Origin of the sequence: Jeotgalibacillus campisalis (genome assembly GCF_000829515.1) — a bacterium.
GTDB classification, from domain to species: domain Bacteria; phylum Bacillota; class Bacilli; order Bacillales; family Jeotgalibacillaceae; genus Jeotgalibacillus; species Jeotgalibacillus campisalis.
The window spans coordinates 288,357-403,699 of record NZ_JXRR01000014.1 but is presented as its reverse complement, the minus strand read 5'-3'; the positions used below and the strand labels follow the sequence as shown (position 1 = coordinate 403,699).

118 protein-coding genes and 1 other annotated feature (1 of these 119 only partly in view) are annotated in these 115,343 nt (G+C 40.7%); of the genes, 2 read left to right on the top strand and 116 right to left on the bottom strand.

Annotation, left to right across the window (positions count from 1 at the left end):
• The 70 genes from tsf to KR50_RS08765 form a co-directional block, all read right to left on the bottom strand.
• Nucleotides 1–171 carry the 5' end (the start) of a translation elongation factor Ts gene (tsf, locus tag KR50_RS09110; RefSeq protein WP_041057538.1) on the bottom strand. It extends 711 nt beyond the left edge of the window, so only the first 171 of its 882 coding nucleotides appear in the window; it begins with the start codon at nt 169–171; its stop codon lies off the left edge, out of view.
• A gap of 92 nt (nt 172–263) precedes the next feature.
• Nucleotides 264–980 (bottom strand): 30S ribosomal protein S2, encoded by a 717-nt coding sequence (gene rpsB / locus KR50_RS09105; RefSeq protein WP_041057537.1) that lies wholly within the window; start codon nt 978–980, stop codon nt 264–266.
• A gap of 152 nt (nt 981–1,132) precedes the next feature.
• Nucleotides 1,133–1,663: a hypothetical protein gene (locus KR50_RS09100; RefSeq protein ID WP_041057536.1), complete on the bottom strand. Its 531-nt coding sequence runs from the start codon at nt 1,661–1,663 to the stop codon at nt 1,133–1,135.
• A gap of 246 nt (nt 1,664–1,909) precedes the next feature.
• Nucleotides 1,910–2,683, bottom strand: a complete 774-nt coding sequence (locus tag KR50_RS09095; protein ID WP_041057535.1) for a FliA/WhiG family RNA polymerase sigma factor — start codon at nt 2,681–2,683, stop codon at nt 1,910–1,912.
• A 135-nt stretch (nt 2,684–2,818) separates the two neighbouring features.
• On the bottom strand, nt 2,819–3,310 hold the full coding sequence (locus tag KR50_RS09090) for a chemotaxis protein CheD (RefSeq protein ID WP_041057533.1): 492 nt from the start codon (nt 3,308–3,310) through the stop codon (nt 2,819–2,821).
• Nucleotides 3,307–3,942: a chemotaxis protein CheC gene (locus tag KR50_RS09085; RefSeq protein ID WP_041057531.1), complete on the bottom strand. Its 636-nt coding sequence runs from the start codon at nt 3,940–3,942 to the stop codon at nt 3,307–3,309. The genes KR50_RS09090 and KR50_RS09085 overlap by 4 nt, the downstream gene beginning before the upstream one ends.
• Nucleotides 3,942–4,382: a chemotaxis protein CheW gene (locus tag KR50_RS09080; protein WP_041058187.1), complete on the bottom strand. Its 441-nt coding sequence runs from the start codon at nt 4,380–4,382 to the stop codon at nt 3,942–3,944. The genes KR50_RS09085 and KR50_RS09080 overlap by 1 nt, the downstream gene beginning before the upstream one ends.
• Nucleotides 4,383–4,417: 35 nt before the next feature.
• A complete protein-coding gene (locus KR50_RS09075) occupies nt 4,418–6,454 on the bottom strand; it encodes a chemotaxis protein CheA (RefSeq protein ID WP_041057529.1) in 2,037 nt (678 codons plus the stop codon).
• Nucleotides 6,455–6,460: 6 nt separating this feature from the next.
• Nucleotides 6,461–7,591 (bottom strand): protein-glutamate methylesterase/protein-glutamine glutaminase, encoded by a 1,131-nt coding sequence (locus KR50_RS09070; protein WP_408606151.1) that lies wholly within the window; start codon nt 7,589–7,591, stop codon nt 6,461–6,463.
• Between the two features lies 1 nt (nt 7,592).
• Entirely contained in the window at nt 7,593–8,450 is an 858-nt protein-coding gene (locus KR50_RS09065; RefSeq protein ID WP_041057526.1) for a MinD/ParA family protein, read from the bottom strand.
• A complete protein-coding gene (flhF, locus tag KR50_RS09060) occupies nt 8,450–9,544 on the bottom strand; it encodes a flagellar biosynthesis protein FlhF (RefSeq protein ID WP_041057524.1) in 1,095 nt (364 codons plus the stop codon). Before flhF ends, KR50_RS09065 begins: the two co-directional genes overlap by 1 nt.
• Entirely contained in the window at nt 9,541–11,574 is a 2,034-nt protein-coding gene (flhA, locus tag KR50_RS09055; protein WP_041057522.1) for a flagellar biosynthesis protein FlhA, read from the bottom strand. Before flhA ends, flhF begins: the two co-directional genes overlap by 4 nt.
• A 22-nt stretch (nt 11,575–11,596) precedes the next feature.
• Entirely contained in the window at nt 11,597–12,679 is a 1,083-nt protein-coding gene (gene flhB, locus KR50_RS09050; protein WP_041057521.1) for a flagellar biosynthesis protein FlhB, read from the bottom strand.
• Complete coding sequence (fliR, locus tag KR50_RS09045; RefSeq protein WP_041057519.1) at nt 12,680–13,462, bottom strand: flagellar biosynthetic protein FliR; 783 nt, start codon at nt 13,460–13,462, stop codon at nt 12,680–12,682.
• Nucleotides 13,463–13,732 (bottom strand): flagellar biosynthesis protein FliQ, encoded by a 270-nt coding sequence (gene fliQ, locus KR50_RS09040; protein WP_041057516.1) that lies wholly within the window; start codon nt 13,730–13,732, stop codon nt 13,463–13,465.
• Nucleotides 13,733–13,746: 14 nt separating this feature from the next.
• The gene (fliP, locus tag KR50_RS09035; RefSeq protein ID WP_041057513.1) at nt 13,747–14,412 is read right to left on the bottom strand and encodes a flagellar type III secretion system pore protein FliP; all 666 of its coding nucleotides are present in this window, start codon (nt 14,410–14,412) and stop codon (nt 13,747–13,749) included.
• The gene (locus tag KR50_RS09030; protein ID WP_041057511.1) at nt 14,405–15,055 is read right to left on the bottom strand and encodes a flagellar biosynthetic protein FliO; all 651 of its coding nucleotides are present in this window, start codon (nt 15,053–15,055) and stop codon (nt 14,405–14,407) included. Before KR50_RS09030 ends, fliP begins: the two co-directional genes overlap by 8 nt.
• A gap of 5 nt (nt 15,056–15,060) precedes the next feature.
• The gene (locus KR50_RS09025; RefSeq protein ID WP_041057508.1) at nt 15,061–15,423 is read right to left on the bottom strand and encodes a response regulator; all 363 of its coding nucleotides are present in this window, start codon (nt 15,421–15,423) and stop codon (nt 15,061–15,063) included.
• An 18-nt stretch (nt 15,424–15,441) separates the two neighbouring features.
• The gene (fliY, locus tag KR50_RS09020; protein WP_041057505.1) at nt 15,442–16,644 is read right to left on the bottom strand and encodes a flagellar motor switch phosphatase FliY; all 1,203 of its coding nucleotides are present in this window, start codon (nt 16,642–16,644) and stop codon (nt 15,442–15,444) included.
• A complete protein-coding gene (gene fliM, locus KR50_RS09015; protein WP_041057502.1) occupies nt 16,634–17,632 on the bottom strand; it encodes a flagellar motor switch protein FliM in 999 nt (332 codons plus the stop codon). The genes fliY and fliM overlap by 11 nt, the downstream gene beginning before the upstream one ends.
• 31 nt (nt 17,633–17,663) lie before the next feature.
• Nucleotides 17,664–18,095 carry a flagellar basal body-associated protein FliL gene (gene fliL, locus KR50_RS09010; RefSeq protein WP_041057499.1) on the bottom strand — a complete coding sequence of 144 codons (432 nt, stop codon included), beginning with the start codon at nt 18,093–18,095 and terminating at the stop codon, nt 17,664–17,666.
• On the bottom strand, nt 18,085–18,312 hold the full coding sequence (locus tag KR50_RS09005) for a flagellar FlbD family protein (protein ID WP_041057496.1): 228 nt from the start codon (nt 18,310–18,312) through the stop codon (nt 18,085–18,087). Before KR50_RS09005 ends, fliL begins: the two co-directional genes overlap by 11 nt.
• 52 nt (nt 18,313–18,364) lie before the next feature.
• Complete coding sequence (locus tag KR50_RS09000; protein WP_041057494.1) at nt 18,365–19,576, bottom strand: flagellar hook protein FlgE; 1,212 nt, start codon at nt 19,574–19,576, stop codon at nt 18,365–18,367.
• Between the two features lie 70 nt (nt 19,577–19,646).
• Entirely contained in the window at nt 19,647–20,027 is a 381-nt protein-coding gene (locus KR50_RS08995; protein ID WP_041057492.1) for a TIGR02530 family flagellar biosynthesis protein, read from the bottom strand.
• A 14-nt stretch (nt 20,028–20,041) separates the two neighbouring features.
• Nucleotides 20,042–20,680, bottom strand: coding sequence for a flagellar hook assembly protein FlgD (gene flgD / locus KR50_RS08990; protein WP_041057490.1), 639 nt, complete (start codon nt 20,678–20,680; stop codon nt 20,042–20,044).
• A gap of 4 nt (nt 20,681–20,684) precedes the next feature.
• Complete coding sequence (locus tag KR50_RS08985) at nt 20,685–21,947, bottom strand: flagellar hook-length control protein FliK (protein WP_041057487.1); 1,263 nt, start codon at nt 21,945–21,947, stop codon at nt 20,685–20,687.
• Between the two features lie 35 nt (nt 21,948–21,982).
• Nucleotides 21,983–22,585: a MotE family protein gene (locus KR50_RS08980; protein ID WP_041057485.1), complete on the bottom strand. Its 603-nt coding sequence runs from the start codon at nt 22,583–22,585 to the stop codon at nt 21,983–21,985.
• A gap of 5 nt (nt 22,586–22,590) precedes the next feature.
• On the bottom strand, nt 22,591–23,037 hold the full coding sequence (gene fliJ, locus KR50_RS08975; protein ID WP_041057484.1) for a flagellar export protein FliJ: 447 nt from the start codon (nt 23,035–23,037) through the stop codon (nt 22,591–22,593).
• A 3-nt stretch (nt 23,038–23,040) separates the two neighbouring features.
• Nucleotides 23,041–24,369: a flagellar protein export ATPase FliI gene (gene fliI, locus KR50_RS08970; protein WP_041057483.1), complete on the bottom strand. Its 1,329-nt coding sequence runs from the start codon at nt 24,367–24,369 to the stop codon at nt 23,041–23,043.
• The gene (gene fliH / locus KR50_RS08965; protein WP_232304270.1) at nt 24,366–25,130 is read right to left on the bottom strand and encodes a flagellar assembly protein FliH; all 765 of its coding nucleotides are present in this window, start codon (nt 25,128–25,130) and stop codon (nt 24,366–24,368) included. The genes fliI and fliH overlap by 4 nt, the downstream gene beginning before the upstream one ends.
• Nucleotide 25,131: 1 nt before the next feature.
• On the bottom strand, nt 25,132–26,145 hold the full coding sequence (gene fliG / locus KR50_RS08960) for a flagellar motor switch protein FliG (RefSeq protein ID WP_041057482.1): 1,014 nt from the start codon (nt 26,143–26,145) through the stop codon (nt 25,132–25,134).
• Nucleotides 26,146–26,157: 12 nt separating this feature from the next.
• Nucleotides 26,158–27,753 carry a flagellar basal-body MS-ring/collar protein FliF gene (gene fliF, locus KR50_RS08955; protein ID WP_041057480.1) on the bottom strand — a complete coding sequence of 532 codons (1,596 nt, stop codon included), beginning with the start codon at nt 27,751–27,753 and terminating at the stop codon, nt 26,158–26,160.
• Nucleotides 27,754–27,806: 53 nt separating this feature from the next.
• The gene (gene fliE, locus KR50_RS08950) at nt 27,807–28,091 is read right to left on the bottom strand and encodes a flagellar hook-basal body complex protein FliE (RefSeq protein ID WP_041058181.1); all 285 of its coding nucleotides are present in this window, start codon (nt 28,089–28,091) and stop codon (nt 27,807–27,809) included.
• 45 nt (nt 28,092–28,136) lie between these two features.
• Entirely contained in the window at nt 28,137–28,586 is a 450-nt protein-coding gene (flgC, locus tag KR50_RS08945) for a flagellar basal body rod protein FlgC (protein WP_041057479.1), read from the bottom strand.
• Between the two features lie 3 nt (nt 28,587–28,589).
• Nucleotides 28,590–28,982, bottom strand: coding sequence for a flagellar basal body rod protein FlgB (flgB, locus tag KR50_RS08940; RefSeq protein WP_041057478.1), 393 nt, complete (start codon nt 28,980–28,982; stop codon nt 28,590–28,592).
• Nucleotides 28,983–29,484: 502 nt separating this feature from the next.
• On the bottom strand, nt 29,485–30,264 hold the full coding sequence (gene codY / locus KR50_RS08935; RefSeq protein ID WP_041057476.1) for a GTP-sensing pleiotropic transcriptional regulator CodY: 780 nt from the start codon (nt 30,262–30,264) through the stop codon (nt 29,485–29,487).
• Between the two features lie 75 nt (nt 30,265–30,339).
• On the bottom strand, nt 30,340–31,755 hold the full coding sequence (hslU, locus tag KR50_RS08930) for an HslU--HslV peptidase ATPase subunit (protein WP_041057475.1): 1,416 nt from the start codon (nt 31,753–31,755) through the stop codon (nt 30,340–30,342).
• A 12-nt stretch (nt 31,756–31,767) separates the two neighbouring features.
• Nucleotides 31,768–32,310 carry an ATP-dependent protease subunit HslV gene (gene hslV, locus KR50_RS08925; protein ID WP_041057473.1) on the bottom strand — a complete coding sequence of 181 codons (543 nt, stop codon included), beginning with the start codon at nt 32,308–32,310 and terminating at the stop codon, nt 31,768–31,770.
• 34 nt (nt 32,311–32,344) lie between these two features.
• Nucleotides 32,345–33,235 (bottom strand): tyrosine recombinase XerC, encoded by an 891-nt coding sequence (gene xerC, locus KR50_RS08920; RefSeq protein WP_041057472.1) that lies wholly within the window; start codon nt 33,233–33,235, stop codon nt 32,345–32,347.
• A 70-nt stretch (nt 33,236–33,305) separates the two neighbouring features.
• Complete coding sequence (gene trmFO / locus KR50_RS08915; protein ID WP_041057470.1) at nt 33,306–34,616, bottom strand: FADH(2)-oxidizing methylenetetrahydrofolate--tRNA-(uracil(54)-C(5))-methyltransferase TrmFO; 1,311 nt, start codon at nt 34,614–34,616, stop codon at nt 33,306–33,308.
• 94 nt (nt 34,617–34,710) lie between these two features.
• Nucleotides 34,711–36,792, bottom strand: coding sequence for a type I DNA topoisomerase (topA, locus tag KR50_RS08910; protein ID WP_041057468.1), 2,082 nt, complete (start codon nt 36,790–36,792; stop codon nt 34,711–34,713).
• Between the two features lie 257 nt (nt 36,793–37,049).
• A complete protein-coding gene (dprA, locus tag KR50_RS08905) occupies nt 37,050–37,922 on the bottom strand; it encodes a DNA-processing protein DprA (protein ID WP_041057466.1) in 873 nt (290 codons plus the stop codon).
• A gap of 140 nt (nt 37,923–38,062) precedes the next feature.
• On the bottom strand, nt 38,063–38,965 hold the full coding sequence (sucD, locus tag KR50_RS08900) for a succinate--CoA ligase subunit alpha (protein ID WP_041057464.1): 903 nt from the start codon (nt 38,963–38,965) through the stop codon (nt 38,063–38,065).
• 18 nt (nt 38,966–38,983) lie between these two features.
• Entirely contained in the window at nt 38,984–40,144 is a 1,161-nt protein-coding gene (sucC, locus tag KR50_RS08895; protein WP_041057463.1) for an ADP-forming succinate--CoA ligase subunit beta, read from the bottom strand.
• A 107-nt stretch (nt 40,145–40,251) separates the two neighbouring features.
• Nucleotides 40,252–40,554: an EscU/YscU/HrcU family type III secretion system export apparatus switch protein gene (locus KR50_RS08890; RefSeq protein ID WP_041057462.1), complete on the bottom strand. Its 303-nt coding sequence runs from the start codon at nt 40,552–40,554 to the stop codon at nt 40,252–40,254.
• Entirely contained in the window at nt 40,551–42,443 is a 1,893-nt protein-coding gene (locus KR50_RS08885) for a hypothetical protein (protein WP_041057461.1), read from the bottom strand. The genes KR50_RS08890 and KR50_RS08885 overlap by 4 nt, the downstream gene beginning before the upstream one ends.
• Before the next feature lie 12 nt (nt 42,444–42,455).
• Complete coding sequence (locus tag KR50_RS08880; RefSeq protein ID WP_041057459.1) at nt 42,456–43,223, bottom strand: ribonuclease HII; 768 nt, start codon at nt 43,221–43,223, stop codon at nt 42,456–42,458.
• Nucleotides 43,224–43,341: 118 nt separating this feature from the next.
• Nucleotides 43,342–44,217 (bottom strand): ribosome biogenesis GTPase YlqF, encoded by an 876-nt coding sequence (gene ylqF, locus KR50_RS08875; RefSeq protein WP_041057458.1) that lies wholly within the window; start codon nt 44,215–44,217, stop codon nt 43,342–43,344.
• Nucleotides 44,218–44,333: 116 nt separating this feature from the next.
• Nucleotides 44,334–44,903: a signal peptidase I gene (gene lepB, locus KR50_RS08870; RefSeq protein ID WP_041057456.1), complete on the bottom strand. Its 570-nt coding sequence runs from the start codon at nt 44,901–44,903 to the stop codon at nt 44,334–44,336.
• 135 nt (nt 44,904–45,038) lie between these two features.
• The gene (rplS, locus tag KR50_RS08865; RefSeq protein ID WP_041057453.1) at nt 45,039–45,383 is read right to left on the bottom strand and encodes a 50S ribosomal protein L19; all 345 of its coding nucleotides are present in this window, start codon (nt 45,381–45,383) and stop codon (nt 45,039–45,041) included.
• Between the two features lie 123 nt (nt 45,384–45,506).
• Nucleotides 45,507–46,253, bottom strand: a complete 747-nt coding sequence (gene trmD, locus KR50_RS08860) for a tRNA (guanosine(37)-N1)-methyltransferase TrmD (protein ID WP_041057452.1) — start codon at nt 46,251–46,253, stop codon at nt 45,507–45,509.
• Nucleotides 46,250–46,768, bottom strand: coding sequence for a ribosome maturation factor RimM (gene rimM, locus KR50_RS08855; protein WP_041057449.1), 519 nt, complete (start codon nt 46,766–46,768; stop codon nt 46,250–46,252). Before rimM ends, trmD begins: the two co-directional genes overlap by 4 nt.
• Nucleotide 46,769: 1 nt before the next feature.
• Complete coding sequence (locus KR50_RS08850; protein ID WP_041057446.1) at nt 46,770–47,162, bottom strand: YlqD family protein; 393 nt, start codon at nt 47,160–47,162, stop codon at nt 46,770–46,772.
• Between the two features lie 56 nt (nt 47,163–47,218).
• Complete coding sequence (locus KR50_RS08845; RefSeq protein ID WP_041057443.1) at nt 47,219–47,455, bottom strand: KH domain-containing protein; 237 nt, start codon at nt 47,453–47,455, stop codon at nt 47,219–47,221.
• A 9-nt stretch (nt 47,456–47,464) separates the two neighbouring features.
• Nucleotides 47,465–47,737, bottom strand: coding sequence for a 30S ribosomal protein S16 (gene rpsP, locus KR50_RS08840; protein ID WP_041057441.1), 273 nt, complete (start codon nt 47,735–47,737; stop codon nt 47,465–47,467).
• Nucleotides 47,738–47,846: 109 nt separating this feature from the next.
• Nucleotides 47,847–49,196: a signal recognition particle protein gene (gene ffh / locus KR50_RS08835; RefSeq protein ID WP_041057439.1), complete on the bottom strand. Its 1,350-nt coding sequence runs from the start codon at nt 49,194–49,196 to the stop codon at nt 47,847–47,849.
• Nucleotides 49,197–49,211: 15 nt separating this feature from the next.
• Nucleotides 49,212–49,544: a putative DNA-binding protein gene (locus tag KR50_RS08830; protein ID WP_041057437.1), complete on the bottom strand. Its 333-nt coding sequence runs from the start codon at nt 49,542–49,544 to the stop codon at nt 49,212–49,214.
• A 91-nt stretch (nt 49,545–49,635) separates the two neighbouring features.
• Nucleotides 49,636–50,640 carry a signal recognition particle-docking protein FtsY gene (ftsY, locus tag KR50_RS08825; protein WP_041057436.1) on the bottom strand — a complete coding sequence of 335 codons (1,005 nt, stop codon included), beginning with the start codon at nt 50,638–50,640 and terminating at the stop codon, nt 49,636–49,638.
• 15 nt (nt 50,641–50,655) lie between these two features.
• Nucleotides 50,656–54,225 carry a chromosome segregation protein SMC gene (gene smc, locus KR50_RS08820; RefSeq protein ID WP_041057434.1) on the bottom strand — a complete coding sequence of 1,190 codons (3,570 nt, stop codon included), beginning with the start codon at nt 54,223–54,225 and terminating at the stop codon, nt 50,656–50,658.
• A complete protein-coding gene (gene rnc / locus KR50_RS08815) occupies nt 54,225–54,980 on the bottom strand; it encodes a ribonuclease III (protein ID WP_041057432.1) in 756 nt (251 codons plus the stop codon). Before rnc ends, smc begins: the two co-directional genes overlap by 1 nt.
• Nucleotides 54,981–55,118: 138 nt before the next feature.
• A complete protein-coding gene (acpP, locus tag KR50_RS08810; RefSeq protein ID WP_041057430.1) occupies nt 55,119–55,352 on the bottom strand; it encodes an acyl carrier protein in 234 nt (77 codons plus the stop codon).
• A 67-nt stretch (nt 55,353–55,419) separates the two neighbouring features.
• Nucleotides 55,420–56,163: a 3-oxoacyl-[acyl-carrier-protein] reductase gene (fabG, locus tag KR50_RS08805; protein ID WP_041057428.1), complete on the bottom strand. Its 744-nt coding sequence runs from the start codon at nt 56,161–56,163 to the stop codon at nt 55,420–55,422.
• Complete coding sequence (gene fabD / locus KR50_RS08800) at nt 56,164–57,108, bottom strand: ACP S-malonyltransferase (protein ID WP_041057425.1); 945 nt, start codon at nt 57,106–57,108, stop codon at nt 56,164–56,166.
• Between the two features lie 15 nt (nt 57,109–57,123).
• Entirely contained in the window at nt 57,124–58,107 is a 984-nt protein-coding gene (gene plsX, locus KR50_RS08795; RefSeq protein WP_041057422.1) for a phosphate acyltransferase PlsX, read from the bottom strand.
• Between the two features lies 1 nt (nt 58,108).
• Complete coding sequence (fapR, locus tag KR50_RS08790; RefSeq protein ID WP_041057419.1) at nt 58,109–58,684, bottom strand: transcription factor FapR; 576 nt, start codon at nt 58,682–58,684, stop codon at nt 58,109–58,111.
• Nucleotides 58,685–58,762: 78 nt separating this feature from the next.
• Nucleotides 58,763–60,799, bottom strand: a complete 2,037-nt coding sequence (recG, locus tag KR50_RS08785; protein ID WP_041057416.1) for an ATP-dependent DNA helicase RecG — start codon at nt 60,797–60,799, stop codon at nt 58,763–58,765.
• A gap of 6 nt (nt 60,800–60,805) precedes the next feature.
• Nucleotides 60,806–61,693: an L-serine ammonia-lyase, iron-sulfur-dependent, subunit alpha gene (gene sdaAA / locus KR50_RS08780; RefSeq protein ID WP_041057413.1), complete on the bottom strand. Its 888-nt coding sequence runs from the start codon at nt 61,691–61,693 to the stop codon at nt 60,806–60,808.
• Between the two features lie 53 nt (nt 61,694–61,746).
• Nucleotides 61,747–62,409 (bottom strand): L-serine ammonia-lyase, iron-sulfur-dependent subunit beta, encoded by a 663-nt coding sequence (gene sdaAB / locus KR50_RS08775; RefSeq protein ID WP_041057410.1) that lies wholly within the window; start codon nt 62,407–62,409, stop codon nt 61,747–61,749.
• Between the two features lie 111 nt (nt 62,410–62,520).
• Complete coding sequence (locus tag KR50_RS08770) at nt 62,521–64,194, bottom strand: DAK2 domain-containing protein (RefSeq protein ID WP_041057408.1); 1,674 nt, start codon at nt 64,192–64,194, stop codon at nt 62,521–62,523.
• A 16-nt stretch (nt 64,195–64,210) separates the two neighbouring features.
• Nucleotides 64,211–64,573, bottom strand: coding sequence for an Asp23/Gls24 family envelope stress response protein (locus KR50_RS08765; protein WP_041057405.1), 363 nt, complete (start codon nt 64,571–64,573; stop codon nt 64,211–64,213).
• A 375-nt stretch (nt 64,574–64,948) separates the two neighbouring features.
• Between KR50_RS08765 and rpmB the strand changes: the two genes are divergently transcribed.
• Nucleotides 64,949–65,137, top strand: a complete 189-nt coding sequence (gene rpmB / locus KR50_RS08760) for a 50S ribosomal protein L28 (RefSeq protein WP_039808810.1) — start codon at nt 64,949–64,951, stop codon at nt 65,135–65,137.
• Between the two features lie 60 nt (nt 65,138–65,197).
• Here rpmB and spoVM read toward each other — a convergent pair whose 3' ends face one another.
• From spoVM to KR50_RS08685, 15 genes are all read right to left on the bottom strand, one after another.
• Nucleotides 65,198–65,296: a stage V sporulation protein SpoVM gene (spoVM, locus tag KR50_RS08755; RefSeq protein ID WP_084215535.1), complete on the bottom strand. Its 99-nt coding sequence runs from the start codon at nt 65,294–65,296 to the stop codon at nt 65,198–65,200.
• Nucleotides 65,297–65,308: 12 nt separating this feature from the next.
• Entirely contained in the window at nt 65,309–65,953 is a 645-nt protein-coding gene (locus KR50_RS08750; protein WP_041057397.1) for a thiamine diphosphokinase, read from the bottom strand.
• Between the two features lie 278 nt (nt 65,954–66,231).
• A complete protein-coding gene (gene rpe / locus KR50_RS08745; RefSeq protein ID WP_041057394.1) occupies nt 66,232–66,888 on the bottom strand; it encodes a ribulose-phosphate 3-epimerase in 657 nt (218 codons plus the stop codon).
• Between the two features lies 1 nt (nt 66,889).
• Nucleotides 66,890–67,771 carry a ribosome small subunit-dependent GTPase A gene (gene rsgA, locus KR50_RS08740; RefSeq protein ID WP_041057391.1) on the bottom strand — a complete coding sequence of 294 codons (882 nt, stop codon included), beginning with the start codon at nt 67,769–67,771 and terminating at the stop codon, nt 66,890–66,892.
• A 20-nt stretch (nt 67,772–67,791) separates the two neighbouring features.
• Nucleotides 67,792–69,840: a Stk1 family PASTA domain-containing Ser/Thr kinase gene (pknB, locus tag KR50_RS08735; RefSeq protein ID WP_041057389.1), complete on the bottom strand. Its 2,049-nt coding sequence runs from the start codon at nt 69,838–69,840 to the stop codon at nt 67,792–67,794.
• On the bottom strand, nt 69,837–70,598 hold the full coding sequence (locus KR50_RS08730; protein ID WP_041057386.1) for a Stp1/IreP family PP2C-type Ser/Thr phosphatase: 762 nt from the start codon (nt 70,596–70,598) through the stop codon (nt 69,837–69,839). The genes pknB and KR50_RS08730 overlap by 4 nt, the downstream gene beginning before the upstream one ends.
• A 97-nt stretch (nt 70,599–70,695) precedes the next feature.
• Complete coding sequence (rsmB, locus tag KR50_RS08725) at nt 70,696–72,030, bottom strand: 16S rRNA (cytosine(967)-C(5))-methyltransferase RsmB (protein ID WP_041057383.1); 1,335 nt, start codon at nt 72,028–72,030, stop codon at nt 70,696–70,698.
• Nucleotides 72,023–72,976 carry a methionyl-tRNA formyltransferase gene (gene fmt / locus KR50_RS08720; protein WP_041057381.1) on the bottom strand — a complete coding sequence of 318 codons (954 nt, stop codon included), beginning with the start codon at nt 72,974–72,976 and terminating at the stop codon, nt 72,023–72,025. Before fmt ends, rsmB begins: the two co-directional genes overlap by 8 nt.
• Nucleotides 72,973–73,458 (bottom strand): peptide deformylase, encoded by a 486-nt coding sequence (gene def, locus KR50_RS08715; protein ID WP_041057378.1) that lies wholly within the window; start codon nt 73,456–73,458, stop codon nt 72,973–72,975. Before def ends, fmt begins: the two co-directional genes overlap by 4 nt.
• A 26-nt stretch (nt 73,459–73,484) precedes the next feature.
• Nucleotides 73,485–75,890, bottom strand: a complete 2,406-nt coding sequence (gene priA / locus KR50_RS08710; protein ID WP_041057375.1) for a primosomal protein N' — start codon at nt 75,888–75,890, stop codon at nt 73,485–73,487.
• The gene (gene coaBC, locus KR50_RS08705; RefSeq protein WP_041057373.1) at nt 75,887–77,098 is read right to left on the bottom strand and encodes a bifunctional phosphopantothenoylcysteine decarboxylase/phosphopantothenate--cysteine ligase CoaBC; all 1,212 of its coding nucleotides are present in this window, start codon (nt 77,096–77,098) and stop codon (nt 75,887–75,889) included. Before coaBC ends, priA begins: the two co-directional genes overlap by 4 nt.
• Before the next feature lie 153 nt (nt 77,099–77,251).
• Nucleotides 77,252–77,479: a DNA-directed RNA polymerase subunit omega gene (rpoZ, locus tag KR50_RS08700; protein ID WP_041057370.1), complete on the bottom strand. Its 228-nt coding sequence runs from the start codon at nt 77,477–77,479 to the stop codon at nt 77,252–77,254.
• Nucleotide 77,480: 1 nt separating this feature from the next.
• A complete protein-coding gene (gene gmk / locus KR50_RS08695; protein WP_041057368.1) occupies nt 77,481–78,095 on the bottom strand; it encodes a guanylate kinase in 615 nt (204 codons plus the stop codon).
• Between the two features lie 5 nt (nt 78,096–78,100).
• Nucleotides 78,101–78,364, bottom strand: a complete 264-nt coding sequence (gene remA, locus KR50_RS08690; protein ID WP_041057365.1) for an extracellular matrix/biofilm regulator RemA — start codon at nt 78,362–78,364, stop codon at nt 78,101–78,103.
• 29 nt (nt 78,365–78,393) lie between these two features.
• Nucleotides 78,394–79,269, bottom strand: a complete 876-nt coding sequence (locus KR50_RS08685) for a YicC/YloC family endoribonuclease (RefSeq protein ID WP_041057361.1) — start codon at nt 79,267–79,269, stop codon at nt 78,394–78,396.
• A 133-nt stretch (nt 79,270–79,402) separates the two neighbouring features.
• Between KR50_RS08685 and KR50_RS08680 the strand changes: the two genes are divergently transcribed.
• A complete protein-coding gene (locus KR50_RS08680; RefSeq protein ID WP_041057359.1) occupies nt 79,403–81,115 on the top strand; it encodes an Rqc2 family fibronectin-binding protein in 1,713 nt (570 codons plus the stop codon).
• 223 nt (nt 81,116–81,338) lie between these two features.
• On the opposite strand, the gene pyrE is transcribed toward KR50_RS08680, so the two are convergent.
• The 31 genes from pyrE to KR50_RS08525 form a co-directional block, all read right to left on the bottom strand.
• On the bottom strand, nt 81,339–81,947 hold the full coding sequence (pyrE, locus tag KR50_RS08675) for an orotate phosphoribosyltransferase (protein ID WP_041057357.1): 609 nt from the start codon (nt 81,945–81,947) through the stop codon (nt 81,339–81,341).
• Nucleotides 81,928–82,653, bottom strand: coding sequence for an orotidine-5'-phosphate decarboxylase (gene pyrF, locus KR50_RS08670; protein ID WP_041057355.1), 726 nt, complete (start codon nt 82,651–82,653; stop codon nt 81,928–81,930). The genes pyrE and pyrF overlap by 20 nt, the downstream gene beginning before the upstream one ends.
• Nucleotides 82,625–83,566 (bottom strand): dihydroorotate dehydrogenase, encoded by a 942-nt coding sequence (locus KR50_RS08665; protein ID WP_041057353.1) that lies wholly within the window; start codon nt 83,564–83,566, stop codon nt 82,625–82,627. The genes pyrF and KR50_RS08665 overlap by 29 nt, the downstream gene beginning before the upstream one ends.
• Nucleotides 83,563–84,342 carry a dihydroorotate dehydrogenase electron transfer subunit gene (locus KR50_RS08660; protein WP_041057350.1) on the bottom strand — a complete coding sequence of 260 codons (780 nt, stop codon included), beginning with the start codon at nt 84,340–84,342 and terminating at the stop codon, nt 83,563–83,565. Before KR50_RS08660 ends, KR50_RS08665 begins: the two co-directional genes overlap by 4 nt.
• Nucleotides 84,339–87,542, bottom strand: coding sequence for a carbamoyl-phosphate synthase large subunit (carB, locus tag KR50_RS08655; protein ID WP_041057348.1), 3,204 nt, complete (start codon nt 87,540–87,542; stop codon nt 84,339–84,341). Before carB ends, KR50_RS08660 begins: the two co-directional genes overlap by 4 nt.
• Entirely contained in the window at nt 87,535–88,626 is a 1,092-nt protein-coding gene (locus KR50_RS08650; RefSeq protein WP_041057345.1) for a carbamoyl phosphate synthase small subunit, read from the bottom strand. Before KR50_RS08650 ends, carB begins: the two co-directional genes overlap by 8 nt.
• Nucleotides 88,623–89,897, bottom strand: coding sequence for a dihydroorotase (locus KR50_RS08645; RefSeq protein ID WP_041057343.1), 1,275 nt, complete (start codon nt 89,895–89,897; stop codon nt 88,623–88,625). Before KR50_RS08645 ends, KR50_RS08650 begins: the two co-directional genes overlap by 4 nt.
• Nucleotides 89,881–90,789, bottom strand: coding sequence for an aspartate carbamoyltransferase catalytic subunit (locus KR50_RS08640; RefSeq protein ID WP_408606147.1), 909 nt, complete (start codon nt 90,787–90,789; stop codon nt 89,881–89,883). The genes KR50_RS08645 and KR50_RS08640 overlap by 17 nt, the downstream gene beginning before the upstream one ends.
• 136 nt (nt 90,790–90,925) lie before the next feature.
• A complete protein-coding gene (locus KR50_RS08635; RefSeq protein WP_041057341.1) occupies nt 90,926–92,257 on the bottom strand; it encodes a solute carrier family 23 protein in 1,332 nt (443 codons plus the stop codon).
• A 128-nt stretch (nt 92,258–92,385) separates the two neighbouring features.
• Nucleotides 92,386–92,925 (bottom strand): bifunctional pyr operon transcriptional regulator/uracil phosphoribosyltransferase PyrR, encoded by a 540-nt coding sequence (gene pyrR / locus KR50_RS08630; RefSeq protein WP_041057338.1) that lies wholly within the window; start codon nt 92,923–92,925, stop codon nt 92,386–92,388.
• Between the two features lie 167 nt (nt 92,926–93,092).
• Complete coding sequence (locus tag KR50_RS08625) at nt 93,093–94,004, bottom strand: RluA family pseudouridine synthase (protein ID WP_041057336.1); 912 nt, start codon at nt 94,002–94,004, stop codon at nt 93,093–93,095.
• Nucleotides 93,970–94,506: a signal peptidase II gene (gene lspA / locus KR50_RS08620; protein ID WP_084215534.1), complete on the bottom strand. Its 537-nt coding sequence runs from the start codon at nt 94,504–94,506 to the stop codon at nt 93,970–93,972. Before lspA ends, KR50_RS08625 begins: the two co-directional genes overlap by 35 nt.
• 84 nt (nt 94,507–94,590) lie before the next feature.
• On the bottom strand, nt 94,591–97,368 hold the full coding sequence (gene ileS, locus KR50_RS08615) for an isoleucine--tRNA ligase (protein ID WP_041057332.1): 2,778 nt from the start codon (nt 97,366–97,368) through the stop codon (nt 94,591–94,593).
• A 108-nt stretch (nt 97,369–97,476) separates the two neighbouring features.
• Nucleotides 97,477–97,701: a binding site (T-box leader), on the bottom strand.
• A gap of 58 nt (nt 97,702–97,759) precedes the next feature.
• Entirely contained in the window at nt 97,760–98,278 is a 519-nt protein-coding gene (locus KR50_RS08610; RefSeq protein WP_041057331.1) for a DivIVA domain-containing protein, read from the bottom strand.
• 123 nt (nt 98,279–98,401) lie between these two features.
• Nucleotides 98,402–99,175 (bottom strand): YlmH family RNA-binding protein, encoded by a 774-nt coding sequence (locus KR50_RS08605; protein WP_041057330.1) that lies wholly within the window; start codon nt 99,173–99,175, stop codon nt 98,402–98,404.
• A gap of 66 nt (nt 99,176–99,241) precedes the next feature.
• Nucleotides 99,242–99,508, bottom strand: a complete 267-nt coding sequence (locus KR50_RS08600) for a YggT family protein (RefSeq protein WP_041057329.1) — start codon at nt 99,506–99,508, stop codon at nt 99,242–99,244.
• A gap of 35 nt (nt 99,509–99,543) precedes the next feature.
• Entirely contained in the window at nt 99,544–99,969 is a 426-nt protein-coding gene (locus tag KR50_RS08595; RefSeq protein WP_041057327.1) for a cell division protein SepF, read from the bottom strand.
• Between the two features lie 15 nt (nt 99,970–99,984).
• Entirely contained in the window at nt 99,985–100,656 is a 672-nt protein-coding gene (locus KR50_RS08590; RefSeq protein ID WP_041057325.1) for a YggS family pyridoxal phosphate-dependent enzyme, read from the bottom strand.
• A gap of 2 nt (nt 100,657–100,658) precedes the next feature.
• Nucleotides 100,659–101,468, bottom strand: coding sequence for a peptidoglycan editing factor PgeF (pgeF, locus tag KR50_RS08585; RefSeq protein ID WP_041058175.1), 810 nt, complete (start codon nt 101,466–101,468; stop codon nt 100,659–100,661).
• A 78-nt stretch (nt 101,469–101,546) separates the two neighbouring features.
• Nucleotides 101,547–101,804, bottom strand: coding sequence for a YlmC/YmxH family sporulation protein (locus KR50_RS08580; RefSeq protein WP_041057323.1), 258 nt, complete (start codon nt 101,802–101,804; stop codon nt 101,547–101,549).
• A 64-nt stretch (nt 101,805–101,868) separates the two neighbouring features.
• The gene (sigG, locus tag KR50_RS08575) at nt 101,869–102,645 is read right to left on the bottom strand and encodes an RNA polymerase sporulation sigma factor SigG (protein WP_041057322.1); all 777 of its coding nucleotides are present in this window, start codon (nt 102,643–102,645) and stop codon (nt 101,869–101,871) included.
• 98 nt (nt 102,646–102,743) lie between these two features.
• Nucleotides 102,744–103,469 (bottom strand): RNA polymerase sporulation sigma factor SigE, encoded by a 726-nt coding sequence (gene sigE / locus KR50_RS08570; protein ID WP_052476911.1) that lies wholly within the window; start codon nt 103,467–103,469, stop codon nt 102,744–102,746.
• A 12-nt stretch (nt 103,470–103,481) separates the two neighbouring features.
• Nucleotides 103,482–104,357 carry a sigma-E processing peptidase SpoIIGA gene (locus KR50_RS08565; RefSeq protein WP_041057321.1) on the bottom strand — a complete coding sequence of 292 codons (876 nt, stop codon included), beginning with the start codon at nt 104,355–104,357 and terminating at the stop codon, nt 103,482–103,484.
• A gap of 331 nt (nt 104,358–104,688) precedes the next feature.
• A complete protein-coding gene (gene ftsZ / locus KR50_RS08560) occupies nt 104,689–105,888 on the bottom strand; it encodes a cell division protein FtsZ (protein ID WP_041057320.1) in 1,200 nt (399 codons plus the stop codon).
• 42 nt (nt 105,889–105,930) lie between these two features.
• On the bottom strand, nt 105,931–107,220 hold the full coding sequence (ftsA, locus tag KR50_RS08555) for a cell division protein FtsA (RefSeq protein ID WP_041057319.1): 1,290 nt from the start codon (nt 107,218–107,220) through the stop codon (nt 105,931–105,933).
• Nucleotides 107,221–107,770: 550 nt separating this feature from the next.
• The gene (locus KR50_RS08550; protein ID WP_041057316.1) at nt 107,771–108,580 is read right to left on the bottom strand and encodes a cell division protein FtsQ/DivIB; all 810 of its coding nucleotides are present in this window, start codon (nt 108,578–108,580) and stop codon (nt 107,771–107,773) included.
• Nucleotides 108,581–108,656: 76 nt separating this feature from the next.
• Complete coding sequence (gene murB / locus KR50_RS08545) at nt 108,657–109,592, bottom strand: UDP-N-acetylmuramate dehydrogenase (RefSeq protein ID WP_041057314.1); 936 nt, start codon at nt 109,590–109,592, stop codon at nt 108,657–108,659.
• 520 nt (nt 109,593–110,112) lie between these two features.
• A complete protein-coding gene (gene spoVE / locus KR50_RS08540; protein ID WP_041057312.1) occupies nt 110,113–111,195 on the bottom strand; it encodes a stage V sporulation protein E in 1,083 nt (360 codons plus the stop codon).
• Between the two features lie 45 nt (nt 111,196–111,240).
• Nucleotides 111,241–112,590 (bottom strand): UDP-N-acetylmuramoyl-L-alanine--D-glutamate ligase, encoded by a 1,350-nt coding sequence (gene murD / locus KR50_RS08535; RefSeq protein WP_041057309.1) that lies wholly within the window; start codon nt 112,588–112,590, stop codon nt 111,241–111,243.
• Nucleotides 112,590–113,564, bottom strand: coding sequence for a phospho-N-acetylmuramoyl-pentapeptide-transferase (gene mraY / locus KR50_RS08530; protein ID WP_041057306.1), 975 nt, complete (start codon nt 113,562–113,564; stop codon nt 112,590–112,592). Before mraY ends, murD begins: the two co-directional genes overlap by 1 nt.
• Nucleotides 113,565–113,810: 246 nt before the next feature.
• The gene (locus KR50_RS08525) at nt 113,811–115,280 is read right to left on the bottom strand and encodes a UDP-N-acetylmuramoyl-L-alanyl-D-glutamate--2,6-diaminopimelate ligase (RefSeq protein ID WP_041057303.1); all 1,470 of its coding nucleotides are present in this window, start codon (nt 115,278–115,280) and stop codon (nt 113,811–113,813) included.
• Nucleotides 115,281–115,343: the final 63 nt, after the last annotated feature.

The following is a 115,343-nucleotide window of genomic DNA, read 5'->3' as shown; positions in this document are numbered from 1 at the left end:
AGCTGCAATACGGTCAGCTTTTTTCGCGGCTTTTGCAATTCCTTTTTCACGAAGAAAATCAATCGCCTGGTCCATATCACCATTCGTTTCCTGCAATGCTTTTTTGCAGTCCATCATGCCTGCTCCAGTTTTTTCGCGAAGTTCTTTTACCATTTGTGCTGTAATTGCCACAGAAATTCCTCCTTATTTACAATGCGGATTTTTTATTGCTTTAAAAAAGGTGATAAGGGACGATCCCGCTTATCACCTTTTTGATTTATGCATTACTCAGCAGCTACTGCTTCTTCCTCTTCTTCTTCTACCTGTTTTGATTCAAGAATCGCATCAGCCATTTTTGAAGTAAGAAGCTTAACAGCGCGGATTGCATCGTCATTTGCAGGAATTACATAATCGATTTCGTCCGGATCACAGTTTGTATCAACAATTCCGACAATCGGAATGTTCAATTTACGTGCTTCTGCAACTGCAATACGTTCTTTACGAGGATCAATGATGAATAATGCATCTGGAAGCTTTTGCATATCTCTGATCCCGCCTAAGAATTTTACAAGACGATCATATTCTTTTTTAAGCTGAACAACTTCTTTTTTAGGAAGAACTTCAAATGTACCGTCTTCTTCCATTTTTTCGATTTTCTTCAAACGATTAATACGAAGCTGAATCGTACCAAAGTTTGTCAGCGTTCCACCTAACCAGCGCTGGTTAATATAATGCATACCTGCACGGCCGGCTTCATCGCGCACAGATTCCTGCGCTTGTTTTTTAGTTCCTACGAAAAGAACCGTTCCGCCATCAGCAGAAACTTCTTTTACGAATCTGTAAGCTTCTTCTACCTTTTTAACCGTCTTTTGAAGGTCGATAATGTAGATTCCATTACGCTCCGTGAAAATATACTTCTTCATTTTTGGGTTCCAACGGCGAGTTTGATGACCGAAGTGAACACCTGCTTCAAGCAGTTGTTTCATTGAAATTACTGACATAGTGTTTTTCCTCCTTGTGGTTTGTTCTCCTCCGCCTCGATCATATTTAGTACGAAAACTATCATCTCTGACAGCACCAATCGCTAAATCACGAAGCGTGTGTATTAACACCGTTAATTACTATAACATATCGACGTACCCGCTTCAACGTTTTAATTCGATTTATTGCGGAACTTTAACATCAGCTCAACTTCTGTTTGACCTTTATGCAATCTTTTCGCTATTTGCGCAGCTGAAAAACCTTCCTTATTATACCTGAAAACTTTTTGTTCATATGACTCATCTTCAGTTATCTCGAATTGATTATGCGGGACAGGCTTTTTTTTATAACGGTTCGCAGCGAGAGCCCGTGCAGCTTTTTTTACAGCGTCACGCTGCCCCCCTATAACACCATTATCAACCACGGCGTTTGCTTGCTTTTTTTCTGTTGTTTTTTCCGTATCATATTCTATGTTTTCAATACGCGGAGACTGTTGAATCTGCTCAAACTTAGAAAGAAAATTCTCATTGTCTTCCTTAAGCTCCTCCAGATAGCTGGTGAATGTTTCTTCAAAATCATTTAAGGTCTTTTTATGTTTTTCTTCTTGATGAATTAGTTTATTTTGTCTCATGAATAATAGGTAAATTGATAAAAATGCGATCAAATTAAATAGTATTGATAAGATGAGTAGAAAAATGATCATTTAAACTCCTTTTTCTCCGCGAATCCACTTTTATAGTAGGTGTATGGTTTGCTAGTGCTTGACTAGAGATGTGGTGTTTAAGCTGTGATTGCTCATTAATAGTAACTTTGCACAGAGAAGTCGGACTTCATTTACTCTTTTCTCCGCTCAGTACATATCTATTTTTTAAATTTCAAAATTCAACACAGTTGCAGCTGCATACAATTGATGTCTAATATATGCTGCTTTTGGGGGTTATGTGGCCCATTAAACTTGAGTATATTCAGAAGATAGTAATTTTTTAAGTTTAAATAAGCACTTTGAATGAATCTGTGAAATTCTCGACGTGGAAAGGCTCATTACTTCTCCGATTTCAGTTAAAGTAAGTTCCTCTGTATAAAACAGGCTAAGAACCATTTGTTCTTTTGGATTCAGTTGAGTAATTAAGTTTGAGAGATCTTCTATTAACTCATTTTTAACAACTTGTTCTTCCGGCATGAGACCCTTTGTATCTTTAATGGTAAACTTGCGGGATTCTGTTTCCTCATAGTCGGATGATTGTTCATCCATAGAGAGAACATTAGCGAATAGATGCTCTTGTGTTATCTGATAAACCTCTGATACGTCCATTTCCAGTGCTTCTGCAATTTCTTCCGGTTCAGCATTCCGCAGGTTTTTTTGTTCAAGCTCCTCTATTTTTGCTTCTATTTTTTTGGCTTTTTCTCTTACGGACCTTGGCAGCCAGTCCTCTTTTCTTAATCCGTCTATAATAGCGCCTTTTATACGAAAAGAAGCGTATGTATCAAATTTTAATTCTCTTCCAGGATCGAATTTCTGAAGTGCATCAAGTAAACCCATTAAGCCTAAGCTCTTAAGATCATCTTTAGATACGTTTTTGGGCAGCCCGCTGCTTATTCTTTGAACATGGTACTGCACAAGCGGCATATACCGCTGAACGAGCATGTCCCCAGCATGAGCATCTCTGGAAGAAGCCCATAATTTCCAATAGTGCTTTTCTTGATTCACAGTTGAATGACTCATGGCACTCCTCTTTTAAATTGTATTTATATTCAAGATTAATTATATCAAAAAATAGTCTTTTTGTGGTGGTTATAGATGGAAAACAAGAAAAAAACATGAAAAAAGAACAATCAATATTTCCGTTCTTTTTTCATGTTATATAATACTTTCTCCAACCTTTATTGTGCGAATGTACAGCTTGCAAGAAGACGGATCGAATTCTATGGTTCTCCCGCTGCAACCGCCGACATCTTCACCGGTAATCGGAATTTGAAATAATTGAAGCTGGATTCGCACAGCATCAATATTTCTTGGCCCAATTCTCATTGTGTCTTCAAAGCTCTCGTACTGAAACATTTGAGCACCGCCAGCTATTTTTGCTCTTAGGCGGGATGGCGGAAAGCCTAATCGTTCAATCAGTTCCTTTATCCCTGTATCTGCGAATTTCCCGGGATTATAGCTTTGCGTCCTCGAAAGAGAAGAGTCAGGAAGCATTATATGGATAAGGCCCGCTGTTTTTAAAGATGGGTGATACAATATGACAGCTACACAAGAACCCAGACCCGCAGTGCTGATTCTAGAAGGGGCTGTCACTGTCTTTAAATCACCAATCCCCACTTTAATTACCTGGTGCTTTATACTAATCATTGAATTTCTCTAAGAGATTCAAAGAGTCGGTCATAAGAGTCGGGATCCGGCAAAACAAAAAATTGGGCCTCTATCGATAATATTTCTTTTTTACCGATAGAAGAAAGAACCGTATCAATAACAATCGCTTGATCCCCGGCCTGGGAAACCTCAAATAACCCCTGGCTGATAATAGCTCCTGCCATGTCAATACATAAAGAAGGAACGGTTGGGAATAAACTGATTCCGGTAAAGTCAGAAAAAGCGGACAAATAGGAACCAGATAGAATGTTTCCAATCTCTTGCAGGGCAGAAAAACCGATCTTCGAAAGAGGAGTCGTATAAATGCTAAACGAGGGATTATCCGTCATTAATCGCACGCATGCCTCTGCCTGTGGAAGTGACAGGATGAAAAACATACTTCCTTTTATTTCACCGTCGATTCTTAGAAAGATTCCAGCCACTTCTTTCTCCGGTCCCCCGGCGAGATCGATCATTTCATCAAAGGAAACCATTTTTACTGAAGGTACTTTCATTTCTATCTTTTTTCCAAGGATTGCTGACAGTGAAGTAGCTGCGTTTCCAGCACCGATATTTCCTGCTTCTGTTAATTGATCAAAAAGAGCAGGTGTTATGTTATTTTTATAGATCATTAATCATTAGTTAGTATGACTTCCAATTTTAATAAAATCAGAAGTCTGCGATCTATTTTTGCTACTCCGCTTATAAAATCAGCTTCAATACTTCCAACCACATTCGGCTGAGGTTCTATGGCATTCATGGAGATATCTAACACATCGTTTGCAGAATCTACAATCAAACCCACTTCTTTATTCTCTATTTTCACAATAATTATACGGGTGTGAACATTGTATTCACTTTCCTCAAGTGAAAACCGTTCCCGAAGATCAATGATCGGTGTCACAACTCCGCGGAGATTAATAACCCCTTTAATATAGGAATTTACTTTGGGAACTCTCGTAATATGCATTACTTTTTCTATTGATCTTACATTTTCAACTGGAATGGCATATTCTTTTTCCAGCAATTTAAAGATAATAAACTTGATGTCTGTTTTAACGGCTTCTGTCATCATCTAATCATTCCCCTCCATCAACAGCATAGTTTTTATTTTATCAATGCATTGCAGTCAATGATTAAAGCAACCTGCCCATCACCTAATATCGTAGCGCCTGAAACTGCGAAAACTTCTCCCATATAAATCCCAAGAGATTTTAGCACTACTTCCTGCTGGCCTATAAAGGAATCAACGACTAAACCGGCCATTTTATCTCCTTTACGGACAATAATGACTGAGTGGACACGATCTTTTCGATCGACCTGAGGGACATTAAACACTTCATTTAAAAACACGAGCGGAACTACTTTTCCTCTAAAATCAATTACCCTTTGATTATGTGCATGTAAAATATCTTCTTCTTTAATCATCGCGGTTTCAATGATCGATGATAATGGAATTGCATATTTTTCTTTTTCCATTTTAACCAGCATGACAGAAATAATGGAAAGTGTCAGAGGAAGCTGAACAGAAAATAAAGACCCTTGTCCCTGGTTTGAGTTAATCGTTATCGAACCGCCAAGCGACTCAATTGTTGTTTTTACAACATCAAGGCCTACTCCCCGTCCTGATATATCCGATATTGTGTCAGCTGTAGAAAATCCGGAGGCCATAATCAGTTCGAACACTTGCTGATCTGACAATGTTTTTGAGTGTTCTTCTGAAATAATGCCGTTAGAAATTGCTTTTTGTAATACTTTTTCTTTGCTGATTCCTGCACCATCGTCTTCAATCTCAATAAATACATGATTCCCGCTGTGGTAAGCTCTCAATTCAATGGTGCCTTCTTCAGGCTTGCCGCTTGCCAGCCTGACATCAGGTGATTCAATACCATGGTCCAATGCATTGCGTAATAGATGTACTAAGGGGTCGCCTATTTCATCAATCACTGTCCGGTCAAGCTCTGTATCTGCCCCTTTGACAACTAATGTAATCTTTTTATTTAAGTCTCTAGTAAGCTGACGCACCATTCTTGGGAATCGGTTGAAAACCGTTTCTACCGGCACCATTCTCATCGTTAAAATAATAGATTGAAGATCTCCGGAAATTCTCGACATCCGTTCAACCGTTTCATTTAGTTCACCATGATTAAGTTCTTTAGAAATTTGTTCCAGTCTTCCCCGGTCAATGACAAGTTCTTCAAACAAGTTCATTAAGACATCGAGCCGGTCAATATTTACTCTGATTGTTTTTGACGATACAGATTTTTTTACAGAGTCATTTTCCTGTGCGATCGTTGTTTTCTCGACGCCGGTTAGTGGCTTTTCAAGCACTTCAATTGTTGCTGCTGTTTCCTGAACAACCTTTTGAGTTGTATGTAATGACAGAGGAAGGACCTCGCACAATTCTATTTCTGAGACATTGCAAACGCTTTTTTCCAAATATTCCGCAGTTTCCTTTGATAATAATGTTATAAAAAATTCGTGATCAAACCGTTCTTCTTCAAGCTGATCTACTGAAGGCGATGATTTAACAATTTCCCCTATTTTTTCGAGTACTTCAAAGACCATGTATACTCTTGCCGCTTTTAGCAAACAGTCTTCCCGAAGCCTTACCTTAATTTCATAAGCAATATATCCATGCTCCATCGATTCTTCAATGACAGTTCTTTCGTACTCATCATATTGAAGGTGAGAGACCGCGACATTTTCTTCATTAATTGATGCTTTTTCACCCTGATGAACTGGAGCTGACAGAGCAGACTCTTCTCCTTTTTCTATCAGCTCCAACTTCTTAATTACGTGTGTAACATCTCTTTTTCCACTTCCGCCTCCAGCAATGGAAGTGATCATTTCTTCAAGATCATCAATTGCCAGAAAGACAACATCCATGATTACCGTTGTTACTTTCAGTTTATTGTTACGTATTAAATCAAGTACGTTTTCCATGTTGTGAGTTAAATTGGCCAAATCTTCATAACCCATCGTCGCTGACATTCCTTTTAATGTATGAGCGGAACGAAAGATTTCGTTGACAACTTTTAAATCTTGAGGGTTTTTTTCAAGTTCTAGCAATTGTGTATTGCAGTTTTGAAGATGATCTTTACTTTCTTCAATAAAAACATCAAGATATTGGTTCAATTCCATCTGCACTCACCCTTCGTCCTCTAAGTATTCCACGATTTTTTTTGCGATTAATGGCAATGGGATCACTTCATTTACAAGCCCTGTCGCGACAGCAGCTTTTGGCATCCCATGTACGACGCAGGTTTCTTTCGCCTCGGCAATAACGCCAATTAAATCTCTATGGGTTAATTGTACCAGACCTTTAGAACCATCTGTACCCATTCCTGTCATAATAACTACTATTTTTTTAATATTTTTAAGTTTGGCTGCTGATTCGAGCATCACATCAATGGATGGACGATGCCCTGCCCTTGGCGGTTCTTTTGTTAGGATAATTTCAACTGCATGGCCTGACTGACTAAAAGATACATGATAGCCCCCAGGTGCTATATAAACAGTACCGCTTTGTAATTTTTCTTCATGTTCCGCTTCTTTTACGATCAACGGTGAGATATCATGTAATCGGCTGGCAAGCGATTGAGTGAAACCGGCTGGCATATGCTGCACGATGACTACGGGAGCAGGGAAATCCCAAGGCAAGTGTGAAATGACTTTCTGCAGCGCCCTTGGTCCACCAGTAGATGTTCCAATTAAGACAACTTTTTTACATACTCCTAAAGGAAATTGTTGGCCGTTTTCTTTATTTTTTGATACTTGTTCCTGAAGCGCTTTATTATTTTTCTGGTGTTTAACGGATCGCTCGATTAAAGGATGAGAGCTAAACTTATCTTGTTTCCTGGGAACTGCACCTGCTGCAGCATAAACTTTTTCTACTAATTCTTTTTTCACCTTATAGAGATCTAGTGAAATAGTACCAGAAGGTTTCGAAATAAAATCCACTGCTCCATAGTCCATGGCTTTAAGAGTATCTTCTGCTCCTTCTTTTGTAGAGCTTGCGAGCATGATAACGGGAAGCGGTTGGTTTTCCATAATTTTTTTTAATGATTCCAGCCCATTTAAAACTGGCATTTGAACGTCCATTGTTAAAACATCAGGTCGAAGTAATTGTATCTTTGTAAGTGCATCTTCACCATTGCGAGCAGTACCTACAACTGCAATACCTTTTTCTTCCTGTAAAAATTCCTGAATTAATTTTCGCATAAAAGCTGAATCGTCAACTATTAGGACTTTAACAGGATTGGCACTCAAGTTTTTCACCTCAACGGTTTGAAAATATTTTTGTAAGTCGCTGAACAAAACGATTAGGATTGTCTTGAACCCCGGTTGGCCGGGCAGCGATATAATTTTTTATGATGCGTTTTATTTGTTTACTCGCTGCAGAAGAAGGATATTCAAGTACAAAAGGCACCTGCTTTGTTACTGCTTTTCTAACATTTAGATCCTCAGGAATACTTCCAAGAAAATGCACTTTTTTATGAAGAAATCGCTCCGTTGCCAGTTTAAGCCTTTCTACAGCTAGATTTGCTTCTTTAAAGTTCATTACACGATTGCACAGAATTGAAAAGTCTTTCTCAGGATTTTTCATGTAAATGAATTTCATCATGGAGTATGCATCCATAATAGAAGTAGGTTCCGGAGTTGTAATGACAAGCACTTCATCTGCTGCCATGATCACCTCAAGCCCGTTAACACTTGCACCGGCACCCATGTCAAAAAGCAGATAATCATATTCTTTTTGAAGCAGCTCAAATCCTTCTATGAATCGTTTTATCTCAATATCATGCCACTCAACAAGCTGATTTAATCCTGATCCCCCTGAGATAAACGAGAGATTACCGGGTCCTTTCTGCACAATATCTAAAATACTGCCGCTTCCTTGAAGATAATGAAGAATTGACTGATTTGACTGCTGCCCCATTAAAATATGAACATTTCCCATGCCTATATCCATATCAAGCAGGAGTACCCGGTACCCTTGAGAAGAAAGCTCCATTGAAAAATTGAGTGAAAAATTGGATTTTCCGACTCCTCCCTTGCCGCTTACTACAGCTATGGCTTTTGCTGTATTCTCATTCTTCCTCTTCATTTGATTACGTAAGGTTTGTGCCTGATCCATTAGTGCTTCCCGCTTTCTTCGAGAAGATTGATAAAACTCTCAACAGATGCTCCCGTAATATCTTCCGGTACGGCCTGTCCTGTTGTGATATAAGCGGTCCCCTTTTTATTTTGAGCCATCACCTGAATCACAGCCCCCGGGGTGGTCGTTTCATCCTGTTTAGTAAAGATAAATTGATTAATGTCAATGTCATTGAACTGGTCAACTATAGCCTGCATATCGCCTCTTTTTGCAGTCATTGAAAGAACTAAGAAGGATTGAATATTCATAGTGAAATCCAGCACTTCTTTTAAATCATCCACGTACTGCTTCTCTTTATAGTTTCTTCCTGCAGTATCGATAAAGATGTGATCATAATTATGAAATTTTAAAACGGCCTGTTCAAAATCGCTTCGATTGTAAACTACTTCTAACGGAACATTAAGCAGCTGTGCATACGTTTTAAGTTGTTCTATGGCACCGATGCGATATGTGTCTGTAGTAATAAAAGCAACTTTTTTCTTTTTTTCAACAACGAGCTTGGCTGCCATTTTAGCAATGGTCGTGGTTTTTCCCACGCCAGTAGGACCAATTACATTAATATACTTACGATCCGGATCAATTCCCTTAAAATCCAGACCATTTAATTTATTCTTAATAAAAGCCAGACTGTGAGAGTGCAGATCTTCATATTTTCCATTTTCTTTCCATATCCCAAAGATATAATTACCTTGTTCTAAAAGCCAGTTCTCTTCAAAATCAAGTTCTTTAAAACGTGTAAGTTCCTCTTGAATAAGAGGCGGATAATGATGCATGGATGAAGACATCTGAGTTTGAAAACGAGAGAGCATTTTTTTAATTTCATAAACATCTTCTCTGTAACTGTCTCCTGCGTCTTCTAACTGAGTAACATCTGGCAAGGCTGCCTCAGAAGGAGGCTCTGGAAGCTCGTCTATTCCAGCTACAACTTCTATTTTTTTTGTTTTAAATAATCCCAAAAATCCACCTGTATAAATGGCTTTCGAGTTTAAAATTACGGCATCATTGCCGAACTCCTGTCTAACTTTGTTCATCGCTTCCTGCATAGAATCAGCAGTTATTTTTTTCACTTTCATTCGACATTCACCACCCCGACGCTTTGAACTTCCACATTCGACTCTAATTCGTTATAGGATAATATTGGTATTTGAGGAAAATACCTTTCTGTGAGCTGTCTGATATACATTCGTACAGCTGGAGATGAAAGAATAATCGGCGTTTGCTCAGACATTGATACATTTTCTATTTGATTGGCCATCCCTTCAAGAATTTTTTGTGATTCAGCGGGATCTAAAGACAGGTAAAGTCCATGCTCTGTTTGCTGTATACTGTCTGCTACCAGTTTTTCTACCTTGCCCGATAGCGTAATGACTTTTAAGCTTTCTCCCGGAATGGAAAACTGGTTTGTAATTTGTCTTGCAAGAGCCTGCCTGGTATACTCCGTTAAAACATCCGTATCTGTTGTCAGCTTCGCATAGTCTGCGAGCGTTTCAAAGATAATAGGAAGATTTCTAATAGAAACATTTTCTTTCAACAGTTTTGCAAGAACTTTTTGTACCTCGCCAATTGTTAACGGAGTAGGCGTAACTTCTTCTACGAGGATTGGATAGGTCTCTTTTAAATGATCGATAAGCTGCTTTGTTTCCTGACGGCCGAGCAGATCATATGCATTTCCTTTTATAACTTCTGTTACATGAGTAGAAACAACAGAAGGAGGGTCAACCACTGTATAGCCCAGCATCTCAGCTTGATCTTTTACTGTTTCATCAATCCATTTTGCCGGAAGTCCAAATGACGGTTCAATCGTATCGATACCCTCAATCGAATCATCATCACCCGGACTCATAGCCAGATAATGATCCAGCAGCAGTTCACCTTTTGCTACTTCATTGCCTTTTATTTTCAAGCGGTACTCATTGGGTTGAAGCTGAATATTGTCGCGAATACGGACCACAGGAATCACCAGCCCCAGCTCAAGAGCAAGCTGTCTTCTGATCATAACAATCCGGTCAAGTAAGTCTCCGCCCTGTCCTGTATCTGCCAGAGGAATCAGGCCATAACCAAATTCAAATTCGATCTGATCTACATTCAGCAGACTTACCACACTTTCAGGACTTTTTAATTCATCTGAGGTGTCTTCTTCTTCTGTCGAGTGAACCTCTTTTTCTTCATCCTTGGCAGCTTTTGAAAGCATGTACCCTCCTCCGATTAGGACAAAGGCTATGGGCAATGTAAGAATATCGTTGATTGGTGTAAAAAGACCAAGGAGTGCAATCGTAATTCCAGCTACATACATAATCGGACCGAATGCGAATAATTGATTAGTAATATCCTGACCTAAATTTCCGTCTGACGCTGCCCGCGTAACGACAATCCCTGTCGCAGTGGAAATCAAAAGCGCAGGAATCTGACTCACAATTCCATCTCCTACAGTCAGTAATGTAAATTGGCTCGCTGAATCGCCAAGAGACATCCCCATTTGAACAATACCGATAATCATCCCAAAGAGAATATTAATCATTACGATGATAATACCTGCTATCGCATCACCTTTTACAAATTTGGTAGCTCCGTCCATTGCTCCGTAGAAATCTGCTTCACGACCGACTTTTTCTCTTCTTTCACGGGCGTCTGTTTCAGAAATCATTCCTGCATTTAAATCTGCATCAATGCTCATTTGTTTACCGGGCATAGCATCAAGCGTAAAACGCGCAGCCACTTCGGATACTCGTTCTGCCCCTTTTGTTATCACGACAAACTGAATAATAATTAAAATGATAAAAACGACAAGCCCTACTAAAATATTTCCCCCTGTTACGAACGTTCCAAAGGTTTCAACTACTCCTCCAGCTTCTCCCCTGCTTAAAATTGCACGTGTCGTAGAAATATTTAACCCCAGGCGAAATAGAGTAAGTAATAGAATCAATGATGGAAATATAGAAAATTCAAGCGGTTCTCTCATGTTCATCGATGTTAAAAGGACGATAAGACCTAATGCGATGTTGATAATGATGAGTACACTTAACATCCATGACGGCAATGGAATTACCAGCATAGCAATAATCATGATGACACTTGCGAGAACCGTTAAATCTTTTCCTGACATGCTTGGAACCCCTAACTGTGGATTACACTTTATTTTTGATGCGATAAACATAGGCAAGAATTTCCGCAACTGCTTTAAAAAATTCTTCCGGTATTGGATCGCCGATTTCCGCCTGAGCAAAAAGAGCTCTGGCAAGCGGTCGATTTTCCACAGCAAGCACGTTATTTTCTTTTGCAACGAGTTTGATTTTCTGCGCAATAAAATCGACGCCTTTTGCTACGACAACCGGTGCATCTGATACGCTGTCTTTATATGTCAACACAATGGCATAGTGAGTGGGATTCGTGATCACAACGTCTGCGTTAGGAATCTCAGACATCATTCTTTTCATCGCCATTTCCCGCTGTCTCTGCTTAATTTTAGATTTAATCAGCGGGTCACCTTCCGTGTTTTTATATTCATCTTTAAGATCCTGTTTTGACATCCGGATGTTTTTTTCAAAATCATATTTTTGATACAAATAGTCAAGTACCGCGAGCAGCAATAAAAACACTGAAGCATACAGACCCATTTGCACCGTCAATTTCCCTGCTGTTAAAAGGGTTGTTTCAACGGATTTAAGTGATAAAGCCAGTACGTGCTCGATAGAAAACCAAATGACTAAAAAGGTCGTTAATCCGATAAGAGATATTTTCAAGATTGATTTTGCCAACTCTACCAGTGCTCTCGCAGAAAAGATTCGTTTAAACCCTTTTATAGGATCGATTTTTGACAATTGAGGTTTTAAAGGATCCGTTGCGATTAAAAAACCGATTTGAACGTAATTCCCGATAATGGCTGAAAGCGCAGCTACTCCCATGATCGGCAGAACAATCCAGGCTACTTCCCTTAGCATTTCTGTATACACAATCATAGCGGTATCCATTGTAACCGGCCTTAACATATAATCGCTAAGCGGCACCATCACGAGATTTATTATACGATCCCAAAACATACCCCCTGCAAAATACAAAAAAAGAAATACGCCCAATAACATGATAGCGGTGGTGACATCCTGGCTTTTGGCTACTTGCCCTTTTTTACGAGAATCGAGCCTCTTTTTAGGTGAAGCCTTTTCTGTCTTTTCCCCGGCAAAAAATTGAAGATCTAACGGGATTCTTTTCATCTAACTAAATCCCCCTCCGAGAATTGTCATCATGTCCCGCATAACGACAAACAATAAATCAAATAACCGCTGAATAACTTGAAAAGTAACGCCCATTGTAATAATAAGGATAATAAAAGCGACTGTGATTTTAATAGGAAAACCAATGACAAAAATGTTGAATTGCGGAGACGTTCTCGCTACAATTCCCAAGGCTACATCAACAAGAAAAAGTGTCGCGATCACAGGAGCGGCTATTTGAAAAGCAATGATAAAAGCAGCAGCAAAGGCTTTAATAACAAACTCTGGTGCAGCGGGATTATCAAATCCGATGCTTACCTGGTCAATCGGCACGAACTGATAACTATAGAAAATCCCATCAAGAATTAAATGATGGCCATCTAAATAAAGCAAAAGAAGCAAAGCGATCGTGTATAAATACTGACCCATTAAAGGGCTTTGAGCACCGGTTTGGGGGTCAATTACATTCGCCATGGCAAACCCCATTTGAAAATCAATAAATCCCCCGGCAATTTGAATCGCTGATAAAACGATATAAGCGATTAACCCGATAAACAGACCCACAACTGCTTCTTTTATAATGAGCAAAATATAGTCTCCATTAATTTCAAAAGGCTCAACATCAATTGTGTAATACATCATCCAGGATAAAATCAGCGCGAATCCCAGACGGTGCATGGGTGGAATTGTCCGGTGAGAAAATAAAGGCATGACAACAAAAAAAGCAGATACGCGTGCAAGCAGTAAAAGTAAGATCGTTAATCTTGGATATAATTCTTCCATTTATCCAATATACCTTGTTAGATTAGAGAAAATATCAGCAGCATACGTAACAATCTGTGTCAGCATCCACGGCCCGAAGAATATGAGCGCGACCATAACAGCAATAATTTTAGGAATAAACGCAAGGGTCTGCTCCTGAATTTGAGTCGTTGCCTGAAAAATACTCACCAACAGCCCAACTACAAGAGCCACCAGCATTAAAGGAAGACTGATCATAAGTGTGATATATACGCCTCTTTCAGCGATCGAGATTACCATTTCACCATTCATTAAATCTCACCTGCCTAAAAGCTCTGCAGCAACGACTGCATTACAAGATACCAACCGTCTACTAAAATAAATAGCAGAATTTTAAAGGGTAACGAAATCATGACAGGCGGGAGCATCATCATGCCCATTGACATTAAAACTGAAGCCACAACCATATCAATAACAAGAAAAGGAATAAAAATCATAAAGCCCATTTGAAAAGCCGTTTTAATTTCACTTAAAGCAAATGCAGGAACCATGACAGTCAGAGGTATTTCCTGAATGGTTTCAGGCCGCTCTGCTTCGGTGTAACTTAAAAAAAGCTCTAAATCTTTTTGCCTTGTGTGCTTGCTCATAAAATCTTTAAACGGTATTGACGCCTCTTCATAAGCCGTTTCCAAATCAATTTCTTCATTGAACAATGGCGTTAACGCGCGTTCATTCACTTCACTTAATACCGGAGCCATAATAAAAAAAGTTAAGAAAAGAGCTAAACCGATAATAACCTGATTGGGGGGCATCTGCTGTGTCGCCAGTGAAGTTCTGACGAACGACAGTACAATAACAATTCTTGTAAAAGCCGTCATTAATATTAAAATACCCGGTGCGAGAGACAGCACCGTTAATAAAAGGAGTAACCGTACGGAAGTTGCAACGTCATCCGGTGGACTATCATTAAAAACCTGAATAAATTCATCCATCTTTGTCATGCTCCTTGCCGCTTACCCGATCAAACAACTTTTTCCGATCTTCCTTTTGCTGGCTCAACTGCTTTGATAAAAGCGATTGAAAACTTTGAGATCCTTCGTTGTAGGGATTTTTTTTATTGTTAAATAGGTGCAATATAAGTTTTGCTATCGGACTTCGCTCTTCGCTCTGCTCTTCTTGTGAGGCATAATAATTTTCGAAATGATTAAGTTCATCCGGGTCGGTCACTTCTTTAATAAGCTGAACATCTTCTCCTACACCCAGAACAAAATAACTTCCTGCGATCTTTACAATTTGTACGGAGCGGTTGCCGCCAAGAGCGGTTCCACCCATATTTTGTATTAGCATGGACTGCTGAAAATTCCTTGTTTTACTGTTAACAAATTTCAGCAGGGCATAAAGTAAAATCAAGACAAATGCAAGAGCGCCGATTAATTTGAGATATGTAACCCACGTCACAGGATCACCGCTCCCTGCTTCTTCATCCACTGCAGGTGCCTGATTATTACTCTCTTCTGGTTGTTCACTCTCAAAATATTGATCTACCATCGTGCTGGCTTGAAGGGTCCCATCTTTGCCTAGAACCAGAAATGCCATTAAAAGAAAAAGGACGCATAACATTTTTTTAACAACCATCATCATCAACCTATCGCTTTTTGAATGGCCTCAATGACTCGATCTGATTGAAATGGTTTAACGATAAAATCTTTGGCTCCTGCCTGGATCGCATCAATAACCATTGCCTGCTGCCCCATTGCAGAACACATGATAACTTTTGCCGAACCATCAATTTTCTTAATTTCTTTTAATGCTGTAATGCCATCCATTTCAGGCATAGTGATATCCATCGTTACGAGATCTGGTGAAGTTTCCTTAAATTTTTCTATAGCCTGGGCCCCATCTGCAGCCTCACCTACAACCTCGAAACCGTTCTTTGACAAAATATCTTTAATCATCATTCTCATGAATGCTGCATCGTCTACAATTAAAATTCTTTTTCCCATCTGTACTACCTCCAAGTGTTATTTCAGTTTATTCAAGCGATCTGTTTGACTTACAATATCGGTTAACCGGACGCCAAAGTTTTCATCTATAACAACAACCTCACCTTGTGCAATTAACCGGTTATTTACTAGAATATCAACAGGTTCTCCGGCCAGTTTATCTAGCTCGATAATCGATCCTGACGTTAATTCCAAAATATCTTTGACAGATCTTTTCGTTCTGCCGAGTTCTACTGTTACGTGAAGCGGGATATCCATAAGCAAATTTAAATTCCTAGACTCACCTGAGCTAAGTCCCGGTGAATCAAATGATGAAAACTCTGCAGGCTGGACATTGACAGGTTTGCTGATAGCTTTATTCCGATTGAGCTGTATACCCTCATCCACGTGATGTTGACCATTATTTTCAGGTGCTGCATAGCTGGCACTAGTAAGTGATTGGGGCTCACCTTTTGGCTCCTGTACTTCTATGTCCTGCATAGGTGTTTCTGCTAAAGCAGCAACAGCTGTTTCTTCCGCTCCTTCTGAAGTGCCCATCAATCGCTTAATCAGGGATTGACCAAACTCAAGACGCACAAGCTGCATAATACTTGAATCAATGAGCGACCCCACCTTTAAATGAAAGGAAATTTGAATAAGAAGCTTCCCGTCAGGCAGGTTTTCCATTCCTTTATTTGATGGAAAATCCATTAGATCAATGCTCGGCGGAGATATATCTACTTTACTATTGAAAATAGTGGACATGGATGTCGCTGCTGAACCCATCATTTGGTTCATCGCTTCCTGAACCGCACTGAGCTGAATTTCATCCAGTTCCTCAGATGATGTCAATCCGTTGCCGCCAAGCATCAAATCAGCAATTACTGCTGCATCGCTTTGCTTAATTACCAGTAAGTTCGTTCCTGTAAGTCCTTCTGTATACTGAACGTTAATTGCTACAGAAGGGTGAGGAAACGACTGTGCTATTTCATCAGCATTGACTACTTTTACAGCAGGTGTTGTGATTTCGACCTTTTGATTTAATAATGCGGAAAGGGCTGTTGCTGAACTACCAAAAGAAATATTTCCAATTTCACCCAGAGCATCTATTGCCATTTCATCTAAGTAATCTGCTGTTAATATATGTGAACCAGGTGATCCATGGAGCTCTTCATTTTCATCAGAGGTACCTTTTAAAAGCGCATCAATTTCATCTTGGGAGAGCATATCATCACTCATCATCGTCCTCTCCTCCTTTCAATTCATCTATAATTTGAATGGCTAGTTTTTTTCCCACTTTTCCTGGCTGACCGGTGAATTTCGGCTGATCGCCAATTAAAATTTCAACCGGTTCGTCAAAACGATGGTTGAGCTCAAGAACATCTCCTACATCAAGCATTAAGAATTCTTCAACTGCCACCATGGATGTGCCAAGTGAAGCTGATATGACCAGCTCAGCCTTTTTAATTCGTTTTTCAAGCTGGATCACTTCTTCCGGTATGCTTTCTTTCTTATTAGATTGCATCCAGTGCTTAACAGAAAGGTTTGGCATAATCGGTTCCAATACGACATGAGGGAGACAAATATTTATCATGCCGCTCGTCTCCCCAACGACTGTATTTAAAGAAATGACAACGACTGTTTCATTTGGTGAAATCACTTGCAGAAATTGCGGATTCACTTCAAAATCAGTTAAAATAGGGTCAATTTCAGCAATCGATGCCCATGCTTCTCTTAGGCTGTCAAAAGCCTTCTCAAACATATTAGACATAATCTTCGTTTCGATTTCCGTTAAATTCTCGACCTTGCTCATGCTTGATCCGTGGCCGCCCATAACGCGATCCATCATGGCATATGCGATATTCGGGTTAATTTCCATTAAAATTTTCCCATCGAGAGGAGGAACCTCATACACGTTTAAAATCGTCATTTTAGGTACGGATCTGATGAATTCTTCATAAGGAATTTGATCAACTGAAGCCACATTGATCTGCACAAGTGTTCTGAGCTGCGCCGAAAAAAAAGTTGTAAGCAATCGCGCAAAATTATCATGAATTCGAGTAATACTTCGGATTTGATCTTTGGAAAATCGCAGCGCTCTTTTAAAATCATAAACTTTTATTTTCTTTTCCTGTTCTTCTTTGCGAATTTCTTCAGCTGACATTTCCCCAGTTGAAATAGCGGATAATAAAGCATCAATTTCATTTTGCGAGAGTATATCTCCTGCCACTAAATCTCACCCCCACTCTCTGACTATCTCTCTATTGAACAACGATGGACGTTGTGTAAATCTGAACGATTTCTCCTTCTTGCATAAGGGCATCTACCCGTTCTTTTACCGTTTCTTCAAACGCCTCTTTGCCCGCTCTTCCCTCAAGGTCAGCACGCGTCATTTCTGATAATTCATCAATAATAATATCTTTAACCATAAAATCTCTTTGCTCGAGCTCTTCAGCTGCTTTTGTACTGTCTGTTTGCATCGTCATGGAAATTCGTGCGAAATTATTATTCGCTATACTAGTTGTCACTTCTGGTATTTCAACAGAAGAGCTAACAATTTCTTCAATTGTCGGCTCCGGCTCTTCCGAACTAGCATCTGCAGAAAGCTGTTTAGTTACTACATAGACAATTACTCCCGCTAGTGAAATTGAAATAACAATGATCAACATGGTCATAAGAAGTTTATTTTTCATCGTTTTTTTCTTCTCCTTTTAAATGAACCAGGTTTAAGGCATGGATGGATTGATAGAACGACCGAACTTCTTCTTTGACATGTGTCATTGAGTCTTTTACTATGAATTTCTTTCCATTTGTCAAAGTAATGGTTGTGTCTGGAAAAGCCTCAATCGTCTCAATATAGATTGCATTAATCAAAAACTTTTTGCCATTCAGCCTTGTTACATTAATCATGTGGCCAGGACTGAAGAAATCACTCCTCAGCCCTTTCACCTCCTACTGCTTGTTATCTTTTCAGATTTACAAGTTCCTCTAAAATCTGGTCAGACGTTGTAATAATTCTTGTGTTCGCCTGAAATCCTCTTTGAGCTGAAATCATTTCGGTGAATTCTTCTGATAAATCCACATTGGACATTTCAAGTGTTCCAGATGAAATTGTGCTGCCAACCGTTTCAACATCGCCAATATTCGCAACACCTGAGTTAACCGATTCCTGGAACAGATTATTGCCGAATTTCACAAGGCCAGATGGGTTGTTGAAGTTTGCCAGGCTTAGTTCAGCCATTGGCGTAACTACACCATTTGAGTACACGCCGCTTATTAAACCTGTATTACTTACACTAAAACTCTCTAAAGATCCTGATAGATTTCCATTTGCTTGAACCTGCGTAGTGATTTCTCCCGGATTGTTTGTAAGGCCTTCAACAACAGGTGGAGCAGCTAAAGCAAAATTCCCTGCTACAGGCGGTGTTCCTCTTTCTACTCTTAAGTTCTGCGGCGCAGGATTCCACGCTGCTACACCTGCAGCGTTAAATTGAATCGTTCCTGTTGTTTCATTATTTGCTGACTCCATAGAGTTATTGCGGAACGCAACATTCCAGCTATTTGCACCGTTGGCAGTCATTTCGACTTCAAGCACATGCTCAATTCCCTGATCATCGACCACTTTCATTTGCTGGGAAAAACTGAAATCCGGGTCCGCTACATTATTCGGCAGATTTCCTGATAAAGTAATTTGATTTGTTGTCTGTGCCGGAAGGACCGCACCGCTGTTAATGCTAATGTCGCTCAGCACACCATTTTGGAATTGCTGTACCCGGTAGCCATCGCCTGTCACCATCGTGCCGCCCTGATCAAGATAAAAGTTTCCGCCGCGCGTAAATAGATTTTGTCCGCCTGGACCTTGAACAACAAAGAATCCATCTCCATTCACCGCCAAGTCGAGCGATCTTCCTGTTGTCTGAAGGGAGGCTTGTGTTTGAACACTGTCTATCGTTGCCGTTACCGAACCAAGTCCGACTTGAAGCGAATTTTTTCCTCCGCGCCCGTCACCTGCTCCGGATGCTCCTTGAATGGTTTGATTCATCGCTTCCTGAAATGTTACGCGCCCTTTTTTAAAGCCGTACGTGTTAACATTTGCGATATTATTACCAATTACATCGAGTTTTGTTTGAAAGTTTTTAAGTCCTGCAATACCGGAATACATTGAACGTATCATTATTTTCTCCCTTCAAATGAAAGCTGCATCTGTCAGTCAGCAGCTTATAGGCTCCTTATAAAAGGTCCACCTAGTCGTTTAATATAATTGTGCCGTCAATATCGGTGAAGATATGATCTTTTATATCTTTTGTTCCCATCGCAGTGATAACCGTTCCGTTTTTAACACTGACAATCAGTGCGGCTTGATCTAGTAATACCAATGAGTCTTTTATGCCTTTTGTTTTGGCTTCATTCACTTTAGCTTCAACTTTTTTCCACTGAGAATCCGTGATGGTGATCTCTCTTTCTGAGAGTCTGTCATTCGCATGTTTACTAATCTTTAGATTATTCGTTCGTGCGATGGCTCCATTGAGTTCATCAGAGAAGCTTTTATTCTTTGCACTGGCTTGTGTTTTGTTTTTAACGGTTATCGGAGGCAATGGAATGGAATTAAATCGAATGGACTCCATCAGCGTCATATCCTTTATTGTCTTATTTGAATAAGTTCATCAGCCCGAATTTTAGATTCATTTTCAGTATGCAGCCAAGTGGACCCTTCTTTAACTGAAACAGATAACACCTTGCTTTCTACTTCTTTTTCATTTTCATCCATCCAGGTTATATTTTTTCCGATCAGCATACTTGCTTGCTGAAGTGAGTTTTTCTCAGCCGGCTGAGTTAGCTCAGAAATATTACCAGGATTAAGCACAGTTCCGTCTGTCAATTCAAATTCAACAGATCCACCTTTAAAACGCACAGTTTCAACTGTTCCTCTCCCTGTAGAAGTCACCTGCTCCCCTTCATCTTCTGTGAGTTTATCCCATTTTACTTCTTTACCTGCAAATTCATTGTATTGAATAAGCTGGGTTTGCTCCTGCATCGATGCAAATTTTTCAAATGATTCACTCATGTTCGTCATTTGTTCCAACGTTGAAAAACTGGCCATCTGCGCTATAAATTCCTTATCTTCCATAGGCTGGGTAGGATCCTGATTGGAGAGCTGAGCAATAAGCAATTTCAGGAATTGATCTTTCCCCATCGCGTCCTGTTTTGCTTTGGGTTCTTCATTTTTTTGAGTCAGTGAAGACAAAAATAAGTCACTGTTTACAGAATTTGCATTCATCGTTCTACACCTCAATATTTAAAAAGATTTTTTGGAAATCCTGCTTTTCTTCCCCCTCTTCATCCTCAGATTCTGATCGATGTTTTTGATCCCGATCAGCATGCTGTTTTGAAGATTGGCCCGTTTCACGGTCTGTCCGGTGATCGCTTTGTGAATGAATAATTTCTATTCGATCGATTTGAATATTTTGATTTGTTAATGCATGTCTGAGCTGCTGAACTTGTGATTCCAGCATATCCTTTGCAACACCTGTACTCGTCATGACCTTTGCAGTTAAAACTCCTGACTTTTGAATAAGTTCGATTTTAAGTGTGCCTAAGTGTTCAGGCTGCAATCGAATTAAAAGTTTTTCAGTCCCATTTGTTTTTCCAAACTTAGCATTGTCCATTACTTCCACAAACTGCTGCATTAGAGACTGAGAGGACTGAGCGGTTTTAGACTCAAACGGCAAACTCCACTTAGAAAGGCCAGCGTCTGTCTGCAGCTGCTGAAGAGGAACTGATAAAGCTTCCTGTTTTTTGATTACATCAGAGCTGTTGTCAGGCAATAATTGGCTTTTGCTTGAAATGCTGCCGGTTGATAAAGCGATCGCGTGACTAAATCCCAGTTTATACACTGGAGAAAAAGTTCCTTTCACTTCTGTCATCAAGGTTTTTAATACACTCTCTAATTTTTCCAGAGTTTTCAAAAGTTCTTCCGCAACCGGACTGGCAGCTGCAGGACTGTCTGATTCCTTCGCAGCAAGGGACAATTGTTTAATAGCTTGCAGTACATTAACTGATGAAGGATCGATGACTTTAAGGTGAATATGTTTTTCGAGTTTTTCAAGGTGAGATTGCAAAAATAAAAGAGATTCAGTAGACCCTGCCTTCCCTTTTGGAAGTGCATATTCTTCAAAAACATCGTTAAATTTTTGATCATCACCATTAAAAAAGTAAAAAAGAGCATCTTTCAATGGGAGCTCCATCCATTCATCTGGAGAAAGCCCTATTTCGGAACTTCCTGCAAATCCGGTTTCAGCGGGAGATTCCACTGCTTCTTCTCCTATTTCTACCGGGGTTTGCTGCTGTAAAACCGCTAACAGTTCTTGAAAAACAGGATCAACTTTTTCTTCTTGTGCATCCACAAGTAATTCATGATTCAGTCCATTTTGTGATGACAGCAGTGAGAAAATGGCACCAAAACCATTTTTTTCACTAATAGACTTCCCGAGTTGTTGCTGATTCTCTCCTGTCATAGTAACCTTTAGCACCGAATTGATATTCATGTAGTTTACGTTCACCCCCTTTCCGGGTATAAGTTCTAAGGTGCCTGTATACCTAGTAAGACTGCATATTTAGCCGCATCCTCAGGAGGCATCTCCTCAAAGATTGAAGCTACTGAATCTGAAGGCAGCTGAGAGAGAATGGCAACAGCCTCCTCTTCACTCATATTCAGTAAAACTGGTGCTGCTGTTTTCCCTTTCATTTCTTTAAAAACGGAAACCATTTCATTATTTTTGCTTTTCTCTGTTTCTTGCTGGTTTTGTTGATTGGCCGTTTCCTGTACTAACCGTTCCTGTTCTTCAGATAGCTTTTCGTTTTCAGCCGTCAATGAACTTAACTCTTTTTCAAGTTCAGCAATATTCGTTTCTTTTTCTTTCAACTGAGTTTGCAAGAAAGCCGTTTGCTCACCATTTTCAGCAGATGAGTTTTCCGGCTCAACCTCCTGACCGTCAGATAGAAACGGGATTTCGATGCCTGCTTCTTTCGCTTTGGTTATAGGATTTATGTCAAGTAAGGTTAATACAATCACACTGGCAATAAGAAGAAATGCTGCGGGTACTAAAAAAATTAATAGAAATACTTGAAATTTCCCAGGAGATTTAGTTTCTTCCAGGTCTGCTTTCCCTTCTTTTTTATTCATGATTATCACCTGCTTCTTTGTTTCATGAATTGAATCATCGACAGCTCATTCATTAGCTGACTGTCTAATTCTCGTTGTTTTGCTGTGAAGAGCAGCTTATCTTTATCTTTTATTTTTTCGTATTTTCGGACTTCTATATTGCGATCTGTTACCCGCTGTTCATGCCACTGCATGGTTGACCTTGCTTCCATCACGAGCTTCTGCTGATAACTGATGCTTTTTTCAATATTTGTAAGAAATGCTTGTCCATGTCTTAAGGACTGAACCGCAATCCCGTTTTGAATACTCACCGTTTGATCTTCTATCATTCTTTCTTTTTTCTTCAGCAAAAGATAGAGTTTTTGAGCAATTCCTTCAAAGGATTCAATTGATTCCCTATACCGGTCTTCAGCTTCTTTTTTTTCTCTTTCCCTGACAGTCAGAACCCGATCGAAGCGAAATTGATACGCCACTTATTACCACTCACCCTTTTCAGAAAGATTAACCAATTGCTTTACGCTCATGTTGTACTCCACTTTTTCATCATACGACTGTTTTAAAAACTCCTTAATCTTGGGGATCACTTTAATTGCATCATCGATTTCTTTAGAAGATCCTTTTTTATATGCGCCAATATTAATTAAATCTTCAGCTTCCTCATACGTGCTCATTAGATGTCTTATTTTCCCGGATGCAAGCAAATGCGGTTTCTCTGCCAAATGATTCATTAGCCGGCTGACGCTCTTTAATACATTAATGGCAGGATATTGTCCCCGATTGGCTATTGCCCGATCCAGCACAATATGTCCATCCAAAATCCCTCTGACAGTATCGGATATGGGTTCGTTGAGGTCATCGCCATCTACCAGGACAGTATAAAAAGCTGTTATACTGCCAAATTGATTTGTACCAGTCCTCTCTAAGAGCTTTGGCAGCAGACCAAAAACAGATGGAGTATATCCTTTAGTAGCCGGGGGCTCGCCGATTGCAAGTCCTATTTCTCTTTGAGCCATCGCTACCCTTGTAACAGAGTCCATCATAAGCATGACATTTAAGCCTTTATCTCGAAAAAATTCTGCGATAGCAGTAGCTGTAAACGCTCCTTTGATTCTCATTAGGGCAGGCTGATCACTGGTCGCGGCAACAATTATACTTTTTTTAGCTCCCTCCGGACCGAGATCTCTTTCAATGAATTCTCTTACTTCACGGCCTCTTTCTCCAATCAGTGCAATTACATTAATGTCTGCTTCTGTGTTTCTTGCCACCATCCCAAGAAGTGTGCTTTTTCCTACACCACTTCCTGCAAAAATACCAATTCTCTGCCCTTTTCCTACTGTCAGCATGCTGTCAATTGCCCTGACTCCAACTTCCATTACTTCGTTTATTGGCGGTCTTGTTAAAGGGTTAGGCGGTTCTTTCTCTGTCGTTACAGTCTTCATTCCGTAAGGAAGCGGACTGTCATCAATCGGTTCACCTAAAGGATCTACAATTTTCCCTATTAAAGCATCTCCAACCTTAATTTCAAGAGGGCGACCGGTAGCTTCGACAATGCTTCCTGGTGCTATATCATGTACGTGTGTGAAAGGCATCAGCACGACAATCCCTTCTCTGAAACCCACTACTTCCGCTTTTATTTGAACTTTCTTTCTTTTCGAGCTCGATTGAACATATATGTAACACATCTCTCCAATGGAGCTTTCAGGGCCCTGTGATTCGATCATCAACCCAATTACCTGCTTTACTTTTCCATAACGACGCAGGGTTGGAATGGTTGAGACATGAGGAATCAGATCTGCTGCTTTCATTGTTCCTCACCTAGTAATTCTGTTAGTTTCAGCTTTAGTTGAGTGAGCTGAGTATCAATGCTTAAATCAATTCTTCCTTGAGTCGTTTCGATATAGCATTGATAAGGTTCAAGCTCATCCTCGGGATAAATGGATAACTGTACATCAACTGGAAATATCGCCAGTAGTTCATCGCGTTCCTGATGAAGCAAAGAATACTGCGCAATAGCAATATATATCTTCACTTCTTTCATTTCTCTGACTTCTTTAATAGCCTTTTTAACAACCGCAAGATAACGGTCTGGCTCATCCTCAAGCGTCTGTGCTAAGATTTTTTGAGCAGTTTGAATAGCTAATTCCAAGATTACTTGTTCATTCCGCTCTATATGCTCATAAAGTGCTTCTTTGGCAGATGAAACAATTTTTTTTGCCTCCTCGAGCGAATGAAAAAGATCTGTATACCCTTTTTCTCTGCCTTCTTCATAACCTTGACCAAATGCTTTTTCATAAGCTTCCTGCTGAATTACCCTTTTTTCTTCGGTCCAGTTGTTTTTTTCATTCTTTATATCCGTGAGAGCTGCATCCGCTTTTTGCTTTGCGCTGCTTTCTAAAGTAAAAGCATTATGTTTCGCCTGCTCTACTATTCTGGCTGATTCCAAATGTGCCTGTTCAACTGTCCAAACTAGTGAATCCTGCTGATCAGTGTTTCCTCGTATAACTGGTCTGAAAGGAATGTTTTTAGCATCATATGAACTGGAATTTACAGCTTTTGACTTTATCACTCTAGACAATAACGTCATCTCCCCCGCCACGAGCTACAATAATTTCCCCTGCTTCCTCAAGACGTCTTATAATGGCGACAATTCTTGATTGAGCTTCTTCAACATCCCTAAGCCTGACCGGTCCCATAAATTCCATTTCTTCCTTAAAGTTCTCCGCCATTCGCTGAGACATGTTTTTAAACAGCACTTCTTTGACTTCATCGGTTGAAACTTTCATAGAAAGTAAAAGATCTTCATTTTCACAATCACGTATAACGCGTTGAATGGAACGATTATCAAGTGTGACAATGTCCTCAAACACAAACATGCGCTTTTTGATTTCTTCAGCAAGCTCTGGATCCTGTATCTCTAATGAATCGAGAATCGTTTTTTCGGTAGCCCTGTCAACCCCATTCAGCACTTCAACTACAGACTCTATTCCGCCGGTTTCTGTATGATCTTGCTGAACAGTTGATGAAAGCTTTCTTTCAAGCACCGATTCAATTTCACTTATTATTTCAGGGCTTGTGCTATCCATTACAGCAATCCGTTTTGCAATGTCAGCCTGAACATCCTGCGGCAAGGCAGAAAGGATTTGACCCGCCTGCTGCGGATTCAGGTAAGACAATATCAAGGCTATTGTTTGAGGGTGCTCATTTTGAATAAAATTTAAGATTTGCATAGGATCTGCTCTTTTAGCAAAATCAAATGGTCTTACCTGAAGAGAAGAGGTCAGGCGGTTTATTACCGCATTTGCCTGGTCAGCACCCAGCGCTTTTTCTAAAATCGTTTTTGCGTAGCCAATTCCTCCTTGAGAAATATAATCCTGCGCTAATGCAATTGTATGAAACTCTTCAAGCACCTCGTCTTTTGCTTCCGGCTCCACTTTTTTTACACTGGAGATCTCTAATGTTAATCTTTCAATTTCTTCTTCATTTAAATGTTTATAAACAGAAGATGCGACATCCGGCCCTAGAGAAATAAGCAATATCGCTGCTTTTTGTTTTCCTGATAACCCTTTTTCTTTCCTGGCCATAATGGCTCACTCCTAATCCTCAGCAATCCAGGACCTCAACAGCTTTGCAAAGTCTTCTGGCTTTTCCTGCGCCATTTTTTCTAATTGCCTGCGCCGTAGCGTTCCTTCTGTTTCTATTTCGTTGTTCACATCAGGTACGTCTAGTTTTTCTTTTTGTTCCACAATGATTTCTTCTTCAACTTCTTCTGTTTTTCTTCTTGCCCTGAACATGACGAAAATCAAAACCCCGATAACTGCTAGCAGCAATCCTCCTACCAGATATGTCCACCATGGTATAACAGGCGTGCTAACCGGCTCTTCAGCTGTCATCAGTCCATTAAATGGCTGCACGGAAACCAATACTTTCTCTGCTATTTCTGCCTCTGTGAGATCAGCCGAAAATTCATTGTCAATCGATGTTCGTATTATGGTTTCAAGCATTGTTTCAATATCATCTACACGATCTTGGGGCAGTGATGCAGGATCATCAGGGTCGGGAGGTTCTACCATGACCTGAAACCCTATATCTCTGACTTTATAAGGACTTTCAACTATGTTTCGTCGGATGCGGTTCACTTCGTTATTAATGGTTTCTTCTACTCTTTCAAAGTCGCCGTTACCGTTCGTTCCTTCTACAAAACCCGTTAGATTATCTCCAGGATCTCCTCCCTCTGCTGCTCCGCCTGCTTCTTGTGCGGTGCCTTCAAAGGTTTCAGAAATTCTTTGTGCACTAATTTCGATTCCTTCCATGTTCTCTTCATCGACCGGAGTCACAAGGTTTTCTTCTCTATTCTCCTGATCAAAATCAATGTCAGTTGAAATGGAAACAACTACTTTGTTCTGACCCATTAGTGTTCCCAGCATCATTTGAACCTGACGCTGCAAATCCCGTTCAATGGTCTGTTTAATTGACATCTGATCGGTCACATTCACTCCTGCAAATGAAGAATTTGAGTTTTTTAGATCGTAATATTCAAAAAATTGATTCATGATGACGATATTCTCAGTAGGAAGACTGGGAACACTTTTAGAAACCAGAAGATACAGCGAATTTATTTGTCCTTCATCAAATTGGTAGCCCGGTTTCGTATTCAGAACGATTGATGCCGAAGCCTGCTCTGCTGTGTCTTCGAGAAAAACTCCTTTTTCAGGCATGGTTATCATAACCTGAGCATTTTGGACACCTTCTATGCCCTTCATCAACTCAGCAAGCTCGGTTTGCATAGCGTCGAGCTTCAGAACATTAAATTCATTATCAGTCATGCCAAAACCGGCATTTTCACTGAAAAAAGAGTAATCGATGTTGCCGCTTTGAGGGATCCCTTCTGCAGCGAGTTCCACCATTAAGGTTTCCACCTGCTCTTCAGGCACTAAAATAGCAGTACCTCCTTCTATAATTTCTGACGGAATTCCTCTTCCATCCAGATTCTCCTTAATCATACCGGTTTCAGATGGAGTCAAATTACTGTATAAAGGAACAAGCACATTTCGGGCAGACATAAAGGAAACGATCAAAATGATCAGAATAATAAGTCCAGCGATTACAGCCCCAAGAATGATTTGCTTCCTTGGCCGCTCTGCAAAAAATGTTTTAATTTTCGTTGTCAATTGTTGAAATGTTTCGTTCATCACAATCCTCCGGTCTTTCGGTTAAATGCAAAGCCTTAAGAATTGAGGTACTGTTAAACAGGCATTCTCATAATTTCTTGATAAGCTTCAACCGCCTTATTTCTCACTTGCATCGTTAGTGATAAAGAAATTGATGCTTTTTGTGAAGCAATCATCACATCATGCAATTCTACATTTTCTCCTTTTACTAGTTTGTTTGTCATATCATCACTGCTAAGCTGCGCTTCATTTACTTCGTTAATGGAATCTTTCAGCATATCGGCAAAATTTTGCTGAGCATTGTATGGTGAAATTCTTTGAGTGGACCCGGTTTGGGCTGATGGAGAAATAGTCTCCATCCCCACTGGGGAAATTGATTGAAGAGGCAAGTTGTTCATCCTTTCTTATGATTTGCCTATTTGCAAGGCTCTCATCATCATCGCTTTATTTGCATTAAACACCGTAACATTTCCTTCATAAGAACGCGTAGCTGACATTAAATCTATTGTTTCCCGTAATGGATCGACATTCGACATTTCAACGTACCCCTCATCATTTGCATCGGGATGCTCAGGATCATACATCAGCGCTCCTTGTGTCTCGTCTTCACGAATAGCTGACACCGTCACACCGCTTCCAGTTGCTTCTTTAGTCCCCATTGCCATAGAAAGATGAGATGAAAATCCCTGGCTTTTAGGTGCAAGCATGACGGTTTTTCTTTTATAAGGCTGCCATTCTCCATTTTCAAAGGTTGCACGGGTAGTATCCGCATTTGCCATATTGGATGAAATGACATCCATTCTAAGCCGCTGTGTGGTCAAGGCGGAAGCTGTGATATTCATTGATTGAAACATTTTTTACTGACCTCCTCTGATTACAGTATTCAGACTGCCGAATTTACCGCTGATTCTCTCAATTAACGCATCATGATAGATTTGGTTCGTCGCAAGGTTCGCCATTTCTCTATCCATGTCGACACCGTTTCCATTTTCTCTGTATGAAAAGTTTCTTTTCTGTATTTTCACAGAGCCTTCAGCAAGATCTAACGCAAAATGGCGAGGATCTGATGATTGACTTTTAGAAGATGTCATTTTCATTTCATCCTGTAATACAGTTTTGAAATTTACGTCTTTCGACTTATAACCCGGTGTATCAACATTTGCTACATTATCTGCAATGACTTTTTGCTTAATTGCAGAATAGGATAATCCTCGTTCTAATTGGTTTATTGTTCCTGAAAATAATTTCACTTTTAAACCTCTTTTCCTTATATGACAAAGATCGACGGGATCTCTTACAACATAATTGAACACTTATACATCATTTTACTGATTAGTGATCTAATCGTCTATAGATTTAGAGAAAGTATTAATAGTCTAAAAGAACCAATTTTTAAAAACAATACTTTTAGTCTAGTTTATTTTTTAAATCTTTATTCCGCTAAAAACCATATGAAATCTTTCTTTTATCATACTTAGTTATGTTATTTTCGACATATTTCCGTAATTTTTTTGCCAAAAATAACCTTACCATATGTTTCTTGACGATTCTATATTCTTTAAAGAATCTTCACAAACATATTACAATTCTGCTTACTTAGTGAGATGCTTGCATCCTCCACTTACATAAAATGGCTCACGAACGCTATGATAAATCATAAAAACGGTAATAGTTCTTTAATCAGCCTTAATTTAGGTAATTTCGCACAAAAAAACTTAGCTGCAGAGCAGCTAAGTTTTAGTATTCGTTTAATTAGTTATTTTTAATATTATCAAGCTCAAGAAGGAATTTGTCATTAAGAACCTTAATATAAGTTCCTTTCATCCCAAGTGAACGTGATTCAATTACTCCAGCACTTTCAAGCTTGCGCAGTGCATTTACGATGACGGATCTTGTAATGCCTACACGGTCTGCTATTTTCGATGCAACTAAAAGACCTTCGTTTCCATCAAGCTCTTCAAAGATGTGCTCAATCGCTTCAAGTTCACTATACGAAAGAGAACTGATCGCCATTTGAACGACTGCTTTGCTTCGTGCTTCAACTTCAATTTCATCTGCTTTTTCACGCAGAATTTCCATTCCGACTACTGTTGCACCATATTCGCCAAGAATTAAATCATCATCTTCAAACGCCTGCTGTACACGTGCAAGAATCAAAGTACCTAAACGTTCGCCCCCGCCAATAAATGGCACGATTGTTGTCAGACCATTTTGGAAAAGATCTTTATTTTCTACTGGGAACGCAGTATATTCACTGTCTACGTCTAGATTCGGTGAAGTTTCAGTTATATTGAAAAGATTTTTCGTATATTCTTCCGGGAATTGACGGTCTTCTAACATTTGCTTCATTCGCTCGTTTTCAATTTGCTGATTTACAGCAAAGCCAAGCAATTTACCTTTTCTGCTTAAAATAAATACATTCGCTTCAATGACATCCGATAGTGTTTCTGCCATTTCTTTAAAATTAACAGGTTTACCTGCTGATTTTTGTAGCATTGCATTAATCTGTCTTGTTTTACCTAGTAAGTTCATTTGTATTAAATCCTCCTGTATTCTTATAAATCAAATAATTATTCTCATCTTTCCCTATTAAGGGCAATTCAAACCCTATAAGATAAATTGACTAAGGTCTTTATCCTTTGCAATCGTTTCAAGCTTATCATCAACATAACCTGGTGTAATTCGAACAGTCCCGATTGATATATCGGAAGCTTCAAAAGAGAGATCTTCAAGAAGCTTCTCCATAATGGTATGAAGTCTTCTTGCGCCAATATTATCTGTATCCTGGTTAACCTGATAGGCAATCTCGGCCAGTCTTACCGTTGCTTCGTGTGTAAATTCAACTTCAATACCTTCTGTAGCAAGCAGCGCAACATATTGTTTAATAAGTGCATGATCAGGTTCTACTAGAATACGCACAAAATCATCAACTGTCAGCTTTTGCAATTCAACACGAATAGGGAACCGTCCTTGAAGTTCAGGGATAAGATCTGAAGGTTTCGCAGTATGAAAGGCACCGGCAGCAATAAATAATACGTGATCTGTTTTCACAGGTCCATATTTCGTAGTGACTGTAGATCCTTCAACTATCGGCAGAATATCTCTTTGCACACCTTCTCTCGATACATCTGATGAGCTTGTACCGGAAGATTTAGAAGCAATTTTATCAATTTCATCAACAAAGATAATCCCCATCTGCTCAGCACGGTGCAATGCATCCTGAGTCACTTCGTCCATGTCAATTAATTTAGCCGCTTCATCATGTGTGAGTACTTTTCTGGCTTCTTTTACTTTTAATTTTCTTTTTTTCTTTTTCTTCGGCATCATATTGCTTAACGCATCCTGCATATTCATGCCCATTTGTTCCATTCCGGACCCTTGAAGCATATCAAACATTGATGACATCTGCTGTTCGTCCACTTCAATTGTGACCGTCTGCTCTTCAAGCTCGCCCGCTTTTAATTGACGTGCAATGTCTTTTCGGCGATCTTTAATGGTTGCTTCTTCTTCTTTTTGTTCATCAGCTGTGTCGGTCGAAGCCTCACCATTTCCCCCAAACATCATTTCAAATGGGTTTTTAAAGGATTGTGACTTTTTAGCAGACGGAACCAGCAATTTCACTAAACGTTGATTAGCCTGCTCTTCAGCTTTCCCCTGAACAGAAACGATTTTTTCTTCCTTCACAATTCGAACGGACGTTTCCATGAGATCTCGAACCATTGACTCCACATCACGTCCTACATAGCCTACTTCTGTAAACTTAGTGGCTTCAATTTTAATAAATGGTGCACCGACAAGCTTGGCAATCCGACGCGCGATTTCCGTTTTCCCAACTCCCGTCGGACCCATCATCAGGATGTTTTTAGGAATGATTTCTTCGCGCAGTGTTTCATCGAGCAAATTTCTGCGATATCGGTTTCTCAATGCTACAGCTACAGCACGCTTTGCATCTCTTTGCCCTACAATATATTGGTCAAGTCTTTCCACTATTTGTTTTGGAGTCAATTCAGTTTTATTTGTCATCATATCGCTCCTTTACAATTCTTCAACTACAATATTTGTATTCGTGTATACGCAAATATCTGCTGCCACGTGAAGTGCGGCATCGGCTATCTCTTTTGCAGTCATATGGTCGCCGGCATGTGTTTTTAGCGCTCGCCCTGCTGAAAGTGCATAATTTCCACCTGAACCAATGGCAAGTACTCCATCATCAGGTTCAATCACTTCGCCGGTACCAGACACTAATAAAAGACCTTGCTGATCCATAACAATCAGCATCGCTTCAAGCCTTCTTAACACTTTATCGCTTCTCCATTGCTTGGCAACTTCAACTGCAGCTCTTTGCAAATTGCCATTATACTCTTGCAGCTTCCCCTCAAACATCTCAAATAAGGTGAAAGCATCAGCTACAGAACCAGCAAAACCGGCAATAACCTGACCATTAAATAACTTCCTTACTTTTCTCGCTGTATGCTTCATTACTACTGCATTCCCAAACGTTACCTGACCATCACCTGCCATTGCAGACTGTCCCTTATGCTGAACGGCAAAGATCGTTGTCGCATGAAATTGGTCCATATCGTCGGCCTCCTTATCAATAGCTTATATGTAATCAAGCCCGTGGATGAAATGAATTGTACGTTTTTCTTAAATGCTCTTTTGTTACATGAGTATAAAGCTGAGTAGAAGAAAGATGAGAATGACCTAAAAGCTCCTGCACCGTTCTGAGATCAGCTCCGTTGTTCAATAAATGAGTCGCAAAAGTATGTCTCAGCATATGCGGATGAATAGAAGCCGTCAGAGTGGTTTTATTCATTAAGTTAGTCAGCATATAGCGGATGCCTCTAGCTGTTAGAGGTTCACCCCGATGATTAATGAATAGACTAGTCATGCCGTCTCTTTTCACTAATTCAGGCCGCCCCTCTTCCACATAGTGTTTAATTGCATTTCTTGCAAAGTCGCCGAAAGGAACATAGCGCTCTTTTCTGCCTTTACCCTTAACCAAAAGAGTGCCCATTGTTAAATCCAGATCCTGCAGGTGAATTGAAGTACACTCGCTTACCCGTATTCCGGTTGCATATAATAGCTCAAGGATCGCTTTATTTCTTAAATCAAGCGGCTTCTCCCCATCACAAACTAAAAAAAGCTGCTCCATTTCATTCTCATAAAAAAAATGAGGCAGCCTGCCCTCTTTTTTAGGGTGCAATACATAAGACATCGGATTTGTTCTCTGCTTTTCTTCACGCTGCAGATAGGAAAAAAAACTTCGAAGGCTGGAAATTTTCCTCGATACAGAAGCCCTGGAGTATTTATCCTGGTGAAGCTGCATTAGAAAAAGCTTTGCATGAATTTCGTCTACTTCTTCTAATGCATCGACACCTTCTTTTAAGAGAAAAAGAAAGAATTTGTCTATGTCATGAATATAATGTTCAATTGTTAGGGAAGAATAATTTTTTTCGGTTTGTAAATATTGAACAAATTGCTGTTTGGCTTCATGAAACATGTTATTCAATTTGATCACCTCGCAAAAGCCTCTAAATTCTAACACGAATTTAAGACAGTGGCAATAAATTTTACACTTTTTTCACAAAGTTCTGAATTGTTTCCAGCGCTCGTTCTGCTTGCTTTTCAGCACGCTCTTTCTTCCCTTTTACCTTTTCTTCCAAATCAGGAAACAGTCCGAAATTGGCGTTCATAGGCTGAAAGTTTTTCGTATTGGCTTGTGTGATATAGCGAGCCATGCTTCCCATTGCAGTTTGAGCAGGGAATAAAACAGGTTCTTCTCCCTTGGCAAGTTTTGCCGCGTTGATCCCTGCTATTAAGCCGCTCGCAGCTGATTCAACGTAACCTTCAACACCTGTCATCTGGCCTGCAAAAAAGAGATCTTTTCTTTCTTTAAACTGATACGTCGACTCAAGAACTCTTGGAGAATTGATAAATGTATTGCGGTGCATCACCCCGTATCTGACAATTTCTGCATTTTCAAGACCCGGGATTAAACGAATAACATCTTTTTGAGGACCCCATTTCAGATGTGTCTGAAAACCAACAATATTGTACAACGTGCCCGCTGCATCATCCTGTCTTAATTGAACAACAGCGTAAGGTCTTTTGCCGGTTTTTGGATCTTCTAAACCAACTGGCTTCATTGGTCCGAATAATAATGTTTTCCGTCCTCTTTCAGCCATCACTTCAACGGGCATGCAGCCTTCAAAATAAATCTCTTTTTCAAACTCTTTAAGAGGAACAACCTCTGCTGCTATAAGTGCATCATAAAAGGTATTAAATTCTTCTTCGGTCATGGGGCAGTTTAAATAAGCTGCCTCTCCCTTATCATATCTTGATTTTAAGTACACTTTCTCCATATCAATGCTGTCTTTTTCAAGTATAGGCGCAGCTGCGTCATAAAAATACAGATATTCTTCTCCAGTAAGCGCCTTTAGCTGAGAAGCAAGGCCTTCTGTTGTAAGTGGTCCAGTAGCAATAATAGTGATTCCTTCTGGAATTTTGGTTATTTCTTCTGAAAAGACTTTCACATTCGGGTGCTCTTTAACTTTTGACGTAACATGACTGGCAAACTCATGGCGGTCTACTGCCAGTGCTCCACCTGCTGGAACGGAGCATGCATCTGCTGAACCGATTATGACCGAATCAAAAGTTCTCATTTCCTCTTTTAATACGCCTACTGCGTTAGTAAGATTATTTGCTCTAAGAGAATTGCTGCACACTAGTTCAGCGAATTTATCTGTATGGTGGGCCGCAGTTTGTCTGACAGGCCTCATTTCATATAAATTGACTTGAATGCCTCGCTGTGCGATCTGCCAGGCTGCTTCACTTCCAGCTAGGCCTGCTCCTACTACATTAACTGCTGTTGATGCTGTCATTTAATTATCCTCCTTGCACATTTTTCTACTATAGCTATTTTACCAGAAGAAAGAAACAAGAGCCTGACAGTTTTAACCGTCAAGACCCTTTTAATCATTGCTGGTGTTCTTCTTTGTAATCACACGTTGAGCACTGTATTTGATTGCCCTTTTTAAGTTTTTTCTCGATCAGCATTTCATTGCACTTAGGACACGAACGGTCGATTGGTTTATCCCACGATAAAAATTCACAGGAAGGATAACGGTCACATCCATAAAATATTCTTTTCTTCTTACTCTTCCGCTCAATAACATTCCCTTCCTTACATACAGGGCATTTTACACCGATTTCTTTTACAATCGGTTTTGTGTTGCGGCAATCAGGGAAATTGCTGCAGGCCATAAACTTTCCATAGCGGCCCATTTTGATGACCATTGGATTTTGGCATTCTTCGCAATCTTCTCCGGCATATTCATCTTTGATTTCAATTTTCTCCATCTCTTTTTCAGCTTTATCAAGATGGACTTCAAAATCTTTATAAAATTCGTCTATAATTCTAACCCAACGGATCTGGCCGTCTTCTACGCTGTCTAAGTCTTTCTCCATTTTCGCTGTAAATTCAACATCAATGATCTCTGGAAAGAATTCAACAATTAATTCAAGAACGATTTCTCCAAGTTCAGTTGGAATGAACCGTTTATTGTCCAGTGAAACATATCCGCGTTTTTGAATGGTATCCAGCGTAGGGGCATACGTTGACGGCCTTCCTATACCAAGCTCTTCAAGCATTTTAACAAGTCTTGCTTCAGTGTATCGCGGGGGCGGCTGAGTAAAATGCTGCTTTGGATCAATGTTCTCAGATTTTGCATTTTCTCCTTCTTTTAAATCCGGAAGAAAATTTTCTTTTTCATCACTTTGATCATCATTTCCTTCGATATAAACCTTCATGAATCCCGGGAATTTTACTTTAGAACCGGTTGCGCGGAACTGAACTTCTCCGTTCATTAAGTCCACACTCATGGTATCCATAACAGCAGGAGCCATTTGGCTTGCGATAAACCTCTCCCATATAAGACGATACAACCGGTGCTGATCCCTGCTCAGGAAAGGTTTAACTGAAGCTGGTGTTCTCATGGCGCTTGTTGGGCGAATGGCCTCATGGGCATCCTGTGTTTTTCCGGATTTAGCCTTTTCTTTAGGAGGCGTTTGCTGAACAAATTTTTCTCCATATTCAGATTGAATCACGTCAATTGCTTCCTGTTTAGCTACATCTGAAATCCGCACTGAATCTGTTCGCATGTACGTAATCAAACCGACAGTTCCTTCTTTTTTACCTAATTCAATTCCTTCATAAAGCTGTTGAGCAAGCATCATTGTTTTTCTTGCTCGATAGTTTAACTTTCTTGCAGCTTCCTGTTGCAGTGAAGACGTAATAAAAGAAGGTGAAGGATTTCGTTTACGCTCTTTTTTTGTAACATTTGTTATTGAAAATTCATTTTCATTCAGTTGACTGAGCACCTGATTTACATCTTCTTCTGTTTCAAGCTTTTTTTTCTTTCCATTTAATCCATAAAAACTAGCTTGAAATGTTTCTTTCCCTTTTGTAAAGGCTGCGTCAATAGTCCAATATTCTTCAGGTTGGAAGTTTTTAATTTCGTTCTCTCTGTCGATGATTAATCGGACAGCAACCGATTGAACTCTTCCTGCACTCAGTCCTTTTTTAACCTTTTTCCAAAGTATAGGGCTGATGTTATATCCAACTAAACGATCAAGAATTCGTCGAGCCTGCTGGGCATCTACTCGGTCCATATCAATTTTCCTTGGATGCTTAAACGATTCTTTTATTGCATCTTTCGTTATTTCATTGAAAACGACCCTGCATTCTGAATCAAGATCTAAATCCAAACTGTGAGCAAGATGCCAGGCAATAGCTTCTCCTTCGCGATCCGGATCGGCTGCGAGATAGACTTTTTTAGCTTTCTTCGCAGCCGTTTTTAATTCTTTTAAGACGGGACCTTTTCCCCGTATTGTAATATATTTCGGCTCAAAATTATCTTTTACATCGACGCCCATCTGACTTTTTGGCAAGTCTCTTACGTGCCCCATCGATGCCCTTACTTTATATTTTTTTCCTAAATACCGCTCTATGGTTTTTGCTTTAGCGGGTGATTCCACAATTACTAAAAAATCAGCCATTCATAATCCTCCCCAGAGGTTTTCTCTTCATCATTATTTATGTGTAACTATATGTGCTATACTCATTTTTTGTCAATATAATTCAATTTTTAATTTCATTCTTTTATCAAGCATAAAGCCTGTATTCATGTGTATGAAACCGTTTTCTTTATTAAAAACCGATACCACTTTCTTCTTATGTCAAAGAAAGCGTCTGAAGCACAATGTAAACTATATTTTTTTAAAAAGCAACTATTTTAATACAAATGATTCAGAAATTACGGTATTTGCCACTCATTTATGATATCTGCCGCTTCAGTGACCGGGGATGCTCCCTGCTTGATTAAATGATTTGTACCACTAGATAGCTCACTGAAAATGGGTCCGGGTACAGCAAAGACATCCCTTCCTTCTTCAAGTGCTCTATCGACAGTAATCATCGAGCCGCTTTTAAGTGCTGCCTGCGTAACCAATATGCCTTTTGATATTCCTGAAATGATTCTGTTTCTCATAGGAAAGAAATGCTTTTGAGGTTTAAGATAGGGAGGATATTCTGTGACCAGCAGCTGTTTAGTGATCATTTGGGTATAGAGGTATTGATGGGAAGGAGGATAAATATGATTAAAACCGGAACCTAATACACCGATTGAATGTCCTTCAAGACTGAGCGTATGAGCCATTCCATCTGCACCCAACGCCATTCCGCTAATAATGCAAAAATTCCTTTCAATCAGCGGCGGCAGAATCTTCTTTAAACACAGCAGCGTATAACTGTCTGCTTTTCTTGCCCCTACAACCCCTAACGTATAAGGATGAGCTAATTTTCCAGCATCCCCCTTTAAATACAATACCGCAGGAGGATCATGTATTTCTTTTAATCTATCAGGATAGTCATCGTCTAAAATCGTCATAATTTTGAGTTGTTTATCCTGGTTCATTTGCTCGCACTCAACATTCATTTGACCGGATAAATATTGCTGAAGTTTCATTTTCTGATTGGGGGAAAGGTTTAGGGAGGGGAGAAAAAATTGATGATTATTGTTTGATATGGTGATGTCGGGGTCATTTTTTAACCATATTAAAAGCTGGCGGTTAGAAAGGATATGACTGTAATGAAGATAAATGAGTCTGCTTCTTGATCGGTTCAGCATATTTCCTCCTCTTTTATGCTATTGTGCTATTCCGCTATAAAAATAATAATACACAAATAGCCCCTGAATACGATACAGGAGCTATTTGATTTCGTACATTAAAAAAATCTGTCATTCAACCATGCGGCTTTTAAGCCGATTTAATGAGTTTTACATTTATCAAACAAATTTTGTTCTTTTAATACATTAATCAATGTTTCTCCCATAACAGAAGGCGTAGCTGCTACTTGAATACCGCATTCATTCATGACTTTAATTTTTTCTTCTGCTGTGCCTTTCCCTCCGGAAATAATTGCACCAGCGTGACCCATGCGTTTTCCCGGAGGCGCAGTAGCTCCCCCAATAAATCCGACAACAGGCTTCTTCATATTAGCTTTCACCCATTCAGCCGCTTCTTCTTCTGCCGTACCGCCAATTTCACCGATCATAATGACAGCATAAGTATCTTCGTCTTGGTTAAAAGCTTCAAGAGCGTCAATGAAGTTTGTGCCGTTGACAGGGTCTCCCCCTATCCCTACTGCTGTTGACTGGCCAATCCCAGCCTGTGAAAGCTGGTGAACAGCCTCATAAGTCAGTGTGCCGGAACGCGAGACCACTCCAACATGTCCTTTTGTGTGAATATAACCTGGCATGATGCCAATTTTACATTCGTCAGGAGTTATAACGCCTGGACAGTTAGGACCTACTAAACGGGTTTTTTTGCCTTCCATATACCTTTTCACTTTTACCATATCAATTACAGGGATATGCTCAGTAATGCAAATGGCCATATCAAGTTCAGCGTCAACTGCCTCTAAAATCGCATCCGCAGCAAAAGGAGCGGGAACGTAGATAACAGAAACGTTGGCTCCTGTTGCTTTTACAGCTGCTTCGACCGTGTTAAATACCGGTACTCCTTCTGCTTCTGTTCCGCCTTTTCCCGGCGTTACACCGGCAACAATTTTAGTGCCGTACTCAAGCATCTGCTTAGTATGGAAAAGGGCAGTTGCACCCGTGATTCCTTGAACTAATACTTTTGTATTCTTATCAATAAAAACACTCATTTATGCTCCCTGCCTTTCTTAGCCTACTAATTCCACGATTTTTTGTGCGCCGTCAGCCATAGTCTCGGCTGCTACAATATCCAACCCTGACTCGTTCAGGATCTTTTTGCCTAATTCTACATTGGTACCTTCTAAACGGACTACAAGCGGAACTTTAAGCTCAACTTGCTTTGCAGCTTCAACGACACCCTCAGCAATGATATCGCACTTCATGATTCCGCCAAATATATTAACGAATATGCCTTTAACGGCTGTATCAGAAAGAATAATTTTAAATGCTTCTGTTACTTTTTCCGCCGTCGCACCGCCCCCAACATCAAGGAAGTTTGCCGGGTCTCCGCCGTAATGCTTAATGATGTCCATAGTAGCCATTGCAAGTCCTGCACCATTTACCATGCAGCCGATATCTCCATTAAGCGAAATATAGCTTAAGTCATATTTTGATGCTTCAATTTCTTTAGGATCCTCTTCATCAAGATCGCGGAATTCCATAACATCTTTTTGACGGTAGAGAGCGTTTGCATCAAAATTGAGTTTTGCATCAAGCGCCATCACATTTCCGTCACCAGTTGTAACGAGCGGATTGATCTCTGCGATGGAACAGTCTTTTTCAATAAACATTTTATAAAGTCCCAGCATGAACTTAACTGTTTTGTTAACTAATTCTGTTGGAATATTGATATTAAATGCCACTCTTCGTGCTTGAAAAGCAGTCAGCCCGATTACAGGGTCGATCGTTTCACGGAAAATCTTCTCAGGAGTCGCTTCTGCTACTTCTTCAATTTCTGTTCCGCCTTCTTCAGAAGCCATAAGCGTTATGCGTGAAGTAGCGCGATCAAGAACCAGCCCTATATAATACTCGCTTTTAATATCACAGCCTTCTTCAATGAGAATTCGCTTAACTTCTTTACCTTCTGGGCCTGTTTGATGTGTAACAAGCGTTTTGCCGAGCAACTCTTTAGAATATGTACGCACATCGTCTAAGTTTTTAGCAATTTTGACACCGCCGGCCTTGCCTCTTCCTCCGGCATGAATCTGTGCCTTCACAACTGTAACAGCAGAGCCTAATTCTTTAGCTGCATCCACCGCTTCTTTTGGTGTAAATGCAACAAATCCGCGTGGAACGGATACCCCATATTTTCTGAGGAGTTCTTTGCCTTGATACTCATGGATATTCATGTTCCATCCTCCTATCAAACTCTTTTGAAAATAGACTGCGCTTTCATTGTAATAAATGACAGAGCAGGTGTCTACCATTTATGACAAAGTAGTGAAAAAACCGACAATCAATCTACTGCTCTTTCGGTATTTTCAGCTTGTTTTTGGTCAAGCCGGTATATAAATGCAAACACCTCTGCTACTGCCTGATATAAATCATCGGGAATGGCCTCGTTTAATTCTAATTGTCCGAGCAGTTCAACTAAGTTAGGATCTTCCTGAATCGGTATGTTGTGCTCTAAAGCTTTTTCAATAATGTTTTCCGCCGTAATACCTTTTCCTTTGCCTGTTATAACTGGGGCACCTGCAAGCTCTGCATTATATGTCATAGCTACCGCCTGTTTTCTGCTGTACACCGGTTCTTTTTTCATACTCTGATATCTACCCCCTCATAAAAACTGTTGATTTGCGCCACTTCAGGATTTATGGCCGGCGGCGATCCTTGTTTTGCAGATAAAAACTTTAAACTCGACAAATGGTAGTCAGCTTTTTCCAGACTGGATTTAAGTGAAGGTTTAAGCGTGTCACCAAGCTCGTGTAAGCCCTCTACGCGGGTATAAACTTCAACGGAAACAATTCTTTTTTGAACGTTCATATCGATAACTGTTTCCTTTAAATTTTCCAGATTGATATAAAATAAAACTCTGGCGTGGTCACTGTCCAGTCTGCCATCTTTTTGCTTTTTTGCGGTCCACTGCATCGTAATATCCGTTAGTTTGTTTTTAAAATGAAGGGGAAGCTGAAGAAAGATCTGGGCAGTTGTTCCAGATTCTGATGAAAGGATCTGCTGGCCATTTAGTCTGTTTGTTAGATGTTCTGCAGCTTCTTTCACAGATGATGATAAATGTGGATCTCTTAACAGCGTGATCAATTGCGGTTTTAAGCTTTCAGTGATCGCTTCTATTGATTGAGTGTATCCGGTCAGTCTGCTTTCGTAATCAATTCCGAGAAGAGAAATGGTCCCTTTGATCATATCCGCTATTTTTCCGCTTGAATGCATTGGATTGAATCTATTTTCCGCTTCTATTAAAACAGAACGCAGGAGATCATGAACATCCTTGACACTTGAACTCTGTGTATTCATTTTTAACCGGGAAGGATCTATGAATTGATCCTTTGGAATTAAATGAAGGTCTCTAAACACGAACGCTTTAGGTTCAAGTAGGGGTTTTTGAGAAATCTCCGTCATCGCCTGAATATCAACCATTCTTTCAAATAGTTGCTTAGGGGATATCAAACCATTTCCTTCACCGACTGTTTTCAATAAAGAAGCAAATTCATCCAGCCTCTTGATTACCTGATTTGAAATGTCCGCTGCTGACTTACCTATCAAGGTCAGTTGCGCTGCTTCTTTGGCGAGCTTCAAATACAGTTCTAAGTCATAGTGATTTTGCTGAACGTTGTTGTTTAACTGGGCGAAAGTCATTTTAAATGCATTCGCAGGGTCTGGCGCACTCAAATAAGCCTTCATAAGGCCCTCAGACCAATTAGATAGGGTGGCAGAGTGCGGTAAGGCCTCCAGCTGCTTTAAACTGTTTAAAGCGGCCTCCTTGCCAGATAAGGGGCTTGATGGTTTTGTTAGCAGGGCGAAAAGTTCTGCAGTCATTTGCCGCGCCATAAAGGACTGGATAGGCTGCTGAATTTTTTTTATCGTATTTAAAACCTGCAACGCTGCAGGGGACTGTTCACGGGACAGGTGTCCGAGTAAACGGTTCATTTCTGATTGAATAGATGAATCTGTCCCCTGAAGCCCTCTTTCATACGATGTAAATATCGCATCAGAAAAGGGCTGACTTTTTAACGTCATTAGCTTAATGATTGATAAGGCACGTTCTTTATCTGCTGATGCAGCAACCCATTCTGAAGCTTTAGCAAGTTGATCTTTCTTTAACGAGGGAGGGCCATTTGATAAATCTGGTGATGGGTGCCTGTTATCTTTGAAGGTGTTTAAAGAAAGATTTTTTGCATCTTCTGCCGGTTTATTGTTGTCGCCATTGATGTTTCTTTCATTTACCGGTTTTAATCCAACTTCCTTTCCTTCTTCAAAAACACGGAACCATCTTTTACTGCCCTCACTTATTTCAATAGGAAGATTTACTGTAATAGTTTGCCCCCCTATTCTCATTAAAGCTTTTTGCTCAGAAATCCTCTTCTCAACTAACCCCAGTACAACTTGTCCGTGCTTTAAAGTCAGAGGTTTTTGAGAATATAATTGGGAGGGACTGACTCCACTTCTTCCACTAGCTTTATTATGCTCCACTTCTGCACCTCTTTAGTTTTTTAAGGTCTTTACCGGGGCAAATGACATTCTGTGTTCTATGCATGGTCCGTGGCTTTGCAGACCCTCTAAATGCTCTCTTGTCCCGTACCCTGCATTTTTTTCAAATTTATAGTGAGGGTGCGATTTTGCAAGCTTCCCCATATAACGATCTCTTGTTACTTTTGCTACAACAGAAGCCGCTGCAATGGATATGCTTCTAGCATCTCCTTTTATAATAGACTCTTGAGGGATATTTGTTTCAAGCGCCATCGCATCAATGAGCAGCATTTGTGGTACAATGTCTAAATCTTCAATCGCTCTAGACATTGCCAGTTTGGTTGCCTGATAAATATTTACGTCATCTATTTCCTTAGCTTCTGCATACCCTATTCCGATCGAAACTGCCTTTTTTTGAATTTCTTCATATAAAAAACTTTTTCTGTTATCACTTAATTTCTTAGAATCATCTAAACCTGGAAGATAAAAAGTTTCAGGCAAAACAACTGCTGCCGCCACAACAGGCCCAGCAAGAGGTCCCCTGCCTACTTCGTCAATGCCTGCCACAATCGTGTAATTTTTCATTCTTGCTTCTTTTTCGAAGACTTGCATTTCAGTAAATTTTTTATGGAGTTCATGTTTTTTCTTCATTTTTAAATTAAAGGATTTTAATAACTTTGTTACTCCTTTGCGTGAATCTCTTTTCCATTCGTTGAGGCGCGGGTCATCATCTGTGTCTATTGAATTTAGTATTTGTTCAATTTCTTTAATTGACTGGGTCATTGAATTAACCATCCTTATATTGTTTATCGGCTATGTAAGAAAAAAGTAAAGACCCCGCTTCAGCAGGGCCTCGGGCCTTTTATAGATTTCATCTAGTCACTGGCTTATGTCGGGTCGTTTATTCATTGCTACTTTCAGCGGGACGTTCTAGTAGATCCAAGTCGAAAGTAATTGGACCAAATTGTACGTTTCTGACGTCTCTAACGATGACTTCAGCTGTCTTATCAAAGTCGATAATGCCGCCTCCCATTAAGCAGCCTCTTCTCTTGCCGATTGCTTCAAATAATTGAACAAGATCGTCTGGTATTTCTTCTATTTCATAGCGGCTTTTTAATCTGTCAGGATAATAGGTTTCTAAAAATCTCAAGGCATATGTTGCGATATCCTGAAGATTGAGCAGCGTATCTTTAATCGCCCCTGTGAGTGCGAGTCGATACCCTACTTCCGGATCTTCAAATTTCGGCCATAAGATACCGGGTGTGTCAAGAAGCTCCATTTCTTTCCCTACCTTGATCCATTGCTGGGCTTTGGTAACTCCGGGACGATTTCCCGTTTGTGCGATATTTTTCTTCACAAGACGATTGATAAGTGTTGACTTGCCAACGTTAGGGATTCCAACAATCATGGCCCTTACTGCTCTAGGCCGTATACCGCGGGATTCCATCCGGTCCCACTTTTCCTTTAATATTTCCATTGTAACTTTGTGAATGGCTTGAAGGCCTGTCCCTTTATCAGAATTGATGGCTAGGGCACGTATACCTTTTTGTTCAAAATACGTTATCCATTGATTCGTTTGGACAGGGTCTGCCATATCTGCTTTATTGATTAAAATAAGTCTTGGCTTTTGATTTATAATTTCATCAATCATAGGATTCCGCGATGAAATAGGGATTCTTGCGTCCACCAGTTCAAAAATAATATCGACTAGTTTTAATTTTTCAGTTACTTGCCGCCTTGCTTTTGCCATGTGGCCCGGAAACCATTGAATAGTCATTCTAACACTCCTGACTCGTTATCCCAGTCTCTGCTGTTTTTAACGATAACCAAATTTCTTGTATTTTAAAAAGGGGATTTGAGTTGCTGCTTGTCTATCGCAGCCAGTTGCTCTTTTTAGTTTTTATTTACGATTCGGACGTCATTCAACGGCCAGAATATAAAATTGGCATCGCCAACTATTTCGTTTATCTCTATTGTTCCTATATGTCTGCTGTCTTTGCTGTAGCGTCTATTGTCCCCTAGCACAAAAAGCTCTCCAGAAGGGACCGTTTTGTGCCCGGTAAGGTCTTCCAGCGTAAAATCACCGGTTAATATTTCTCCGTTCAATTCAAGCTTATAATTCTCAAGATATGGTTCGTCTACCGGCTCATCATTAACATACAGCTGATCATTTTTATAAGTAATTTCGTCACCGGGTAAACCAATCACTCTCTTTATATAGTCTGAATTTTCTTCTGTGTGAAAAACGATTACATCAAAACGTGACGGCTCAGATAGTGTATAGCTGAATTTGTTTACAATCATTCGATTTCCGTCGTGAAGCGTGGGCATCATGGAAAGACCTTCAACTACTATTGGAGTAAATAAAAAGAAACGAATGATTCCTGCAACAGCAACTGCTATGAGCAAAGCTTTTGCCCATTCCCACCACTCATTTTTACCGGTCAAATGTTCATCCTCCATCTATTTAATGATCTAAAACCGCTACTTTTATTGTAGCATAATTAATCGAATTTATCTGATGTAAACTGAGATTTGAAGATAGCTGAACTCATAAAAAAAGAAGCTTGCACAAGCAAGCTCCCTTTTAAAAAACAATTATCGAATTTCTTTAATGCGGGCCGCTTTACCACGCAGATTGCGTAGGTAGTAAAGTTTCGCACGGCGAACTTTACCGCGACGCACAACCTCAAGCTGGGCAATTTTAGGTGTGTGTACTGGGAATGTACGCTCAACTCCTACGCCGTAAGAGATCTTACGAACAGTAAACGTTTCACTTACTCCACCACCACGGCGTTTAATAACAACACCTTCATACACCTGAATACGCTCACGAGTTCCCTCAACAACCTTAACGTGTACTTTTACAGTATCGCCAGGCTTGAAAGTAGGAAGATCCGTTCGCAGCTGTTCTTGAGTAATTTCTTGAATTAAGTTATGCATCGATTTCAACTCCTTCCAACAGATGCTCTTGCCTCCATTGCTGTTGCAGCGGAACACCGTTTTCAATGGCCTGTTTACAAATGTAAACTTGGCACAAGATTTATAATAACATAGACCAGCTGTTCAATCAACATTCTTTTGATCTTTTTCAAAATGTTGAAGCCATTCTTTTTGCCGGCTGTTCAAATCAATTTCTTCCAGAAGATCCGGCCGTCTTTCCCAGGTTCTTCTTAACGATTCTTTCATTCGCCACTCTTCTATATTTGCGTGATTTCCTGAGGTTAGAACACCAGGAACTTCAAGTCCTCGATAAACGGCTGGCCGGGTATAATGAGGATGCTCTAAAAGACCGCTTGAAAACGAATCCTTTGCTGCAGACTCTGCATTGCCAAGTACTTCAGGAAGAAGCCGCACAATACTGTCGATTGCGACCATTGCACCGAGTTCTCCTCCAGTCAAAACAAAGTCCCCGATCGAGATCTCGTCTGTTACAAGATGCTCGCGAATCCGCTCATCATAGCCCTCATAATGGCCGCAAATAAATACAAGGTGCGGCTCATTTGAAAGTTCTTCTGCTTTCTTCTGAGTAAATCGTTCTCCCTGAGGACACATAAGAATAACTCTAGGCTTATCTTTATTTGAATCGGTAATGGCGTCTATCGCTTCAAAAACGGGTTCCGGCTTTAACACCATACCCGCTCCTCCGCCATAAGGATAATCATCTACTGATTTTTGCTTATGAGGAGAAAATTCCCTAAAATCAATCACATTTAAACGCACAGCATTTTTTTCCTGCGCTTTTTTTAAAATGGACTCTCCAAATACACCTTCAAACATTGCCGGAAATAAAGACAATACATCTATTTTCATTCCAGCAGCCCATCAATAACAGATATAACAATTTTTTTCGATGAAACATCAACTTTCTTTACTACTGATTCAATATAAGGAATTAGCAGTTCTTTTCCTTGAGGTGTTTGAATCACCCATACATCATTTGCCCCCGGTGAAAGTATTTCTTTTATTGTCCCGAGCTCCACCTGTTCATCTGTTACAACGCTGCATCCGACAATTTCGTGGTAATAGAATTCATTTTCATCAAGTGACGATAACTGTTCCTCTGAAACCTTCAGCATACCATCTTTAAATGCTTCTACATCATTAACGTTTTCGAAACCTTCAAATGTAAGAAGGTCAAAGTTCTTGTGCTTTCGATGGGTTTTGATGGTCAGTTCTTTAGGGTCATTCAGCGTTTCTTTAAACAAAAAAAGAACGTTTCCAGGCACATAGCGCTCATCCGGGAAGTCCGTTCTAGAAATGACACGCACTTCACCGCGTATGCCATGCGTATTAACAATTTTGCCTACATTAAACCAGGTTGTCATTTTACCACCTCTGCCGTATCTCTTTAACCATACCGTCTTCTAGAACAATGACCGGCTTTTGTTCCGGATGCCATATGCTGCCCTCATGCAATTCTACAACTGTATCTGTCTCCATCAATGTATATTCAGTTCCAAGCGGTGTTTCTTCAATCGATTTTAACTGAGTATTGATCGAGCGAACAAGCTGTTTTCTTTTATTAATTTCCTGCTGGATTTTTTGTTTAACAGCATCAGAAGATTGTTCAAACTGTTTTTCCAGCTTTTTCTGTTGGAAAACCAATTGGTCCATTTCTTTTTCAGCCCGTTTTATTTTTTCATTTAATGTTTGTTTGAGTCGGGATTTAGATGAATTTGTCATAATTTCTTTTATAATCGTTTTTTGAGTAACTTGCATGATTATTTCCCCCTAACAAATCTCTATATGGAAAAAGAGAGGACGGATCCTCCCTTTTATTTATCCACTATTTCAATTACGGTTCGCTTCTGCTGGTGTGTGGACACACCAGCAAAAGTGACTGTACGTATAGCTTTCGCAACTCTGCCTTGTTTGCCAATGACCTTCCCCATATCGTCCTTATGAACGAAAAGTCTGTACGTAATCAAACGGTCTGTTTCAGCTGTTTCAATCCGCACTGACTCCGGGTGAGCTACAAGAGGCTTGACAATCGTTTCGATAAGCTCTCTCATACGAGTCTCTTACTTACCGTGTTTAGCGTTATGGAATTTTTCCATAATGCCTTCATTTGATAATAGGTTACGTACTGTATCAGACGGCTTAGCACCGTTGCTCATCCACTTAAGAATTAAGTCTTCTTTAAGGTCAACGATTGCTGGGTCAGCAACCGGGTTGTACGTTCCAACTGTTTCAATGAAACGTCCGTCACGTGGTGAACGAGAATCTGCTACTACGATACGATAGAATGGGTTTTTGTTAGCTCCCATACGCTTTAAACGAATTTTTACTGCCATTTTAATTGCACCTCCGAATAGTTTCACACAAGATAGTATAATATCAAGGGTTTGTTCCTTTGTAAAGTCTTTTTTCTTAACACACTGTTTTTTTTATAAAAAACAGCAATTATTGCATAAATGGGAAGTTAAGTCCGCCCCGTTTTTTCCCTTTTTGCTGGGAATTAGTCATCTGTTTCATCATTTTTTTCATATCTTCAAATTGCTTTAGCAGACGGTTTACTTCTTGGATCGTTCTTCCGCTACCTTTAGCAATCCGTTTTCTGCGGCTGGCGTTAATGACTTCAGGCTGTTCTTTTTCTTTCATCGTCATGGATTTAATAATGGCTTCTACATGACCAAGCTGCTTTTCATCCACTTGAAGATTATCAATGCCCTTCATCTTGTTGGCACCAGGAATCATTTTAATTAGTTCATCAAGCGGACCCATTTGCTTTACTTGCCCCAGCTGCTCTAAAAAGTCATCGAGCGTAAATGAAGCGGTCCGGAGTTTTTTCTCCATTTCCTTCGCTTTTTCTTCATCTACGTTTGTCTGGGCTTTTTCAATTAATGACAGCATGTCACCCATCCCTAAGATCCTGGATGCCATACGTTCCGGGTGAAACGCTTCTAATGCATCCATTTTCTCGCCCATACCGACAAATTTAATCGGCTTTTGCGTTACAGAACGGATGGAAAGGGCAGCACCGCCTCGTGTATCTCCATCAAGCTTAGTTAATACGACACCGGTAACACCCAAAGCGTCATCGAAATTTTGAGCAACATTAACAGCATCTTGCCCGGTCATTGCATCTACAACCAAAAAGATCTCCTCAGGTGAAGACAAATCTTTGATTTGCTTTAATTCATCCATGAGCGTCTCGTCAATATGGAGCCGGCCTGCTGTATCAATTAAAACATAATCCTGATGATCTTCCTTCGCTTTCGCTATGCCCGCCTTAGCAATTTCCACAGGACTCACCTGGTCTCCCATTGAAAAAACTGGAAGGTCCAGCTGTTTGCCTATCGTTTCGAGCTGTTTAATAGCCGCTGGGCGATAGATATCTGCAGCTACAAGCAATGGTTTACGGTTATGTTTCTTCCGCAGGAGACTTGCCAATTTTCCGGCTGTCGTCGTTTTACCTGCCCCCTGCAACCCGACCATCATAATGACGGTTGGCGGCTTTTTCGCCACTGCAATTTGGCTTTGCTCACCGCCCATTAGTTCGGTTAACTCTTCCTTAACAACTTTGATAACTTGCTGTCCAGGCGTCAGGCTTTGCATTACTTCCTGACCTACTGCCCGCTCGCTGACTTTTTTTATAAAGGTTTTTACAACCTTAAAGTTAACATCAGCCTCTAAAAGAGCCAGACGGACTTCTCTCATCATTTCTTTAACGTCCGCTTCGTTTACTTTCCCTTTTCCACGGATTTTTTGTATGGAGCCTTGCAGCCGGTCGGCTAATCCTTCAAATGCCATAATCGTGCCGCCCCCCTATTCCAGTTTCTCGAGTGAATCAACAATTGAAAGTAAAGTAGATGTATCTGCCGGTTTATCCCCTGCAGCATCACGTAATTGGTCAATCATTTTCGCGCGCTTTTGAAATTTTTCAAAAAGCAGAAGCTTGGATTCATATTCCTCGAGCATTGCTTCTGTTCTTCGGATATTATCATAGACAGCCTGCCTGCTCACGTCATATTCATCTGCTATCTCTCCAAGAGAGTAATCATCGAGATAGTAAAGGGACATATAACTGCGCTGCTTTGCTGTTAACAACATCTGATAAAAATCAAATAAAAAATTTACTCGGGTCGTTTTAGCAAGCATACTTCACACTCCCTTTGTTAAGTGAAAAGCCTTTACACTGAAATCATACCGACTATATTACCGTGTGTCAAGTACCAGATAGGGAAACTGCTTATTCATCTGACTCTGCCTTTTCATCCTCAATTAAATCGGCAAAAAGACCATAAACATATTTTTCAGCATCAAAAGGCTGCAAGTCGTCCATTTTTTCACCTAGTCCCACGAATTTTACGGGAATACCAAGTTCTTGCTTGATCGCAAGGACGATGCCCCCTTTTGCAGTGCCATCGAGTTTAGTAAGAACAATACCGGTAACATTTGTAGCTTCCTTAAAGATTTTCGCTTGCGTTAATGCATTTTGACCTGTTGTAGCATCTAAAGCAAGAAGCACTTCTTGAGGTGCTCCAGGCAGTTCGCGTTCAATTACTTTTTTAACTTTTTCCAACTCTTTCATAAGGTTTACTTTATTTTGAAGTCTTCCGGCTGTGTCACAGATTAGAATATCAGCTTTCTTTGCTTTCGCTGACTGCACCGCATCATACATAACTGCTGCCGGATCTGCGCCTTCTCCATGCTTAATCACATCTACCCCGACTCGCTGTCCCCAGACTTCAAGCTGCTCGATGGCACCTGCACGAAATGTATCTCCCGCTGCAAGCATTACTTTTTTGCCATCTTCCTTAAATTGATGAGCGAGTTTTCCGATTGTTGTCGTTTTCCCAACTCCATTTACTCCAACAAATAAGATGACGGTTAATTCGTCTTCTTGAAGCTGCAGCAAAGCATTTTCCTCATCATCATCACCTTGATAGATTTCCACTAATTTTTTGGAAATAACGCCCCTGATATCCTTCGTGTCTTTTATATTTTGTCTGCGCACTTCCATTTTTAATTCGTCTATTAGTTTCACGATTGTTTCAAAGCCTACATCGGCTTCAAATAAAATCTCCTCAAGTTCTTCAAAGAAATCTTCATCTACCGTTCTGTACCTTGCCACCAGATCATTCATTTTTGTTGTGAAATTATCCCGTGTTTTCGTAAGCCCTTCCCGGAATTTATCCGACATTGTATCTTGGGAATGGGTTAATTTATCTTTTATTTTCTTAAAAAAACTCATTTTTCTCTCCCTTTCTTAGGAAAATGATTTGACCGGATCCTGCTCTTCAAGACGGACAGATACTAACTTGGAAACTCCCGATTCCTGCATAGTAACACCATAAAGTACATCTGCCCCCTCCATCGTCCCTTTGCGGTGAGTAATGACGATAAATTGCGACTGTTCGCTGAAACGGTGAAGATATTGACTAAATCGCTGGACATTCGCCTCATCCAAGGCAGCTTCAACTTCATCGAGTATACAAAATGGCACTGGACGCACTTTTAAAATGGCAAATAAGAGGGCGATGGCCGTCAGGGCTCTTTCTCCACCTGACATTAAACCAAGGTTTTGCAGTTTTTTACCAGGCGGCTGAGCGACAATATCAACTCCCGAGTTAAGCAAATCATTAGGATCGGTTAGTTTCAATTCCGCTCGTCCCCCGCCAAACAACTCTTTAAACACCTCAGAGAAGTGTCCCTTGACCTGATCAAAGGTTTGTCCAAATCGGCGTGCCATTTCTTCGTCCATTTCTTCAATTACTTCCTGCAGATTCCTTTTTGCTTCTAAAAGATCATTTTGCTGTTCAAGGAGAAATTCGTATCGCTCTGATATTCTGTCATATTCCTCTATCGCTCCCAGGTTAACATTTCCAAGTTCATCAATTGACATCTTGATCAGCTTCACCTGCCTCCTGGCGTCCTCAGCAGAAGAATTCATTTGATACAGCTCTTTTGCAGAATAAAACGTCAGTTCATATTCCTCTTGAAGACGGTTTAAGCGTGAATCAATCTCCACTTCAAGGCGGTTAATCCGGACGACTTCATCCTTTAAGCCGTCCTGCAGACCTTTTTGCAGCCTGGATAGTTCTTTTAAAAGTCTGGTGATCTGTTCCATTTCCTGCTTAATAACTGCACGCTTTTGTTTCGTGCTTTCAATAAATTCAAGGGTTTCATCTCTCTTTAACTGCTTTTGAGCGATGACCTTTTTAAGTGATTCTGACTGATCCTCGCCATTAGTAGCTTCATCAGCAATCCAAAGCATGTCCTCTTTTAATGAAGCGCTTCTTTTCTTCGACTGTTTCAGGGCTGCTTTCAACCCCTCTTTTTCCCGAATGATTTGCTGCTGTTGTTCCCTTGAAACGGCCAAATTTGATTTTGAAGCAGACAGCTTTTGTATAAGGTCATCTTTAGATGTACGCTGAATATCTTTTTTCTCAGTCAAGATTTTCATGGAGCTCGTCAATCTGGCAAGCATTTCTTCAACAGTAACTAAACGTTTTTTTAATGCTGTTTTTTTCTCTTCGATCTCGGCTGTAAAATCTTTAAATTCGTCCATTTCAAGATCATACATTGAGAGCTGGCTATCGGATCTCTCCAAGAATACTTCTGTTTCTCTGAGACTGGATTTCATTTCTGACTCTTTTATTCTTAAAGACTCACCTTTTGTTCTGAGAATTTCGATCTGCTGATCGGTTTCACTAAGTTGATTCTTTTTTTCTTTTACTTTTTGTTCTACCTGAGCTGCTGTTTCTTCCATAGTCGGAATTTGCTCAGAGAGTTCATCCAGTTCGTTTTTCCGGGACAAAATCGATGCACCCTTTTTGGATTGTGCTCCCCCTGTCATGGAGCCGCCAGGGTTTACCACGTCCCCTTCAGTAGTAACAAAACGGAATCGATGCTGGAGGATAGCAGCAAGCTCATTAGCACCTTTTAAATCTCTTACAATTAAGACCGTTCCCAGAAGATTTTCAACGATTTGCGAGTACTTGCTGTCCGCTGTTACAAGAGAGGATGCTACACCGATAAAGCTGCTGTGTTTTCTGGCTTGTTCTAGTTGATGAGACTGAAGAGTTTTAGGTTTGATAACGGACAGCGGCAGAAATGTTGCCCGGCCAAACCGATTCTGCTTCAAATACTGTATGGCTGCTCTGGCATTTTTTTCATTTGCGGTGACGACACTTTGCATCGAACCGCCTAATGCTGTTTCAATTGCCAATTCATACTGTTTGTCTACAGAGACCAACTCAGCAACTGCTCCTTCAATTCCGTCGAGCTTATGTTTTCGGGCTTTCAAGATTTCTTTAACTCCCTGGAAAAAACCTGAAAAATCCCCTTCCATCGTCTCGAGCATATTTTTGCGCGACTTAGCATCACTTACATACTGATACGCTTTATAAAGATTTCTTTCCATCTCTTCGTACTCTCTAGCGAGCCGGCTTCGAATCTGCTGGGCTTCTGAAAATTGCTTTATACTTTCCTTGAGCTCCAAAGCAACTTCTTCAATCTTTTGAGAAAGGGTGTCTTTTTGCAGTAGTTTTTCTTTTCTTTCGGAAATAAAATGAGCGTTTTGATCATGCAGCTTGTTGGCACGTTTTGTATGCTGATCCATCTGCTGCTTTGCATAGCTAAGTTCATTATTTATTGTCGTTTTTTCATTTAACGCATCAAAGTATTCATCTTTTACTTTCTCAAACTGCTCTTCGATATTAATTTCCAGATTATCTACTGCTAATTGAAGATCGCTCACTTCTTCCTGAAGAGCTTTTACTCTTTTAGCACTTTCTTTAGCTTTCTCTTCATTTTTCAACAACGATTGTTCTGTGCTTTTAATTTGTTCATTTAGATCCTCAAGCGTTTTTTTCATCTGTTCTTCATTTTGATCAGCATTTTTTTTGCGCTCAAGAAGAACTTGTCTGCGTCCTTCAAGCTGCTCCGCTTCTTCTGTGACCGTCAACAATGTTTTTTGGTGCTCGTCAAGCTCGGAATCATACTTTGCAAGAAGTGTTCGCTTAGAAGAGAAAATCTCATCATTTATTCTGATTTTTTCATCCTTTTGCTGTTCCTGTACCTGAATGCTCTCATAATTTTCTTTCCCTTTTTCCCACTCGTGGTTCATATGTTCAATATCATGAACAAAAAGAGCAACCTCGGTTTGTTTGAGTTCCTCTTTTTTTTCCAGGTATTCCCGAGCAAGCGACGCCTGAACTTTAAGAGGTTCAACCTGTCCTTCTAATTCATGTAAAATATCCTGTACACGAAAGAGATTTTCCTGCGTTTCAATTAACCGGGCATCCGCTTTTTTTCTTCGGTTTTTATATTTAAGAACGCCCGCTGCCTCTTCGAGTATGACTCTGCGTTCTTCTGGCTTGCTGTTTAATATTTGCTCAACTCTTCCTTGTCCGATGATAGAAAATGCCTCTTTTCCAAGGCCTGAATCAATGAACAAGTCAATAATATCTTTTAAACGGCAGGGTTGGCTGTTTAATAGGTATTCACTGTCCCCGCTGCGATACACTCTCCTGGTTACGCTTACTTCTACATAATCAAGAGGCAACGCCTGGTCCTCGTTATCGAGTGTCAGCGTCACCTCAGCAAGATTTACAGGTTTTCTTGAATCACTTCCTGCAAAAATAATATCTTCCATTTTCCCTCCGCGAAGCGATTTCGCAGACTGCTCTCCTAATACCCAGCGGATGGCATCCGTTATATTACTTTTACCGCTGCCGTTTGGGCCAACAACTGCCGTGACACCCGGAACGAAGTCAATGGATATTTTCTCTGCAAATGACTTAAATCCAACAATATCTAATCTTTTTAAAAACATTATGTCTTCACCTGCTGCTCGTCCGGCTTATTTTTAAGGTAGTCCAGCGCTTTTTGAGCTGCGTGCTGTTCAGCCTCTTTTTTAGATCTGCCTGAACCAATTCCAAGCTCTTCTCCCGCATGAAGAACGCGTGAAATAAATTCGCGGTTATGGGCGGGACCTTTTTCTTTTAAAATCTCATAGCTTAACACTCCTGGATGGTGACGCTGAATATACTCCTGAAGCTGGCTTTTATAATCCATCACATGCGAAAAAGCACCCGTGTTCACTTTAGGGAAGACCACTTTTTCTAATATCATCCTAACCGGTTCTATACCCTGATCCAGATAAAGTGCGCCTATAAATGCCTCGAAGACATCAGCAAGAAGAGCCGGTCTCATTCGGCCGCCTGTTTGTTCTTCCCCTTTTCCAAGCAGGATCAATTCGCCAAAGTTTAGCTCGTTAGCAAAAATGACGAGAGACGGTTCACAGACAATCGCTGCTCTGAGCTTTGTCATTTCCCCTTCACTCATCGCAGGAAAACGTTCGAATAAGTAATGGGATACAGTTAATTCAAGTACAGCGTCTCCCAAAAATTCCAGTCGTTCGTTATCCTCATAGGGCTTCCTTCGATGCTCATTCACATAAGATGAATGTGTAAAAGCTTTCATTAATAGTTTAAAATCTTTAAATTTAATTTCATGCTGCTGCTGAAAGTCATTAAACCGTGCTTCTGATTTTTTTGCAGCCGTCTGGTCTTTTCTCATTTTAGTCATCGGACTTCACCTTGCCATTTCTATCACTTTAATTTAATGGTATACAAGATAAAACAAAACTTGGCATGATTCCTCATGCCAAGCTTTCTCTCAATTAGCGAAAAACACGATCATCTTGGCGGGATGATTTCATTACACTTAGACTTTTTCCTGTATGTAATTCACTGCATCACCAACTGTACCGATTTTTTCTGCATCTTCATCAGAGATAACCATATCAAATTCATCTTCAAGCTCCATCACTAATTCTACTACATCAAGTGAATCAGCACCAAGATCTTCTTTAAATGAAGCTTCAAGCTTAACTTCAGATTCATCTACACCCAAGCGGTCAACGATAATTTTTGTTACACGATCCATAACTTCTGCCATGTTCGTCACCTCCCTTCAATTATTATAGTTTAAAACAGGCGGTAAATAAACTCCTGCTTTTTTAAATTTACATGACCATTCCGCCATCAACATGTAATGTTTGGCCGGTCATGTAAGAAGCGTCATCACTGCTCAGGAACAATACTACTTTTGCAACATCAGAAGGACTGCCAAAACGCGCCAAAGGAATTTGCTTTCTCATTTCGTCCTGGATGTCCTCTGTTAGTTTATCAGTCATATCCGTTTCAATAAAGCCTGGAGCAACGGCATTAACTGTAATTCCTCTGGAGGAAAGTTCTTTAGCCGTACTTTTTGTCAATCCAATGACACCTGCTTTTGAAGCTACATAATTTGATTGGCCCGGATTTCCGGTAACGCCAACGATAGATGAAATATTAATGATGCGTCCGCTGCGCTGCTTCATCATGCTTCTCGTGACCGCTTTTGTTGTAAGGAATACTCCTTTTAAATTGATATTAATAACATCATCCCACTCGTCATCTTTCATTCTCATCAATAAATTATCTCTTGTCACTCCTGCATTATTTACGAGAATATCAATGGAACCAAAACGCGATATGGTCTCTTTAATCATATTTTGAACCTGATCTGCTTCTCCCACATTCGCTTGTATAACAAATGCTTCTCTGCCAAATCCTGTTATCTCTTCTGCTACTTGCTCTGCGCGTTCTTTACTGCCGCTGTAATTAATGGCAACATTCGCTCCATTTCTTGCAAGCTCGAGGGCTATTTCTCTTCCAATTCCTCGTGAAGCGCCGGTTACAAGTGCTGTTTTTCCTTGAAGTTTCATTTATTGGACCCCCTTTAGTGCTTTTAGCGCGATCTGAAGTGTTTCTTCATCATAAACCGGGAAGGTCTTTGCTCGTCTTTCCACTTTTTTCACTAAGCCCGATAAGACTTTTCCTGGTCCTACTTCAATAAAAGTATCGACGCCTAAACTTATAAGTTTTTGAATTGTATCCTCCCATAATACCGGAGAGTAGAGTTGAGCAACTAAAAGTTTTTTTATCTTGTTCCCATCGAGTTCAACATCGGCTGTGACATTCGCAATAACGGGGATCGTCGCATTATTAACCGTTACAGAGGAAATCACTTCCTCAAACTCTTTTGCTGCAGGCTTCATTAAGCTTGAATGAAAAGGACCACTGACATGAAGGGGGAGACATCGTTTTGCACCTTTTTCTTTTGCAAGAAGCGAGGCTTTTTCAACACCTGCAGCAGAACCGGATATCACAATTTGACCTGGACAGTTTAAGTTGGCAAGCTGGACAGGATCACCCTGTTCAGTAACAAGATCGGTTACCATTTTCAATTCTTCCCGGTCCATTCCGAGAACTGCACTCATTTTTCCTTCTCCGTTCGGAACGGCCTGCTCCATCAATTCTCCACGTTTGCGCACCGTCACAACAGCATCTTCAAAGCTCATAGATCCTGAAGCAACCAAAGCTGAATATTCTCCAAGACTGTGTCCCGCTAAATAATCTGCATGAATATTGTTTTCCCTTAGCACAGACATAATCGCTACGCTTGAGGTTAAGAGCGCAGGTTGAGCGTTTATTGTTTTAGTCAGATCTTCCTGAGGCCCCTCAAACATCAATCCAGAGAGATTTTCATTCAGTTGTTCATCTGCCTTTGAATAAATATTTTTTGCTGATTCATGAGCATTAACAATCTCTTGTCCCATGCCGACGATCTGTGAACCTTGACCTGGAAATAAGTAAGCCACTTTAGCCATCTGTATGATTCTCCTTTACTTTGAGTTTATCGCAGCAGAGATTAATTGACCTACATTTTCCTCTGCCATACTATTCGCCTGCTTTATCGCGTTATAAATTGCATGCTCATTGGATGAGCCGTGGGCTTTAATAACGGGAGCATTCAATCCAAATAAAGCTGCTCCTCCATATTCTGTATAGTCCATCTTGCTTTTTAATGCACGTAAATCATTTTGTACAAGACCAGCGGCAAGTTTGGATTTGAATGAGGAAGAAAACGTTTCTTTCAGCATTCCAAAAATCGCCTGCGCAGTCCCTTCAAGCGTTTTCAGCACCATATTGCCTGTAAATCCATCTGTAACGACAACATCTGCTGCCCCGTCAAGAAGGTCTCTGGATTCAACATTTCCAATGAAATTGAGCTGTGAATCCTTCAGCAGTTGAAAAGAAGCTTTGGTCAGTTCATTTCCTTTCCCTTCCTCTGTACCGATATTTAACAGCCCAACTGTCGGATTTGGTATGCCTCTGACCTTTTCTGCGTAAATACTTCCCATCAAGGCATATTGAAGAAGATGTTCAGGTTTCGCATCGGAATTAGCTCCGAGATCCAGCATAACAAACCCTTTGCCATCCATAGTAGGCAGGGTAGGGGAAAGGGCAGGTCTTTCAATACCGCTAATTCTGCCCACTACAAATAAACCCGCTGCCATCAGTGCACCTGTATTACCGGCTGATACACACGCCTGAGCCTGTCCATCTTTTACTGCCTGAGCCATTAGCACCATAGAAGCACTCTTTTTTCTTCTAACCGCTCTTACCGGTTCATCTGTACTTAAAATTTTCTCATTGGTATGTATGATTTCAATATTTTGTCCGTTTGTAAGGTGGGCTTTGATGGCTTCTTGGTCACCATATAGCGTCACTTGGATAGAAGGATTTTCTTTAACTGCTTTCATTGCACCAAGAACGACCTCTTTAGGTGCATGATCTCCGCCCATTGCGTCAACCGCTATTTTCATATCAATTCTCCTCTCCTAATTGAAACGTGGAGCGATACATTTCAAATTCCCCTTTAAATACCAGGGTTTTTTCAACATAGGACATTACTTCCACAGTGGTTCTATGCTTATCTCTATGGCTCACCTTCGCTTTGGCAATTACTCGGTCACCCATTTGGACCGGATTGCTGAAAATAAGATTGGCTCTTGCTGTAAGAGCAAGTTCATCATTTATTAACGCTACCGCAAGTGAGTTTGCTTGAGCAAACAGATGATGGCCTCTTGTAATTTTATTTCGTTGAAAAACATGTTCTTCTCTAACATCAAAGATAGATATTCCGCTTTTATCCAGTTCTATATCAATTATTTCACCAATCACTTCATCGATAGGAAGAGACCGCACCTCATCTTCAAACGTTTGTTCCGCAACCGTTTTTATCCTTTCCCGCAGTTCAGGAATCGATAACTCCATTCGATCAAGGCGTATGGTTTGAACGCTCACGCCAAAGCGTTTTGCCAAATCATCGTCCGTCACGAAAGGAGTGTCAGCAATCGTTTGCTGTAATGTGTGCTGCCGCTCTTTTTTTGTTAATTTCATTTCTCCACCGCCCGCTACTAGCACTAGGTACTAATAGGAGTATATAAATAAAATAGACAGAATGCAACTGCATTCTGTCTAATCAAGTTTACTGCCGCTTAGAATACCATCTTCCACTAGGATCTCTCTTAAAACCGCATAGTGCTGTTCTTCCCAAAATTCCTGACTCTCAATCAGTTGATGAGCATCATCCCGGGCAATCTCCAATGCCCTGTAATCATGAACCATATCAGCCACTTTAAATTCGGGAAGCCCGCTTTGTTTTCTTCCAAAGAAATCTCCAGGTCCCCGCAGTTCAAGATCCTTTTCACTTAAAACAAAACCATCATTCGTTTCCGTCATAATTTTCATACGTTCTTTCCCGACTTCGTTCTTGGGGTCTGCAAGAAGAATGCAATAGGATTGATCGCTCCCTCTTCCTACTCTTCCTCTTAGTTGATGCAGCTGTGACAAACCGAACCGTTCAGCATCATAGATGACCATTAACGAAGCGTTGGGAACATTCACTCCTACCTCAACCACCGTGGTAGAGACTAAAACGTGGAATTGATTTTCACTAAAGGCCTTCATAACCTTTTCTTTTTCGTCCGCATGCAGCCTGCCGTGCATAAGCCCGACCGTAAATCTTCCGAAAAAATATTGCTCCAGCTGCACATGAACATCAATCGCGTTTTGGACATCCAATTTTTCAGATTCTTCAATGAGTGGGCAAATGACGTATACCTGCCGTCCATTTGCAAGTTCCTTTTCCATAAAAACCAAAATACGATCCAGCATATTTTCCTTAGCCCAGTAGGTTTGAATCGGCTTTCTTCCCGCAGGCATTTCGTCAATGATCGAGACATCCATTTCACCAAACACCGTAATGGCAAGTGTTCTTGGTATGGGAGTAGCAGTCATAAAGAGCACATCAGGGCTTTCTCCTTTTTCACGGAGAACACGGCGCTGGTTTACGCCAAATCTGTGCTGCTCGTCTGTGATCACGAGACCAAGATTTTTAAAATTCACTTCTTCCTGTATAAGAGCGTGAGTGCCGATTAAAATATCTATATCACCTGCAGCCAGTTTTTCTAATAGAAGGGTTCTTCTTTTCCCCTTGACTGAGCTTGTAAGGAGTGCAACGTTCATTCCTATTGGCTGAAATAACTCGTTTAATGACTCGGCGTGCTGTTCGGCGAGTATTTCTGTCGGGACCATAAGTGCTCCCTGATAGCCCGCCGTAATAGCTGCAAGAAGGGAAATCGCAGCCACAACTGTCTTGCCAGAACCAACATCTCCTTGCAACAGGCGATTCATGCGGTGCGGCGACTTCATATCTATCAGTATTTCTTTCAGCACTCTTTTTTGGGCATCTGTAAGTGGAAAGGGAAGTCTGGAAATAAAGGCAGTTAGATCGTCCTTTACGTAGTTAATCGAAATCCCTTTTGACTGTTCTCGTTCAACTTTTCTTAAAGCCTGCATTTTTAATTGAAACAAAAAAAACTCTTCATATACAAATCGTCTTCTCGATTGTTTCATCGCATCAGGATTTGAAGGAAAGTGAATTCCCTCAAGCGCTTGACGCCTGTCTAACAACTTGTATTTGGCAAGCAATCCTTCAGGGATCGGATCAGCTATTTTATCCGCATAATGTTTAAGCGCCTGCTGGATTAGTTTTTTCAATGTGCGATTTGTCATAGATCCTTTTAATGGATAGACAGGTGAGAATTCTTCTTCCCCCTGCTGCGGCCCAAGCTTATACGTTTGAGCTGTAATAATCTGGCGATGCCTGTCCCATTTGCCGGTCACCGTAATCATATCTTGTACATTCAATTTTTTCTTAAGATAAGGCTGATTAAAAAATGTGACCTTAATACTGTGCGGGCCGCTTAATAATCTTAAGGTCAATCTGGACTTTTTTTTGCCAAAAAATTGAAGAGAGGGTTCACTGTGAATCCTGCCTTCTACAGTAACCCGCTCTTCGTGAGCCGCCTCTGATAAATCTTTCATTCTGAAATCATCATATCGGTACGGCAAATAATTTATTAAATCATTTATTGTATGAATGCCCATGTCTTGCAGCTGTTGAGCGGTTTCTTCTCCAACTCCGTTTAAAGTTAAGACTGATTCATTCAAACCAGCCTACTCCTTTTTATCCAGAGCAAAACCAAATATTTTCGCTTCCAGTTCCCGGCCTGTCGGGGTCGCTGCCAAGCCGCCTTGAGCAGTTTCTCTTAGTGCAACAGGCATTGTCTGTCCGATTTTATACATAGCATCAATTACCTCATCACATGGGATGCGGCTCGTTATTCCAGCAAGGGACATGTCTGCTGCGACCATCGCATTCGCAGCACCCATTGCATTTCTTTTTACACAAGGTACTTCTACAAGTCCTGCAACTGGATCACAAACAAGACCCAGCATATTTTTTAACGTGATCGCCATCGCTTCTGCACACTGGGACGGTGATCCGCCTGCCATTTCTACAATAGCTGCAGCTGCCATTCCGGATGCTGAACCGACCTCTGCCTGACACCCTCCTGCTGCTCCTGAAATCGAGGCATTATTAGCCACAACGAAACCGAATGCACCTGAAGTAAACAAAAAACGGATTTTCTCTTCCCTCGTAGGATTCAGTTTTCTTTGCACGGCAAATAAGGTGCCAGGAACCACACCAGCCGAGCCGGCCGTAGGAGTTGCGCATATCGTTCCCATTGCAGCATTCACCTCATTTGTTGCTACAGCTTTGCTGACAGCATCTAAGAGCAGATCACCACTGAGAGACTTCCCTCCTGCTATGTACTTTTGCAGCAAAACAGCATCTCCACCGGTTAAACCTGAATGAGACTTGACTCCTTGCAAACCTCTTTCCACCGCTTCTTCCATGACCTTTAAATTCCGTTCCATTTGAGCAAGAACGTCTTCGCGGGAACGGTTTGTAACTTTCATTTCCTGTTCAATCATAATATCAGATATTTTTTTGTTGCCTGTTTCGGCTAACTCAACTAGTTCTGCAACATTACGAAACATTTTATCCCACCTTCTATTTTACGTAAGCGCTGCCATTGCCCCGCATTACTATTTTAATTTACAATTCTAGTTACTTGAGTGACTTCCGGAAGTTTTTTTAGTCCTTCTATGACTTCCTCATTTACGTTTTGGTCAACTTCTATCGTCATTAAAGCCATCTGCCCTACGTCTTTTCGGGAAACATCCATATGGCCAATGTTTATTCTGTGGCTTGCCAGCAGATTAGAAACAGCAGCGATTGCACCGAACCGATCGTCATGAACAACCAGAATCGCAGGGTGATGACCTGTTAATTTAAGTTCAAATCCATTTAGTTCAATGATCTCTATCTTACCTCCGCCAATGGAAATGCCGACAAGTTCCATTTCGCCGTTTTTATCGCCAAGTAAGATTCTGGCCGTATTCGGATGATCCGTTACCGCTTCTTCTTCACGAATTTTTATACGGATTTTTTTCTTTTTAGCATGATCAAATGCATTAATAATTCTTTCATCGTCGGTTTCAAAATTCATGATCCCGCCGATCATTGCTACATCTGTACCGTGGCCTCTGAATGTTTTAGCAAATGATCCATAGAAAGAAATCGTAGCCCATTCAGGTTCTCTGCCAAAGAGTTCTCTGGCCATTTTTCCTATTCTTGCCGCTCCTGCAGTGTGAGAAGAAGATGGACCGATCATAACGGGGCCGATAATATCAAAAACACTTTTGTATTTCATGCATGTTCACACCTTCACTGTCATCTCGTACTTACTTCCTTCATATAGAAAATAGAAGGGTAAGTACCCTTCTATTTTCTCTCTTTAAGCGAATGATTACAATCCATTTCCTTATTCAATCGCAAATATATATGAGTAAAGCGGCTGCTTTCCATTATGGATTTCAATTTCCAGCTCAGCATATTCACTCTCAATAAACGCTTTAATGTCGTTTACTTCATCTTCACCAGCATCTTCACCATGCAAAATGGTAAGAATTTCAGCCTCTTCATCAATCATTTGTGCGAGGAGTTTTTTAGCAGAATTCAATCTGCTCTTATCACTAACTACAATCTTCCCTTCTGCAATACCCATATGATCATCTTTTTGAATAGTGATGCCGTCTATGGATGTATCGCGCACAGCAAATGTGACTTGACCTGTCTTCACATGATTTAATGCCTCTTTCATTCCTGCAAAGTTGTCGTCGATTTCCGCTGTTGGGTTGAAAGCCAAAATAGCTGTCATTCCCTGAGGAACCGTCTTAGACGGCACTACTACCGCTTCCATTTCAACAACCTCAGCTGCCTGTTCAGCAGCCATAATTATATTTTTGTTATTAGGTAAGATAATGACTTTTTCAGCATTTGCTTCCTCAATTGCTTTGACAATATCCTCTGTGCTTGGATTCATTGTCTGTCCGCCTTCAATTACATTCGTTGCACCGATGCTCTTGAATAGTTCAGCAATCCCTTCACCCATAGAAACCGTAATGATCGCATAAGGTTTCTTTTCAGCAGGAACGGCATTTTTATCGGGAACTCTATAATCAGACCCTACAAGTTCAGTGTGCTGCTCACGCATATTTTCAATTTTCATTTTAATTAAGCTGCCGTAACGCTGGCCGTAAGCAAGTGCTGTTCCAGGCTCCTCTGTATGAATGTGCACCTTCGCCATTTCATCATCTGAGATTACGAGCAATGAATCACCAAGCTCACTCAATTCATTTCTGAATCTTGTTTCATCGAAGGGATGTTTAGACGTTTTTTCTTCTTCAAGCTTTACCATGAACTCAGTACAATAGCCAAATTCTATATCTTCTGTATTCATAAAGCCCTGTACGCCAATATGATGCTCAGCGCCTACAAGCTCGTCCATTGAAAGAGCAACAGGAGCGTCATCAATTTTTTCACCCTTAAGTTCCGCTAAGAAGCCTTCATAGACGTGGACAAGCCCCTGCCCGCCGCTGTCTACTACTCCAACCTCTTTTAAAACAGGCAAAAGATCCGGAGTGCGCTTTAGTGAAGCTTTTGCTTCTTTGACGATTTCTTCCATTAAAGCTACGAAATCATCCTCATTTTTAGCTGCCTGAACCGCTTTTTTTGCCGCATCTTTTGCAACAGTTAAAATGGTGCCTTCAACCGGTTTCATGACAGCCTTATAAGCAGATCCAACTCCATCATCTAATGCCTGGGCAAATTCAACCGTGCTTAAAACGCTTTTGCTTTCAACAGTTTTACCGAATCCTCTAAAAAGCTGTGACAGAATCACACCAGAATTTCCACGTGCTCCCATCAGCAAGCCTTTAGAAAGAGCTGAAGATACTTTTCCCAGATGGTCTGAAACATTTGCCTGGACTTCTTTTGAACCCGAAGTCATAGATAAGTTCATATTTGTACCGGTATCTCCATCTGGTACGGGAAACACATTTAATGCATCCACTGTGTCTGCATTATTGGACAAATTTATTGCTCCCTGAAAAATCATTTCGGCAAACTGCCTGCCATTTAACTCGTTAATAACCACAAAGCTTTCCTCCTCATTACGGGTTCGTTACACGAACTCCCTGAACGTATATATTGACGGACTCAACAGAAAGGCCAACAGTTTTGTCCAATGTGTATTTAACAGTCGATTGTACATTGTGAGCGACTTCTGAAATTTTGGTGCCATAGCTGACAACAATGTACATATCAATGTAGACCTTATCGTTTTCCTGACGCACAATTACGCCACGCGTAAAATTTTCACGACGCAAGATATCTGTCAGACCGTCTCTTATCTGATGCTTGGACGCCATGCCTACTATCCCGAAGCATTCAATTGCTGCTCCACCGGCAACCATTGCAATGACTTCGTTTGAGATATCAATTTGTCCAAACTTTGTTGTTAATTCAATAGACATATCTTGCTCCCCCTTTGGATACTGTCTTGGCTAAAGACATTTTACTATACAATCCCTTGATTTAAAAGCAAAACTGGTAAAGACCATTCCTTACTTAACGTTTTTTTGTTTCATTTTCTTTTCAAATAAACGCTCAATCATTCAGTCGATTCTATTAATCAGCTTTATTAGTTTACATAATAAAATTATATTATCTAATGAATGATTATTTTATAGTCTTTTTCTGTACTTAATATGTAAAGGAAAAAAACTTGATAGTATACTTTATTTTTATTGCATAATAAATTTAGGTGTGGTAAATTAATTAAGGTGTGATTGACTAAGTGAAAGATTGAAACAGATGTTTTCAGCTTCATTTGTGAGGAGGGGAATTAAATGGCGAAACAGTGTGTTGTTACTGGTCGTAAGACTCGTTCGGGCAACGCTCGCTCCCACGCTATGAACGCTAACAAGCGTACATGGGGCGCTAACCTTCAAAAAGTTCGTATTCTTGTTGACGGTAAGCCTAAACGCGTATGGGTTTCTGCACGAGCATTGAAATCCGGTAAAGTAGAACGCGTATAATATTGAAATGATCATAATAAGAAGGGGAGCTGAACTAGTCAGCTCCCCTTCTTATTTTGTTTATGCTTGCTTTTTAAAAGCCCCAAGCATTGCTTTTACAATTCCACCAAGCACTCTGGGAAGTTTTATACTGTAAAATCGCAAGTGGATCTCCTCCATTCCGATAAAGCATCAAGTGTTGTCCTTGCTTCTTACCATCATAATTATGCCAGATTGAAACGAAATAGACGCATGAGAGGCAATAAATTCGTTACTGATCGTAAGGGTCGTCCCCATTTTTAAATCGTGATCGGTCAACGGATACTTTACACCCGCGATGGTGAATTTTTTTACTTCTGGAGTAATGGGAATAAAGGAAAGATAGCGATAGTCCGGATCATTTTCTACTTTAAAATCACCACTTTTTAAAAGACTGATTCGATTTTGCTCGTCCAGAATTTCAACAGAGTGCGTATGTTTGAGGACAAGCGGCGAAGTAAGCAGCTGAAGATTCCCCATAAAATGATCAAGTCTCCCGCCGGTTGCGCCTATTAACCTGATGGGCTGAGATTCAGATAGAGCCCATTTTAAGGCCATCTCCAAATCTGTTTCGTTTTTCTCTGGCTCTGCCACTTCCAATTTACGAACATGTGAGATGATGTGATTGAATTCCTCCTTTGTTACGGAATCAAAATCTCCAAAAGCTCGTTCTACAGAAAACCCTGCCTCAATCAGTTTTTTTGTTCCCCTATCTACTCCAATCCACCTGGCTTCCTTTTGTCCAAGCTCTAGCAGCCATTGATGATTGATTGGTGCGCCACCAACTAAATAAATCATGTTCTCACCTTCAATCTATATGATGCAGTTCAATGCTATATGTTTATAATTTTTATTATGTAAACAAAAAGAGCCTGGGACAAATGTGTGTCTCAAGCTCTTTGATTGGTTCACTTCGCTTCAGGCGGACGCTTTCCACAGGGACGGCTGCTTGAGCCCTCCTCAGGCTTTGGTCTCAGCTTGCTGTCATATCCTGCAGGGAGTCGCCGCTTTCCGCTGCGAAAATAAATACTCATTTTAAACATCTTTCATAGTTCTGATTCAGTCTCAACTTTTATTTACTGTTGAGCAGCTTTTTTTAACAACCCTATGGCTAAATTCCGATCTCTTTCTCCAAACACCGCAGATCCTGCTACCATCACTTCAGCTCCTGCGTCTACACATTGTTTAATCGTTTCTGTATTAACACCGCCGTCTACTTGAATTAAATAGTTGAAACCTGCTTCTTTTTTAAGTTTAGCGAGCTCATTTATTTTACCTGCCATAGAAGGGATGAAGCTTTGTCCTCCAAAACCTGGATTTACAGTCATGACAAGAACAAGATCAAGATCCCCTAGTACATGTTTAATCGCTTCAATTGGTGTGTGGGGATTTATAACCGCACCCGCTTTCACCCCTTTTGCTTTAATGAGCTGAATCGTTCTGTGAAGATGATTCGTAGCTTCTGCATGAACTGAAATGTAGTCTGCACCTGCATTGGCAAATTGCTCAATATAATTCTCAGGCTGAACAATCATTAAGTGCACATCCAAAATCATTGAAGTCACCGGTCTAATTGCATTAACAACTAGAGAACCCATGGTGATATTTGGAACAAATTGTCCATCCATTACGTCGATATGAATCCAATCTGCTCCTCCTTTTTCCACTTCCTTTATTTCTTCTCCCAGCTTAGAAAAATCAGCTGACAAAATAGATGGTGCGATTTTTACCATTTTAATACCTCGGCTTTCTTGTTTTTATTTCCTCGTGAAACTGCTGATAATCCTTATATCGATAGCTCGGAATTTTCTTATCTTCTACTGCAGCCTTTACAGCACACTTAGGTTCATTAATATGAAGACAAGCTCGGAATTTGCACTGCTCTCCAAAATGTGCAATTTCAGGTAAGCAGAAAGGTAATTCTTCAAGCTCCAGTTCACTGAACTCCAAAGCACTAAATCCAGGTGTATCTGCAACAAGACCTGATCCTATAGCAAGAAGTTCCACATGTCTTGTCGTATGTTTCCCCCTGCCAAGAGAAGAAGATATTTGATCTGTTTTTATGTCAAGGTCGGGTCTTAACGCATTTAAGATAGATGATTTCCCTACTCCTGACTGTCCGGCAAAAACAGATATTTTCCCTTCAAGGTAAGGAATAAGAGTGTCAAGACCATCTTCCCATTTAGCGGACGAGCGTAAAACAGTGTACCCAATATCCTCATAATCTTTAGCATATTGTTCAATTTTTACTGTTTGCTCCTCAGTTAAGAGATCCATTTTTGAAATGCAGATTACAGGCGTTATCTGATGACTTTCAACTAGGACTAAAAAGCGGTCCAATAATGAAGTACTGAAATTGGGCTCGATTGCAGAAAAAACTAAAACTGCCTGGTCTACGTTGGCGATAGGCGGACGAACAAGTTCATTTTTTCGGTCTTCGATTTCAAGAACATAACCCTCTTGATCATTCTCCGCTTGATAACGAACTTGATCTCCTACCAATGGAGTGATTCCCTGGTTGCGAAATACCCCTCTTCCCCTGCATTGGATGATCCTGCTCTCGTCTTTAACATAATAAAAGCCACTTAAAGCTTTCATGATTTTCCCACTTGGCATTCGATCTCTCCTTGTATGATTTATTCGTTTGTATCATATGGTATTTCTTTTTCAATAATCGTCTCACCGTCTCGCTCGACTCGGTAGGCACCAGTGCCCCCTGGTTCTATCATCAATTCAATACTTCTTTCTACGGTTTCTGTAATTGTAAATTCTTCCAGAGGCTCATCAATGTCATTATTTGAATCTTTTACAAATATTCTTATCGTTTGGGGCTCAGGTTCTCCTGGAACTTCCGGCGGATCTTCACCTTCTTCAGGATCGGGCTCTTCGCCTTCTTCAGGATCGGGTTCTTCCGGTTCTTCCGATTCCTCAACAGCTTCGTATTCAATTGTTAATGGAACAAAAATTTCTTTTGGAGGCAGCGGTTCTTCTCCTAAGGAGACCACTACATTAATTGAACTCCCTACAGGAAGAGAGGTCCCTTCGGATGGATCTTGTGATATGACGGCTCCTTCTGCCTGCTCAGATGAATATTCTTCCCTAGTTGTGTTGACAACCAAGCCGGTGCGAGATTCAAATTCGTCTACTTCCTGAGGAGATTTACCAATTAAATTCTCGACTACCGCTGTTTCTTCCCCTAAGCTGATGGTCAGTTGCAGTTCCGTTTCACTCGGTATCATTCTGTTCCCTTCTCCTGGATTTTGATCAATTATCGTTCCTTTTGGAGAAGAGTCATATTCTTCCTCAAATATGATTTCTTCAAAATCCATTTCCTCGATTGATTCCCGAATATCCTCATAGATTTTACCTGTATAATCATCCATTTCTACTTCCATTTTCCCGCTGCTGATTGTTACATTAATCTCTTCGCCTTCCTCCACAGTACGTGTTGCCTTAGGCGAGCTTCTAATGATTTCATCCGCAGGGATCTCCTCACTTGGCTGATATTCAATTTCACCAAGACGGAGACCTGCTTCTTCAAGAATTTCTTCACCTTCATTTAACGATTCGCCTACAATATTCGGAACCTCTACCCGGGCTGGACCAAAGACACCAAGTGCTGCCATTGCGGCTGTACCTGCAGAAAGAAGAAGTATGACAAGCAAAAGAATCCATGGCCATTTTTTTCTTTTTTTCTTTTTCTTTAAAAAGGGCTGTTCGGTTTTTGGCTGTATTTTTGATTTGGATGAATCTTTGTGTACCTTTGTGTCTTCATTTTGTGTAAATGACCGCTCATTTCGTATTATTGGGATGGCTCTAGTTGCATCGTTGTCAGGTTCAACCATGAACTTTGGCTCTTTAAAACGATCTTCATCGAGGACAGATTTTAAATCCTCATGCATCTCATCCACTGTGGCATATCGATAGAAGGAATCTTTCGTCGTCGATTTTAAAATAACATTTTCAACACTCTGAGGTAAATTAGGTGTTAATTTTGATGGCGGTGGAATATCAGATTGCAAATGTTTTAAAGCAATAGAAACAGCTGATTCGCCTTCAAAAGGCAGTCGGCCTGTTATAAGCTCGAACATCACAATTCCTAAAGAATAAATATCTGATTTTTTTGTCGCAATTCCGCCTCTTGCCTGCTCGGGCGAAAGATAATGGACAGTCCCCATGACAGAATTTGTTTGAGTGATTGAAGTTGCACTCAGAGCCATAGCAATGCCAAAGTCGGTGATCTTGATATCGCCATTGTTATCTACGAGAATATTCTGAGGTTTTATATCTCTGTGAATAATGCCATTATGATGTGCATGAGAAATCGCAGATGTTAGCTGGGACATAATTTTAATAGCATCTTTCATTGGCACAGGTGAGTGATGCTGAATGTATTCTTTTAATGTCATGCCCTCAACATACTCCATAACCAGATAATACTGATCATCCTCGTCTCCAACATCATACATGCTCACAATATTTGAATGGGTTAAACTTGTGGCTGATTGTGCTTCCCGCTGAAACCTTTTCATCGAATCGGTTTCATTTACATAATCCAGACGAAGTACTTTCACCGCAACATCTCTCTCAAGGATCATGTCGCGGGCAAGGTAAACATTTGCCATCCCGCCGCCGCCGATGGATCGAAGAATTTTATAACGACCGTTTAATCTTTTTCCGATCATCGTGTCTCCTCACTTTCTTTGGAGACAACGTACTCAACTGCAGCAATTGTGATATTGTCTTCACCGCCATTTTGGTTGGCAATATCAACCATTATTGATGCCCGTTCTTTAAGCGGCAGCGCCTGAGTAATGGTATCTGCTATTTTTACCTCATCTATTTTGTTAGAAAGGCCGTCAGAGCACAATATAATAATATTCCCTTCATCTATTGTGATGGTTGAAATACTGGGATTTACGAGACCGCTTGATCCAAGTGATTTCAGGAGCAGATTTTTTCTTGGATGGTGTTCAGCATCCCTTTTTGTTATTTCACCAGACTGAACAAGTGCGTTAACAAAAGAATGATCTTCTGTAACCTGTCGTATTTTATTAGCTTGTGAAACTATGTAACCTCTGCTGTCTCCTACATTTCCAATAGTGACAAATTCCTCCGTACAAATGGCTGCTACAATAGTGGTTCCCATTCCTTCACAGTCTTTATTCGTATGAGCGAAGAGATGAAGATCCCGATTGATGTTTTCAATACTTGACTGTAGCCAGTTTTCAGCATCCCTGGGCTTCAGGATAGCAGGACTGTCCATCCAAAGTTCCTGTATTTTTTCAACGGCCATCAAACTGGCAACATCTCCAGCTTTATGCCCTCCCATGCCATCTGCTACTACTGCAAGCAAATGACCGTGCGGGTGTAGATAGACCCCTCCCGCATCTTCATTTAAACGACGTACTTTTCCTTGATCGCTAATGAAAGCAGACTGCACTTTTTGTCACCTCGTTTTTAATGTTGGCTCTTCTTTTAAGCAGTGCATCATTTATGATAAATCACAACTAACACGGGCAGAACATGCATGCTGATCTTTAATTTTGCTTCTTTTCAAAGCAGGCAATAAAGAAACCGTCACCATTAAAATCCTGAGGAAAGACCTGTAGAATATTATCTTGGACAAGCGGCTGTATTGCTTCCGGCAAATTTTCTAAAGCAGTCAGTTCCATCTGTTTGTACTCTCTTAAAAACTTTGCGACAGTGTCATTATTTTCAGCGTGATCGACTGTACATGTACTGTAAATCAGTTTTCCGCCAGGTTTAATCATGTCTACGGCAGCTGCTAATAGTGAGTGCTGAACAGCAGTTAACCCTTCCAGATCATTTTCGGATTTAGCATATTTGATATCCGGTTTTCTTCTTACTACTCCTAAACCGCTGCAAGGTGCATCGACTAAAACACGGTCAAACGAACCGGCTTCAAATTTCTCATGAGCCTTTCTTGCATCAATCGCTGTTCCTTCGATGCATTCAATCCCTAATCGATCTGCATTATCAGAAATGAGCTTAATTTTATGCGGGTGGAGGTCAAGTGCAACAATTTGTCCCTCGTTATTCATTGATTGTGCAAGGTGGGTTGTTTTCCCTCCTGGTGCTGCACACATATCAAGAATGGTTTCTCCAGGCTGAGCATTCATAGCATAAGCAACCAGCATAGAGCTTTCATCCTGTATTGTCAGCATACCCGTCTTGTACGCATTGGTATGAGCAATATTCCCTTTCATAATCGATATTCCTTCTGGAATGATGCTGCTTGGTTTTGCCTCGACTCCTTCTGCATTCAGCTGATCGAGAACGGCTTCCCTGTTGGTCTTTAATGTATTGACACGTGCAGTCTGAACTGGAGCAAGTAAATTTGTTTCACACATTTTCTTTGTTTTTTCCAGTCCGTACTGTTCATTCCAACGGGCGACCAGCCAATATGGATGACTTGTTTCAATAGAAAGCCGCTCAATTGGGTCCAAAATGTCGTTTAAAGATGGTACACCTTCCCGCTGTATGGATCTGAGTATTCCATTTACCAGCCCGGCAATTCCTTTATGGCCCCTTTTTTTTGCGATTTCAACAGCTTCATGAATCGCTGCACGCTCTGGAACGCGATCAAAATACAGCATTTGATATAAGCTCATTCGAAGGAGATTTCGAACCCAGTTCTCCAGCTTTTTTTTAATAAATGGGGTCAAATAGTAGTCCAATGTCAGTTTGCGCTGAATTGTCCCATATGTCAGCTCTGTTAACAGCCCGGTATCCGGACCTTTAATATTGAATTTTTTTATTGCATGATTGAGCAGCAGATTGCTATAGGATTGGTTCTTATCAATTTGTTCGAGAATATCCAGTGCTGCTTCTCTTGCAGTTGTATTACTCATTTATTTTACCCACTCTTTCCCCGATTTCCATATCAGACCCTGCACCTCTTAGGAAATCTGCAGCAGCCATTTTCTTTTTCCCGAACGGCTGAAGCTCTGTAATAAGTAAAGCAGAGCCGTTTCCTGTGGAAATTACCGGTCCATTGGATGTCTTATCCAGTATAACACCTGGATCACCATTGTGTTTTATTCCCGTTTTTTCTGCTTTCAGTATTTTCATTGTTTTGTTTCGATAAGTTGTATAAGCAACAGGCCACGGGTAAAGTCCGCGGATTTGATTGTATAGATCAGCTTCAGTTCGCGACCAGTCAATCTCCTCTTCATCCCGTTTAATATTCCAGGCAAATGTAGCCTCTGAATGATTTTGTTCCGTTCGCTGCGCTGAATGATCAGCAATCAACGGAAGAGTTTCAGACAGCAGAAGCGCTCCTGCCTTACTTAATTTATCATGAAGAGTCCCTACATTATCGTCCTCAGTAATTTCCACTTTCACCTGACTGATGATGTCGCCTGCATCGAGTTTTTCAGCCATATACATGATCGTAATGCCCGTTTCTTTTTTTCCCTGCATTATTGCATGGTGGATGGGTGCTCCTCCGCGCAACTCAGGCAATAAAGAGGCATGGACGTTTATACAGCCAAGAGCTGGTGCCAAAAGAAGCTCAGGAGGCAGCAATTGACCGAATGCTGCAGTTACAATTAAGTCTGCTTTTAATTCAATGATTTCATCAAGTTCTTTAGATCCCTTTAGTTTTTCAGGCTGGATAACCGGTATATTCCGGCTCAACGCCTCTACTTTAACAGGAGGGGGTGTCAGCAGTCTTTTTCTTCCTGATGGACGATCGGGCTGCGTCACGACAGCGATGACATCCATTTGATCATTTATTAGCTGCTTTAAAATGGGAACTGAAAAATCAGGAGTGCCCATAAAGATTACTTTCATCATTCTTCGTCCCACCCTTCAATTTCTTCCTCGCTAATGTACCTGCTTACCTTGGACGTGAATAACACGCCATATAAATGATCTACTTCATGCTGAATGGCTCTTGCCATGTATCCTTCAGCTTCAAGTTCATACCATTGACCCTTTCGATCCTGGGCCTTTAAGCTGATTTTCTCTGCTCGTTCCACCTCTCCGTAAAGTCCTGGGAAACTAAGACAGCCTTCGATATCTAAATCTCTGCCATTCGTATGTGTAATGGTGGGGTTGATCATTTCGAGCGTGCCATTGTCATCATCTAGATCTACAATTGCTGCTTTTTTGCAAATCCCTACCTGAGGAGCCGCAATCCCTACACCATCGCTGTGGATCATGGTTTCAAAAAGATTATCCAGCAGCAGGTGAAGATCTTCTGTGAATTCAGTAATCGTTTCACATTCACTTTCTAAACGACTATCTGGATGTTTAATTATATCTAATATTGGCAATTCATTATCCTCCTTGACGACTTTCCTCACATCATGATGTATGGCTGTACATCTATATGAATCATTACAGAATCTTTTTTAGCTGACTGATAATCATTTAAAATTGCTTTCAGTAATGGTTTTAAGCCTTCTTCTTTTTTGTATTTTATCAAACATTGGTATCGATATCTATTTTGTATTCTGGCGATAGGTGAAGCGACAGGACCTAAAATAACCGCCTGTGATGATAATTTTTGCTTTAATAGTGAACTGATTTCTTCGCTCACTGACACAACTTTTAAAACATTTTCATGACTTATGTTAATAAGGGCCATAAAATAAAAAGGAGGGTACTGGCCTATTTTTCTCATAGCCATCTCCTGGTTATAAAACAATTCAAAGTTCTGAGTTTTGGCTAAATCAATCGAAAAGTGTTCAGGAGTGTAGGTTTGGATGACGACCTCTCCTTCTTTATCATGCCTTCCTGCGCGCCCGCTTACTTGAGTAAGAAGCTGAAAGGTTTTTTCTGCAGATCGAAAATCAGGTAAATGAAGCATCGTGTCTGCACTCAGTACACCTACAAGAGTGATATTAGGGAAATCCAGCCCTTTTGCGATCATTTGAGTGCCGAGCAGAATGTCCGCCTGTCCCTCGCCGAATGCCGATAAAAGCTTTTCATGAGACCCTTTTCGTGTTGTCGTATCCACATCCATTCGGATGACTCTGGCTTGAGGAACGAGTTTGGTTAATTCTTCTTCAACCTTTTGGGTGCCTGTTCCAAAGTAACGAATATGCTCACTTTGACATTCCGGGCATGTAGAAGGCACTTGAGCCTCTTCACCACAATAATGACATTTCATTTTTTCAGCATTCCGGTGGTAGGTCATGGATACTTCACAATGGGGACACTGCATGACGTAACCGCAGTCTCTGCACATTATAAAAGATGAATGACCTCTTCGATTTAAAAAAAGAACCGTCTGTTCATTTTTATCCAATCGCTCCTGAAGCTGCGCTAATAATTCACGGGAAAACATTGAGCGATTTCCGTCTCTCAGTTCTTCTCTCATATCAATAATTGTTACCTGGGGCATCGGCTGATTATTCATCCTTTTGGATAAAGTCAGCAGCTGGTAATTTCCTTTTTGCGCGCGGGCAAAACTTTCCAAAGATGGTGTAGCGCTTCCGAGTATTACCGGACAGCCATGACGCTTGGCTCTTTCAATTGCCACATCTCTCGCATGGTACCGTGGCGCATCTTCCTGTTTATAACTGGACTCATGCTCTTCATCAATTATTAGAACGCCAAGTTTTTCAAAAGGAGCAAATACCGCCGACCTGGCTCCAACGACCACATTTACTTCTTTTCTATGAATTTTGCGCCACTCATCGTATTTTTCTCCAACCGATAAACCACTGTGCATGACCGCTACCTGTTCACCAAATCTTCCCTTAAAACGTTCAACCATTTGAGGAGTCAGCGAAATTTCAGGCACGAGCATAATGGCCTGGCGATTTTGGCTGAGCACTTTTTCGATCGTCTGAAGATAAATTTCAGTTTTCCCGCTGCCTGTCACGCCATGCAATAAAAAAGTAGTATGGTCATATTGATCCACCGCTTTTAAGACGGGTTCGATAGCTGCTCTTTGCTGATCTGTCAACTGAAATGAAACGGACCGGGCAAACGATCGATGTTCAAACGGATCCCGATATATTTCTTCATAGGATTCAGTCAGATACCCCTTTTTCAGCATCGTTTTAATTGTTGAATCAGACACAGTTGTTTCAAGTTTCGTCTCTTGAACACTTCTCTTGTTCTCCGGACTTATGAGAAGATAATTCAATACTTTTTTTTGCTTTTCTGCGGCAAGCGATAGCGTTTCTACTAAATTTCTGCTTTCTTCCTCCGATTTAGCAAGAGTGATAATGCGGATCTTTTTAAGGTTTGTTTTGTTCTTCACCTGATATCGCAAATCCATTTTTCCATCCGTCACTAACTGCTGGAGAATCTTCAGCATCCCCTTGCCCACAGCATCTTGCCATGAAAGGCAGCCTTCCCGGTTTAATGAAGATAAAACAGTTTGTGGGAGTTCCTCTGGTGACACTAAGGAGTGAAAGATTTTTTCATATTTAGCTTTCATTGCTGCAGGAAGCATCACCTGCATAGCAGAAATTCGAAAACATAAAGTTTCCTCTGACAGCCATTGAGAAAGGGACAGCAATTCACTATTTAGAACAGGAACGATATCGAGCACTTCTTCTATTTCCTTCAGTTTATCAAAGGAAGATTCTTGTTGAAAATCCACGACAAAACCTTGTATTTTTCTTGGTCCAAATGGAACGACAACCCTCATCCCCGTTTTAATTATTCCCTGGAAGCGTAAAGGCACTTTATAATCGAAGGGGCGGTCCGTTTGTTTTGCCGGTACATCTACAATCACAGAGGCAATCATAAAGAATCAATCCTGTTTGGTTCTGTTTCCATTTGATGAATTTCTTCGAATATTTTTTCGGCTACTTGTTTTTTTGATAGGAGCGGAAGTTCCTTTTTATTTCCATTCTTAAAATAAAAAGTCACAATATTTGTATCACCGCTAAAACCGGCTCCTTCTTCTGTAATATTATTTGCTACAATCATATCTGCATTTTTAGATTGAAGTTTTTTCTTTGCGTAATACTCAACCTGGTCGGTTTCAGCAGCAAACCCTATTAAAATCTGATGTTCTTTTTGCTGGCCTAGCGTTTTTAATATATCTGCTGTCCGTTCAAATTCCATCGACATCGGACCCTCTGATTTTTTCATTTTTTCTTCATGCCGGTGTACCGGCCGGTAATCTGCTACTGCTGCACTTTTAATAACGATATCCGCTGTTGAATAATGATCCATTACTGCCTGTCTCATCTCTTCAGCTGTTTCGATTTTTATTACATCTGCCCCTTCAGGGTGCTTCAGTGCAACCGGACCCGAAACGAGTGTAACTTTCGCCCCCAATTGCACGGCTGTTTCAGCAATTGCATAGCCCATTTTACCTGTTGAGTGATTTGTAAAAAACCGCACAGGATCTATAGGCTCTCTTGTCGGACCAGCCGTTATCAATACATGTTTCCCAGCGAGTATTCCCTTGCTTTGAAATTTCTCTCTAATGAGTTCCACGATCATTTCCGGCTCTTCCAATCTGCCTTTTCCGACGTAGCCGCAGGCTAAAAAACCCTCTGATGGCTCAATGAATCGATAGCCATATGAATAGAGAGTGGAAATATTATTTTTTACAGCTGGATGATCATACATATGAACATTCATTGCAGGAGCAATCCAGACAGGTGCAGTCGCAGCCAAAAGAGTCGTCGATACCATATCGTCAGCGATTCCATTAGCAAACTTCCCGATGGCATTGGCAGTTGCTGGAGCCACTACGATCAAATCTACCCAGTCAGCTAAATCAATATGAGCGATTTTTTTTGAGTCTTTTTCATCAAACGTATCATAATAGACATCATTGCGTGACATTACCTGAAAGGTCAGCGGGGTCACAAATTCCATTGCACTTTTCGTCAGAATAACCTTTACATTAAAATCTGACTGACTTAATTTACTCGTTAGCGCTACTGCCTTGTAGACAGCAATTCCACCCGTAACACACAGCAAGATATTTTTTTTCATGGATTACATCTCCCTTGTTCATGAATCATTTCTTTTATTATGAAGGAAGTTGATTTGTTTTTCACTTAAATAGTCATCAATTCACCGGTCTTTTCAAAACATCTGCAAGGACTGTGGAAGTGGCTAAAAAGAAAAATAACAACCCGTGGGCTGTTATTTTTCATCTTCATATTCAATTCCTGCAACTGGTTTCTTCATCATCAAGTGCCCGGCTGCAATCTCTTCGAGTGCCTGACCGACAAATTTAATGGAATGATAAGAATCAAGTGTTCCCTTATCACCTTTTTCCTGCATATTTCTGGCGCGTTTGGCTGCCACACTAACAAGCGAATACTTTGAGTCAATATTTTTTCTAAGGGAATCAGATGATGGATATAACATTTTATTCAACCTCCAGCATTTTTTTATAGCGTGCTTCTACTCGGTCACGTCTTAAATGTTCTGCAAGAACAATGGCGTGAATTCGCTCACAGGCTAATTCAACATGATCATTTTCAACTACATAGTCATACAGATTCATCATTTCAAGTTCTTTTCGTGCTTTTTCCACCCGGCTGGCAATAATGTCGCTGCTTTCAGTGCCGCGATGAACAAGTCTGTTTTGAAGTTCAGACAAACTTGGCGGTGCAAGAAAAATAAAAAGTCCTTCCGGAAATTTTTCTCTGATCTGACGGGCTCCCTGCACTTCTATTTCCAAAAAGACATCTCTGCCTTTATTGAGTGTTTCTTTCACATAATCTACCGGTGTGCCGTAATAATTACCGACATATTCGGCATACTCAAGCAATTTATCCTGTGCGATAAGCGCTTCAAATTCATTTCTTGTTTTAAAAAAATAATCTGTTCCATTAACTTCACCTTCTCTTGGAAGACGAGTAGTCATGGAAATTGAATACTCATAGGTTGTTTTCGGATTTGAAAACAACTCTTTTCTGACTGTTCCTTTCCCGACACCGGATGGTCCGGATAATACGATCAGCAATCCTTTTTCATTCATCTAAATTACCCTTCTTCCTGACCATCATCTTTATCAGTAAAACGGGAGGCCACAGTTTCCGGCTGAACCGCTACTAAAATCACATGATCACTGTCCATAATCATAACCGCTCTTGTTCTTCTTCCATATGTAGCATCAATTAATGTTCCGCGTTCTCTTGCATCCTGCACCAGACGTTTCACTGGAGCGGATTCCGGTGAAATGATGGTAATAATCCTGTTTGCAGATACAATATTCCCAAAGCCTATGTTTATTAACTTTATTGACATCGTGACTCCCCTTTAACAATTCAACCGATTTATTCGATATTTTGAATTTGCTCCCGGATTTTTTCAAGCGCAGATTTCATTTCTACAACTAGTGCAACCAAAGATGAATCATTTGCTTTTGAACCGATCGTATTTACTTCCCTATTCATTTCCTGAGTAAGAAAGTCCAGTCTTCTTCCAACGGCTTCTTCTCGCATCAGCGCATTTTGAAACTGGGAAAGGTGGCTTTCAAGTCGAATGAATTCTTCCCGGACATCTGTTTTCTCCGCAAATACGGCCACTTCTGTCAAAAGTCTGTTTTCATCAATCTGTCCATCTGCAAACTCTTTTATTCTTTTTTCAAGCCTGCTATGGTATTTAGAAACAATATTCGGATTAAGGTTTGCTCCTTCATCTGCACATTGCTTAAATAATTGTAATTGATAAAGAATATCTTTTTCAAGTTCTTTTCCTTCAATAGCTCTCATAGATTGCAGCGAACGGATTGCCTGTTTAAGAGCTTTTTCAACTAAGGGTTCAACCTCTTCACGATTTACATCCGCTTCCTCTATGGAAACAAGATCAGGGTTTCCAAGAAAATACTCCAGTGGCACTTCCTGTTTGAGGCAATATCGATCTTTAAGCTTGCTTGCATAATTAAAATAGGCGTCTGCAAGATCCCAATCGATTGTTAACGATCGGTTCATTGACACTGCACCCGTAAGAGAGATGTAAACATCCACTTTTCCTCTTTTAATATGTTGACCTATTAACCGTTTTGTTTTTTCTTCAAGATAAGCATGTTCTCTTGGTACACGTATTGCGCACTCTAAAAATCGATGATTTACAGATTTAATTTCAACCGTCGCGCTAAGATCTGTTATCTCAGCTGCACCGGCACCAAATCCGGTCATACTGACTACCATAGGTCGATCTCACCTTCATTCTGTATTTTTATCAAGTGATCGTCCATTCATCAGCCCATTATAGCACATTTCACACGTGAAACGTAAAAAAATGATAAGATGAAGAAAGAATGATTTGAAATGAGGGAACACAATGTCATTTGACGGACTATTTACCAGAGCTATGACGAATGAATTAAAGGAAACAATTGATGGAGGGCGAATCAGTAGAATTCACCAGCCTTTTAAAAATGAATTAATCTTCGTCATTCGTGCACAAGGAAAAAACCATAAACTGCTTATTTCAGCACACCCTACATACTCCAGGGTTCAATTAACGAAAGAACAAACGCACAACCCAAGTGAGCCGCCTATGTTCTGTATGCTTCTAAGAAAGCATTTGGAAGGTGCAATTATTGAATCGATCTATCAAAAAGACATGGAAAGAATTCTTGTTCTTGAAGTGAAAGGCCGCAATGAGATTGGGGATATTTCCTACAAACAGCTGATCATCGAAATAATGGGCAGACATTCGAACATAACACTCGTAGATAAAGAGCGCTCCATTATCCTCGACAGCATTAAGCATTTGTCACCTGCAGTGAATCGGGTTAGAACAATTATGCCAGGCTCTCCTTTTGAGTGGCCACCAGAACAGCATAAACTAAATCCGTTTAAGGCGGATAAAGATCTTTTAGTCAGCAGCATCGACTGGAATACGGGTAAGCTTGACAGCCAGATGGTTCAGCTCTTCGGGGGTATATCCCCGCTATTTGCAAAAGAAGTTGCGGCCCGTGCAGGACTTTCCACTAAAGAAGCCATTTCCACTGCTTTTTTTGATTTAATAGAAAGAATTCGAAATCATGATTACGAGCCTTCTTTCCTGCAAAATGACGGAAAAGATTTTTATTATTTATTTCCTCTTCATCAATACCCTAAAGCAAAGAAAACTGCTTTTAACTCATTAAGTGAAATGCTCGACAGGTATTATTTTGGGAAAGCTGAACGAGACCGGGTGAAACAGCAAGGACATGATCTTGAAAGATTTATCCGAAACGAAAAAGATAAGAATGAAGCAAAAATTAAAAAGCTGCAAAAAACACTTCACCAAGCGTCAAAAGGAGATCAGTACCAATTACAGGGAGAGCTTTTAACGGCAAATCTTTTTGCTGTAAAAAAAGGAATGAAAGAAATTACCGTACAAAATTACTACAGTGAAGACAATGAAGAAATCGTGGTTCCGCTCGACCCGAGAAAAACACCTTCAGAAAATGCTCAGCGGTTCTTCACTAAATATCAAAAAGCAAAAAATGCTTTGATCATCGTCGAACAGCAGATCAATAAAGCAGAGCTTGAAGTTCGCTATTTTGATCAATTGCTGCAGCAGCTTGAAGCAGCTTCCACTACAGATATAGAAGAGATCCGTGAAGAATTGACAGAAGAAGGCTACTTGAAAGCAAAGCATAAAAAGAAAAAAACAAAACCTGTAAAACCAAAGCTCGAAGAATACTTTTCTTCAGATGGATTACAGATTTTGGTCGGGAAGAATAATAAACAAAATGATTTCTTAACGAATCGCGCCGCAGCCAGAGATGATATTTGGTTTCATACAAAAGACATACCGGGATCGCACGTGGTTATTAAAGATCAGAACCCATCAAATGAAGCGATAATTGAAGCCGCCAGCATCGCAGCTTATTTCAGTAAAGCAAGAGCATCAAGTTCAGTCCCGGTAGACTTCACAAAAATTCGGCATGTAAAGAAACCAAGCGGTGCAAAACCGGGATATGTAATTTACGATAATCAGGAAACCGTGTTTGTAACACCAACAGAAGAACTAATTTTAAAGTTAAAGAGGAATACGTAGATATTTACGGAATCCTGAATAAGCGTTAGAACCATGAGCCACCAAAGTAAAAGACAAAATGCCTTCACTGAGTAACTTTTAGTGAAGGCATTCTTTTTTGTGCAAAATCACTTGCACCCGCTTTAGTTGTATGACATCCGGCGCGTTATGAAAAAAGCTTCACCCCGAAACCAACTTCACCGGCCGTCCATTCAGAGACTTTATTATAAACTGACATCACTAGTTAAACTGTTTTCTGCCAAGCTTTTAAACGATCAAGATCTTCCTCTTTTATATACCCCAAAGCGGCCGCTTGTTTGATCAACGTTTCATAGTCTGTTAATGAACAATTACGGATCCCCGCTTCTTCAAAAGCCGCCTGTGCTTTTGAAAGGCCATATGTAAAAATTGAAGCAATTCCCAAAACATCGCATCCAGCTTCTCTTAGTGCTAATGCTGCTTCTAAGCTGCTTCCGCCAGTTGATACAAGATCCTCAATGATCACGACTTTTTGACCTTTTCTCACGAGTCCTTCTATTTGATTGCCCTTGCCGTGTTTTTTTGCTGAGGAGCGGACATAGCACATTGGCAGGTTCAGGATCTCACTCACCCATGCGGCATGGGGAATACCCGCTGTTGCTGTCCCCGCAATGACTTGTGCATCTGGGTATTGATCTTGAATCAGCTCGACCAGCCCTTGTGCGATCTCCTTTCGAACATCCGGATAGGACATTGTCAGGCGGTTGTCGCAGTAAATAGGCGACTGTATTCCGGATGACCATGTGAATGGCTCTTCCGGTCTTAAAAATACTGCTTCAATTCGCAGCAGGCTTTCAGCGATTTGATTTTTCATAGAAAGCACCCTCCCATTCTCTTTTAACTGTATGATACGCAAGTACCTGATCCTTGCTTTGTGTAATCGAACGTCCAACAACAATCGCACTGGAGCCGTTTTCCATTGCCAATTTAGGAGTGGCTATTCTTACTTGATCGTGCGCGATGTCTCCTTCCAACCGGATCCCTGGAGTAATTCTTAAAAAATCACTGCCCATTTTCTCTTTAATTCGTCCAGCCTCTGCGGCTGAGCAGACAACCCCATCCAGCCCGCTGATTTTTGCCAGATTCGCATAGTGCAGGACCGACTCCTCAAGAGTTAAAGCGCTTTTTTGTTCGTTCTGAACCATTTCATGTGAGGCAGAGGTAAGTTGTGTAACAGCAATCAGCTTTGGACGAGGTCCATTTTGTGATCCAGCACTTAATCCTTCAATCGCCTCTTCCATCATTTTTCTGCCGCCCGCTGCATGTACATTGATCATATCAATACCTAGTGAAGCAAGTCCCTGCATCGCTTTTCTTACGGTTGTAGGAATGTCATGAAGTTTTAAATCCAGGAAAATTTTATGATTTTTCTTTTGAATCAACTCAATCACAGCAGGACCATTCTGTAAATACAGCTCCATTCCTACCTTCACATACAATGGCTCATCAAAAAGATTTAAAAATTCGTCGACTTCAATAAGCGTAGAAAAATCAAGTGCGATGATAGGCTGTTTCTCCAATATCCATCCAGCTCCTTCCTTTTAAATCGTGGATATGCTCTATTTCCCACTCCTTAAGGCGGTCCTCGAGCTTCTCAATAATAGCGGGACAGACAAATGGATCCACAAAATTCGCAGTGCCCACAGCCACAGCACTCGCTCCTGCAGAAATGAAATCAATTACATCCATTTCATCTGAAACACCGCCCATTGCTATAATAGGAAGTGCTGTTTTTTGACTGACTTCATAAACCATTCTAAGTGCAACCGGTTTAATAGCGGGTCCGGATAGGCCGCCTGTTTTATTTGCAATGACAGGCTTGCCTGATCGGCTGTCGAGTCTCATCCCTAATAAAGTATTGATCATGGTAAGTCCATCTGCGCCGCCTTCCTCTGCTGCTAATGCCATTTCTGTAATACTTGTGACATTTGGCGAAAGCTTAATATAAACAGGAACTGATGAAACTTTTTTTACTTTTTCCGTCAACTCTCTGGCTGTGTCGGGATGTGTGCCAAATGCAATCCCGCCTTCTTTTACATTCGGACAGGATATATTAATTTCAAGAGCGTGTACGTTAGGAGCCCTGGAAATGGTTTCAGCCACTTCTTCGTAATCTTCAATGGTTGATCCTGCTACATTAGCAATAATCGGCACATCATATTGTTCGAGCCATTTTAATTCATGTTGTAAAACATGATCCAATCCGGGATTTTGCAAACCAATGGCATTTAGCATTCCGGACGATGTCTCGGCTACACGGGGAGTTGGATTGCCAAAGCGGACTTCCCTGGTTGTGGCTTTCACCATAATCGCTCCAAGCAGACTCAAATCATAAAACTGGCTGTATTCTTTTCCGAAGCCAAAACAGCCGGAAGCAGGCATAATTGGATTTTTTAATGTTAAACCTGGAAGTTCAATCCCAAACCGACTCATAAAACCACCTCCCCGCTTTTAAATACAGGACCATCACTGCACACCTTTTTATAAAGTAAATTACTTTCATCTCCAGCAACATGGCATACACACGCCAGACAAGCACCTATTCCGCAGCCCATCCTTTGCTCCATGGAAATAAATCCGTTAATGTCTTTAAATTTTGCTTCCACTGCTTTTAGCATTGCGGCAGGTCCACATGTATAATAGGCATCCGGCTGAAAAGAAAGCTGATCAGCCACATCTGTCACAAACCCTTTTGTTCCGTAAGAACCATCCACAGTAGCGATATACGTATCACCCAACGCCTCGAATTCCTTTTTATAAAAAACAGCCTTTTCAGTTTGGAACCCAAGAATATGCGTAACATGAACCCCTCTTTCGGTCAGTCTTTTTGACAGCTCATACAGAGGAGGCACGCCTATGCCGCCTCCCACCAATAAAGCTCTTTCTCCATGCTTCAAGTAATCAACTGGAAATCCATTACCTAATGGTCCCAGCACATGAACTGAAGCTCCGGTTGCCCGTTCCGCTAATACCCTGGTGCCGCTCCCGGAAACTCTGTAAAGCATGGTAAATTGATTCAGGTCGGGATCAATTGAACAAATACTAATCGGTCTTCTTAAAAGTGGATCGTTTCCTGTTGTTACTTTTATATGAACAAATTGTCCAGGAGAAGTCATCCTTTTTGTTAACTCCCCTTCAAGGACAAGCTCATAAATATCAGCTGCAATAGACTCGTGTGAAACAATTTTCATGTTTTGATGGCCAATCATATTCTCACCATTTCCTGTTTCGGGGCAGCCATTGGATCCATAATAAAATTCATTGATTCGAAAACTTTCAGCATTGCTTCTGCTGTGTCTAAAGAAGTCAGACAAGGGATACTATTTTCAACAGACTCTCTTCGAATGCGGAATCCGTCTCTTGCCGGCTGCTTGCCCTTCGTGAGTGTGTTGATGACGAGTTGAATTTCCCCTGCCTGAATGAAATCCAACAGCGTTTTTTCACCCTGACCAATTTTATTTACCGTTTCATAAGGAATCTTAAGCTCATCGAGAATGACTGCAGTTCCTTCTGTAGCCAGAATTTTATAGCCTAACGCATGAAAACGGCTTGCAAGATTCCCTGCCTCCCGCTTGTCTTTGTCAGCTACGGTCAATAGAACAGAACCATGATTTTTCATACTCATTCCAGCTGCGACCAAGCCTTTGTACAGCGCTTTTTCCAGTGTAGCGTCTTTCCCCATTACTTCCCCCGTCGACTTCATTTCAGGTCCAAGGGTGATATCCACTCTTCTAAGCTTGGCAAAAGAGAATACCGGTACTTTTACAAAAACTCCGGACCCCGGCTTAATGAGTCCTGTTCCATATCCAAGTGAAGGAAGTGAAGAACCGAGGATCGCTTTTGTCGCCAGATTAGCCATTGGAATGCCTGTTATTTTGCTTAAAAATGGAACCGTTCTGCTTGATCTGGGATTAACTTCAAGAACAAAGATTTTCCCTTTAGAGATTACATACTGAATATTAATTAGTCCTTTAATATTCAGACCGATAGCAAGTTTTTCAGTGTAGTCTGCAAGCTGCTGAATATGATGTTCTGAAAGTGATTGCGGCGGATACACAGCTATAGAGTCGCCCGAATGCACTCCTGCCCGTTCAATATGTTCCATAATGCCCGGAATTAACACATTTTCCCCATCTGAAATTGCATCTACTTCTATCTCTTTGCCTGTAAGATACCGGTCGATTAACACTGGATGTTCCGGACTGGCTTTAACAGCATTGGTCATATATTGATGCAGTTCTTCTTTATGGTAAACAATCTCCATCGCTCTGCCGCCGAGAACATAAGACGGCCGGACCAAAACAGGATAGCCAATTGAGTCCGCAATGATCAGTGCCTGTTCGGTGGAAACAGCTGTTTTCCCTTCAGGTTGAGGAATTCCAAGTTCAGTTAACGTTTCTTCAAATTTATCTCTGCTTTCAGCCCGGTCCAAATCATCCAGGCTTGTCCCTAGAATTTTTACACCGCGTTTTACAAGGCCGTCAGCAAGATTAATAGCTGTCTGTCCACCAAATTGAACAATAACGCCTTCAGGCTGTTCAAGATCTACAATATGCATAACGTCTTCAAGGGTGAGAGGTTCAAAGTACAGTTTGTCGGAAATCGAAAAATCTGTAGAGACAGTCTCAGGATTATTATTAATAATGATCGCTTCATAACCTGCTTCTTTTATTGCCCATACTGAGTGCACCGTAGCGTAATCAAATTCAACTCCTTGACCGATTCTTATCGGGCCGGATCCGAGAACAATTACTTTCTTGCGACCACTGACAATTGACTCATTTTCTTCCTCATACGTTCCATAAAAATAAGGAGTCTCTGATTCAAATTCCGCAGCACATGTATCCACCATTTTATAAACAGGTATAATATTCTTTTCTTTTCTTCTATCGTAAACTTCCTGTTCAGAGCATCCCCACATTTTGGCGATCGTTTTATCAGAGAAACCCATTCGTTTCGCTTTCCATAAAACCTCTTCAGTCTGGTAGTGTTTAATTTGTTCTTCAAATTGAATGATATTTTTCATCTTATTTAAAAAGAAAAGATCAATTTTACTCCAGTCATGAATACTCTCTATTGAAACTCCTCTTCTCAGTGCCTCACCTACATAGAATAGTCTTTCGTCTCCCGCTTTCCGGATTCTTCTTTCAATCCACTCATCTGATAGTTTTTCCCCTTGATCAAGCTCCAAGTGATAGACATCATTTTCAAGAGATCGGACTGCCTTTAAAAGTGATTCTTCGATGGTTCGTCCTATAGCCATTATTTCGCCCGTGGCTTTCATTTGAGTGCCCAGGTTTCGTTTTGCACTTTCAAACTTATCAAAAGGCCATCTTGGAATTTTCGTAACCACATAGTCAAGCGCAGGTTCAAAGCAGGCATAAGATGTACCTGTTACTGGATTAAGCATTTCATCGAGGGAAAGTCCCACTGCAATTTTAGCTGCCAGTTTTGCAATTGGATAGCCGGTTGCTTTCGAAGCGAGTGCTGAAGAACGACTGACTCTTGGATTAACTTCAATAATATAATATTGATAGCTGTCGGGATCCAGGGCTAATTGAACATTACAGCCTCCTTCAATACCAAGTTCTCTGATAATCTTTAAAGAACAATTTCTAAGCATTTGATATTCCCTGTCGCTTAACGTCTGGGATGGCGCTACTACAATCGAGTCGCCTGTATGAATGCCCACTGGATCGATGTTTTCCATGTTGCACACGACAATAGCATGATCTTTGGCATCTCTCATAACTTCGTACTCTATTTCTTTAAATCCTGCAATGCTTTTTTCTAACAGGCACTGGGTAACAGGGCTGTATTTTAAACCGGATGAAACGATTTCCTTCAGCTCTTCTTCGTTATGGCATATGCCTCCCCCTGTACCGCCAAGCGTAAACGCAGGCCGAACGATAACCGGGTAGCCGATTCTATCCACAAAAGCTATTGCTTCCTCAAAGTTATGAATAATATCACTGTCCGGAACCGGTTCACCTAGTTCATTCATGAGCGTTCTAAACAGGTCACGATCTTCTGCCTGCTGAATCGCAGATAACTTCGTTCCTAGAATCTCTACATTATTCTCTTCCAATACACCTGATTGAGATAATTCGACTGCCAGGTTCAGCGCTGTTTGACCTCCTAAAGTAGGAAGAAGTGCATCCGGGCGTTCTTTTCTAATAATTTGACTGATGAATTCCACAGTTAGAGGTTCCATATAGACTTTATCCGCTATCTCTGTGTCGGTCATTATGGTCGCAGGATTTGAGTTAACTAAGATGACTTTGTATCCTTCCTCACGCAATGCGAGACAGGCTTGAGTTCCTGCATAGTCAAATTCTGCTGCCTGCCCTATTATGATGGGTCCTGACCCTATAACCAATATTGTATGTATGTCTGTTCGTTTAGGCATGAATGACTTCCTCCTTTAAAAACTGCTCCATCATCGTCATAAACTGATCAAATAATCCATTCGCATCTTCAGGTCCAGGTGATGCTTCCGGATGATATTGCACAGAAAAAGCTGGTGCTGTTTTGTGCCGAAGACCCTCAACTGTGCCATCATTTAAAGCGGTATGCGTAATTTCAAGTGCAGTACCTGCAAGAGAGGCCGGGTCGACTGTATATCCGTGATTCTGAGCCGTTATATGAACCGTTCCGCTGTGCAAATTTTTTACAGGATGATTCGATCCACGATGTCCGAATTTTAATTTAAATGTATCTCCTCCGCAGGCAAGAGCGAACAGCTGGTGTCCAAGACAAATACCAAACACCGGCACTTTTCCAAGCAACTCCCGAACCATCTCGATGGAATCCGGAACATCTTTTGGATCTCCCGGGCCGTTTGACAACATGACACCATCCGGATGCAAAGACAGGATCACATTGAAGGATGTAGTATAAGGAACCACGATCACATCGCAATCGCGCCGATTTAGCTCTCTTAAAATTCCGTGCTTCATTCCGAAATCCACAAGCACCACCCTCTTACCTCTGCCAGGGCTTGGATACGGAGTCGGCGTGGATACTCTTTTCACCTGATCTCTAGGAAGTACCATTTCGGTGAGGCTTTTTACTACCTTATTGACGTCCACTTCCATAGAGGTGAGTTTCCCTCTTAATGTTCCATGTTTTCTTATTAATCGAGTCAGTTTTCTTGTATCGATTCCTGAAAGGCCCGGAATATTTTTTTCTTTTAACAATTCGTCAATTGACGATTCACTGCGAAAGTTAGAAGGAAGATCTGCTGCTTCGCGTACAATCAGTGCTTTAATCGACGGCTGAATAGATTCAAAATCGTCCCGGTTGATTCCGTAATTCCCGATAAGGGGATAAGTTAGTGTTATCATCTGGCCACAATAAGATGGGTCCGATAAAATTTCCTGGTAGCCGGTCATACCTGTATTAAATACTACTTCTCCCACCGTCTCCTCTTCACTTCCAAACCCTTCTCCTATAAAAATCGTGCCATCTTCTAAGATTAATTGCCTTTTCATTCCGCATTCTCCTTCCAGACGATGCTGCCGCCAACGATCGTTGCCACCGGCCACCCTATTGTTTTTAATCCATTAAATGGTGTGTTTTTTCCTTTAGATAGAAATTCATTTGAATCAATCACTTTTTCTTTCTCCAGATCAATCAGAACGAGATCTGCGTCTTTTGCGATCTCGATTTTTCCAGAGGTCAGATTGAATGTTTGGGCCGGTTTAACAGTCAGCCATTCTAAAAGCTGAGTAAGCGTCCATCTTTCCGTTTTTACAAAACGCGTATGTAGCAGTGTGAAGGCTGTTTCAAGACCTACAATTCCAAATGGAGCGAGCTTCATCCCTTCAGCTTTTTCCTGCATGGTATGAGGTGCGTGGTCTGTAGCTATAAAGTCGATCGTTCCATCTTCAAGTCCTCCTAAAAGTGCTTTTTGATCTCTTATTGATCGGAGCGGAGGATTCATTTTGAACATTGCATCTGCTTCAACAATATCCTGTTCGTTTAGCAGCAGATGGTGGGGAGTGACTTCTGCTGTGACCCGTATGCCGGCATTTTTTGCATCTCTTATCACTCTGACAGATTCCTTAGTCGATACATGACAGACGTGATAGTGACAGCCCGCTGCCTCTGCAAGAAGAACATCTCTTGCAATCTGCACCGATTCACAAACAGCTGGAATACCAGGCAGATTTAGTTCTACAGACTTCTCACCTTCATGCATGCAGCCTCCATGAATAAGTGTGTTTTCTTCACAATGGGCGACAATAGCTTTATTTAACAAGGCTGCTTTTTTCATTGCCTCAAGCATCATGTCAGCATCCTGCACGCCTACACCATCATCTGTAAAAGCAAACACACCAAGCTTTGCTAACGAACTCATATCCACTAAATTTTTTCCTGCCTGCCGCTCGGTAATTGAAGCATAAGGGAGCACATTCACAACGGCTGTTTCTTCTATTTTCTGAAATAGATCCTGCACATGTTCTACCCGATCCGGAACAGGCCTCGTGTTTGGCATGGAACAAATGGTGGTGAACCCTCCTCGTGCAGCTGACTGTGTACCTGTTTGAATCGTTTCTTTATGCTCTCCACCGGGCTCCCGTAAATGAACATGGACATCTACAAAGCCAGGAGATAAAAACAATCCTTTTCCCTCCAGGATCTCTTCATGATTTTCTGAAAGAGCCGATTGTATTTCTGTTATTTTCCCATCTCTGATCCTTACATCAACCGTTTCCTTCAGGCTTTCTTCTATATATACATTCTTAATTAACAAATTCATGTTTTTGTGCCTCCCTTTTTTGTAAAACAAATTTGAGCATCGCCATTCTGACAAATACACCATTGGTCATTTGCTTAAATATTCTTGACCGCTCACACTCTACTAGTTCATCTGCTATTTCCACCCCTCTGTTAACGGGTGCAGGATGCATAAGTATGCTTTTGATTGGCATTCTTTTTTCTCTTTCAGCAGTTAATCCATACAAAGCGTGGTACTCAGCTTTCTCAAAAGATTGACCGAAAGCATGCCTTTCATGCTGAACCCTGAGCATCATAAGAACATCGCTTACTTCAACTGCTTTATCAAAATTTATATAGTTTCCCATTTCCAAAAGCTCCCCGTCCATCCAAGCCTCAGGACCTGAAAATTGCACTTTTGCCCCAAGCCTTTTTAAAGCCATGGCATTGGAGCGGGCTACTCTGCTATGCCGTATGTCACCAACGATTGTTATGGTTAACCCTTTAAATGCAGTAAACTCCTGGTGGATCGTCATCAAATCCAGAAGACATTGAGAGGGGTGATGACCCATTCCGTCCCCTCCGTTAATGATGGATAACTTTACTCTGCCCTCGAGCTGGTCAAAGTACCGGTCTTCTCCATGTCGGATTACTGCAACATCCACACCGATGGCTTCTAATGTTTTAACCGTATCGTAGAGCGATTCCCCTTTTTGAATAGAAGCGGTTTGAGCATCAAAGGAAAGAACATTCAGCCCTAATTTTTTTTGGGCCATTTCGAAGCTGCTTTTCGTTCTGGTGCTGTTTTCAAAAAATAAATTTGCTGCGTAGTAGGAATCAGGGATTTTCTCAATGGATTGCTGATAGATTCCTGCCTGATGTAAAAGTTGAAGCATATCCTCATTTGTTAAGTCATCCATCGTTAAAATATGCACAATATCCGCCTCCTTATAAAAAAACACCTTTTGAGAAAAGCCCTCAAAAGGTGTTCAAAAGATACACTGCATCACATTTAGCGGCAGCTGCTCTTCCCTTTTGAAAGCCTCTCTGGACTTTAATTAAAAAGGTTATTTATGCTATTTCTCTTTCGGTTTCTTCATTAAAAAGCGTTTCTTCTTCTTTTATGCGTCCTGGAAGAACAAGGTTTAAAAGGATGCCAACAATTGCGGCGAGCGCCATACCTGGAAGCGTAAAGGTCGGCGTAAATTCGAGAAATGCTCCTCCGACTCCAATAATCATAATCACTGATGCGATAATTAAATTTCTTTTGTATGAAAAATCCACTTTGGCTTCAATCAGCATTCTAAGACCGCTTGATGCGATGATACCAAATAGAAGGATCGATACGCCTCCCATGACAGCGGTAGGAATGGAACTGATTAATGCGGATATTTTCCCAATGAATCCAAATGCAATGGCAAGCACTGCAGCTCCTCCGATAACAAAGACGCTGTACACTCTTGTGATTGCGAGTACGCCGATGTTTTCACCATATGTCGTGTTAGGAGGACCGCCGATCAAGGAAGCAATGATTGTTGCAACGCCATCTCCAAGAATGGAACGATGAAGACCAGGCTTTTCTAAAAAGTTTCTGCCTACTACTTTACTGACCACCATTTGATGTCCGGTATGCTCTGAAAGTGTGACGACGGCGATTGGAACCATAAGAGCAAGCGCACCAAGAGAAAAGCTTGGAGAGTAATCAACAAACGGCATTAGGAAGTCCGGCTTAGCAAGCCATTTTGCATCCAATACCGGCTGAAAATTCACCAGTCCTGCAAATACACCGGCAATATATCCCCCGGTTATTCCGATTAAGATCGGAATAAGTCCAAAGAATTTTTTAAAATAAATCGAACCGATTACTGTAATAGCGAGTGTGATTAGAGCCACTGTGATATGTTTTCCGCTGTAAACAAAATCAAGAGGATTCTGAGCTAGCGGGTTTTCATACATCGCCATATTTACAGCTGTACCAGCGAGACCAAGTCCAATTACAATGATGACAGGTCCAACAACAACTGGAGGCAGTATTCTGGTCAGCCAGCCTACACCGAATTTATATATGAGCAATGAGACGATTCCATAGGCAAGTCCGGCGAAAAAAGCACCGAACATGGCAGCCTGCGGTCCGCCAAGTTCTGTAGCCGCGATAATTGGGGCGATAAAGGCAAATGATGATCCGAGATAAGCCGGAATTTGTCCTTTTGTAATTAATAAGTAGGCCAGTGTACCGAGTCCGCTTGAAATTAGTGCAACACCAGGACTCAAACCTACTAACATAGGTACCAGAACTGTCGCCCCAAACATTGCAAATAAATGCTGGAGACTTAATGTTAACCATTGATTTGCTTTAGGTACCTCTTGTACATCGAGTACCGGCTTTTTTGTTTCTGCTGCCATTTTTTTTGCCTCCTTATATACAAAAACCCTCTTCCTCCAGAAGGAGACAAAGAGGGCATGCAGCGAATGAATGTGTTCGCTTGCAACTCCTTTGTCAGCCTCTCTGGACTGCACTTAAAAGGGATCTTTTATTTGTGAATGGTTACTAAATCTTTATTATCTACTTCAATCAATTCAACTTTAATCTGCTCTTCACTTGAGGTTGGTATATTTTTTCCGACAAAATCTGCACGGATAGGAAGCTCCCGGTGTCCGCGATCTATTAAAACAGCCAGCTGAATTTGTTTAGGTCTGCCCTGATCCATGATGGCATCCATTGCTGCTCTAACCGTTCGGCCTGTATAAAGCACGTCATCCACAACAATCACTTTTTTATCATCAATCGCTGCAGCCAAGTCCACTTCGTTTACTACCGGTTCACCATTTTCATGTTTGGCTTCAAGATCATCCCGGTACATGGTGATATCCAGTTCCCCTACAGGAACGTCTACCCCTTCGATGGCTTCAATTCGCTCTTTCAGCCGGTTCGCCAGATAAATGCCTCTGGTTTTAATTCCAACGAGTACACATTGCTCTACTCCTTTGTTCCGTTCAATAATTTCATGAGCAATCCTCGTCAGAGCCCTTTTCATCATTTGGTCATCCATTACTGTGTTTTGCTGGCTCATACTTTGCTGCTCCTCCCCATACAAAAACCCTCTCAGTCATCAGACTGAGAGGGCATATGCACACACAAAAAAAGCAGTGCAGCAAGTTCCTTCTCAGCCTCTCTGGACTGATTTAAAGGGTTCGTTCATTTACGTTCTTTTTATTGTAAAGCTGAAATCGGGTTTTGTCAACGGTCGTTTCGAAGCTGCGTTAAGAGCTCTTCGAAATAATCAGGCAAAGGAGCAGAAAATTCAATATACTCTTCTGTTCTTGGATGAATAAAACCGAGCAATCCTGCATGCAGGGCCTGTCCGCCTAAATCCATTGTTTTTCTTGGTCCATACTTTGGATCTCCCGCTAAAGGGAAGCCTATATATTTCATATGAACTCTGATTTGATGGGTTCTGCCTGTTTCAAGCTCACATTCAACAAAAGTAAACTCTTTAAACCGGTCAAGCACGCGAAAATGAGTAACCGCGTTTTTCCCATTGTTGACAACTGCCATGCTTTGACGGTCTTTTTGATCACGTCCGATAGGGGCATCGACTGTTCCATACTCGTGAGGGATTAAACCATGAACGATTGCACTATACTTTCTGGTAACGGTTTTATCGACTAGCTGCTGAACAAGTTTTTCATGAGCCATATCATTTTTCGCAACCATCAGCAATCCCGAGGTATCTTTATCGATTCGATGCACGATCCCTGGGCGAAGAATACCATTGATGCCAGAAAGATCTTTGCAGTGAGCCATTAAGCCGTTTACAAGAGTGCCGCTTAAATGACCAGGTGCGGGGTGAACAACCATCCCTTTTGGTTTGTTTACAACCAGTACATCTTCATCTTCATAATAAACTTCTAAGTTCATTTCCTCTGCTTCAACATCCAAAGGCTCGGGATCAGGAATTTGAATATCAATTTCATCCCCGAGTGCACTTTTATAATTTGGTTTGGAACCGGTACCGTTTACCGTTACCACACCATCTTTTATCCACTGCTGAACCTGCGAGCGGGACCAGTCTTCTCTAAGACCTGATATCACCATGTCCAATCTGTTTCCTTTTTCATTTTCCTGTATTATGTGTTGAATGCTTTCCATTCTTTTTCCTCTTTTCCTGCACTTCTTCCAAAATCATCTGTATAAATAACAGCGCTACCCCTAAAGTAAGAGCAGCATCAGCAATATTAAAAATGAAATTAAAGAATGTAAATTGTATAAAATCTACTACTTCCTGTCTAATGATCCGGTCAATAAAATTCCCGATTGCTCCGCCAAGAAGGACCATTAAGCTTAAGCTGAACAAATGGTTTCCTTTTGCATGACGATGAAAATAAAATAATAATCCGATAATAACCACAATGGTTACAATATAAAACAGCCACATTTGGCCTTCGAGCATGCCCCATGCCGCTCCAGTGTTTCGATGGGATGTAATGTAAAAAAAGTTATCGATTACATGAATCGATTCTCCCAGCTCCATATTACGGACAACCAAATATTTCGTCAGCTGGTCAAAAACAATAATAAATAAAGCCATTAAATAATAGATCACGGGTCTACCTCCGATAATGTGATGCCATACCTTATCGTATTGTAGCATAATTAACCAGGATAAACATCTACCCTTTTAGAAACCGGGTAAGAAAAACCCGGGAAATCTTGTGGATTTCCCGGGTTCAACTTATTATTCAGCTGTTAGATGCTGATAATTTTCTTTTACCACCTTGGCACATCTTGGACAAAGAGCCGGATGATCCTGATCTTTGCCAACCTCAGGTGAAAGGATCCAGCATCGTTCACACGTATCCCCTTCCGCTTTTGTCACCAAAACCGAGTGGCCATCGAATTGAATCGCGTCTTCAGGCGCTTGTGCAGTCCCTTCCTCGATTTCAAGATTTGAGACGATAAATAATTGCTTTAGATCTTCATTAATAGAGTGTAAAAGATTCTGCGTTTGATTTTCGGTATAAATGGTTACTTTAGCAGCCAATGATTTACCAATTGTTTTTGCGTTTCTGGCTTCTTCAAGGGCTTTTAATACATCATCACGCAGATCTAAAAAGGATTCCCATTTTGATAAAAGTTCCTTTTCATTTTTGTACTCTTTTATTTCAGGCATATCAGTCAGCTGAACACTTTCTTCCTCTACTCCCGGTATAAATGCCCACACTTCATCCGCAGTATGGGATAAGATTGGGGAAAGCAGTTTAGCAAGAGAGGTTAACGTTTCATACATGACTGTCTGCATGGCTCTTCTGTCTGAGTTATTTTCTGCTTCGATGTACAATGTATCTTTAGCAAAGTCCATATAAAAAGAGCTCAGCTCAAAGGTGCAGAAATTACTAACAGTATGATAAACAGAAGCAAATTCATATTCATCATAAGCAGTTTTAACATTTTTAATGACCTGGTTCAGCCGAACCATCATAAATTGATCTACTTCCCTAAGATCTCCGAATGCCACTGCATCTTTTTCTGGATGGAAATCTGCTAGGTTTGCAAGCAGAAAACGCAGTGTATTGCGGATTTTTCGGTATACTTCAGCTACTTGTTTTAAAATTGCATCAGAAACCCTCACATCTGCCTGATAATCCACAGAGGCTACCCACAAACGAAGAATATCTCCGCCAAGCTGATTGATCACCTTTGAAGGCACCATCACATTTCCAAGCGACTTACTCATTTTACGGCCGTTTCCATCAAGTGCAAATCCGTGGCTAAGCACTCCCTTGTAAGGAGCTTTTCCCGTTACAGCCACACCTGTTGTAAGTGAGGAATTGAACCAGCCTCTGTATTGATCTGATCCCTCTAAATAGAGATCAGCTGGTCGCTGCAGATCGTCCCTTGCTTCAAGAACCGATTGGTGGGAAGAACCGCTGTCAAACCATACATCCATAATATCCTGCTCTTTTGTAAAACGCCCATTTGGACTTCCCTCATGCTTGAAGCCCTCAGGCAGCAGTTCCTTAGCATCTTTTTCAAACCAAATATTTGATCCGTGCTTTTCAAACAAGGATGATACGTGGTCAATCGTTTCTTCTGTGATGATTTCCTGCCCATTTTCTGCGTAGAATACAGGAATAGGAACTCCCCAGGCACGCTGACGTGAAATACACCAGTCTCCGCGGTCTCGCACCATATTAAATAGCCTGGTTTCACCCCATACTGGGACCCATTTTGTATCACGGACTGCCTGCATCAGTTCATCCCGGAATTTATCAATCGAAGCAAACCATTGAGCTGTCGCACGGAAGATGATTGGTTTTTTTGTTCGCCAGTCATGCGGATAGCTGTGTGTGAAAAATTCAAGCTTCAGCAAAGCACCGGCTTCTTCTAATTTTTCTGTGATTGGTTTATTGGCTTTGTCATAAAATAGCCCTTCAAATCCAGGTGCTTCATCTGTGAAAACGCCGCGGTCATCAACAGGACATAATACATCTAAACCATATTTTTTACCGACTTGGAAGTCATCCTCACCATGGCCAGGTGCAGTATGAACACAGCCTGTGCCTGCATCAGTTGTCACATGCTCTCCAAGTACAACAAGAGATGAGCGTTCATAAAGAGGATGCTGAGTTTGAATATTTTCAAGCTCCGACCCTTTGACCTCCTTCACGATTTTAGGAGAGGTCCATTCCATCGTTTCGGTAACCTTTTCAAGCAGTTCCTTTGCAACGACATAGCTTTCGCCTTGTTCTTCAACCACTGCATAGTCTAATTCCGGGTGCAGCGCGATCGCTAAATTTGCTGGAATGGTCCAAGGTGTTGTGGTCCAGATAATAAATTTTACACCCTTGTCTAGAACGTCTTTGCCATCAATTACATCAAAAGTTACATAAATGGAAGCAGACCGTTTATCCTGATATTCAATTTCTGCTTCAGCTAGCGCAGATTCACTTGAAGGCGACCAATAAACAGGTTTTTTCCCTTTATAGATATAGCCTTTTTTGGCCATTTCCCCAAAAACCTTAATCTGCTGTGCTTCATATTTTGGTTCAAGCGTAATATATGGATGGTCCCAATCTCCGCGGACTCCAATACGCTTGAACTGCTCGCGCTGGCTGTTAACCTGGCTGTATGCATATTCAGCACAGCGCTCTCTGAATTCTGCCACTGTCATTTCTTTTCTTTTTACGCCTTTATTCGTTAATGCCTGCTCAATGGGCAAACCATGCGTATCCCAGCCCGGCACATAAGGGGCCTGATAGCCATTCATCGATTTAAAGCGGACGATAAAATCTTTTAACACTTTGTTTAAAGCATGACCCATGTGCAAGTCTCCATTTGCATAAGGGGGTCCATCATGCAGTACAAATAAAGGTCTTCCCTCGGTGCGCTTTTGAACCATCTCATAAATATTCATATCTTCCCATTTCCGCTGAATGACAGGCTCACGATTAGGCAAGTTCCCTCTCATTGGAAATTCAGTTTTAGGCATTAATAACGTATTTTTATATTCCATTGTTTACCTCCCAGAATCTTTTTACTGCAAAAGCGAATAGACTTTAGTTTACTGTCTTAAAATAAACGGTATGGGTTAAAGCCGCAAAAAAAGCCCTCCTATCCCAATAAAAGGGACGAGAGAGCATTGCTTCACGCGGTACCACCCTTATAGAAAAATAATTTTTTTCCACTCAAGGAGCTTGTAACGGAAGCTTAGCCGCTGCTGCTTACTCTTTCATTCAGCACCAGAACTCAAGGATGATGTTCTCCAACAAATCTCCATCGGGCTCTCACCGGCCCCGACTCGCTTAAAAAGACTTTTGTTAGATACTGTTCCTGTCATAGTTTATTACTCGATCAATTAACACATTCTACTTGCTATTATATTTTACTATAGCTTGCTTCGTCAACTAGCGCTCGTTTACTTCTTCAGGCTGAAGACTTTTTAAATCGGTTGTGTCCAGATCGTATTCCATCAAATCATCCCAGTCCCCATTGGTGATCAATTCAAGCTGTGCCTCAATAAGCATTTTAAAACGGGTGCGGAATACTTTTGATTGTTTTTTCAATTCTTCAATTTCAATGGCAATTTTCCTTGCTTTCGTCAGGGAATCATTTACGATGCGATCGGCATTTTTTTCTGCTTCTTTTACGATCAGTTTTGATTCCTTAAGGGAATTGCGTCTTACCTCTTCTGCTGCTTCCTGTGCGACCATAATAGACTTATTTAGTGTTTCTTCAATTGTAGTAAAATGGCCTAACCGCTCACTGTTGTTCGAAAGCTTTTCTTCAAGCTCTTTTTTTTCCCGAAGTAAAATTTCATAGTCCTTAATGATCTGGTCGAGAAATTCATTGACTTCATCTTCATCATACCCTCTGAATCCACGATTAAATTCTTTATTATGTATATCTAATGGTGATAGTGGCATACTGGCACCTCCAACCTTTCTTATGCTTTTCATTACCCATTATACTGTTGATTAAGCATTTTGTGGGGATTCTTCTGCAATTTGCAATGATTTTTCTATAACCCTCACATCTTCTTAAAACATTTACCCTCCCATTGTGAAAATAGTCAGCCTCCATTTATCTTTTTTAGATTTTCCTTCTATCTCTCCAATACGCAGCCGGCCAAATCCCCTCACTGATATCATGTCTCCCTGAGCACATTCAAAGGAAGGTTGTTCTTCTTCTTTAAAATTCACTTTAATCTTTCCAGCCTGAATCAGCAGCTGTGCTTTCTGCCTCGATAAAGTAAGTGCTCCTGCAAGTACAACATCCAATCTTAATGAACTCAAAGTAACAAACCGTTCTTTCCATTTTTCATTTGATGGTGTGTAGTCTTTCCAGTCAACCTCTTTTACTAAAACAGAATGCTTTCCAATCTGGTTTAGATTCATGGTGAAAAAGGATGCAAACTCTTTTGCTGCAACTAAATAGATTTTTTCACCTGCAAAAATGATATCCCCAAACTTTTCTCTTTTTATGCCTAGACCCATTAATGAGCCTAAAACATGCTTGTGTTCGACTGTAAAAAATTTTGAAGGATAGGTAATTTCAAGCAGCTGTAAGTCAAAATCATCTGTAGATGGGTGCAAATAATCAGGATAAATCAATGCTCTTTTTCTCTCAGCGCTGTCTCCGCCTTCAAAAGATACTTTCACTTCTCCGGTTGTTCCAATTATGGACTGAACAATAAATACCTGCCGCGGATCAAGAAAGTCTGTTAATTTTGGTGCATACGTTTGTTCTGTCTGATCCTTCCAACCCAATACACGATCGATAAACCCTTGTTCTTCTTTTCGAAAATGTTGATATAAGGACATCCTTTCGCTCACCTCTTCCAAGAGAAAATGCCTCTATCCTATTGGGATAAAGGCAATGTTCTATCTTTAAGCAATCATAGTATATAATGTTGCCAGTCCACTCCGGGCAAAGTTGAGCACAAGAATGGCTACTAAAGGAGAAATGTCAATCATGCCTAGTGGAGGAATTATTTTTCTAAACGGCTCAAGATATGGTTCACATAGCTTGGCCAGTGTTTGACCAAAGCTGCTTTCTTTGGCATTCGGAAACCATGAAAGCAAGATATAAATAATCAATGCGTAGCTGTAAAACATAATGAGTGTACTTATTATCCTGAAAACTGTTTCTAACATTCTATACTTACCCACCTATCTATCCTTGTGAAGGATTAATCTTCCTGAATAAAATCTGTTATATTTCCGCTCACTTCGATATTGTCAGGCGTGCAAAGAAATATATCTGTTCCCACCCGCTGAATATCGCCGCCTATTGCATAAACTGTTCCACTTAAAAAATCCACAATCCTCTTTGCCTGATCCTTGCTGATACGCTGTAAATTAACGACAACTGCTCTGTGACTTTTTAAATGATCCGCAATATCCTGCGCTTCAGCATACATTTTTGGTTCAAGAAGAACCATTTTAGAGGACTTTTGAATACTTTGCAAGCTGACAACATTATGCTTATTCGGGGTAAGCTTTTTACTTGAGCGTGCGGTTTCTGTTTCTTCTTTTGGATCTTCCATATATTCTTCCAAATATTCCTCTTCTTCATCATCAAAAAAGAAGTTTTTAAATTTTGATTTTATTCCCATGGCATAATTCCTCCTTTATTCACCTACTAATGCCGTTCCAATCCGTATAAATGTGGCGCCTTCTTCTATGGCAATTTCATAATCATTGGACATGCCCATGGAAAGCTCTGTACACGGTGCGTGGGGCATCCCGCATGTATGTATTTCTTTTTGAATGTTGGCCAATTGTTTAAAACAATTCCTTAAGAGCTCTTCATCTTTGGTGTGAGGAGCCATCGTCATTAGCCCTGCAACTCTTATTTTATCATATTTCGACAGCTGTTCGATAAATTCCATTACTTTTTCAGGTGCAATGCCATGTTTTTGTCCTTCTCCTGACACATTTACCTGAATAAAGCAGTTAACTGTTCCATCTGAACGTTTTTGAATTTCCTTTGCAAGAGATAATCTGTCCAGTGAGTGAAGATAGTCAATTTTATTAATAACATCCTTTACTTTTCTCGACTGCAAAGATCCAATAAAATGCCAGCTTGCTTTGTTCTGCAAATATTCCTGTTTTTCCATCAGTCCTTCAAGTCTGTTTTCTCCAAGATGGGTAAAACCAGCCTCTACTGCTTCTTTTGCCCGCTCATTAGACACGTATTTCGTAACAGCAACTATTTGTATATCCTCTGATGAACGTCCTGAACGTTCCGCTGCCTGCTTTAAACGTGTTTGAATATCAAGCGCTTTTGCTGCTACTTCCATTCTTACTCCCTCCAGCCTATGACTGCTGACATCCTGCCCGTCTTACCAAAATCTCTGCGGTGTGAAAAAAACAGATCTTCTTCACACGAGGTACAATTTGAAGCCAGCGTAATTTGTTCTTTTTTTAAACCACTATCTTCTAACAGCTGTTTATTTAGCATTTTCAAATCTAAATTATATTTTCCATTCGTTTTCTTGGTTAAACTACTATGGTCTTCCCTATTCAGGCAATGCTTAACCTGATCTGCAACCGTCTCATCTACTTCATAGCAGCATTTGCCGATTGAAGGTCCTATATAAACCTGAATCCGTGATGCGTCGACTCCACTTTCGCTTGCTTTTTGTATCATTTTACCTGCTATATTCTGAACGGTTCCTTTCCATCCTGCATGAGCTAATCCAATAAATCTCGAATTTGGCTCTACAAAATAGAGAGGAACGCAGTCAGCAAAACATAGGGATAAATATACATTAGATTCACACGTCCACAAACCGTCTGAACCCTTAATCGAATCCTGATAATTAGTCGACCCTCTGCCTTTATAAGTCCTATCAACTTCTTTAATATAAGACCCGTGGATTTGTTCTGCACAGACCCATTCCTCTAAAGGTGCTTTGGCGTTTGCGCCTACTATATTCCTGTTTGTAATTACATTGAACGGCTCATCCTGCACATGCAGGCCGGTATTTAAGGAGGAGAATCCTTCTCTGCTGCTTCCGCCATTTCTAGTTGAAAAGATAGCTGCAAGCCCAGGAATTTGTTCTTTCCATTTTTTTATTGATAAAAATGTTTCTGAACTTTCCAAGATCATCGTCACCTACTGTCACACCTATCCACTTTTTTTAAAGTGTATCACATCCCGTGCGAGAATGGATATTGAAACATAAGATCAAATGGTATCAATCGTTTCCTGGATAATTTGTCCTCTTACTAAAATAACATCATTCCCGATCTTAACTAAATCTTTCCAGGGTATTGTTACTTCTCCACCTTTACTGAACCAGCCCTTCCAATTGCCGTTCCCTTGAATAATAATAGCTTCAATCATACCCGTTTTTACATTAATATCGATATCAGAGATTGGACCCAATTTCTTTCCATCTGAAACAGAGACTACATCTTTTTGCTGCAATTCTGAAATTCTCATGTTAACTCCTCCTCTATGCACCTATTTTATGCAAAAAAAAGAGAGGAGAACACTTATCTCCCCTCTAATGTACATATCTATTCATTTGTTTAATGGCTCCCTTTTCCAATCTGGAAACTTGAGCTTGTGAGATGCCGATTTCATCGGCAACTTCCATCTGAGTTTTTCCATAAAAAAATCTATTTTGGATAATCATTTTTTCTCTGTCATTTAAATGGTGCATCCCTTCTTTAATCGAAAGATCTTCAACCCATTGCTCATCGCTCGTACGATCGTCCTTTACTTGATCTAGAACGTAAATAGGATCACCACCATCTTGATAAATCGGTTCAAATAACGATACAGGGTCTTGAATAGCATCAAGTGCGAATAAGATGTCTTCTTTAGGCAATTCAATCCGCGCTGCAATTTCTTCAATTGTTGGTTCTCTAGACGTTTCACTAATTAATTGCTCTTTTGCCTGAAGTGATTTGTACGCTATATCCCTCAGCGAACGTGACACTCTAATTGGATTATTATCTCGAAGATATCTTCTGATTTCTCCGATGATCATTGGTACTGCATAAGTTGAAAATCGCACATTTTGTCCCAAATCAAAATTATCAATTGATTTTAACAAGCCAATGCAGCCTACTTGAAATAAATCATCGGGATTTTCATTCCGATGAGAAAATCGCTGAATGACACTCAGGACTAAGCGAAGGTTCCCAAACACTAGTTTTTCTCTGGCATATTCATTTCCGCTTTGTAAATCCGTGAAAATTTTTCTCATTTCTTCGTTTTTATAAATCGGTAATGTTGAGGTGTCGACTCCACAAATTTCTACTTTATTGCGTGCCATTATTTTTCCTCCAGTCGGGAGTATGGGTTCTGGTTCAGTATTTCCCCCGGAGAAAAAAATATTCGGTTTTAAAATTACCTGTATTTGGTGTGTATAATTCAGACCATTTTGCTTACTTCTTTTTGTAAACGGCGAATGATTCTTTTTTCCAATCTGGAAATGTATGATTGCGATATGCCCATTAAATCGGCTACGTCCTTTTGAGTATGCTCCTGCTGGCCATTTAATCCAAATCTGCATTCAATAATGAATGTCTCTCTTTCATCAAGTATATTTAAAGCCTGCTTCAGAAGCACACGATCCATTCGGGACTCAATATCCTTCACAATTAAATCATTATCGGTGCCTAAAACATCTGATAGCAACAGCTCGTTGCCATCCCAATCCGTATTAAGAGGTTCATCAAATGAAACTTCTGATCGTAATTTATTGGTTCTTCTTAAATACATTAAAATTTCATTTTCAATACATCTCGATGCATAAGTAGCGAGTTTAATTTTTTTCTCTAAATCAAATGTATTAATGGCTTTAATCAAACCAATTGTTCCTATACTGATCAAATCTTCAATATTTATCCCTGTATTCTCAAACTTTCTTGCAATGTACACCACAAGTCTTAAATTCCGTTCAATCAAAGTAGAACGCGCTGCTTCATCGCCTTGAGACAGTTTCAATAAGACCACTGCTTCTTCTTCTCTATCTAATGGCGACGGCAGTGCTTCACTTCCTCCAATATAAAAAATGTCTTTTACTTTAATCCCTAGTTTACTTGACGTTTCAATCAGCCAGAGTTGAACCGTTCTTTTTGCTTGAACAAATATCATGTTCTTCACTCCCTATATTTGGTGGCAAGGCAATAATTGCAGAGGATTTAAAAGACAATTGCATTTTTCTTCAAATAGGAGGGACTGGCTTGTAAAAACGACGGGCACGTTCGTCAGTAGAAATTCTTTACCATTAATTGAACAAGCTACACGATCACACAAAATCCCTGTCATCATTTGACTGTTAGAATGGACCGTTCTGGCCGGTATAAGACGAACTCTTTTTTGCCATAGTTCCGGCCAGTTGGTAAACTGATTTCCAGTGAGAGTGCCTGCAATAAATTCCGGCAACAGTTCGGAAGCCACTTTTAAATCTGCAAAGACGACCGGTGATTTGGTGAATGGGTCGACAACATGGTTTCCACTATCCAAAAATCCCAATCCCTTCCAGGCTTGTCCATTTACCTCAATTACTACTTTGTATGTGAAGCTTTCCTGGATATGATTCATTTGTAAAGATTCTATAACCTTATTAATACTGATCATCGCAGTTATAAGAATGAACGAGAGAAGAATAAACAGGGCAATCGACTGCTGGCTGATCACTGAAATAAGTGATTGATTAAGGACACGCTCTGCTGCGTACATGAGCCCACCTACTAAACTTGAGCAGCCCCATATTATTAAGCAGGCTCTAATCACGTGACCTGTTCCCTTCAATCTGAATGTTACAATGGCCAGCACTGGAGTAAACAAAAAAAGAAAGAAAAGTTCATAAATCTGAGGTATAAAAAGCATTATGATGAGTACCTGGCAGGTTGTGCTAAGAGAAGTGACAAATAAAAAGCGTTTCCACCTTGGGGCTTGATTCAGCATTCTTCCGGCCATCCACAAAATACAAAAATCCACCCAGGAATTTAACGCCCACAACGCTTCAACATGAAGCATCTATGTTGTCCCCCCTTTCGTTGAACCAAAGTATATCGAATGTAAAAAGAGAAAATTGTCAGAATTACTAACAGAATTCAATAAATATTTCTTTATAAACCCTCAAAAAAAGACCTAATACTCCAACCATTCTATTTTAAATTGATGATTCGCAGTCTTCTATTTGTTCTCGTTGCCAATGGACAATTTTGTGCAGATTTCCTATAAAAGATAACAGTTTCATCAAATTTTTACAGGGCACTCTTATTTCTGAGATTTCTAGTCAACGGTCTGCTCAAGCACAAAAAGACTGACTCCTAAATTAGGAGTCAGTCTTTTTTAAAACATATATTTAGTTTCTTCTTCGATTACGGTTTCTCAGGAATGTTGGAATATCCAGAGTATCTTCTACAGGCTGCTGAGAAGAACGTGTTGGCTGTTCATGAGAAGTCGATTCTTCTCTATCTCTGTCTCGTGATGGCTCACGATCTCGATCTCGGTCACGATCTCTTTCTCTTTTTGGCGGTGCCATTGAAGCAGGCTGCTGTCGTACCTGCCCGCCCATTTGTGGACGTGAAGTCTTTTGCTGCTGATTAAGGTTTTCACTGAAACCTGTAGCAATCACTGTTACAAGGATTTCTTCTTTTAAATCTTCTCTTATAACCGAGCCGAAAATCATATTAACTTCTTGATCAGAAGCACTAGCTACGATGTCAGCCGCTTCTTGAACCTCGTAAAGGCTAAGATTATTTCCTCCGGTAATATTCATAAGAACTCCTTGAGCTCCATCAATGGACGTTTCAAGAAGCGGGCTTGAGATTGCTTTTTTAGCTGCTTCTGATGCTCTGTTTTCACCAGATGCCACGCCAATTCCCATTAGTGCAGAACCTTTATTGGACATGATCGTCTTAACATCTGCAAAGTCCAAATTAATCAGTCCGGGAACAGCAATTAAGTCCGATATACCTTGTACACCTTGTCTAAGAACATTGTCTGCTTCACGGAACGCTTCAAGCATTGGCGTACTCTTATCAACGATTTCCAAAAGACGATCGTTTGGAATAACAATTAATGTATCAACGGCTTCTTTCATTGCACCTATGCCGCCGCCAGCCTGGTTGGCTCTTTTGCGTCCTTCAAATGTAAATGGACGAGTGACAACACCTACTGTGAGACTTCCAATTTCCCGCGCAATTTGAGCGATTACAGGTGCAGCACCAGTTCCGGTGCCTCCACCCATTCCTGCTGTTACAAACACCATGTCGGCACCTTTAATCGCTTCTTCAAGCTGTTCGCGGCTTTCTTCTGCAGCTTTTTTCCCAACTTCAGGGTTTGCTCCCGCTCCTAATCCACGCGTAAGCTTGCCTCCGATTTGCATCTTAATTTCTGCTTTGGATAGATTTAAAGCCTGGGCGTCCGTATTTACTGCGATAAACTCTACACCCTGTACACCGTGTTCGATCATTCGATTAACGGCATTATTACCGCCGCCTCCTACACCGATGACCTTTATAGTTGCCAAGGAATCTACATTCGTATCAAAATCCAACATCATAAGTCCTCCTAATTCATCCAAATTACTTTTTCTAAAAGGTTATTCAAAAAAGTATCCTAAGAGCTTCTTGAATTTTCCTTCTTCGGTCTTTTGTTTCGGTTTTGGCTGTTTTGGTCTTGAGTCCGGTTGTTTTTTTGACGAATGATCACCGGCACCTTCGTATTCGGATGCAGAAGGCTGCTTGTCAAGCCTTCCTTGCAGCTTGGCATGTTTATGTGCGAATTTTATTAAGCCGACAGCTGTTGTGTATTGTGGTTCTCTAACTCCTATATAATCTGGAATCGCTACTCTGACCTGATTTTGCAGAACCGCTTGTCCAAGTTCAAGAATCCCCTGCATGTTTGCAACACCACCGGATAATACAAACCCTCCAGGAAGATTGTGAACATTTAATCTCTTTAATTCGTTTAATACCAAATCAAACATTTCTTCTAATCTTACTTCAATAATATCAGAAATTTCAAGCTGATTGAATTGCTGATGCTGATCACTTCCAATTATTGGTACACTAAAAACTTCCTCTTCGGAAGCATAATCGTAAAAAGCATGACCATGTTTAATTTTTATGGCCTCTGCATCATCTGTTGTCGTTCTCAATCCTATTGAAAGATCTTTCGTAATATGTTCTCCGCCTACTGGCACAATCGAAGTGGCAACGAGGTTCCCCTGTTCAAACACTGCAATGTTTGTTGATCCTCCGCCGATATCAATGATTGCTGTCCCAAGACTTTGTTCATCTTTTGATAATGCAATGGTGCCTGCAGCAAGAGGCTGAAGGAAAATATCTGCAATTTCAAGCCCTGCCCTTTCCACACATCGAAGAATATTGTGAAGCATCGTTTTCGATCCGGTCACAACAGTTCCTTCCATTTCCAGCCGAACCCCGATCATCCCACGGGGATCTTTAATTTCATCAAGTCCATCAACAATAAATTGTCTGGGAACAATATTAATAATTTCCCTTTCAGGGGAAATCGGCATTACCTGGGCTGCATCTATAACACGTGCCACATCTTCGTCTCTGATTTCTTTGTCTTCTGTTGATACTGCCACTACACCGTGACACGGCTGCAGTGTTACATGATTCCCTGGAATCCCGACTATAACATTATGTATATCAAGACCTGTCATTCTCTCAGCCTGATCTACAGCTTTTTGTATCGATCTGACTGTTTCGTCAATATCTACTATGGATCCTTTTCGAATTCCCTCAGATTGTACATTGCCCACACCAATAATATTGAGAGAGTCATGTACTAATTCTGCGATAATAACCTTAACATTAGACGTTCCTATATCCAAGCTTACAAAATACTCATTATTATTCACCCTGTGGCACCTCCCTCGAAAGCAATTAAAAAAATTCGCTTCTATTCTTTTATAAATTCCTATAGATTATATGATTCCACAAAAAAAGCCTAAAGCCTTTAATTACCTGTTCTAATCACAAGTTCAATCCTTTAGCTCCATTGCCCGAGCAAGATGCAATGGACAGCTGAATTCCAAACTAACCGTACTCTAAAGCAAAAAAGCTGCTTAGTACAAGTCTACACCAAGATGAACGCCTAGAAAAGCCAAATTTGACGCAAGTGCGATATAAAAAAGAACATGGAAACAAAAAAAATATTTTTTAGTACTCTCTGCAGAACATTCATGCGTCAATCCTGGTGCTGTTACGCAGGTTGTCCAACGTTCATCTCCAAACGACCAACTTTAAAATTACAATACATTTCGAAAACCTGCTCCATCTTTATAACATCCATTTTGTTTAGCGTAAAGTTTATTTCATCAATAAAATGCTGTTAATCTTTGGTTGGAGTAAAATCAGTTTTTTGCTTTCCAGTTTAAATAGGATGAAAGGGTCAGGATAAATGAATTATCATTCCTCTTCTGAGTCAACTGCATCCTCTTCATCAACTGGCTCCTCTGCCTCTTGTTCAGAAGTTTCATATGCCCGAAAATAAGATCCTACCTCAAGGTCAATAATCCCTTTAACATCGGGATCGAGCTGCGTGATAATGGAAGGGTAATGTTCCATTTTTTCTGCAAAAGTATCAATGATGGCTGACACTTCAAATCCATCATTCATATATACTGTGATATGCCCGTCGTCCGTATCATTCGGAGTTAAGTGGACTTCTGAGATAGACTCCTGGACCTCTTGAGGCAGCAAGGACAGCGCTTCGGCCATTTCCTTTAAGACATCGTCAGAAGAAAAGCCTAGCAGTAATGGAGCATGACCGGGCAGTTCATTAGAAGCAACCGCCTCAATTGACATGCCATTTTCAAGTATCGGGATAAATTGCTGATCTTGCTGTACAAAAGCGATCTGGTCGAATTCATTAATTCTAAATTCTAATGTCGTAGGAAATTTTTTTGTCACTTCCGCTAACTCCACTTCCAAATGTGTAACCAGACTTTCTTCAACCGCTTTTGTATCAGTGGTCCAATACGAATCCCCTATTTTCACACCGCTTCCTTCAATCACTTTTTGGTCTGAAAGCCACTCGGTTCCTTCTATGGAAAAATGCTGCACTTTACTGAAGGAAGATTGAAAATACAGGATGACCAGAATAATTAAGATAAATAAAATTACCACAGCTAAAAGACGTCTATTTGCTTTTTTTCTTCTGCGCTGTTTTAGCTGCGGGACACGATCTTCAAGTGAAACGACTGGCTTTTTGCCCATCGAATCAACACTCCCCTTTTTTGGAACAAACCTCTATCTATTTTTGGTTTATTACAAGACAATTGCTAATCAGACTTTACGAATCCGGCATATTTTTGAATGGTTTTTCTTCACCGACCCACTCTACTTCTGTTTCAATCTCCACTCCATTAGCGTCGCGAACTGTTTTTTTAATATGCTGTATTAAATCCTGCACATCTTTAGACGTAGCTCCTCCTGCGTTCACAATAAAGTTTCCATGAAGTTCAGATACTTGCGCTCCTCCAATCTGGAACCCTTTTAAACCAGCATTCTGAATGAGTTGTCCTGCATAATCGGGCAGAGGATTACGGAATATGCTCCCTGAGCAAGGATTGTTCCAAGGCTGTGTTTCTTTTCTATATTCTTTGTATTTTTTCATTTCAGCTTTTATTTCCTCTGGTTTTGCCTTCGTAAGATCGAACTCAGCTTCTATCACAATTCCAGGACGCTCTTCCTGAAGGATGGAAGTACGATATGAAAACTTCATTTCTTCATTTGAAAGCCATTCCATTTTACCATCAGGAAACAGAATATGAGCTCTGCTTAAAACTTTTGAGATATCTGATCCATGAGCACCGGCATTCATATAAACTGATCCACCAACAGATCCTGGAATCCCGCTGGAAAACTGAAGACCGCTCAGTCCTTCCCTGGCCATTTTTGTGGCTAAGACAATCATAGATAAGCCTCCGCCTACCCTAATTGTGGTTCCATCCACCGCAAGGTCATCAAGGCCTTTGCCAAGCTTGATGACAATACCGCGGATCCCCTTATCGCTCACCAATAAATTGGATCCCCGGCCAATTACCCGCCAATCTATGTTATATCGGCTTATTAGCTTCATAAGTGTTTGTAATTTTTCAATAGAAGCAGGCTCCACGAATATTTCTGCCGGGCCTCCAACTTTCATGGTTGTATGATTCATTAAATGTTCATCTGAAGAAATATTTCCAATTTCTGCACTCGTTAATTCGTTTATAAACTTTTCCATACTTTCTCTCCTTAAAGCATAAGATATTCGCAGTGTTCAGCTTCTGCCGTCTAAGTCCACGAGTATGTCATTCCCTATACTACACTATTCTAATCAAAGAAAATATAACTTAAAAGCCATCGTCATTAAAATGTAAAATAAATCAGCATTCAAACACACTTATACGACACTGCCTGCTTTATATCTATGCGTTTAGATACTATAGTAAATGACACTCTTCTTAAAGTTGTGCCCGATTAAATTCAATCCTTTTTTATCTCCGAAATTCTTTCAAAGTGAAATTGTGGCTATGCCCGCTGCAAGTGCACCCAGAAGAACTTTCACTTATAACTTAAGGCTAAAACTGACTGAATGCACTCCATGCACGCACCATGAATAATTCAAAGCAAATTTTCGGGTTATTAAAAAATATTTATATATGAACCTCTATGCTTTCTCTTGTATGAATTTAGACGCAAAAAAAGCAGTTTGAGTTACACCTCAAACTGCTTTTTACTATTTACATTTTAATAAGTGGCTGTTATAAAGTTTTTCTGTTCTTGCTGATATTAAGTAGTATACCACAGGACAACAGCACCAGCACCAGGGAAGAACCCCCATAACTCATAAATGGAAGTGTGATTCCGGTAACTGGGATTAGTCCGATGACCACGGCTACGTTTATCATGACCTGTATTCCAATCATGAGCACAATTCCTCCAGCTAAAAGCTGTCCGAACTGATCAGGAGCATGCAAAGCGATAATAATGCCTCTCCAAACGATTGCACTAAAAAGCAGCAGGAGCAGGACGCCGCCAAAAAAACCAAGTTCTTCTCCAACAATAGCGAAAATAAAGTCATTTTGAGGCTCTGGCAGATAAAAGTACTTCTGCCTGCTTTCCCCAAGGCCAAAACCGAATAGCGCTCCCGGTCCAATCGCGTATAAAGACTGAATCATTTGAAACCCTGCCCCAAGAGGATCTTCCCATGGATCTAAATAAGATACAATTCGCTGAAGCCTGTAGGGAGCAGAAATAATTAATGCAGCAAACCCTGCAATGCCTAAGAAAATCAGGCCCGCAAAAAATCGATATGGAGCGCCCGCTAAAAATAGAAGGGAAAGACCAGTACCCAGAATAACGGTGCCTGTCCCTAAATCAGGCTGAAGCATAACAACTCCAAACGGCACAAGAAGCAATAGCAGTTGAGGAGCCATACCTTTTCGAAAATGAGTAACCGGGTGTCTGCTTTCTTCCAAATTTTTCGCCAAAAGCAGCAGCACACCGATCTTAGCAAATTCAGATGGCTGAAGAGATAATGGCCCAACCCCAAGCCAGCTTTGAGAACCATTTCGCACCAAGCCTACACCAGGAATCAATACCAGGATTAATAATAAAATCCCTCCGCCATAAACAATCCACGCATACTTTTTCCATTGCCAATAATTATAATTAGCTAAAAATAACATCATTAAAATTCCTGCAACAGCAAAGATAGCTTGTCTCTTAGAAAAAAAATGAGCATCTCCAAAACGGTCAAGCGCCCAAACAGAACTTGCGCTATCAATCATGACAATCCCAAAAATAACACAGGAGCAGACAAGTCCAACGAGCCATCGGTCCATACCCTTTTAGCCTCACAGTGAAAGATTGAGCAGGTAAACGCCCTATTAAAGCATATTCACGCGGTTAATAAATATGTCTCCTCTTACTTCAAAGGTTGGGTGCTGATCCCAGCTGGCACACGCTGGAGAAAGTAAAACAATATCACCGGAACGGGAAATTTCGGCTGCTTTACCCACACTTTCTTCTACACCGCTAACAGACCAAAGCTCTTTAATTCCTGCTTTCTTACCGAGTGCCAGCATTTTTTCACTCGTTTGGCCAAAAGCAACCATTGCCTTAACATTCGAAAGAAATGGCAGGAGATCATCAAAATCATTGCCGCGATCCAAGCCGCCGCATAAAAGAATAGTTGGAGCACTAAACGCGTCTAATGCACTTTTGGTTGCTAATGAATTGGTGGCTTTAGAATCGTTGTAAAATTTTACTCCATTCCATTCTCTGACAAACTGTGTTCGATGGCGAACACCTGTAAAGGTAGTAAGTACTTCATATATCGCCTGATTACCGGCCCCTGAGAGTTTTGCTGCGCCGATTGCACATAAGATATTTTCAAGGTTATGAGCGCCAGGCAGAACAATATCAGACAAAGAAATGATCAACTCATTTCTGAAGTAAATGCTGTCGTCCATTACATATAATCCGTCTTTAACTATTTTCTTCGTGGAAAATGGCAGCTGCTGCGCTTTTGAATGACTGATCAGGTCCATTAGTTCCGGCTGATCTGCATTTACAATTAAAAAGTCTTCCTCCGTTTGATTGCGGGTGATTGCCGCTTTTGCATGAGCATACTCATGTAGCGAAGAATGATAATCCAAATGCGCTTCATACACATTCGTAATAATCGCAATAGAAGGCTTAAACGTTTGAATACCCATCAGCTGGAATGAGGAAAGCTCCACCACCATCGTGTCGTCTTCTCCTGCTTCCTGAGCGACTTCACAGGCGACAGTTCCAATGTTTCCAGCCATATAGACACGTTTCTTTTCCGCTTCAAGCATATGATGCACAAGTGTCGTCGTCGTTGTTTTCCCATTTGTGCCCGTAATACCGATCATCTTGGCTTCACTAATCTCATAAGCAAGTTCCACCTCTGTAATAACGGGCAGGCCTTTTTCTATTGCACCTTTAATCAACTCGTTGGTATACGGGATGCCTGGATTTTTAACGATTAATTCAAATCCCTCATCAAGTAATTCAACCGGATGGCTGCCGCATACGACCTTAATTCCTTCATCCAATAAAGATTGTGCCTCCTTATTTTCCGATAAAGGTTTCCAGTCATTTACTGTCACAAATGCTCCGAGACGATGAAGCAGTAATGATGCTGCCACTCCGCTCTTAGCAAGACCGACTACTAATACTTTTTTATTTCGATACATCTGAATGCGTTTCATCAGCCTGACACTCCCATCCATACACCTAGTATTCCCACAGCGAGCGCTACAGTCCAGAAAACTGTAACGACTTTCCATTCCGACCAGCCTGACAGTTCAAAATGGTGATGCAGAGGGCTCATTTTAAAGATCCGTTTCCCTGTCAGTTTAAAAGATGTTACCTGCATAATCACTGACAATGTTTCGAGAACGAAAACTAAACCAATTAAAAGAAGAAGAACTTCCTGTTTGGCAATTAAAGAAACGGTTCCTATTGCACCCCCTAGGGCCAATGATCCTGTATCTCCCATAAACACTTTAGCAGGGTGGGCGTTAAACACAAGAAACCCGAGCACAGCTCCTACGACTGTCATACAGAAAACTGTTAGTGCAAGCTGCTCCTGCTGCCACGCTATAATGGCAAAAGCACTAAAAGCAATAGCAGCCGTGCCTGAAACTAACCCATCAAGACCATCAGTCAGGTTCACTGCATTAGAAAACCCTACAAGCCAGAAGATGACAAACCCAACATAAATAATGCCTAAATTAAATTCAACTGTTGTCAACGGGATGTTGATGACTGATGAAAATCCGTTGGCTTGAAAAATCATATAAAAAATTATGGCTATAATGATCTGCCCAATTAATTTTTGCAATGAAGTAAGACCAAGATTTCTTTTCATAACTACTTTAATGTAATCGTCAAGAAATCCTAAAATTCCAAATGTGATCGTGACCATTAATAATAGGAACATTGTTACGTTAAGTACATCCCATACAACTCCGACAGCAAGCGACGTAACTAAAATTGAAAAGAGTATAATGATTCCGCCCATAGTGGGGGTTCCGGATTTCTTCTGATGAGATTCGGGTCCTTCTTCACGAATGCTTTGACCAAATTTTAATCTTCTTAAATAAGGAATAAATAGTGGTGACACTGCTACTGTGACGAAAAACGCTCCAAACATAGCAGCAAATATTGCCCAAATTGACATGCTTGATCCTCCTAACAAATTCAAAACCTATGTATAGATTTATGGATAGTTTACCATGTTCTGATCCAATTCGTATGATCAGAACTCCCCATATTATCATAGTAGTGAAATGCCCGGACGTAAAGATTTTTTTCTCTACTATTTATTTTAAGATAATAAAAAGCACCCATCAAGTTTTCCTTTACCAAGTGGCATCACTTCGTTTAAAGGAAAATCATTGAAGAGTACTTCATCTCTTGGCATTATTTATTGAGTAGAACCCATGATTAATTCATAGGCGACTTGTTTGTCATCAAATGGGATCAGGGTTTCTCCTACTATCTGAACTTTCTCATGTCCTTTCCCCGCAATCAGGATAATATCATCGTCAGATGCGTGGCTGATTGCATAGGCAATTGCCTCTTTACGATCAGGAATCACCGTATAATTTTGACCTGCAACCCCCTCCTCCATGTCTCTAATAATGTCTAGAGGTGATTCAGAGCGCGGGTTGTCTGAAGTGAAGATAACATCCGTAGCATAACCGCATGCAACTTTAGCCATTAATGGCCTCTTGCTTCGATCTCTGTCCCCTCCGCAGCCAACCACAACAAACGTTCTTCCGGCTTTCATTTTTACGATTGCCTGGAGTACATTTTCAAGACTGTCAGGTGTGTGGGCATAATCAACAATGACCGTATAGGGCTGTTTTGCTTTTACAATTTCAAATCTTCCCGGCACACTCTGCATTCGCTCTAGCCCTTCTGCAATAAGAGACAAAGGGATCCTCTTGACAAAAGTGGCTGCTATTGCGGCCAGTGCATTATAGATATTAAAAACTCCTACCATTGGGATCGTAATGGCTTTATTCTCAACCGGAGTATGGGCTGTAAAGGATGTAGAGTGCCTACCATACCGTATGTTGCTTGCGTAAACGTCCGAGCGTGCATGCAGACCGTACGAAATAATATGAGCAGACGTAGCCTGTCGGATCATTTCTGAAAAAGGATCATCATCATTGACGATTGCAAATTTCGGGAACCCATTATAGTGCTGATGACCCAGCTGTGAAAACAAAAGACTTTTTGACCATCGATAATGATCCATTGATCCATGATAGTCCAGGTGGTCCTGAGTTAAATTAGTAAATACAGCGATGTCTATATCACATCCAAACAATCTTCCTTGTGCCAGCCCGTGAGAGGACACTTCAATAACAGAGGTGGTCACCTTGTTCTCTAAAAATCCACTTAACGTTTGTTGAAGCAGCAGACTATCCGGGGTAGTATTGACAGAGATTTTCGATTCTGCCCCCTGCTTCATATATAGTGTTCCAATGACACCGGTGTGCTCACCTGACGTTTCAATGATAGATTGAATCATATGAGATACTGTAGTCTTGCCATTGGTCCCAGTCACCCCAATTACATTCATCTTGAAACTTGGGTAGCCGTAAAATAAATTCACAATTTGAGCCAGAGCATGGCGAGGATTTCTCACTTGTACGAGGGGAATGGAAAGTGTCATGTCCAGATCGCAAATAACTGCAGAAGCTCCATTTAAAACTGCCTGCTGGATAAAATCCTTTCCATCCCGATGCTCTCCTTTCATTGCAATAAAGAGCGTCCCTTTTTTTACATTTTTGTGATGATGAGAAATGGCCTGGATTTCAGGATTACAGTTTGGTCCTTTCATCTCATAAAACGGAAGGCAGCTAACCAGCTCTGAAAGTCTCATTTTTTCAACTCCTAACTCCGATACAAACACATGATTTTATTGTAACTTACTTTTTATGTGCTT

Coding starts and splice junctions, on each gene's coding strand:
- rpsB (WP_041057537.1), bottom strand. CDS start 980: ATGTCAGTAATTTCAATGAAACAACTGCTTGAAGCAGGTGTTCACTTC.
- KR50_RS09100 (WP_041057536.1), bottom strand. CDS start 1,663: ATGATCATTTTTCTACTCATCTTATCAATACTATTTAATTTGATCGCA.
- KR50_RS09095 (WP_041057535.1), bottom strand. CDS start 2,683: ATGAGTCATTCAACTGTGAATCAAGAAAAGCACTATTGGAAATTATGG.
- KR50_RS09090 (WP_041057533.1), bottom strand. CDS start 3,310: ATGATTAGTATAAAGCACCAGGTAATTAAAGTGGGGATTGGTGATTTA.
- KR50_RS09085 (WP_041057531.1), bottom strand. CDS start 3,942: ATGATCTATAAAAATAACATAACACCTGCTCTTTTTGATCAATTAACA.
- KR50_RS09080 (WP_041058187.1), bottom strand. CDS start 4,382: ATGACAGAAGCCGTTAAAACAGACATCAAGTTTATTATCTTTAAATTG.
- KR50_RS09075 (WP_041057529.1), bottom strand. CDS start 6,454: ATGGAATTGAACCAATATCTTGATGTTTTTATTGAAGAAAGTAAAGAT.
- KR50_RS09065 (WP_041057526.1), bottom strand. CDS start 8,450: ATGGATCAGGCACAAACCTTACGTAATCAAATGAAGAGGAAGAATGAG.
- flhF (WP_041057524.1), bottom strand. CDS start 9,544: ATGAAAGTGAAAAAAATAACTGCTGATTCTATGCAGGAAGCGATGAAC.
- flhA (WP_041057522.1), bottom strand. CDS start 11,574: ATGTCAGGAAAAGATTTAACGGTTCTCGCAAGTGTCATCATGATTATT.
- flhB (WP_041057521.1), bottom strand. CDS start 12,679: ATGAAAAGAATCCCGTTAGATCTTCAATTTTTTGCCGGGGAAAAGACA.
- fliR (WP_041057519.1), bottom strand. CDS start 13,462: ATGGAAGAATTATATCCAAGATTAACGATCTTACTTTTACTGCTTGCA.
- fliQ (WP_041057516.1), bottom strand. CDS start 13,732: ATGAATGGTGAAATGGTAATCTCGATCGCTGAAAGAGGCGTATATATC.
- fliP (WP_041057513.1), bottom strand. CDS start 14,412: ATGGATGAATTTATTCAGGTTTTTAATGATAGTCCACCGGATGACGTT.
- KR50_RS09030 (WP_041057511.1), bottom strand. CDS start 15,055: ATGGTTGTTAAAAAAATGTTATGCGTCCTTTTTCTTTTAATGGCATTT.
- KR50_RS09025 (WP_041057508.1), bottom strand. CDS start 15,423: ATGGGAAAAAGAATTTTAATTGTAGACGATGCAGCATTCATGAGAATG.
- fliY (WP_041057505.1), bottom strand. CDS start 16,644: ATGATGAGTGATGATATGCTCTCCCAAGATGAAATTGATGCGCTTTTA.
- fliL (WP_041057499.1), bottom strand. CDS start 18,095: ATGAAAAATAAACTTCTTATGACCATGTTGATCATTGTTATTTCAATT.
- KR50_RS09005 (WP_041057496.1), bottom strand. CDS start 18,312: ATGATTAATGTAACAAGGCTGAATGGCAAAAAGTTTTTGATTAATGCA.
- KR50_RS09000 (WP_041057494.1), bottom strand. CDS start 19,576: ATGATACGTTCAATGTATTCCGGTATTGCAGGACTTAAAAACTTTCAA.
- KR50_RS08995 (WP_041057492.1), bottom strand. CDS start 20,027: ATGGAGTCCATTCGATTTAATTCCATTCCATTGCCTCCGATAACCGTT.
- flgD (WP_041057490.1), bottom strand. CDS start 20,680: ATGAATGCAAATTCTGTAAACAGTGACTTATTTTTGTCTTCACTGACT.
- KR50_RS08985 (WP_041057487.1), bottom strand. CDS start 21,947: ATGAATATCAATTCGGTGCTAAAGGTTACTATGACAGGAGAGAATCAG.
- KR50_RS08980 (WP_041057485.1), bottom strand. CDS start 22,585: ATGAATAAAAAAGAAGGGAAAGCAGACCTGGAAGAAACTAAATCTCCT.
- fliI (WP_041057483.1), bottom strand. CDS start 24,369: ATGAAAGCAGCAGATCTGATTCCTCATGTCTCAACCATTCCAACCCTG.
- fliG (WP_041057482.1), bottom strand. CDS start 26,145: ATGGCCAGGAAAGAAAAAGGGTTATCAGGAAAACAAAAAGCAGCGATA.
- fliF (WP_041057480.1), bottom strand. CDS start 27,753: ATGAACGAAACATTTCAACAATTGACAACGAAAATTAAAACATTTTTT.
- fliE (WP_041058181.1), bottom strand. CDS start 28,091: ATGGAGACTATTTCTCCATCAGCCCAAACCGGGTCCACTCAAAGAATT.
- flgC (WP_041057479.1), bottom strand. CDS start 28,586: ATGTTTCAATCAATGAATATCACAGCTTCCGCCTTGACCACACAGCGG.
- codY (WP_041057476.1), bottom strand. CDS start 30,264: ATGAACTTACTAGGTAAAACAAGACAGATTAATGCAATGCTACAAAAA.
- hslU (WP_041057475.1), bottom strand. CDS start 31,755: ATGACAAATAAAACTGAATTGACTCCAAAACAAATAGTGGAAAGACTT.
- hslV (WP_041057473.1), bottom strand. CDS start 32,310: ATGGACCAATTTCATGCGACAACGATCTTTGCCGTTCAGCATAAGGGA.
- xerC (WP_041057472.1), bottom strand. CDS start 33,235: ATGTTTCATGAAGCCAAACAGCAATTTGTTCAATATTTACAAACCGAA.
- trmFO (WP_041057470.1), bottom strand. CDS start 34,616: ATGACAGCATCAACAGCAGTTAATGTAGTAGGAGCAGGCCTAGCTGGA.
- topA (WP_041057468.1), bottom strand. CDS start 36,792: ATGGCTGATTTTTTAGTAATTGTGGAATCACCCGCTAAAGCAAAAACC.
- dprA (WP_041057466.1), bottom strand. CDS start 37,922: ATGCTGAACCGATCAAGAAGCAGACTCATTTATCTTCATTACAGTCAT.
- sucD (WP_041057464.1), bottom strand. CDS start 38,965: ATGAGTGTTTTTATTGATAAGAATACAAAAGTATTAGTTCAAGGAATC.
- sucC (WP_041057463.1), bottom strand. CDS start 40,144: ATGAATATCCATGAGTATCAAGGCAAAGAACTCCTCAGAAAATATGGG.
- KR50_RS08890 (WP_041057462.1), bottom strand. CDS start 40,554: ATGAAAAAAGAACCGGTGTACAGCAGAAAACAGGCGGTAGCTATGACA.
- KR50_RS08880 (WP_041057459.1), bottom strand. CDS start 43,223: ATGACCCAGTCAATTAAAGAAATTGAACAAATACTAAATTCAATAGAC.
- ylqF (WP_041057458.1), bottom strand. CDS start 44,217: ATGACTATTCAATGGTTTCCGGGCCACATGGCAAAAGCAAGGCGGCAA.
- lepB (WP_041057456.1), bottom strand. CDS start 44,903: ATGGAGGATGAACATTTGACCGGTAAAAATGAGTGGTGGGAATGGGCA.
- rplS (WP_041057453.1), bottom strand. CDS start 45,383: ATGCATAACTTAATTCAAGAAATTACTCAAGAACAGCTGCGAACGGAT.
- trmD (WP_041057452.1), bottom strand. CDS start 46,253: ATGAAAATAGATGTATTGTCTTTATTTCCGGCAATGTTTGAAGGTGTA.
- rimM (WP_041057449.1), bottom strand. CDS start 46,768: ATGACAACCTGGTTTAATGTAGGCAAAATTGTTAATACGCATGGCATA.
- KR50_RS08850 (WP_041057446.1), bottom strand. CDS start 47,162: ATGCAAGTTACTCAAAAAACGATTATAAAAGAAATTATGACAAATTCA.
- KR50_RS08845 (WP_041057443.1), bottom strand. CDS start 47,455: ATGAGAGAGCTTATCGAAACGATTGTCAAGCCTCTTGTAGCTCACCCG.
- rpsP (WP_041057441.1), bottom strand. CDS start 47,737: ATGGCAGTAAAAATTCGTTTAAAGCGTATGGGAGCTAACAAAAACCCA.
- ffh (WP_041057439.1), bottom strand. CDS start 49,196: ATGGCATTTGAAGGATTAGCCGACCGGCTGCAAGGCTCCATACAAAAA.
- KR50_RS08830 (WP_041057437.1), bottom strand. CDS start 49,544: ATGCTTGCTAAAACGACCCGAGTAAATTTTTTATTTGATTTTTATCAG.
- ftsY (WP_041057436.1), bottom strand. CDS start 50,640: ATGAGTTTTTTTAAGAAAATAAAAGATAAATTAACCCATTCCCAAGAT.
- smc (WP_041057434.1), bottom strand. CDS start 54,225: ATGTTTTTAAAAAGATTAGATATTGTTGGATTTAAGTCATTTGCAGAG.
- rnc (WP_041057432.1), bottom strand. CDS start 54,980: ATGACTAAAATGAGAAAAGACCAGACGGCTGCAAAAAAATCAGAAGCA.
- acpP (WP_041057430.1), bottom strand. CDS start 55,352: ATGGCAGAAGTTATGGATCGTGTAACAAAAATTATCGTTGACCGCTTG.
- fabG (WP_041057428.1), bottom strand. CDS start 56,163: ATGAAACTTCAAGGAAAAACAGCACTTGTAACCGGCGCTTCACGAGGA.
- fabD (WP_041057425.1), bottom strand. CDS start 57,108: ATGGCTAAAGTGGCTTACTTATTTCCAGGTCAAGGTTCACAGATCGTC.
- plsX (WP_041057422.1), bottom strand. CDS start 58,107: ATGAAAATAGCGGTTGACGCAATGGGCGGAGATCATGCACCTAAAGAG.
- fapR (WP_041057419.1), bottom strand. CDS start 58,684: ATGAAATTAACAAAAAAAGAGCGGCAGCACACATTACAGCAAACGATT.
- sdaAA (WP_041057413.1), bottom strand. CDS start 61,693: ATGTTTCGTAATGTTGCAGAACTAGTTGAGTTAGCCGAAACAGGCAAC.
- sdaAB (WP_041057410.1), bottom strand. CDS start 62,409: ATGAAATACAAAAGTGTTTTTGATATTATCGGCCCCGTTATGATCGGT.
- KR50_RS08765 (WP_041057405.1), bottom strand. CDS start 64,573: ATGTCTATTGAATTAACAACAAAGTTTGGACAAATTGATATCTCAAAC.
- rpmB (WP_039808810.1), top strand. CDS start 64,949: ATGGCGAAACAGTGTGTTGTTACTGGTCGTAAGACTCGTTCGGGCAAC.
- spoVM (WP_084215535.1), bottom strand. CDS start 65,296: ATGGAGGAGATCCACTTGCGATTTTACAGTATAAAACTTCCCAGAGTG.
- KR50_RS08750 (WP_041057397.1), bottom strand. CDS start 65,953: ATGATTTATTTAGTTGGTGGCGCACCAATCAATCATCAATGGCTGCTA.
- rpe (WP_041057394.1), bottom strand. CDS start 66,888: ATGGTAAAAATCGCACCATCTATTTTGTCAGCTGATTTTTCTAAGCTG.
- rsgA (WP_041057391.1), bottom strand. CDS start 67,771: ATGCCAAGTGGGAAAATCATGAAAGCTTTAAGTGGCTTTTATTATGTT.
- pknB (WP_041057389.1), bottom strand. CDS start 69,840: ATGATCGGAAAAAGATTAAACGGTCGTTATAAAATTCTTCGATCCATC.
- rsmB (WP_041057383.1), bottom strand. CDS start 72,030: ATGAGTAATACAACTGCAAGAGAAGCAGCACTGGATATTCTCGAACAA.
- fmt (WP_041057381.1), bottom strand. CDS start 72,976: ATGATGAAAGTAATCTTTATGGGCACTCCTGATTTTTCAGTTCCCATT.
- priA (WP_041057375.1), bottom strand. CDS start 75,890: ATGATTGCCTCTGTGATTGTAGATGTACCGGCAAAACAAACGGACCGC.
- coaBC (WP_041057373.1), bottom strand. CDS start 77,098: ATGAAAAAAAATATCTTGCTGTGTGTTACGGGTGGAATTGCTGTCTAC.
- rpoZ (WP_041057370.1), bottom strand. CDS start 77,479: ATGTTATATCCATCATCTGATTCCCTTAGAAAAAATATTGACTCAAAG.
- gmk (WP_041057368.1), bottom strand. CDS start 78,095: ATGAATGAAAAAGGATTGCTGATCGTATTATCCGGACCATCCGGTGTC.
- remA (WP_041057365.1), bottom strand. CDS start 78,364: ATGTCAATAAAGTTAATAAACATAGGCTTTGGGAATATTGTATCTGCA.
- KR50_RS08685 (WP_041057361.1), bottom strand. CDS start 79,269: ATGGTAGTCAGTATGACCGGATTTGGTGCCGGTGCAGCTGAGATAACA.
- KR50_RS08680 (WP_041057359.1), top strand. CDS start 79,403: ATGTCATTTGACGGACTATTTACCAGAGCTATGACGAATGAATTAAAG.
- pyrE (WP_041057357.1), bottom strand. CDS start 81,947: ATGAAAAATCAAATCGCTGAAAGCCTGCTGCGAATTGAAGCAGTATTT.
- KR50_RS08665 (WP_041057353.1), bottom strand. CDS start 83,566: ATGAGTCGGTTTGGGATTGAACTTCCAGGTTTAACATTAAAAAATCCA.
- KR50_RS08660 (WP_041057350.1), bottom strand. CDS start 84,342: ATGATTGGCCATCAAAACATGAAAATTGTTTCACACGAGTCTATTGCA.
- carB (WP_041057348.1), bottom strand. CDS start 87,542: ATGCCTAAACGAACAGACATACATACAATATTGGTTATAGGGTCAGGA.
- KR50_RS08650 (WP_041057345.1), bottom strand. CDS start 88,626: ATGAAAAGGCAATTAATCTTAGAAGATGGCACGATTTTTATAGGAGAA.
- KR50_RS08645 (WP_041057343.1), bottom strand. CDS start 89,897: ATGAATTTGTTAATTAAGAATGTATATATAGAAGAAAGCCTGAAGGAA.
- KR50_RS08635 (WP_041057341.1), bottom strand. CDS start 92,257: ATGGCAGCAGAAACAAAAAAGCCGGTACTCGATGTACAAGAGGTACCT.
- pyrR (WP_041057338.1), bottom strand. CDS start 92,925: ATGAGCCAGCAAAACACAGTAATGGATGACCAAATGATGAAAAGGGCT.
- KR50_RS08625 (WP_041057336.1), bottom strand. CDS start 94,004: ATGGAAAGCATTCAACACATAATACAGGAAAATGAAAAAGGAAACAGA.
- lspA (WP_084215534.1), bottom strand. CDS start 94,506: ATGCTACAATACGATAAGGTATGGCATCACATTATCGGAGGTAGACCC.
- ileS (WP_041057332.1), bottom strand. CDS start 97,368: ATGGAATATAAAAATACGTTATTAATGCCTAAAACTGAATTTCCAATG.
- KR50_RS08610 (WP_041057331.1), bottom strand. CDS start 98,278: ATGCCACTATCACCATTAGATATACATAATAAAGAATTTAATCGTGGA.
- KR50_RS08605 (WP_041057330.1), bottom strand. CDS start 99,175: ATGTCCTTATATCAACATTTTCGAAAAGAAGAACAAGGGTTTATCGAT.
- KR50_RS08600 (WP_041057329.1), bottom strand. CDS start 99,508: ATGTTAGAAACAGTTTTCAGGATAATAAGTACACTCATTATGTTTTAC.
- KR50_RS08595 (WP_041057327.1), bottom strand. CDS start 99,969: ATGGGAATAAAATCAAAATTTAAAAACTTCTTTTTTGATGATGAAGAA.
- KR50_RS08590 (WP_041057325.1), bottom strand. CDS start 100,656: ATGGAAGTAGCAGCAAAAGCGCTTGATATTCAAACACGTTTAAAGCAG.
- pgeF (WP_041058175.1), bottom strand. CDS start 101,468: ATGATCTTGGAAAGTTCAGAAACATTTTTATCAATAAAAAAATGGAAA.
- KR50_RS08580 (WP_041057323.1), bottom strand. CDS start 101,804: ATGAGAATTTCAGAATTGCAGCAAAAAGATGTAGTCTCTGTTTCAGAT.
- sigG (WP_041057322.1), bottom strand. CDS start 102,645: ATGGCACGCAATAAAGTAGAAATTTGTGGAGTCGACACCTCAACATTA.
- sigE (WP_052476911.1), bottom strand. CDS start 103,469: ATGATATTTGTTCAAGCAAAAAGAACGGTTCAACTCTGGCTGATTGAA.
- KR50_RS08565 (WP_041057321.1), bottom strand. CDS start 104,357: ATGCTTCATGTTGAAGCGTTGTGGGCGTTAAATTCCTGGGTGGATTTT.
- ftsZ (WP_041057320.1), bottom strand. CDS start 105,888: ATGTTGGATTTTGATACGAATGTAGATTCCTTGGCAACTATAAAGGTC.
- KR50_RS08550 (WP_041057316.1), bottom strand. CDS start 108,580: ATGGGCAAAAAGCCAGTCGTTTCACTTGAAGATCGTGTCCCGCAGCTA.
- murB (WP_041057314.1), bottom strand. CDS start 109,592: ATGGAAAAGTTTATAAACGAATTAACGAGTGCAGAAATTGGAAATATT.
- spoVE (WP_041057312.1), bottom strand. CDS start 111,195: ATGGACCGATGGCTCGTTGGACTTGTCTGCTCCTGTGTTATTTTTGGG.
- murD (WP_041057309.1), bottom strand. CDS start 112,590: ATGAAACGCATTCAGATGTATCGAAATAAAAAAGTATTAGTAGTCGGT.
- mraY (WP_041057306.1), bottom strand. CDS start 113,564: ATGTCAATTTGGGCAATATTTGCTGCTATGTTTGGAGCGTTTTTCGTC.
- KR50_RS08525 (WP_041057303.1), bottom strand. CDS start 115,280: ATGAGACTTTCAGAGCTGGTTAGCTGCCTTCCGTTTTATGAGATGAAA.